Raw genomic sequence first — 112,793 nt, forward strand, 5'->3', positions numbered from 1 at the left:
GCCCACGTCCCGCCGGAGAAGGCCGGGCCCCTCCAGCGCTACGCGGCGACGATCCAGAGCCAGCGCGGGGACTACAACGGCAAGGTGCTGTCGATCCGCCAGGACGACCTGCGCACGCTGGCCGTGATCTACGACCAGTCGCCGTCCGTGCTCACGGAACAGCTGATCAGCTGGGGCGTCCTGGACGCGGACGCGCGCCGCGCTGTCGCTCACGACGAGGCCTGACCGCCCCCGCAGAAACGTACCGCCGGGTCGGCGGGGCCCTTCCCGGGCGCCCCGCCGGACCCGGCGTTTCCGTTTTCCGGGCCGTCCTCACGGGCCTGCCCCGGACATGCCGAAGGGCCCACGGTCTGGCGACCGTGGGCCCTTCGGCGGCAGAACGCCGCCGGGGCTACTGCTCCCGGCGAAGGTTCGGCTTGAGGTCCTTGAAACGGGCCAGCAGGCCGTTCACGAAGGACGGCGAGTCATCGGTGGAGAACTCCTTGGCGATCTGCACCGCCTCGTCGATCACCACCGCGTCGGGTGTCGCGTCCACCCAGATCAGCTCGTACGCACCGAGCCGCAGGATGTTCCGGTCGACGACCGGCATGCGGTCGATCTCCCAGTCCACGGCGTAGGTGACGATGAGGTCGTCGATGCGGTCCGCGTACTGCGCGTACCCCTCGACGAGCTCCATCGTGTACTCGGTGACCGGCGGCTGACGGGTGTCGGACCGCGAGTGCCGGACCCAGTCCGCGAGGACCGTCTGCACGGACTCACCGCGCTGGTCGGCCTCGAAGAGGATCTGGAAGGCTCGCTTGCGGGCCGTATTCCGGGCAGCCACGGTTAGCTGTTCACCCGGCCGAGGTAATCGCCCGAGCGGGTGTCGACCTTGATCTTCTCACCGGTGGTGATGAAGAGGGGGACGCCGATCTCGTAGCCGGTCTCCAGCGTGGCGGGCTTGGTGCCACCGGTGGACCGGTCGCCCTGGACGCCCGGGTCCGTGTGCTGGACGGTCAGCTCGACGGCGGCCGGCAGCTCGACGTAGAGCACCTCGCCCTCGTGCTGGGCGACGGAGGCGGTGAAGCCCTCGATCAGGAAGTTGGCGGCGTCGCCGACGGCCTTGCGGTCGACCATCAGCTGGTCGTAGGTGTCCATGTCCATGAAGACGAAGTACTCGCCGTCCATGTACGAGAACTGCATGTCGCGCCGGTCAATGGTGGCCGTTTCGACCTTCACGCCGGCGTTGAACGTCTTGTCGACGACCTTGCCGGAGAGCACGTTCTTGAGCTTGGTGCGCACGAAAGCCGGGCCCTTGCCGGGCTTGACGTGCTGGAACTCGACGACGGACCAGAGCTGGCCTCCGTCGAGCTTGAGCACCAGGCCGTTCTTGAGGTCGTTCGTGGAAGCCACGGTTGCGGAATCTCCTGGACTGAAGCTGGTGGAACGGCCAAGGATGCGCGCTAGAGCGCGAGCAGCTCCTTGGTCGTAATGGTGAGTAGCTCGGGTCCGCCGTCCGCCTCGGGGCGCACGACGAGCGTGTCATCGATCCGGACTCCGCCCCGGCCCGGGAGGTGGACCCCCGGTTCGACGGTGACCGGCACACAAGCGTCCAGTTTACCCATGGCTTCAGGTGTCAGCTGCGGGTCCTCGTCGATTTCGAGCCCCACCCCGTGCCCGGTCCAGGGTGCGAGGCCCTCACTGTGGCCCGCGGAGTCCAGGACCTGGCGGGCCGCACGGTCCACGTCGCGATAGGCGGCGCCGGGCACGAGGGCCTCCCGTCCGGCCCGCTGAGCGGCGAAAACCAGGTCGTAGAGCTCGATCTGCCAGTCGGCCGGCGCCGTTCCGATGACGAAGGTGCGGCCGATCTCGCACCGGTAGCCACGATAGGTGGCGCCGAGGCAGACGGAGAGAAAATCTCCTTCTTCGACCCGTCGGTCCGAGGGGCGGTGGCGGCCCCTGCCGGAGTTGGGTCCGGTGGCGACGGAGGTGGCGAACGCGGGGCCGTCGGCGCCGTGGTCGACCAGCCGGCGTTCCAGTTCGAGCGCCAGATGCCGCTCGGTGCGGCCGACCAGGATCGATTCGAGGAGCTCGCCCAGTGCCTGGTCGGTGATCTCCGCGGCGATCCGCAGACAGCCGATCTCCTCCTCGTCCTTGACGAGGCGCAGCTGCTCGACGTTGGTGGCGAGATCGGCCAGCCGGAGCTTCGGGGCGACCGAGGCCATGGCCCGGTGCCGGGCGACGGTCAGGTCGTGTTCCTCCACGGCCAGGGACTCCGCCCCGCCGGCGGCGGCCAGATCCGCGGCGGCGACCACGGGATCACCGCCGCTCACCGGCAGCAGGTCGACCCGCAGCTGTTCGTCGGTGCGCCCGTCGGCCGGATCACCGGTCGGGGCGCGGGGGCAGAGCAGGACGTCCTCGTCGGGGCCGAGCAGCAGCACGGCGCCCAGGGGCGCTCCGCCCGCCAGGTAGCGGACGTTGGCGGGGCGGGAGACCAGGGCGGCCGCGGATCCGACGGCGGCGCACCGGTCGCGGAGCAGCCCGCGGCGGACGGCGTACACCTCTGACATGCATCGAGCGTACGAGCGAGGCGCCGGGCCCGCCCGGCCTGCGCACCCGACCGGGGTACGCCCCCGGCCGGCCGTGGCTCGGCGGCCGCGAGGCCCGCTCAGCCCGCAGGAGGCCCGCTCAGCCGGCGAGAGGGGCCGTCGGAAGCCGGCTCACCAGGCCGGAGGGCTGGCGAGGGAGCGGGCGAGTATGTCGTCCAGGACGCGGGCGGTGGTCTCCACGTCATAGGTGGAGTTGTCGATGATCGGGAGGCCGGAGCCGTACCAGCCGGCCATCCTGCCGTGGATGCGGGCGACCTCCTCGTCGGAGAGGCGGCGGTTGCCGCTGCGGGCCGCGTTGCGCTCCAGGACGATCTCCAGGCCGGGCAGCAGGACCACGGGGAGCAGCCCGGGGCCGACGTGGCGTTTCCAGCCGCCGAGGCCGACGACGGGGCGGTCCGGGAAGACGGCGTCGTCGAGGATGCAGGAGATGCCGTTGGCGAGGAAGTTGCGGGCCGCGAAGCCGCAGGTGCGGCGGGCCAGGCGGTACTGGGCCTCGGACTGGTCGTTCCACCCCGCCTGCGGGTCGGCGAAGCCGGAGCAGACCCACTCGCGGACGTCGTCGAGGCTGACGTGGGCGGTCGGGACGCGGCGGCGGGCGGCCCAGAGCTTGGCCACCGTGGTCTTCCCGGCGCCTGCCGGGCCGATCAGGAGCACGGCGAGGGTCGCGGTGCCGGTGCCGGGCCCCGCGGGCGGAGCGGGCAGCGGCACGGGCCCGCCGGGCGGCAGTTGGATGTGCCCGGTGGTCTCCCTGGAGACCGGGGCGGAGGCCTGGCGAGGCGCCGGTCCGGTCCAGCCCTGGCCGTGCTGCCCCTGCGGGGCGGGCGGGGCCGCGGGCGGCGGGCCCGGGTGACCGGTCGGCGGCTGGGCGGGCGGACCGGCCGGCGAAGGGGCCGGCGGGCCCTGATGCCCGGGGTGCTGGGCCTGGTGCGGCCAGCCGACGGGTCCGTTTCCGGGTCCCTGGGGCGGCGGCAGCGGGGCCCCCACTGCGTGCTGCATCCGGTGGCACTCCGTCTCGTACAGGCAACTGGCGCTGGTGGAACGGCAACCGTACCTTCCCCGGCCGCCACGGAGGGAACGGCCGGGGAGGGTCCACAGTGCCCCGTCGGCCAGCCGGCCTCCGGGTGCGGCGGTGCGTCAGTCCGTCAGTTCGTCCGCGAGCGCGCGCAGGGCGAGCCGGTAGGAACCGATGCCGAATCCGGCCACGGTCCCGGTGGCGACCGGTGCGACCACGGAGTGGTGGCGGAATTCCTCCCGTGCGTACGGGTTCGAGATGTGGACCTCGATCAGCGGAGCGGTGCGCTGGGCGGCCGCGTCCCGCATCCCGTACGAGTAGTGCGTGAAGGCGCCCGGGTTGAGAACGACCGGAATTGAACCGTCCGCGGCCTCGTGGAGCCAGCGGATCAGCTCCCCCTCGTCGTTGGTCTCGCGGACGTCGACGTCGAAGCCGAGCTCCTTGCCGAGGGTGCGGCAGGTGTCGACGAGCCCGGCGTACGAGGTGGCTCCGTAGACGTCGGGTTCCCGGGAGCCGAGCCGGCCGAGGTTGGGTCCGTTGAGGACGAACACCCGGCGGGTCACGCCGAGACCTCCCCGTAGGCGGCCAGCAGCACGGCCGGGTCGGGGCCCTCCAGGACGGTGGGCTTGCCGAGGCCGTCCAGGACGATGAAGCGCAGCAGGTTGCCGCGGGACTTCTTGTCGACCTTCATGTTCTCCAGGAGCTTGGGCCACTGGTCGGCGCGGTAGGTCAGCGGCAGTCCGACGGACTCCAGGACGGTGCGGTGCCGGTCGGCGGTGGCATCGTCCAGGCGGCCGGCGAGGCGTCCCAGTTCGGCGGCGAAGACCATGCCGATGGAGACGGCGGCACCGTGGCGCCACTTGTAGCGCTCGTTCTTCTCGATGGCGTGGGCCAGGGTGTGCCCGTAGTTCAGGATCTCGCGCAGCCCGGATTCCTTGAGGTCGCTGGAGACGACCTCGGCCTTGACCCGGATGGCCCGCTCGATGAGCTCGGCGGTGTGCGGTCCGGCGGGGGTACGCGCGCCCTGCGGGTCCGCCTCGACGAGGTCGAGGATCACCGGGTCGGCGATGAAGCCGGCCTTGATGATCTCCGCCATCCCGGAGACGTAGTCGTTGACCGGCAGCGAGTCCAGTGCGGCCAGGTCGCAGAGCACCCCGGCCGGCGGGTGGAAGGCGCCGACCAGGTTCTTGCCCTCGGCGGTGTTGATGCCGGTCTTGCCGCCGACGGCCGCGTCGACCATGCCGAGCACGGTGGTGGGCACGGCGATCCAGCGCACCCCGCGCAGCCAGGAGGCGGCGACGAAGCCGGCGACGTCCGTGGTGGCGCCCCCGCCGATGCCGACGATGACGTCGGTACGGGTGAAGCCGGTCTGGCCGAGCGCCTTCCAGCAGTAGGCGGCGACTTCGACGGTCTTGGCCTCCTCGGCGTTGGGCAGCTGGATCGCGATGGCCTCGTAGCCCTGGTCCGCGAGGTCCTGGCGGACGGCCTCGCCGGTCTCGGCGAGCGCCTCCGGGTGGAGGACGGCGACGCGCTGGGCACGGTCGCCGATGAGCGTGGGCAGCTCGCCGAGGAGCTGCCGGCCGATCAGCACCTCGTACGGGTCACTGCCCGCGCTGCCGGCGATCTGGATGCGGGTGGCGGCCTGGTCGGTCATCGTCGGGTTCTCCCGGCCGGACGGCGCGTCCGGCAGATCCAGTGCGTCGAGGACCGCCTGGGCGACCTCCTCCGGTGTGCGCTCGTCGGTCGCGACGACGGCGCGGGCCACCTCCGTGTAGAGGTGGCGGCGGGCCTCCATGAGCTCGCGCCACTGCCGGCGCGGGTTCACGGCGAGCAGCGGGCGCGCGGTGTTGAGTCCGACGCGCTTGACCGCCTCGTCGACGTCCATCGAGAGGTAGACGACGGGGTGCTCGGAGAGCAGGGCCCGGGTCGCCTCGTCGAGGATCGCCCCGCCGCCGAGCGAGAGGACTCCCCCGTGCTCGGCGACCGCGGCGCGGACGGCCTGCCGCTCGAGCTCGCGGAAGTGTTGCTCGCCCTCGTCGTAGAAGATCTCCGAGATGGGCTTGCCCGCCGCCCGGACGACATCGGCGTCGGTGTCCCGGTAGCCGGTGCCCAGCCGGGCGGCGAGCAGTTCGCCGACCGTGGACTTCCCGACGCCCATCGGCCCGACCAGGACGATCAGCGGACCGCTCATCGGATCTGGAGGTGGTCGAGGTACGACTGGACGTTGCGGTGGGTCTCGGCGACGCTGTCGCCGCCGAACTTCTCCGCGACCGCGTCGGCCAGGACCAGCGCGACCATCGCCTCGGCGACGATGCCGGCCGCCGGAACAGCGCAGACATCGGAGCGCTGGTGGTGCGCCTTGGCCGGCTCACCGGTCACCACGTCGACCGTGGCCAGCGCGCGCGGCACGGTCGCGATCGGCTTCATGGCGGCACGGACGCGCAGCAGCTCACCGGTGGTCAGACCGCCCTCGGTGCCGCCGGCACGGCCGGAGGCGCGCTTGATGCCGTCCTCGGTCACCAGGATCTCGTCGTGCGCCTGCGAACCGGGCACCCGGGCGAGGTCGAAGCCGTCGCCGACCTCGACGCCCTTGATGGCCTGGATGCCCATGAGCGCGGCGGCGAGACGGGCGTCGAGCCGGCGGTCCCAGTGCACGTGCGAACCGAGGCCGACCGGCACTCCGTACGCCAGCACCTCGACGACACCGCCGAGCGTGTCGCCGTCCTTGTGGGCCTGGTCGATCTCGGCGACCATCTGCTTGCTCGCGGTGGCGTCGAGGCAGCGCACCGGGTCGGCGTCGAGCTTCTCGACGTCCGCGGGCACCGGGTAGACCCCGTACGGGGCCTTGGCCGCGGCCAGCTCGACGACATGGCTGACGATCTCGATGCCGGCCGTCTCCTTGAGGTACGACCGGGCGACGGCGCCGAGCGCGACACGCGCGGCGGTCTCGCGGGCGCTGGCGCGCTCCAGGACCGGCCGGGCCTCGTCGAAGCCGTACTTCTGCATGCCGGCGAGGTCGGCGTGGCCGGGCCGGGGGCGGGTCAGCGGGGCGTTGCGGGCCTGGGCGGCCAGCACGTCGGGGTCGACCGGGTCGGCCGACATGACCTGCTCCCACTTGGGCCACTCGGTGTTGCCCACCATCACGGCGACGGGCGAGCCCATGGTCAGGCCGTGCCGGACCCCGCCGAGGAAGGTGACCTCGTCCTTCTCGAACTTCATCCGGGCGCCGCGCCCGTAACCGAGCCGTCGCCTGGCGAGCGCGTCCGCCACCATCTCCGTGGTGACGGGGATACCGGCGGGAAGACCCTCCAGCGTCGCCACCAGTGCGGGGCCGTGCGACTCTCCGGCGGTCAGCCAGCGCAACCTGCTCAACGGTGCTCCTCATGCTCGCGCCTGTAACTGCAACGGCGCGACCGGGTGCGCGGCCCTGGCCCGCCGCCCTCGATCCTCCCACGACCGGGCCGTCCGGCCCGCCGCCGGTCCAGCAGACGGACGGACCGGGCGCGCCGGGTGTGCGGTCAGCGGGCGGCCAGGACCTCTTCGCCGGCCTGGCGCATGGCGGCCAGCGGCGCGGGCGCACGGCCCGTCATCTGCTCGACCTGGAGGACGGCCTGGTGCACCAGGAGGTCGAGACCTCCGACGACTGCGCCGCCGCGGGCCGCCCAGGCGGATGCGAGTGGGGTGGGCCAGGGCTCGTACAGGACGTCGAAGAGCGCGCCGGGACGGTCCGGTACGGCGTCCGTCAGACCGTCCGTGGCTCCGGCGGGGGTGGTCGCGATGATCAGCGGGGCGTGCAGCGCCTGTTCGGCCTCCGCCCAGTCCGCGATCCGCACGTCGACACCGAGCCGGGCGCCCCAGCCACGCATCTCGTCCCCGCGCTCGCGGCTGCGGACGTAGGCGGTGACGGGTCCGGCGCAGATCCGTGAAAGCGCGGCGAGTGCGGAAGAGGCGGTGGCTCCGGCGCCCAGGACGGCCGCGGATTCGGTCTTCTCGATGCCGCGCTCGCGCAGGGCGGCGATCATGCCGGGGATATCCGTGTTGTCACCGACCAGCCGGCCGTCCTCGGTGAACACGACGGTGTTCACGGCCTCGACCGAGGCGGCGGTCTCGCTCACGGAGTCCAGCAGCGGGAGGATCGCGCGCTTCAGCGGCATGGTGAGCGAGAGCCCGGTCCACGTTTCGTCCAGGCCCTCGACGAAACCGGGCAGCGCCTGCTCGTCGATCTCGAACCGGTCGTACGTCCAGTCGTCGAGGCCGAGCGCGGAGTAAGCGGCCCGGTGCAGGACCGGGGAGAGCGAGTGGGCGATGGGCGAGCCGAGGACGGCTGCCCGGTGGCGCCTGTCAGTCGAGGCCATGCAGTTCCTTGAACTTCTCGTTGAGCTTCTCGTGCTCGGCGGCCGTCTTGGTGAACTGAGTCTTCTTGCCGTCGAGCGAGATGAAGAACATCCACCCACTGGCAGTGGGGCTGAGCGTCGCACGCAGGGCTTCGTCCCCGGGGTTCCCGATGGGGCCGGGCGGAAGGCCCTTGTGGTAATAGGTGTTATAGGGATCCGGGTTGGTCCGGATTTCGTTCGACCTGATTTTGATTTCGCTCTGCTTCTTGAGGTAATTGAACGCGGAGTCGAATTCGAGCAAACGGTTCGTGGCCGTGTTGTCCGGCTTCAGGCGGTTGTACACGACCTCGGCCATCTTGCGGAAGTCGTCATGTGTCAGGCCTTCCGCCTGGACCAGACTGGCCACGGTGAGCACCTGCCACGGGCCGTCCAGCTGGTATTTTTTGGCGGTTCCTGCGAGGTCGAGGTCTTTGTATTCCTCATTGGAACGCGAGACCATCTTCTCGAGGATCGCCTCCGGCTTGGTTTCCTTCGTGACCGGATAAGCGGCCGGGTAGAGGAATCCCTCCAGCGGGTCCTTGATGTCCTTGTTCTTGCTAGCCCAGCCGGGCAGGCCCAGATCGTACTTCTTCGACTTGGCGATGCCCTGGGTCGTGCCCTTTTTGAGGCCCAGCTTCTTGTCGACCATCGCGTAGACGGCGGCGTTGCGGGTTCCCTCGGGAATGATCAGCAGGTTCTGGCTCTTCGGGTCGACCATCATCTTGACGGCCTCGGCCGCCGACATCTCCCCGTGGAGGAGATAGACCCCTGCCTGGATCGACTTCCCCTTGGGGTTCTCGTTCTGGGCGGAGACGAACGCGTCGACGCTCTTGACGACACCGGCCTTCTTCAGGATGTTGCCGATGTCGTACCCGTAGGCGCCCTTCGGGATCTCCACCTCGACCGACCCGGAGCCGCTGCCCGAGTAGTCGGGGGCCGAGCCGAACTTGTCCTTGTAGAACGAGTAGCCGAGGTAGCCCACTCCACCGAGTCCGCCGGCCAGGACGAGGGAGACGACCAGGCAGGCGCAGCCGCTGCGGCCCTTCTTCTTCTTGCCCTTGCCGCGCCGCTCTCCCCCGTCGCCGCGACGGGACTCGCGGGGGTCGTCGTCGTACTCGTCGTCCTTGGCCTTGCCGTCGTCCGCGCCCGTGAAGAAGGGGTGCGTCTCCTCCGGCTGGACCTCGGGGTCCCAGTCCGGGTTCTGCTCGGGAGCCTGCGCGGGTGCCGCCTCCCGGCGGCCCGGAGGCTGCGGGGGCGGATACGCGTCAGGGGTGCCGTAGTAGTCGTTCGTCTCGCCGTAGTGGTACGGGGCGGCGGGCTGGCCCTCGTACGGCACCGCGGCGTGCGGCTGACCGGTGTCCCAGCCGCCGTCGTAGGCCGGCTGCTGGGCGTACGGGTCCTGCCGCTGGTCGTACGAGGACTGCCGCTGATCGTACGAAGGCTGCTGCTGGTACTGCGGCTGCTGCGCGTACGGGTCCTGTTGCTGCTGGTACTGCGGCTGCTGCGCGTAGGGATCCTGCTGCTGGGCATAGGGGTCGTGCTGCTGCTGCGCGTACGGGTCCTGCGACTGCTGCTGCTGGGCGTACGGGTCCTGCTGCCGGCCGCCGTACTGGCTCTGGCCGTGGGCAGGCTGCTGGCCTCCCCATCCCTGGTCCCCGAACAAGGGGTCCTCGGGATGCCACGGTTCGGAGCCGGGGCCCCGGCCATACTCAGTCATCGATCCCCTTGAGCCGCGAGACGAGGTTCCGTCTCTTTGCTGTGCGGTGTTTGTTCGAACACCGCCGCATCGCGCGGAACGTTACCGTATCGCGATCAGACAACCACTTCGACGCCCTCACCGGGTGGATTGCCCGAAGCCCGTTCGGACTCCAGAGCGTTCTGAAGGATCACCACAGCGGCAGCCTGATCAATGACCGACCGGCCCTTTTTGGACTTCACGCCCGAAGCGCGCAGTCCTTGAGTGGCCGTCACTGTGGTCATCCTCTCGTCCACCAACCGCACCGGAATGGGTGCAACCGCACGGGCGAGCACGTCGGTGAAGGCGCGGACCTTGACCGCGGCCGGTCCCTCGCCACCGCCCAGGGACCGGGGCAGCCCGACAATGATCTCGATCGGCTCGTACTCGGCGACGATCTGGCCGAGCCGCCGGTGGGCGGCCGGGACGTCGCGTCCCGGCACGGTCTCCACCGGCGTGGCGAGGATCCCGTCGGGGTCGCACGAGGCGACCCCGATCCGGGCGTCCCCGACGTCGATCGCCAGGCGGCGACCGCGACGCATCGTCATGTCCGGCGTCACGCCGTCTCGGTGACGAGGCGTTCGACAGCGGCGACGGCGTCGCCGATGGCGTCCGGGTTCTGGCCGCCGCCCTGGGCGACGTCCGGCTTGCCGCCGCCACCGCCGCCGAGCGTCTTGGCGGCGGTGCGGACGAGGTCACCGGCCTTGAGGCCGCGCTCACGGGCGGCCTCGTTGGTGGCGATCACGGTCAGCGGACGCCCGTTGGCCGTGGTGAACAGGGCCACGACGGCCGGCCGGCCGCCCCGGATGCGCCCGCGGACGTCGAGGACCAGCCTGCGCAGGTCGTCGGCCGACGTGCCGTCCGGCACCTGGCCGGTGACCAGGGCGACGCCCCGTACGTCCTTGGCGGAGTCGACCAGGCCGGCGGCGGCCGCCAGGACCTTCTCCGCCCGGAACTTCTCGATCTCCTTCTCGGCGTCCTTCAGCTTGCCGAGCATGGAGGCGATCTTCTCCGGGAGCTCCTCGGAGCGGCCCTTGACCAGCTCCTGGAGCTGGGCGACGACCGTGTGCTCCTTGGCGAGGAAGTTGTACGCGTCGACGCCGACGAGGGCCTCGATGCGGCGCACGCCGGAGCCGATGGACGATTCGCCGAGCAGCTTCACGAGGCCGAGCTGGGCGGTGTTGTGGACGTGGGTGCCGCCGCACAGCTCCTTGGAGAAGTCGCCGATGGTGACGACCCGGACCCGCTCGCCGTACTTCTCGCCGAACTCGGCGATGGCGCCCTGCTTCTTGGCCTCGTCGATCGACATGACCTCGGCCTGCACGTCGAGCTCCCGCGCGAGGACCTCGTTGATCTTCTGCTCGACGTCGACGAGGACCGTGCCGGGGACGGCGGCGGGCGAACCGAAGTCGAAGCGGAAGCGGCCCGGGGAGTTCTCCGAACCGGCCTGGGCGGCCGTCGGGCCGAGCGCGTCGCGCAGGGCCTGGTGCGTGAGATGGGTGGCGCTGTGGGCGCGGGCGATGGCGCGCCGCCGGGTGGTGTCGATGGCGGCGAGGGCGGAGGCGCCGACCGTCACCTCGCCGACCTGGACCGAGCCCTTGTGCACGGAGACGCCGGGCACGGGCTGCTGGACGTCGCGCACGTGGATCACGGCGCCGTTGTGGAGCCGGATCCGGCCCTGGTCGGCGAGCTGGCCGCCGCCCTCGGCATAGAACGGGGTGCGGTCCAGGACGACCTCGACCTCGTCGCCCTCGGAGGCGGCCGGTGAGGAGACCCCGTCGACGAGGAGGCCGACGATCGTCGACTCGCCCTCGGTGGACAGGTATCCGGTGAACTCGGTGACGCCGGAGTGGTCGGCGACCTCGCGGTAGGCGGACAGGTCGGCGTGACCGGTCTTCTTGGCCTTGGCATCGGCCTTGGCCTTGGCCCGCTGCTCCTGCATGAGGCGGCGGAACCCCTCCTCGTCCACGGAGAGGCCCTGTTCGGCGGCCATCTCCAGGGTGAGGTCGATCGGGAAGCCCCAGGTGTCGTGGAGCAGGAACGCCTTGTCGCCCGCGATGACCCGGCCGCCGGCGGCCTTGGTCTCGGTGACGGCGGTCTCCAGGATGTTGGTGCCGCCCTTGAGCGCCTTCAGGAACGCGGCTTCCTCGGCGAGGGCGACCGTCTCGATGCGCTTGCGGTCGGTGATCAGCTCGGGGTACTGCTGCCCCATCGTGTTGATCACGACGTCCACCAGCTCGTTCACGACCGAGCCGTTGGCGCCCATCAGACGCATGTTGCGGATGGCGCGGCGCATGATGCGGCGCAGCACGTAGCCGCGGCCCTCGTTGCCGGGGGTGACGCCGTCGCCGATGAGCATGACGGAGGTGCGGATGTGGTCGGCGACCACGCGGAGGGAGACGTCCGTGCCCTGGGCGGCGCCGTAGCGCACCCCGGTGAGCTCGGTGGCCCTGTCCATGACGACGCGCAGGGTGTCGGTCTCGTACATGTTCTGCACGCCCTGCAGGATCATCGCGAGGCGTTCGAGGCCGAGGCCGGTGTCGATGTTCTTGGAGGGCAGGTCGCCGAGGATCGGGAAGTCGTCCTTGCCGTCGCCCGCGCCGCGCTCGTACTGCATGAAGACCAGGTTCCAGATCTCCACGTACCGCTCGTCGTTGACGGCCGGGCCGCCTTCGACGCCGAACTCGGGGCCGCGGTCGTAGTTGATCTCGGAACAGGGTCCGCAGGGGCCGGGGACGCCCATCGACCAGAAGTTGTCCTTCTTGCCGAGGCGCTGGATGCGCTCGGCGGGGACGCCGATCTTGTCGCGCCAGATCTGCTCGGCCTCGTCGTCGTCGAGGTAGACCGTGATCCACAGACGCTCGGGGTCGAGGCCGAAGCCGCCGTCCGCCACGGAGCTGGTGAGCAGCTCCCAGGCGTACTCGATGGCGCCTTCCTTGAAGTAGTCGCCGAAGGAGAAGTTCCCGCACATCTGGAAGAACGTGCCGTGCCGGGTGGTCTTGCCGACCTCTTCGATGTCCGGCGTGCGGACGCACTTCTGCACGCTGGTGACGCGCGGGGCGGGGGGCTTGACCTCGCCGAGGAAGTACGGCTTGAAGGGCACCATGCCGGCCGGGACCAGCAGCAGAGTCGGGTCGTCCGCGATGAGCGACGCCGAAGGGACGACGGTGTGACCGCGCTCCTCGTAGAAGCTCAGCCAGCGGCGGCGGATTTCTGCCGACTCCATCAGTGGTCCTCATTCCGGTTGTACGAGTTGTAGGTGCGTGACGTGCGGGGGAGTCCGCGGGGCGCCTCGGGCTCGGCCGCCTCGACGGCGAAGTGGCGCCGCACGGGGAGAGCCGGGTCGACGGGCGCCTCGAGTCCGAGCGCCTCGCCCAGTTCGGCCTCGCGTCTGGCCATGCCCTCGCGGACGTCCAGGGCGAAGTCCTTGAGCTTGTGACCGGCCACGATCGCCTTGTCGGCGGCCTGCGCCGCAAGGCTTTCGGGGGTCAGCTGCTTGATCTTCCGGTTGACCTTGGCGGTGGCCCACACGCCGGCGGCTGCGCCGGCGGTGAACCAGAACGTACGGCGGAACATCGCTGCGTCAGTCCTTCGGTCCGCGGGAGTTTCTGCCGTCGCGCTTCCTGCCACGCGCGGACGGCACGGTCCGGCCGACGATCACCGCGCGCCGGGAACGCGCTTCGGGTTCGGGAGCCGTCTTGCGGCCGATGGCCTGCCGGACGCCGTATCCGAACGCCGCGACCTTGACCAGTGGGCCGCCGAAGGTGGAGGCGACGGTGGTGGAGAGCGCCGAGGCGTTGGAGGTGACTTCCTGGACGTCCGTCGCGATCGCGTCGACCTTGTCGAGCTGGGTCTGCGCGGAGCGCACGGTCGCGGAGGCGTCGGCGAGCAGCGGGACGGCCTGTTCGGTCACGTCCGCCACGAGTTTCGTGGTCGCCCTGAGCGTCTGGGCGAGCCTCACCAGCACGACGGCGAGGAACGAAACCAGGATCGCCCAGAAGACGGCCACCAGGATCCCGGCCACCTCACCACCGGACACAGTGCACCGCTCTCTGGTCTGTCGTCTGTCTGTCTTGTTTCCTGCTCTTCGGCGGGGCCGTCGCGGCGGCCGGTCACCGTCCCCCGAGCCTATCGCGCCGGGGCTCGCGCCTTGTACCGCATTGCGGTCCGGTCCGGCGGGAGTTCGCCCGACGCGATTGTACGGAGCGCTTTCGGGCCAGTACTCTGCGTGTTTCATGCGACGCCCTCAGCGCCCCGTTCCCTCCCCCGACGACTCGAGCCCCCCGGCCACCGCCCCCGGCACTCCCCCGCCCGGCCGTCCGGGCAATCTCCCGGCGGAACTGAACGAGTTCGTGGGGCGCGAGCGCGAACTGGCCGATGTCGTAGGGATGCTGGAGGAGTCGCGGCTCGTCACCGTGGTCGGAGTGGGCGGGGTCGGCAAATCGCGGCTGGTCACCAAGGCGGCGGCTCTTCTGGAGAAACGGTACTGCGACGGCGTCTGGCTGGTGGAGCTGTCCGCGGTCCACGATCCCGCGCTGCTGGAGCACGCCCTGGTCGACGCCCTGGGTCTCACGGACCATACGAGCAGGCCCCCGCGCACGACACTCCTCGAACACTGTGCCGAGCGCCGCCTCCTTCTGGTGATCGACGGTTTCGAGCAGCTGGTGGACGCCTGCGCCGCCTTGGTACGGGATCTGCTGCGCCGCGCCCCCGGCCTGCGGGTCCTGGCCGCCGGCCGGCGGCCGCTGGATCTCGACGGCGAGAGCGGCTACCCGCTCGCGACGATGAGCGACGAGGACGCCCTGCTGCTCTTCGCCGAGAGGGCCGCCTCGGTGCAGCCCGCGTTCCGGCTGACCGACCGCACCCGGGGCACTGCCCTGGAACTGTGCCGGCGGCTCGACGGCATCCCGCTCGCGCTGGAGCTGGCGGCCGGCCGGTTGCGCGCCCTGTCGGCGGAGCAGGTGCTGCAGCGGCTGGACGACCGCTTCCGGCTGCTGACCGGCGGCAGCCGCGGCGCGCTCGCGCGCCACCAGACGCTCCGTACGGCGATCGGCTGGAGCCACGAGCTCTGCGCCCCGGAGCAGCGGCTGCTGTGGGCGCGGCTGTCGGTCTTCGCGGGTCAGTTCGACCTGGAGGCGGCCGAGTACATCTGCAGCGGTCCCGATCTGCCGGCCGACTCGGTGCTGGACGTGTTGTCCGGGCTGCTGGCGCAGTCGGTCGTCCTGCGCGAGGACTCGGCCGTCGGTGCGCGTTACCGGCTGCTGAACACCGTGCGGGAGTACGGCGCGGAGTGGCTCGCGGCCACGGGTGACACGGACCGGCTGCGCCGCCGTCACCGGGACTGGTTCCTGGGGCTCGCGACCTGGTGCGAGCTCGACTGGTTCAGTCCGCGGCAGGCGGAGGTGGCCGCCCGGGTGGAGAGCGAGCTGCCGAATCTGCGGCGGGCCATGGAGTGTTCGCTGGAGAGTCCCGAGGAGGCGCACCTCGCGCAGTACCTGGCGGGGGCGCTCTGGTTCCTGTGGGTGGGCTGCGGCCGCCTTTCGGAGGGGCGGCACTGGCTGGAACACGTACGGGAGGAGGAGACCCCGTACGACGCCTCCCGTCTCAAGGCGCTGTGGGTGCTCGGGTACGTCGCGGTCCTCCAGGGCGATCCGGTGGGCGCGATCTCGGCGCTGACGGAGTGCCGGGAGGAGGCGGATCTGGCGAGGGACGCGGTGGCGTCGGCGTATGCGGTGCACCGCACGGGCTGCCTGGCCCTGGTCACGGACGATGTGGCACGCGCACAGGAACTCCTGCAGGAGGCGCTCGGCCGCTACCGGGAGCTCGGCGAGCTGAACAGCAACGTGCTGATGGCCCAGGTCGAGCTGGCCATGACGGTCGCCTTCCAGGGCGATCTGGACGGGGCGGTGGTGATCTGCGAAGAGGTCCGGGACATCTGCGAGGACCACGGGGAGCGGTGGGCGCTCAGCTACGCGCTCTACGTCCTTGGCTTCGCCGCGCTGCAGCGGGGCCGGCCCGCCCGGGCCCGGGAGCTGCTCGGGGAGGCGTTGGCCATCAGCCACACCTTCCACGACCTCCTGGGGACCGTCCTCACCCTGGAGCTGCTCGCGCTCGTCACGGTGATCGAGGGCGACGCGGCGGAAGCGGCGCTGCTGCAGGGTGCCGCCGACGGGATCTGGCCCTCGGTGGGGCTGCCGCTGTTCGGGTCGGCGCACTACGGCGGGCCCCGGGCCCGCTGCGAGGAGCTGGCCCGTCACGAGCTGGGCGACGCGCTGTACGCGTCGGAGCGGGGCGCCGGCGGCAAGCTGAACACGGACGCGGTGGTGGCCAGGGCCCTGGCGGGCCGGCCCGGGGGGCGGCGTCCGGGTACGGGCTCCGACGGGCCGGAGGCGCCGGAGGCCCAGCCCCCGGCCGGGACCACGCGAAAGCCCGCCGCCTCCCCGGTCGGGGAGGGGCGGGCCTGAGCGCCGGTGTTGAGCGGCTACGCCTGAATCAGCGGGCGTAGTACTCGACGACGAGCTGCTCGTCGCAGATCACGGGGATTTCCTTGCGGTTCGGGTCCCGGTCAAGGCGGAAGGCCAGGGCCTTCAGGTTCACCTGCAGGTAGCGCGGGGTCTCACCGTCGGTGTCGTAACCACCCTCGCGGGCCACCTGGAAGGGGTACTTCTCGCGGCTGCGCTCGCGGACCATCACGATGTCGTCGGGACGGACGCGGAACGACGGCTTGTCGACCTTGCCACCGTTGACCTCGATGTGGCCGTGGACGACCATCTGACGCGCCTGGTAGATCGTCTTGGCGATACCGGAACGCAGGACCAGCGCGTCGAGGCGGCGCTCGAGCTCGACGACCAGCGCCTCGCCCGTCTTGCCTTCGGCCTTCTTGGCGCGGTCGTAGGCGCGCGCCATCTGGCGCTCGCTGATGTCGTACTGGGCGCGCAGACGCTGCTTCTCGAGCAGACGGACCTTGTAGTCCGAGTTCTGCTTGCGGCCGCGGCCGTGCTCGCCCGGCGGGTAGGGGCGGGCCTCGAAGTACTTGACCGCCTTCGGCGTCAGCGCAATGCCGAGCGCGCGGCTCTTCTTGACCTTGGGACGCGACTGATTAGGCACGTTCTCCAGACCTCCGTTGTAGGTTAGGTTAGGCTCACCTTACTCAAGGAGATCGCATGTCTCGCCCTGGGAACACCACACACGTCACGGACAGCACAGACAGCGGCAGCACACACGAAGGTGCTGCTACGACGGAAGGCCGATCTGATCGTGGTCAGCCGCGTCCCAGCGGGCTTGAAAACACACGGATGCCGTCAGCAGCCGAGCGCACACGAACTCTCGTACAGAGTACCTGCTCCGCGGTGCTGCTCATCCCCGGGCTGGAGTCGGCGGGCTCGGACACGCTGATGCCGCTGTCCCGGACCGTGGGCCCGGAGGGTGATCTCTTCCTGGAACTCCCGGCTGATTCCCCGGCCGTACGAGCCGCGTCCACGGCCCAGGACGACGAGCTGGAGGCCGTGCTGGAGATCACGGACGTCGCCCCGGTCTCCGTACCGCACCGGGTGCGCGGCCGGGCCCGCGTCAGCGGCCGGCTCACCTCCGTACCCGGGATGGCGGCCCCCGGGCGGATGCTGCTGCGGCTGGAGACGGACGAGGCCCATCTCGAGGACCTCTGGGGCGCCGGGGCGGTCCGGCCGCAGGAGCTGCGGGACGCGGCCGCCGATCCGCTCGCCGGGCACGAGGCGGAACTGCTGCAGCACCTGCACGCGGCCCACGGCGAACGGCTGGGGGCCCTGTGCGAGCTGCTCGGCGAACGGGGGGCACGGGCCGGCGCGGGCAGCCGGCCGTCGGTCGTGCCGGTCGCGCTGGACCGGCACGGGCTGCGCGTCCGCTTCTTCGAGCGGAGCGGGCCCTGCTTCGACGCCCGCTTCGAGTTCCCCGAGCCGGTGCGCGACATGACGGAGCTGCGCCATGCCATGCGCACGCTCTTCGACGCCGCCACGCGCTGAGAGCCACGCGGGCACGGGGAGTGCGCACCAGGCGTCGCAGCCGGGCCGCACCGCGCGGACACGGCCTACGGGCCGTCCGGCGCGCTCGCACCGCCGTCGGTGTCCGGACGGCCCAGACGCTCGCGGACCCGGTCGGCCACGTCCGCGTAGCGCGCCTCGGCGCCGTAACGGGTGGGCCGGTAGTAGCGCTTGTCGCGCACGGCGTCCGGGGCGTACTGCTGGGCGGCGATCCCGCCGGGGACGTCGTGCGGGTAGACGTAACCCTGCGCGTGGCCGAGCTTGGCGGCGCCCTTGTAGTGACCGTCACGCAGATGGGCCGGGACCGGTCCGGCCAGCCCCTTCCGTACGTCGTCCTGGGCGGCGGAGATCGCCAGCGTCGCCGCGTTCGACTTCGGGGCGAGGGCCAGCGCGATGGTGGCGTGGCTGAGGGTGAGCGCCGCTTCGGGGAAGCCGATCATCGCCACCGCCTGGGCCGCAGCGACCGCGGTGGGCAGCGCCGTGGGGTCGGCGAGGCCGATGTCCTCGCTGGCGGAGATCATCAGCCGGCGGGCGATGAACCGGGGGTCCTCCCCCGCCTCGATCATCCGGGCCAGGTAGTGCAGCGCCGCGTCGACGTCGGAGCCGCGGATCGACTTGATCAGCGCGCTCGCCACGTCGTAGTGCTGGTCGCCGTCCCGGTCGTACTTCACGGCCGCCCGGTCGACGGTCTCCTCCAGGGTGAGGAGGGTGATCTCCTCCTCCTGCTTGGACAGCGCGGCGCCGGCCGCCGCCTCCAGGGCCGTCAGCGCCCGGCGCGCGTCGCCCCCGGCGATGCGCAGCAGATGCTCCTCCGCGTCCTCGGGCAGCGTCACCGCGTCGCGGAGTCCGCGCTCGTCGGTCAGGGCCCGGCGCAGCAGACCGCGCAGATCGTCGTCGGTCAGCGACTCCAGCGTCAGCAGCAGCGAGCGCGACAGGAGCGGGGAGATGATCGAGAAGTAGGGATTCTCGGTGGTCGCGGCGATCAGCGTGACCCAGCGGTTCTCCACGGCGGGGAGCAGGGAGTCCTGCTGTGCCTTGGAGAAGCGGTGGATCTCGTCGAGGAAGAGGACGGTCTCCTTGCCGTAGCCGCCGGTGGCGCGACGGGCGCTCTCGATGACGGCCCGCACTTCCTTGACGCCCGCGGTGATCGCGGAGAGCTCGACGAATCGTTTGTTCGTCGCCTTGCTGACCACGTACGCCAGGGTCGTCTTCCCGATGCCGGGCGGGCCCCAGAGGATCACCGACGAAGGGCCGGCCGGGCCCCCGCTCCCGTCACCGACGAGGCGGCGCAGGGGCGAGCCCGGCTTGAGCAGATGCTGCTGGCCCACGACCTCGTCGAGGGTACGCGGACGCATCCGGACAGCGAGGGGGCTGCTGGACGGGTCCTTCTCCTGGCGGTCTTCGGCAGCTGCGGTAAAGAGGTCGGGCTCCACGTTTCGAAGCCTATGCCACCGCACTGACATCCCTGCCGGGCCCGTCCGGCCCGGCAGCGGGGAGGAGGCCGGTCAGCTGGTCCAGAAGTCCCACCAGCGGGTCAGGATCAGCATGCCGATGATCCCGATCCACAGGACCGGGGGCACCCAGTGGAACTCGGTGAGCCCGTTGCGCAGCCAGCTCGGCGCGGGAATGATCCGGTGCTTGATGTTGTGCGTGGTGACGTAGCAGAACATGAGGATCGTGGCGACCCAGGCCAGGCAGCACCACAGGCACAGCGAGTTGATGTTGTACAGCGACTGGTACTGGAGCCAGGTGCAGAAACCGACGCCGAACAGCGTGCCGGCGTTCATCCCCAGCCAGTACCAGCTGCGGAAGCGCGCCCCGGCGAGCAGCGCCAGACCGATCCCGATGATCACGGGGTAGGCCGCCAGACCGAGCATGGGGTTCGGGAAGCCGAAGGCCGCGGCCTGCTCGCTCTTCATGATGTTGCCGCAGGCCACCACCGGGTTGAGACTGCAGCCCGGAACGAAGCTGGGGTCCTCCAGCAGCTTGAACTTGTCGATGGTGATGACCCAGGCGGCGAGGAGTCCGGCAGCGCCCGTGACGACGAGCAGCAGTGCCAGCGCGCGACTGCCGCCGATGGTCCTCTTCCCGCCGGCCTCGTCCTGATCGGAGGAGGGATGGTCAACTGCTGCAGTCGTCATATCGCCGTTCCGTCAGTGAGTGGCCTGCTGGGGCACGGACATTGTGCCGTACGGGCGCACCGGCCTTCCGTTCGATGCACATAAAAACGTGCGCGCGAGTGGGGCCCGTCCTGGCCCGGAACGAGGCGGTGCCGGGCCGTCGTCACCGTGTCGAGGGGGTCTGCCCGCTTCCTAAATCGGAGGCCGGGTCACTCGTGGGCGTCCATCCCGCCCCGGCCGAAACCACCCGGCGGGATGAAGGGGCGCTCGCCGGGTTGACGGCCGCGGGGACGGGACGTCGCGGGCGGGCGCTGCGGCCCGCCCGCGACGGCTGTTTCACGCGAGGCGCGTGCGGACCGCCTCGGTCAGCTCGGCCAGGGGCACGGCCGTCTGCTCGCCGGACTCCATGTCCTTGAGCTGGACGACGCCCTCCGCCAGGTCGCGCTCACCGGCCACGAGGGTGAGGCGTGCGCCCGAGCGGTTGGCGCTCTTCATCGCGCCCTTGAGACCGCGGCCCCCGAACGCGAAGTCCGCGGCCACGCCCTCGCGGCGCAGCTGTGTGACGACGCCGAACAGCACGCGCCGCGCCTCCTCGCCGAGCGGGACGGCGAAGACGCTGGTGGTGGAGGGGAGTTCGAGCTCGATGCCCTCCGCCTCCAGTGCGAGCACGGTGCGGTCGACGCCGAGCGCCCAGCCGACGGACGGCAGCGCGGGGCCGCCGATCATCTCGGAGAGGCCGTCGTAACGGCCGCCGCCGCCCACCGCCGACTGCGAGCCCAGGCCGTCGTGGACGAACTCGAAGGTGGTGCGGGTGTAGTAGTCGAGGCCGCGGACGAGCTTCTCGTCGTCCTCGTACACGACGCCTGCCGCGTTGAGCAGGTCCCGGACCTCCTCGTGGTACGCCTTGCAGGCGTCGCACAGGTAGTCGCGGAGCACGGGGGCGCCGGCCAGCTGCTTCTGGACCTCGGGGCGCTTGTCGTCGAGGACCCGCAGCGGGTTGATCTCGATGCGCCGGCGGGTCTCCTCGTCGAGTTCCAGCTCGCGCAGGAAGCCCTGGAGCGCGTCGCGGTAGACGGGCCGGCACTCCTTGTCGCCCAGCGAGTTCAGCAGAATGCGGAACTCGCGCAGCCCGAGGGCCCGGTACGCCTGGTCGGCCAGGATGATCAGTTCGGCGTCCAGGACGGGGTCCTCGGCGCCGATCGCCTCGGCGCCGACCTGCGAGAAGTGCCTGTAGCGGCCCTTCTGCGGGCGCTCGTAGCGGTAGTACGAGCCCGAGTACCAGAGCTTGACCGGGAGATTGCCGAGCTTGTGGAGGTTGGCCTCCAGGGCGGCCCGCAGCACGGACGCGGTGCCCTCGGGGCGCAGGGCGAGCTCGGAGCCGCCCTTGGTGGTGAGGGTGTACATCTCCTTGCTCACGATGTCGGTGGACTCGCCGACGCCGCGGGAGAAGAGGGCCACGTCCTCGAAGCCGGGCGTCTCGATGTAGCCGTAGCCGGAGTTCTTCAGCGGAGCGGAGATCGCCTCGCGCACCGCGAGGAACTTCGCGGAGTCGGGCGGGGTCAGGTCGTACGTGCCCTTGGGGGCCTTGAAGGTGCTCACGATTTCGCTCTCGTCACATTCCTCGTCGGGGCGCGTCCGCGTCCATACCGCTCAGATACGGATTGGTGGCGCGCTCGCGGCCGATGGTCGTCTGGGGGCCGTGGCCGGACAGCACCACGGTCGAGTCGTCGAGCGGCAGGCACACGCGGGCCAGCGACTCGAGGAGCTCGGCGTGGTCGCCGCCCGGCAGGTCGGTGCGTCCGACGGAGCCGGCGAAGAGCAGGTCGCCCGAGAAGAGGACCTGCGGAACATCCGCTGCCTCGGGCATCCTGAACGTCACCGACCCCTTCGTATGGCCGGGCGCATGCGAGACGCCGAACTCCATCCCGGCGAGCAGCAGCCGCGCGCCGTCCTTCAGTTCCTTGACGTCGTCCGGCTCCCCCACCGTCAGCTCGCCCATGAGCGGCATCCCGATGGAGCGGCCGAGGGCCTTCTCCGGGTCGCTCATCATGTAGCGGTCCTCGGGGTGGATCCACGCGGGGACGTCGTGCGCGCCGCACACCGGGACGACCGAGGCGACGTGGTCGATGTGGCCGTGGGTGAGGACGACGGCGACGGGCTTCAGCCGATGCTTCTTCAGCGCTTCCTCGACCCCGGAGGCGGCCTGATGGCCCGGGTCGATGATCACGCACTCCTCACCCGCGGCGGGGGCGACCAGGTAACAGTTGGTCCCCCAGGCCCCGGCGGGGAACCCGGCAATGAGCACGATCGTCCTTAATGGTCGTCCGACGAGAGAGGCCGGCTGCGAGGTCGCAGCAGTTCAGAGCCTACCGGCGCTCCTCATTCCACAGCTAACCCATATACGGTACGGGGCAACCCAGGCCCGATCACACGACGTACAAGGAGATCACCCGGTGGTCAGCAGCGATCAGCGGCGGCGCCAGCTCGCCAGGGAGAAGTTCGAGCGGCAGCAGCAGCGCCGGGAGGACGCCCGTCGAAGGACGAGGCGGCTGACCGTCGTCATCGCCTCCGCGGTGGCCGTGGTGGCGGTCATCGGCGGTGGCACGTACTTCGCCACCCAGGGCGACGACGGCAAGAAGGACAAGGCCGACGCGGCCGCGAGCCAGAGCCCGTCGGCGTCGCCGTCGCCCTCGGCGAGCGAGGAGAGCGCGCCCGAGCCCGCGATGAAGATCGACAAGAAGGCGACGTACACGATGTCGCTGAAGACGAGCCAGGGCGACATAGCGTTCGCGATGGACGCGTCGAAGACCCCGCACACGACGAACTCCTTCAAGTCGCTGGCCGACAAGAAGTTCTTCGACGGCACCAAGTGCCACCGGCTCACCACCGACGGCATCTTCGTCCTGCAGTGCGGTGACCCCAAGGGCGACGGCACCGGTGGTCCCGGGTACACGATCCCCGACGAGAACCTGACGGCCCTGGGCAAGGCGGGCGCCGACGGCACGGTGACCTACCCGGCCGGCACGGTGGCGATGGCCAACACCGGCCAGGCGCACACCGGTGGCAGCCAGTTCTTCCTCGTCTACAAGGACAGCAAACTGCCGCCCAGCTACACGCCGTTCGGCACCATGGACAAGGACTCCCTGAAGGCCGTCGAGGCCATCGGCAAGGCGGGCGTGAGCGGCGGCGGCGCCGACGGCGCCCCGAAGAAGGCCGTGAACATCACGAAGGCGGCCGTCGACAAGACGTAGCACGACGGGCCGGCGGTCACTCGGTGCGGCCGGACAGGACCGGCCGTCACATGAGGAGTGGGAGAAGGAAGGGGGCGGGGTGCGTGCAGCTGCAAGGCGGAGGATCGAGGCAACGCGGAGCGTGGTTGATTGACGACAACGCGGCAGATGCGCGTGCCCGGCCCCGCGACGCCGCCCCCCATGTGACGGCCGGTCCAATTTCAGCCGTGCTGAGTGCGGACAGCCGGGCGGCCCGTCGCCTAGATTGGCGTTGTGCAGGGCGGGCGCTGCCCGCCCCAGGAAACTGTGGACGATGCCAGGGGGGCGAACCCCCTCACGCGCATCAGGTGGAGGAGGCGCTGTGAGCAGCGACCCGTGGGGCCGTGTCGACGAGACAGGCACCGTGTACGTGCGTACAGCCGACGGCGAGAAGGTCGTCGGATCGTGGCAGGCCGGTTCTCCGGAGGAGGCCCTGGCCTATTTCGAGCGCAAGTACGAGGGCATTGTGGTCGAGATCGGCCTCCTCGAACGGCGGGTGAAGACCACCGACCTGTCGGCGAAGGACGCGACGACCGCCATCGAGCACCTGCGCGGACAGGTCGAGGAGCATCACGCCGTCGGCGACCTGGACGCGCTGCGCAAGCGGCTGGACGCGCTGGTCGCGACGGTCGAGGCGCGGCGCGAGGAGCGCAAGGTCCAGAAGGCGAAGCAGACCGACGAGGCGAAGCACGCCAAGGAGGCGCTGGTCGTCGAGGCCGAGGAGCTGGCGCAGAGCGAGCAGTGGCGCTCCGCCGGTGAGCGGCTGCGCGCACTCGTCGACACGTGGAAGGGCCTGCCCCGGCTCGACCGCAAGTCGGACGACGAGCTGTGGCACCGCTTCTCGCACGCGCGCTCGGCGTTCTCCAAGCGCCGCAAGGCCCACTTCGCCTCGCTGGACGCCCAGCGCGAGGAGGCCCGCAAGGTCAAGGAGAAGCTGGTCGCCGAGGCCGAGGCGCTCTCCGGGTCCACGGACTGGGGCACCACCGCCGCCCGCTACCGCGACCTGATGACCGACTGGAAGGCGGCCGGCCGCGCCCAGCGCGAGGCCGAGGACGATCTGTGGAACCGTTTCCGCGGCGCCCAGGACGTCTTCTTCGCCGCGCGCAGCGGGGTCTTCGCGGAGCGTGACGCGGAGCAGGGCGAGAACCTCAAGGTCAAGGAGGAGCTCGCCGCCGAGGCCGAGAAGCTTGTGCCGGTGAAGGACCTGAAGGCGGCCAGGGCCGCGTTCCGGGCCCTCAACGAGCGCTGGGAGGCCGTCGGGCATGTGCCGCGCGACGCCCGCCCGAAGGTCGAGGGGCGGATGCAGGCGGTGGAGCGGGCGCTCCAGGAGGCCGAGGAGTCGGAGTGGCGCCGGACCAACCCGGAGGCGCGCGCCCGTGCCGAGGGTCTGACCGGGCAGCTCCAGGCGGCCGTCGACAAGCTGCGTACGCAGATCGACACCGCTCGCGCCTCGGGCAACAACGCGCGTGCCGACAAGCTGGCCCGTGAGCTGGAGGGCCGGCAGGCGCTCCTGGACCAGGCGCTCAAGGGCCTGGAGGAGTTCGGCGGCTGAACCGGGCTCGGCAGGACAGGTGCCTTACGGCCTGCGGGCCGAGGTCACCCGGTAGACGTCGTAGACGCCCTCCACGCCGCGTACGGCCTTCAGGACGTGTCCCAGGTGCTTGGGATCGCCCATCTCGAAGGTGAAGCGCGAGGTGGCCACCCGGTCGCGGGACGTCTGCACGGCCGCGGACAGGATGTTGACGTGCTGGTCGGACAGGATCCGGGTGACGTCCGAGAGGAGCCGGGACCGGTCCAGCGCCTCGACCTGGATGGCGACCAGGAACACCGAGGACTGGGTGGGCGCCCACTCGACGTCGAGGATCCGTTCCGGCTGCTGCGAGAGCGAGTCCACGTTGACGCAGTCGGCCCGGTGCACCGAGACGCCGCTGCCGCGGGTGACGAAGCCGATGATCGGGTCGCCGGGCACGGGTGTGCAGCAGCGGGCCAGCTTGACCCAGACGTCCTCGACGCCCTTGACGACCACGCCCGGGTCGGCCTTGGCGCGGCGCTTGTTGCGGCCGTGCGAGGGCGGGGAGCTCTCCGCCAGGTCCTCGTTGGCCGCGTCCTCGCCGCCGAGCGCCTGCACCAGTTTCTGGACCACGCCGGCCGCCGCCACGTGTCCCTCGCCGATCGCGGCGTAGAGGGACGAGATGTCGGGGTAGCGCATCTCGTGCGCGAGCGTGACGAGCGAGTCGCCCGTCAGGATGCGCTGGATCGGCAGGTTCTGCTTGCGCATGGCCCGCGCGATGGCGTCCTTGCCCTGCTCGATCGCCTCGTCGCGGCGCTCCTTGGAGAACCAGGCACGGATCTTGTTGCGGGCGCGCGGCGACTTGACGAAACCGAGCCAGTCGCGGGAGGGCCCGGCTCCGGCCGCCTTGGAGGTGAAGACCTCCACCAGGTCGCCGTTGTCGAGTGTCGACTCGAGCGGGACGAGCCGCCCGTTGACCCGTGCCCCTATGGTCCGGTGGCCGACCTCCGTGTGGACGGCGTACGCGAAGTCGACGGGTGTCGCCCCGGCGGGCAGCGCTATGACGTCGCCCTTGGGCGTGAAGACGAAGACCTCGTTGCGGGAGAGGTCGAAGCGCAGGGACTCCAGGAACTCGCTGGGGTCCTCGGTCTCCTTCTGCCAGTCCAGGAGCTGGCGCAGCCACGCCATGTCGTTGACGGTGTCCTGGCCGCGTCCGGTGTTCTTGGGGACGTCGGTGCGCACCTTGGAGGCGCCGGCGACGGCCTCCTGCTTGTACTTCCAGTGCGCGGCGATGCCGTACTCGGCCCGACGGTGCATGTCGAAGGTGCGGATCTGCAGCTCGACGGGCTTGCCGCTGGGGCCGATCACCGTGGTGTGGAGCGACTGGTACATGTTGAACTTGGGCATCGCGATGTAGTCCTTGAACCGGCCCGGAACCGGATTCCATCGCGCGTGGACCGTGCCCAGCGCCGCGTAGCAGTCGCGGACCGTGTCGACGAGCACCCTGATGCCCACCAGGTCGTAGATCTCGGCGAAGTCCCGGCCCCGCACGATCATCTTCTGGTAGACGCTGTAGTAGTGCTTCGGCCGTCCGGTGACGGTGGCCTTGATCCGGGCGGCGCGCAGGTCGGACTGGACCTCGTCGGTCACTATGGCGAGGTATTCGTCGCGCTTGGGGGCCCGCTCGGCGACGAGGCGGACGATCTCGTCGTACATCTTCGGGTAGAGGATCGCGAAGGCGAGGTCCTCCAGCTCCCATTTGATGGTGTTCATGCCCAGGCGGTGGGCCAGCGGTGCGTAGATCTCCAGCGTCTCGCGGGCCTTCTTCTCCTGCTTCTCCCGCTTGAGGTAGCGCATGGTGCGCATGTTGTGCAGCCGGTCGGCCAGCTTGATGACGAGGACCCGGGGGTCCTTGGCCATGGCGACGACCATCTTGCGTACGGTCTCGGCCTGCGCGGCCTCGCCGAACTTGACCTTGTCCAGCTTGGTGACGCCGTCGACCAGCAGGGCGACCTGGTCGCCGAAGTCGCGGCGCAGGGTGTCCAGGCCGTACTCGGTGTCCTCGACGGTGTCGTGCAGCAGCCCCGCCATCAGCGTGGCCGGATCCATGCCCAGCTCGGCGAGGATCGTCGTCACGGCGAGCGGGTGGGTGATGTACGGGTCGCCGCTCTTGCGCTTCTGGCCCCGGTGCCAGCGCTCGGCGACCTGGTAGGCCTTCTCGATCTGGCGCAGCGTGGACGACTCGATCTTGGGGTCGTTGCTGCGGACGGTACGCAGCAGCGGTTCCAGTACCGGGTTGTACGGGCTGGAGCGCTGGACGCCGAGGCGGGCCAGCCTGGCCCGGACGCGGTTGGAGGAGCCTCCGCTGCGGGCCACCGGGCCCGCGGGTGCGGCCGGCGCCGTCGCGGGTTTGGCGGGCGGCTTCGGCGCGGTGGGGGGCGGGGAGGCGGGGACGGCCGGCTGCGCGGGGGCAGCGGTCGCGGGACCGTTCGCCTCGGCGGGGGCCGGGCCCGCCCCGGGCTCGGGCGCCGGGGGCTTCGGCTTCTTCTCCGCGGGCTGCTGCTTCGCGGGCGTGGCTGGGGCCGCCTCGGGCTTGTCGGGCTGCGGGGCGGCGACTGGCTGGGCCTCGTCTGGCAAGAGCACTCCTCGTGCGGATCCGGACACCCGGAAGGGCCATCGTATCGACCCTTCGGCCGGAGCTCCCCCGGGGACGGTGAGAGCCCTCACAACGCGAAACGGGCACCCGGTTGTTCCCGGGTGCCCGCCGCGGTGTGCGGGTGGCTGCGACGACCGCCGTGCGGCGGACGTTCAGACCGTGATCAGGGCCTCCAGCGGAGCGCCCCGGAGGTGCGGCGCCAGGCGCTCACGGCCGGACAGGAAGCCCAGCTCCATGAGGACGCAGACGCCCGCGACCGTGGCTCCGGCCCGCCGGATCAGCTCCAGCGAGGCGCCGGCGGTGCCGCCGGTGGCCAGCACGTCGTCGATGACCATGACGCGGTCGTCGGCCGACAGGTCCTCCGCGTGGACCTCGATCTCCGCGGTGCCGTACTCCAGCTCGTACGCCTGGCCGAGCGTGGCTCCCGGCAGCTTCCCGGCCTTGCGGACGGGAATGAAGCCGAGGCCGGCCTTGACCGCGACCGGTGCGGCCAGGATGAAGCCGCGGGCCTCCAGGCCGACGATCTTCGTGGCGCCGTGCCGTACGCACAGTTCCGCGAGGGCGTCCGTGAGGGCCGTGAACGCGACCGGGTCCGCCAGCAGCGGTGTGATGTCCTTGAACATCACGCCCGGCTTCGGGTAGTCCGCCACGTCACGGATCCGGCTGAGCAGCAGTTCCCTGGTGCTCTCGGTGGTGCTGGTCATCGACGCTTCCCCGGGGTCCTGCCGTGGCCCCTGGGGGGCTCCTGGCGCTGACCGACGACGGCACCGGCGGGCGCCGTGTCCTCGGAGAACCGCTCGTCCTCCTGCTCGGCCTCGTTCGGCTCGCCCTTGGCGGCGGCCGCGGCGCGCTTGGCGAGGATCCGCTTCTTCAGCGCCTTCATCTGCGGTTCGCGTTCCTTGAGGTCGGCGACCAGCGGAGTGGCGATGAAGATCGAGGAGTACGCGCCGGCGGCGAGGCCGACGAAGAGGGCCAGCGAGATGTCGTTCAGCATGCCGGCGCCGAGGACACCGCCGCCGATGAACAGCAGACCGGCGACCGGCAGCAGGGCGACGACCGTGGTGTTGATCGAACGGACCAGCGTGCCGTTGATGGAGCGGTTGGCGATCTCGCTGTACGTCCACCGGGTCTGCTTGGTGATCCCCTTCGTGCCCTCCTTGAGGCTGTCGAAGACGACGACCGTGTCATAGAGGGAGTAACCGAGGATCGTCAGCAGACCGATGACCGTGCCCGGCGTGACCTCGAAGCCGACGAGCGCGTAGACACCGACCGTGATGGTGATGTCGTGGATCAGCGCGACGAGGGCCGCGATGGCCATTCGCCATTCGAAGGCGATCGCCAGGTAGATCACCACGAGGACCATGAAGACGCCGAGGCCGGTCCAGGCCTTGTTGGCGATCTGCTCACCCCAGCTGGGGCCGACGAGGTCGGCGGCGATCTTCTCGGCCGGGACGTCGAGGCCCTTGGAGAGCTCGCTCTTGATCTGGTCGGACTTCGCGGTGTCGACCTCGGTGATCTGGATGCGCAGACCGCCGTTGCCCAGCTTCTGGACGATGGCCTGGTGCCCCGAGGACTCGGACGCCAGATCCTCCGCCTGGTTGACGGAGACGCTCGTCTTCGGGGTGGTGAAGACGGCGCCGCCCTTGAACTCGATACCCATGTTCAGGCCGCTGACCGCCAGGCCGACGATGGCCGTGATGGTGATCAGGATCGAGACGCCGTACCAGATCTTGCGCTTGCCGATGAAGTCGTAGCCGACCTCGCCGCGGTAGAGACGGGCGCCGAGATTGCCGAGTCGCGACATCTCACGCCTCCTTCGGGTCGGTGGGGGCGTTGACACGGCGCGAACGGCGCAGCGGCGGCTTGGCGCCGAGCCGCTTCGGGTCCAGTCCGGACCACGGATGACCGCTGGCGAAGAACTTCGTACGGGCCATGAGCGTCATGACGGGCTTGGTGAAGAGGAAGACCACGACGACGTCGAGCAGGGTGGTGAGACCCAGCGTGAACGCGAAGCCCTGGACCTTGCCGACGGTGACCACGAACAGGACCGCCGCCGCCAGGAACGACACGAAGTCGGAGACGAGGATGGTGCGCCGGGCGCGCGGCCAGGCCCGCTCGACGGCCGGGCGCAGGGTGCGGCCCTCACGGATCTCGTCCCGGATGCGTTCGAAGTACACGATGAACGAGTCCGCGGTGATACCGATCGCGACGATGGCGCCGCAGACGGCCGGCAGGTTCAGCGCGAAGCCGATGGCCGGGCCGAGCAGCGACATGATCGTGTAGGTCAGGATGCCGGAGACCAGGAGGCTGAGGAGCGCGATGAGCGCCAGCCCGCGGTAGTAGGCGACCAGGTAGACGACGACCAGGGCCAGGCCGATGGCGCCGGCGATGAGGCCGGCGCGGAGCTGTTCGCCGCCGAGCGCGGCGGTCACGGTGGTGACGCTCTGCTCCTGGAAGGAGAGCGGCAGAGCACCGTAGGAGAGCACGTTGGCCAGGTCCTCGGCGGACTGCTGGGTGAAGCTGCCGGAGATCTCGGCGTTGGCGCTCAGGGCCTGGCTCACGGAAGGCGCGGAGACGACTTCGCCGTCGAGCGCGATGGCGAACTGGTTCTGCGGCGACTGCTGCTGGGCGAGCTTGCCCGTGGTCTTGTTGAACTTCTTGGCGCCGCCGCCGGTGAACTCCATCTGGACGATCCACTGACCGGACTGCTGGTTGATCGCCGCCTTGGCACTGTCGACGTCCGTGCCGTCGACCTCGGCCGGGCCGAGGACGTACTTGGCGCTGCCGTCCTGCTCGCACGCGACGACCGTGTCCGTGGCCTTGGTGCCCTGGCTCGCCTTGGAGCGGGAAGCCTTGCTGGAGCAGTCCAGCGCCTCGAACTTCTTCTGCAGATCGGCGGCCGCCGCCTGCTCCTTCGCCGAAGCGGTCGGAGTGGAGCTCGCCTTCGGTGTGGCACTGGCCTTCGGCGTGGGCGTGGAGTCGGCCTTCAGGGCGCCGGTGACGGCGCGGCCCTGGGTGGTGGCGCTGGGCTTCGCGGACGGGCTGCCCGCCTTGTCCGAGGCGGAGGCGCTCGGCTTGGCGGACGGGCTGGCCTTGCCGGTGGACGAGGCGCTCGGCGCGGGCGTCGGCGTCCCCTGGGCGACGGTCAGCACCGGCCGGAAGTAGAGCTTGGCGGTCGTGCCGACCTGCGCACGGGCCTGGGCGGAATTCGTGCCCTTGGGGATGTTGACGATGATGTTGCGATCGCCCTGGGTCTGGACCTCGGCCTCGGAGACACCGAGACCGTTGACGCGGCGTTCCATGATCTGGACCGCCGTGTCCATGTTGGTCTTGTTGACCGCCGACTCCTGGCCGGGCTCGGCCTTTGCCTCCAGCGTGATGGACGTGCCGCCGGCCAGGTCGATGCCGAGTCGCGGCGTCGGCTGGTCGGCCAGGAACATCCCGCCGGTGAGAGCGACCATGGCGATCAGGATCAGAGCCAGGGAACGCCCCGGCCTGCCCTGACCGCCGGCCGGTCCTCGGCCCTTCTTCGGTGCTGCCACCTTCTCGTTTCTCCCTGTCCAACCGCCCCGCGCCGGGTATGCGCCCGAGCGGCCACGAAGTTTAGTGGGGACCCGTCCCCGCAGAAGACCGCACGGACCGGGGATGGGCGGAGGCCTGTGGGCTCACGGCATCCCCGGGTCGTGTACTACTTCGCGTCGGCGTCGCCGTCGGTCTTGCCCTCGGACTTCTTGCCGGCCGTGTCGTCGGCCTGCTCCGCGTCGTCCGACTCGGTCTTCTTGACCAGGTCGGTCTTGGCGTCGTCCGAGGTGACCTCGTCGGCGGCTTCGGCCTCGGTCAGCGAGGAGGCGTCGTCCGGCACGATCGCGCCGTCGACGTCGAGCTCCTCCACGTCACCGTGGACGATGCGGTTGTACTCCGCGTCGTCGAGGACGGCGCCGATGGCGTTCTTCGCGTAGATGGCGTGCACGCCGGGGGCGACCTCGAGGAGGACCGTGTCGTCGTGAAGCTCCTTGACGGTGGCGTACATGCCCCCGATCGTCCGGACGCCGGTGCCGGGCTGCATTTCATTGCGCATGTTCGCAGCCGCCGCCTGCTTCTTCTTGGCGGACCGCGTCATCAGGAACATGGCCCCGATGAGCACGATGAAGGGGAGGAGAGTCACGGGATTCACGGGACGATTTTCCTTCGCACGACCGCGCTGGAAGGCGGCCTGGTCTACGGGGGTGGGTACACCGACCTTTAAGGGCGGCATCGGCGGAGTCTAAGCGAGTCCGCATCGATGGAACAACGCCCAGCATGGCACCGTGGTTCCTCTGTGGGTCAACCTGTGATGCATCACGCCCCGAACAGGCCCTGTTGTCCCTTTCCACCGTGCTGGGGAGGCGCCAGGCCGAGATGGGCCCAGGCCGCCGGGGTGGCGACGCGCCCCCGCGGCGTCCTGGCCAGCAGTCCTTCCCGTACGAGGAAGGGCTCCGCGACCTCCTCGACCGTCTCGCGTTCCTCACCCACGGCGACCGCGAGCGTGGACAGGCCCACCGGGCCGCCGCCGAAGAGTTTCAGCAGGGCGCCGAGCACCGCCCGGTCCAGCCGGTCGAGGCCCCGGGCGTCGACCTCGTACACCCGCAGGGCCGCGGCGGCGATCTCGCGGTCGATCCTGCCCTCGGCCTTGACCTGGGCGTAGTCCCGGACCCGGCGCAGCAGCCGGTTGGCGATGCGGGGCGTGCCGCGGGAGCGTCCGGCGATCTCGGCGGCGCCCTCGACGTCTATCGCGACGTCCAGGAGGCCGGCCGAGCGATGAATCACCCGTTCCAGTTCGGTCGGGGCGTAGAACTCCATGTGGCCGGTGAAGCCGAAGCGGTCGCGCAGCGGGGGCGGCAGCAGTCCGGCCCGGGTGGTCGCGCCGACCAGGGTGAAGGGCGGCAGCTCCAGGGGGATGGCGGTGGCTCCCGGGCCCTTGCCGACGATCACGTCGACCCGGAAGTCCTCCATGGCCATGTAGAGCATCTCCTCGGCGGGCCGGGACATGCGGTGGATCTCGTCGAGGAAGAGGACCTCGCCCTCCTGGAGCGAGGACAGGATCGCCGCCAGATCGCCCGCGTGCTGGATGGCGGGGCCCGAGGTGATCCGGATCGGCGCGTTCATCTCCGCCGCGATGATCATCGACAGGGTGGTCTTGCCCAGGCCGGGGGCGCCGGAGAGCAGCACGTGGTCGGCGGTGGCGCCGCGGGCCCGGGCCGCCTTGAGGACGAGGTCGAGCTGTTCGCGCACCTTCTCCTGGCCGACGAACTCGTCGAGGTCCTTGGGGCGCAGGGCCGCCTCGACCGCCGTGTCCTCACCGTCCGCGCCGGCGTCGACGAGCCGCTCGTCGAGGAGCTCGTCGGTGTCGGGTCCGGTCTCGTCCCAGTTCATCTCGTCAGTCCCGCCTCGGGTGTTTCGGTGCCGGGCCGTGGGGTGCGGGCCGGGCGTCAGGGGTGGTGCCCGGGTCCGCTCAGCGTGTGCGGTTGAGGGTCTGCAGGGCGGCGCGCAGCAGTTGCGGCACGGGCGGCTGGGCGCCCTGGGCGAGCGCCGCCTCCGCCTGCGGCGCGACGGCGGTCACCGCTTCGTCGGCCTCGCGGGTGGCATAGCCGAGGCCGATCAGGGCGGCCTGGAGCTGGTCGCGCCAGGCGGCGGAGACCGGGGCGCCGATGCCCTGCTGGCCGATGTGGGCGCCGACGGGCTCGCCGAGCCTGTCCTTCAGTTCGAGCAGGAGCTTCTGGGCGCCCTTCTTGCCGATGCCGGACACGGCGGTGAGCGCCTTCTCGTCGCCGGTGGCCACGGCGATGCGCAGGGCGTCCGGGCTGTGCGTGGCGAGCATGGCCTGGGCGAGCCGGGGCCCGACGCCGCTGGCGGTCTGGAGGAGCTCGAAGACCTGCCGTTCGTCGTCGTCGGCGAAGCCGTAGAGCGTCAGCGAGTCCTCCCGTACGACGAGGGAGGTGGCGAGCTTGGCCTCCTGGCCGACGCGGAGGCCGGCGAGGGTGTTCGGTGCGCACTGGACGGCCATGCCGATGCCGCCGACCTCGATCACGGCCGTGGTCGGGGCGAGCGCGGCGACGGGGCCGGTGACGAAGGCGATCATCGGGGGACCTTCCGGACGGGAACGGCTGCGGTGCGCGGGACGCGCGGGGTGCGGGACGCCGCCGCGGCGGCCGCGTGCGCCTGCTGGAGACGGTTGAGCGCGGGGGCGCGCCAGATGTGGCAGATGGCGAGGGCGAGGGCGTCCGCCGCGTCCGCCGGCTTCGGCGGGGCGTCCAGACGCAGGAGCCGGGTGACCATGGCGCCGACCTGGGCCTTGTCCGCGCGTCCACTGCCGGTGACGGCGGCCTTGACCTCGCTGGGCGTGTGCAGGGCGACCGGGATGCCGCGACGGGACGCGCAGAGCATGGCGACCGCGCTGGCCTGGGCGGTGCCCATCACCGTACGCACGTTGTGCTGGGCGAACACCCGCTCCACGGCGACGAACTCCGGGCGGTGCTCGTCGAGCCACTGCTCGATGCCGCGCTCGATGGCCACCAGCCGGTGGCCGAGCTCCGTGTCGGCCGCCGTGCGCACGACGCCCACCCCGATCATCGTCAGGGGCCGGCCCGCGACGCCTTCGACGACTCCGACGCCGCACCGCGTGAGCCCGGGGTCCACGCCGAGTACCCGCACGGTTCGCCCCCCTCCCTGCCGATCGGTCAACTGTTCCCGCAGGCTATCGGCTCGCACTGACAATGCGACGGGCCGACGGGGTGTGTCCCCGTCGGCCCGTCCACAGAGAGCGGCGCCGGTCGCCCGGCGGTCCCTCAGGCGTCGACCTTCTCCATGACCTCGTCGGAGACGTCGAAGTTGGCGAAGACGTTCTGCACGTCGTCGCTGTCCTCCAGCGCGTCGATCAGCTTGAAGATCTTGCGCGCGCCCTCTTCCTCCAGCTCGACCTGCATGGTCGGGACGAAGTTGGCCTCGGCCGAGTCGTAGTCGATGCCCGCCTCCTGGAGCGCGGTGCGGACCGCGACCATGTCGGTGGCCTCGCTGAGGACCTCGAACGTGTCACCGAGGTCGTTGACCTCCTCGGCGCCGGCGTCGAGCACCGCGCCGAGGACGTCGTCCTCGGTGAGTTCACCCTTGGGGACGATCACGACGCCCTTGCGGTTGAACAGGTACGAGACCGAGCCCGGGTCGGCCATCGAGCCGCCGTTGCGGGTCATGGCGACGCGGACGTCGGACGCGGCGCGGTTGCGGTTGTCGGTGAGGCACTCGATGAGCACGGCGACACCGTTCGGGCCGTAGCCCTCGTACATGATCGTCTCGTAGTCGGCGCCGCCGGCCTCGAGACCGGCGCCGCGCTTGACCGCCGAATCGATGTTCTTGTTCGGGACCGAGCTCTTCTTCGCCTTCTGGATGGCGTCGAAGAGGGTCGGGTTGCCGGACACATCGGCACCGCCGGTGCGGGCCGCGACCTCGATGTTCTTGATCATCTTCGCGAAGAGCTTGCCGCGCTTGGCGTCAATCACGGCCTTCTTGTGCTTCGTCGTAGCCCATTTAGAGTGGCCGGACATCTGCCTTCTCCTTCGCGTCACCAAAATCCGTACGAACCCGAGAGATCCTACCGGGGTCGAGTCAGGTGACAGCGCGCACCATGTCGACGAAGTAGGCGTGGACCCGGTGGTCGCCGGTCAGTTCCGGGTGGAATGACGTGGCGAGGGCGTTTCCCTGCCGTACCGCCACGATGTGCCCGCCGTGCTCGGCCACCACTTCGGCCCGGGCGCCCACGGATTCGACCCAGGGGGCCCGGATGAAGACGCCCTCGACGGGGCCGTCGTCGATTCCGGCGACCTCCACGGCCGCCTCGAACGACTCGTTCTGCCGCCCGAAAGCGTTACGCCGCACGATCATGTCGATGCCGCCGACGGTCTCCTGGCCCGAGCGCGGATCGAGGATCTTGTCGGCGAGCAGGATCATCCCGGCGCAGGTGCCGTAGACGGGCATCCCGGCCCGCACCCGCTCGCGCAGGGGCTCCAGCATGCCGAACAGGACCGCCAGCTTGGACATCGTGGTGGACTCGCCGCCCGGGATGACCAGGCCGTCGACCTCGGCGAGTTCCTCGGGACGCCGGACCGGCCTGGCCAGGGCGTCCGCCGAGGCCAGGGCGATCAGGTGTTCCCGTACGTCGCCCTGGAGTGCCAGGACGCCGATGACAGGGGTGTCGCTCATCAGTGACTACCAGCCGCGGTTGGCGTAGCGCTCAGTCTCGGGCAGCGTGTCGCAGTTGATGCCGACCATGGCCTCGCCCAGGTTGCGGGAGGCGTCCGCGATGATCTTCGGGTCGTCGTAGAAGGTGGTGGCCTTCACGATGGCGGCGGCGCGCTTGGCCGGGTCGCCGGACTTGAAGATGCCCGAGCCGACGAAGACGCCCTCGGCGCCGAGCTGACGCATCAGCGCGGCGTCGGCCGGGGTGGCGACGCCACCCGCGGAGAAGAGGACGACGGGCAGCTTGCCGAGCTCGGCGACCTCCTTGACCAGCTCGTAAGGGGCGCGGAGGTCCTTGGCGGCGGCGTACAGCTCGTTGTTGTCGTAGCCGCGCAGGCGGGCGATCTCGTTCTTGATCTGGCGCAGGTGGCGGACGGCCTCGACGACGTTGCCGGTGCCGGCCTCGCCCTTCGAGCGGATCATGGCCGCGCCTTCGGCGATACGGCGCAGGGCCTCGCCCAGGTTGGTGGCGCCGCAGACGAACGGGGTCGTGAACGCGAACTTGTCGCTGTGGTTGACCTCGTCGGCCGGGGTGAGGACCTCGGACTCGTCGATGTAGTCGACGCCGAGGGACTGCAGGACCTGGGCCTCGACGAAGTGTCCGATGCGGGACTTCGCCATCACCGGGATGGAGACGGACTCGATGATCTCCTCGATCATGTTCGGGTCCGACATCCGGGCCACGCCGCCGTCCTTGCGGATGTCGGCCGGCACCCGCTCCAGGGCCATGACGGCCACGGCGCCCGCGTCCTCGGCGATCTTCGCCTGCTCGGCGTTGACGACGTCCATGATCACGCCGCCCTTGAGCTGCTCGGCCATGCCGCGCTTGACGCGGGCGGTGCCGGTGGCGGGGGCGTCTGCGGACTGGGGGGTGGCGGGGTTCGTGGACACGGATCGACCTCACTCGGAGAAAAAGGGGCTGAGGGTGCAGGACTGATGCACTGCTGAGCAAACGCTGCGGCACCAGTCCACAACAAGGGCCAATGAGAGGCCGGTGGATCGTTTTGGTCCGCGGCGGCGGCCCCCTGGGGCGTGTCCCGTGCATGCGCCGGCGTCATCAGCCCCGTGTCCCCGGCGTACGCCGGTGTCAGCAGCCCCGGCGGTCCGTGCGTGCGCCGGCGTCAGCAGCCCCGCCGTCCCGTGCATGCTGCGGGGCCCGCTCGCCCCGGGGGCGTGCCCCGCCGTCCCGAGCGTGCGCCGGGGCCCGTTCGCCCGGGCGTGCCCCCTCGTCAGGTGCCCGGGCGGTCCGCGAGGGCGACCGGCGGCTCGTCGTCCATCTCGAAGGCCAGCGGGAACGGGGCGTGCCCGGCCAGCCGGAACCAGCGCACCGTGCGGTGGCGGCGCAGCGCACGCGCCGCACGCACCGCGTCGTTGTGGAACCGGCGGGCCATCGGGACCCGGCGTACGGCCGCGGCCAGCTCCGACGCGGCCTCCTCGCCACCCGGGATCTCCTTCACCGCCTCGACCTGGACCCGCTCGCCGAACACCGCGCGCAGGGCGGTGCTCAGCTCGCTCTCGGCGACCTCGCGGTGCTCCTCCTCCGCCTGACGGGCGGCGTGGGCGGCCTCGTACAGCACGATGGAGGCCGCCGGGTCGAGGACGCCGGACGTGGCGAGCTCCTGGGTGACCGAGGCGCGGCGCAGCAGTTGGGCGTCGAGGGCGGCGCGGGCCGCGTCGATGCGGGTGTGCAGCCGGTCGAGACGACCCGCGGTCCAGCTGAGGTACAGACCGATCGCGATGAGCACGACGGCGGTCCAGATGAGGGTTTGGGTCACGGGCGGCAAGGCTACCGGTGAGCGGGCGTGCCCCGGCCCTCCCGGGCGGCGGGATCGCCCGCCCGGGGCGAGAGGCCGCCGGTCAGTCCCGGGCCAGCCCGAACCGGGCCCGCAGCCCCGTGCGTTCGTCCGTCGCCACCGAGGCGGCCCCGTCCGCCACCGTCTCGTACACCGCGAGGATGTCCGCCCCGACCGTGGACCAGTCGAAGCGCCGCACATGCGCGGTTCCGCGCGCGCTCAGCTCCGCGCGTCGTTCCGGGTCGCCCAGCAGGCGGATCGCCGCCCCGGCCAGGGCGTCGGCGTCCTCGTTCGCGAACAGTTCCCCGGCCGCCCCGAGGTCGAGGACCTGCGCGAAGGCGTCCAGATCGCTGGCCAGGACCGGCGCGCCCGCCGACATCGCCTCGACGAGGACGATGCCGAAGCTCTCGCCGCCCGTGTTGGGCGCGACGTACACGTCGACGCTGCGCAGCAGCCGCGCCTTGTCCTCGTCGCTCACCATGCCGAGGAACTCGACGCGTGCGCGCATCTCCTTCGGCAGGGAGGCGACGGCCTCCTCCTCGTCGCCCCGGCCCGCCACGAGCAGCCGGGTGTCCGGGCGTGCCGCGAGGATCGCGGGCAGGGCCCGCATCAGGACGGGCAGGCCCTTGCGGGGTTCGTCGATGCGTCCGATGAAGCCGATGGTGCCCCCCTGCCACTCGGGTCTGGGCTCGGCGGCGTCGAAGAAGCCGACGTCCACCCCGTTGGGGATGACCACCGCGTCGCCGCCCAGGTGCTCGACCAGGGTCCGCCGCGCGTACTCGCTGACCGCGATGCGCGCGCTGATCTTCTCCAGTGCCGGCTGGAGGATCGGATAGGCGGCGATCATCGCCCGCGAGCGCGGATTGGACGTGTGGAACGTGGCGACGATCGGACCCTGCGCGGCCCAGCAGGCCAGGAGACCCAGCGACGGCGAGGTCGGCTCATGGATGTGGATCACGTCGAACGTGCCGTCGTGCAGCCACCGCCGTACCCGGGCCGCGGACAGGAAGCCGAAGTTCAGCCGGGCGACGGAGCCGTTGTACGGGACGGGCACGGCCCGGCCCGCGGACACGACGTACGGCGGAAGCGGCGTCTCGTCGTCGGCCGGGGCCAGTACGGAGACCTGGTGGCCGAGCCGGATCAGGTGCTCGGCCAGGTCGCGGATGTGGAACTGCACGCCGCCCGGTACGTCCCAGGAGTACGGGCAGACGATGCCGATCTTCACTGCCGGGGCCTTTCGGTCGGGTCGGGCCGGATCAGGGAGCGGGGAGCGGTGCGGGCGGTGGGGAGGCGGAGGCGGGAGTCGCCGCGGAGCCGCGGCGGCCGGGCGGGCCGGCCCGCGAGCCCGGCATGACCCGGACCGGAACGGAAGACCCTAGTCCCGGCGGGGTTCGAGGTCGGCGAGCCAGAGCCGTTGCAGCATGTGCCAGTCCTCCGGGTGCTCGGCGATGCCCACGGCGAACGCGTCGGCCAGGGCCTGCGTCATCACGGCCGTCTTCTCGGCCCGGTCGCCTGAGCCCGGTACCTCGACGGGCGGATGGATCCGCGCCTTCATCACCGGCGTGTCGTCGTAGGAGAGGGTGACGGGCAGCAGCAGCGCACCGGTCTGCTGGGCCAGCAGGGCCGGTCCCGCCGGCATCCGGGCCGTGTCGCCGAAGAACGTCACCTCGACACCGGAGGCCGACAGGTCGCGGTCGGCGACGAGGCAGACGAGGCCGCCGTCGCGCAGCCGGCGCGCCAGCGTCCCGAACGCGGTCCCGCCGTTGTGCGCGAGCACCTCCATGCCCAGGCCCTCGCGGTAGGCCACGAACCGGTCGTAGAGGGATTCCGGCTTGAGCCGCTCGGCGACCGTCGTGAAGGGGACCTTCAGATCCGTGGTGACCCACGCCCCCGCCAGGTCCCAGTTCCCCAGGTGCGGCAGGGCGAGAATGACACCGCGCCCGGCGTCCAGGCCCTCCGTCAGCCGGTGGGCGTCCGTCACGTCTATGGACGCCTTGATCCGCTCCGGCGTCCAGGTGGGCAGCCGGAACGACTCCATCCAGTAGCGCATGTACGAGCGCATCCCGGCCTTGGACAGGGCGGCGAGCCGGGCCGGGCTCGCGTCCGGCACGACCCGCGCCAGATTGGACTCCAGCCGCAGCACGCTCTTGCCGCGCCGCCTCCACACCTGGTCGGCCAGGGTGCGGAAGAGCGCCCGCGCGGCGGGCTCGGGGAGCGTCTTGACCGCGGCCCAGCCCAGCCCGTACAACGCGTCGCTCAGCCGTTCACCGGCACCGGGCTTCGTGTCCCCGGTCTCACCGCTCACTGCGCGGCCTCGCTCCCCCGGTCGGCGCCCGGCGCCGCAGCGGCCGCGTCGGCCTCGGCGGACTCACGGCGCACGGTCACGACCCGCTGCACCAGCGTCACCAGGCTGCCCGCGGCGACGATCCACAGGGCGATCGGCAGAAGGACCTGGATGCCCGGCACCCCGAACCCGTGGAGACCCGCCAGACCGGCGGCCACCAACGAGATCACCAGGCGCTCGGCACGCTCCACGAGCCCGTTCACCGCGACCGGCAGCCCGATCGACTCGCCGCGCGCCTTGGTGTACGAGACCACCTGGCCGCTCGCCAGGCAGAAGATCGAGACCGCGCACAGGACGTTGTCGTCGCCGCCGCCCGCGTACCAGAGCGCGAAACCGGCGAAGATCGCCCCGTCGGCGACCCGGTCGAGCGTCGAGTCGAGGAACGCGCCCCAGCGGCTGGAGATGCCCGCCTGACGCGCCATGTTGCCGTCGACGAGGTCGGAGAAGACGAAGACCGTGATGACGATCGTGCCCCAGAAGAACTCCCCCATCGGGAAGAAGACCAGCGCACCTGCCATCACCCCGGCCGTGCCGATCAGAGTGACCGCGTCGGGGCTCACGCCCAGACGGAGCAGCAGTGCGGCGAACGGCGTGAGGACACGCGTAAAGAATGCACGCGCGTACTTGTTCAGCATGGCCTTCCCGAGGGTCGGTGGGCCGCATGACCCCATCGGCCACCGGCTGGAGGGTGCTGAAGTCCGGCCGGACATGAGGTGCGGTGTCCGGTGCGTGCGGCTGCGATGCGCCGGAGCCTCCCCATGGCAGAGCCATGAGGAACGCTTCGGCAACGCCGCAGATGTGCGTGCCGGACACCGCGGGCCCGGCCGGGGCCTTCAGCACCCTCCTGGCCCATCGTAGTCACGCGCGGGGCGCTCCACCGTCCGGGCACCCTGGGCGACGGCGTCCGCCTGCCGCCGCCCAGGCGCCGGCCCCGCCGCGGCGGCGTACGGCGTATGGACGCGGTCCGGCCGGAGTGGAAAGCTCGGAAGTACCGCGGGCGTCGTCGTAGCCGCCGCGGCGGCTCCCCCAGTGCCCGTGCGACCGCTCCCCATCCCGCGCCGGCGGGCCCTCCGCCAGGCGCCATCCCCCCGGGAGGACGCGTCATGGGCGACAAGGCACACACGCACACCGGAGCCGCCGGAGGAGCGACGGCGGCCGGCCACCCGTCCGCCATCAGGAACGTGATATTGGTCGGCCACAGCGGCTCCGGCAAGACCACCCTCGTCGAGGCCCTCGCACAGACCGCGGGCGCGGTCAACCGGGCGGGCCGGGTCGAGGACGGCACGACGGTCTCCGACCACGACGGGATCGAACAGCTCCGACAGCGCTCCGTATCGCTCTCCCTCGTCCCCGTCGCATGGGAGGGAATCAAGATCAACCTGCTGGACAGCCCCGGCTACGCCGACTTCGTCGGGGAACTCAGGGCCGGTCTGCGCGCGGCGGACGCGGCCCTCTTCGTCGTCTCGGCCGCCCAGGAGGCCGACGCCGTCGCCGGAACCACCCGCGCCGTCTGGGAGGAGTGCGCCGCGGTCGGCATGCCGCGCGCCATCGTCGTCACCCACCTGGACACCGCCCGCACTTCCTTCGAGGCGATGGTCCGCGTCTGCGGCGAGATCTTCGGCGGCGACGACCCCGACGCGGTACTCCCCCTCTACCTGCCGGTGTACGGCCCCGAGGCCGCCGACGGACACGCCCCGCTGACGGGGCTGACCGGACTGCTCTCGCAGCGGATCTTCGACTACTCCGGCGGGGAACGGCGCGAGCGCCCGCCCGCCGGGTCCCAGCAGGCGCCCCTGGCCGAGGCCCGCGGCCGGCTCATCGAAGGGATCATCGCCGAGAGCGAGGACGAGACGCTGATGGACCGCTACCTCGGCGGCGCGGAGATCGATATCAGGACACTCGTCGACGACCTCGAACGCGCCGTCGCGCGCGGCACCTTCCACCCCGTCCTCACCGCCGCCCCCGCCACCGACGGGGCCCGCCAGGGCATCGGCACCGTCGAACTCCTCGACCTGATCACCGGCGGCTTCCCCACCCCGCTCGAACGCCCCCTGCCCGCCGTGACCACCCTGCACGGCGCCCCGCTCCCCGGCCTGGACTGCGACCCGCAGGGCCCGCTCGCCGCCGAAGTCGTCAAGACGGCCTCCGATCCCTACGTGGGCCGCCTCTCGCTCGTACGCGTCTTCTCCGGCACCCTGCGCCCCGACGACACGGTGCATGTTTCCGGCCACGGACTCGTCGACCCCGGCCACGAGCCCCGCCCCTTCCACGAGGCGGAGATCCGCGTCGGGGCTCTCTCCTCGCCGTTCGGCAGACAGCAGCGGCCCGCCACCCGCTGCATCGCCGGCGATCTCGCCTGCGTCGCCCGGCTGGACACGGCGGAGACGGGCGACACGCTGTCCGCGCCGGACCACCCCCTGCTGATGGAACCGTGGACGAGGCCCGACCCCCTGCTGCCGCTCGCCATCCAGGCGCACGGCAAAGCCGACGAGGACAAGCTCTCCCAGGGCCTCGCGCGCCTGGTCGCGGAGGACCCGACCATGCGCCTGGAACAGAACTCCGACACCCGCCAGGTGGTCCTGTGGGGTCTCGGGGAAGCCCATCTGGACGTGGCGCTGGAGCGGCTGCGCACCCGTTACGGAGTCCAGGTCGACGCCGTCCCCCACCGCGTGGCCCTGCGCGAGACGTTCGCCGGACCGTCCACCGGCCGGGGCCGCCACGTCAAACAGTCCGGCGGCCACGGCCAGTTCGCCATCTGCGAGATCGACGTCGAGCCGCTGCCGGCGGGCTCGGGCATCGAGTTCGTCGACCAGGTGGTCGGCGGATCGGTGCCCCGCCAGTTCATCCCCTCCGTCGAGAAGGGCATTCGCGCCCAGGCCGCCCGCGGGCTCGGCGGCGGGCATCCGCTGGTCGACGTGCGTGTCACGCTGCGGGACGGCAAATCCCACTCCGTGGACTCCTCCGACGCCGCCTTCCAGACCGCCGGCGCCCTGGCCCTGCGCGAGGCCGCCGGCGACGCACGCATCCGGCTCCTGGAACCCGTCGCCGAAGTCCGCGTCCTGGTCCCCGACGACTACGTCGGCCCTGTGATGAGCGACCTCTCCGGCCGCCGCGGCCGGGTGACCGGCACCGAACAGTCGGGCGCCGGACGCACACTCGTACGCGCCGAGGTGCCGGAGCTGGAGATCGGACGCTACGCGGTCGACCTGCGCTCCCTGTCCCACGGCACCGGCCGCTTCGACCGCTCCTACGCCCGCCACGAGGCCATGCCCCCACAGCTCGCCGACCGCCTCCACGCGCAGCAGGGGAACGGCGCGAAGGGAACTTAGGGCCACCGGCCGGCCGGCGTTGTCCACAGGGCCGGACGGGGTACCGATCCGGACGATACGCTGTGCTGCCAGGTCAGAAAGTGTGCCGGACCCGGCAGTTGGGAAACAGCCGCAGGAGCGGTTCCTCGGTGGCGAGTGGGGGCGACAGTGGCCAGCAACGGATTCGATTTCTCTCCTGGAGCGCAGATTCCGCTCCAGGGCTCGGCGGGAGCGGCGGTGGCGACCAACGCCCTCGCCTCTGCCGCGTACCGTGACAGCCCGGTGGAGGACATCCTCAAAGCCAACAGCGAGTGGCACAAGTCCGAGGTGAAAGCCGGACGTTCCAAGCTCTTCAAGTCCGACTACTTTAAGCCCAACCTCGGCGAGGCCTTCTCCCGAGCCGTCCAGGAACGCATGCTGGGCGGCGCGCGCAAGGCCCTCATCCAGTCCTTCGGCAGCGACCCGCAGACCGTCGTCGAGCACTGCCTCTCCGCGACCCGCCTCCGCAAGGCGCGCGACACCAAACTCACCGCCGTCACCGCGTTGTTCGGCTTCGCCTTCCTGCCCGGAATGCTGCTGTGGGTCCTCGCCTTCCGGCTGCGCGACGGCCTCGGCAGCACGAAGGACAGGGTCCTCGCCACCCTCGGCAACGCCCTGCTCCCCGTCATCGGCATCGCCGCCCTGTTCTTCCTCGTCAAGATGCCCCTCACCGGGCTCCTCGGCCTGTACCTGCGCGCGATGATCGTGGCGCCCGTCATCGGCTGGCTGATCGCCAAACGGATCGCCGAGGCCTCCGCCCAGGACATGCGCGCCCGCTGGGAGGGCCTGCTCTCCGGCGGGGGCGTCATCGCCAAGATCCCCGAAGCCGTGCCGAAGAACCCCAACGAGACCGCCCGCGAGGCGCTCCGCCAGGGCCTGGAGAAGCTCGCCGCCGAGCAGCAGTCCAACTCCGTCTTCTACGCCGGCCCCAAGGGCATCCTCGGCATGGGAACCCGCTGGGGGAGTTGGCAGCTCGCCGAGGACCTCGTCCCCAAGGAACCCGGCAAGGAGTTCCACCAGTTCCGCAGCTGGGACCTGATACGCGTCATCCACGACCAGCTCAAGATGCTGGAGCGCGGCCCGCTGAACACCGGTGGATTCCCCAAGCCCTCGGTCACGCACTGGATCGTGTCCCCCGTCGGCGAGAACGCCGACGAGGTGTCCCGCCCGGCGGGCGAGGACGTCGCCACGTTCCAGGTCAAGCCCCACGAGATACAGCGGATCTGCAATCACCAGCAGTTCGGCGGCGGCGACCGCCACTACCTCGGCGTGCAGTTCACCCTGTGGGACGGCCAGCTGGTCATCACCATGATGATCACCGTCACGGTCCTCTTCGAGACCCTGCGCATCGAGGTCACCGGACACGCGCTGGGACCGGTCCACTCCCTGTTCACCAGCAAGCCCGCCGCCAAGAAGAGGACCGTCAACAAGACCGTCAGGTTCTGGGAGACCCGCGACATCACCCTCGCGCTGGTCGAGTCGAAGGAGGTCGTCCGCCTCGCCCTGCGCGCCCCCTTCACCTGGTACCCGCCGCTCCTCGACTACCTCGGCGGCAAGATCGCCCTCCCCGAACCCTTCGGGCTCCGGCACGCCTGGGCCGAGAAGCCGTGGCGCCACCGCTTCATGGCCGACGACGCGATGCGCGCCGCCACACCGGTCCTGCGCGTCGTGCACAGCGCGGCCCTCAAGGTGCTCAAGGAGAACGGTGTCGACACGGAGCGCTTCGACAACCGCTCGACGATACTGAGCGGACTCATCCAGGACCCCTCCCCGCGCAAGGCCGACCTCTACGAGGCGTAACCCGTCACACACACGTGCGGGGCGCTCCGGGAAGACCCGGGGCGCCCCGCACGGTGAGCGTGAGGATCAGGCGGCGGGCCAGACGTCGGCCAGCATCTTCCGGGTGTCGGCCAACAGCTGAGGCAGCACCTTGGTGTGGCCCACCACCGGCATGAAGTTGGTGTCACCACCCCATCGGGGCACCAGGTGCTGGTGCAGATGCGCGGCGATGCCCGCGCCGGCCACCGCCCCCTGGTTCATCCCGATGTTGAACCCGTGCGCCCCCGACGCCGCACGCAGCGCCGTCATCGCTCGCTTGGTGAAGTCGGCGAGCTCCAGCGTCTCCGGGCCGTCCAGCTCGGTGTAGTCGGCGACATGCCGGTACGGCACCACCATCAGATGACCGCCGTTGTACGGGTACAGATTGAGCACGGCGTAGACCTGCTCGCCCCGCGCGACGACGAGCCCGTCCTCGTCCGACTTCGAGGGGATCTCACAGAACGGACAGCCGTCGCCGGCCTCCGGGCCGGTCGGCTTGTTCTCGCCCTGGATGTACGCCATCCGGTGGGGCGTCCACAGGCGCTGGAACGCATCGGGCGTTCCCACTCCGATCTGCTGCTCCGGCTCACTCGTCATGCGGATCAGCATATGGCGTCCCCCCTGCGAAGCGTGTCGCCGGGGCCGATCCCGTCCCCCGGCGCGATGCTGGGCCGATGAGCGACCGCACCCCGGCCCGCCCCTCGCCCGCTTTCACCCTCTGGGAGCAGCGCACCGAGGTACCGATGTTCGCCGCCTCGCTGCTGTTCCTGCTCGGTTACGCGGTCCGCGTCCTCGCCCCGCCCGACGCGGACCCGTGGCACGACATCTCCCTCGCGCTGGTGGCCTCCACCTGGCTCCTCTTCGTCGTCGACTACGCCGTACGCGTCCGGCTCAGCGGCCTGGGCCACCGCTTCCTGCGGGTCCACTGGCTCGACACGGTCGTGCTCCTGCTGCCGCTGCTGCGCCCGCTGCGGCTGGTCAAGGTGTACACGGCCATCCAGAAGCGACACGACGAACCGCGGCTGAGCCTGTACGCCCGCGTCATGTCGTACGCCGGCCTGACGGCCCTGCTGCTCGGCTTCTCGGCGGCCCTCGCGGTCTACCACCAGGAGCACGACGCGCCGGGCGCCTCGATCCGTACCTTCGGCGACTCGGTCTGGTGGGCGTGCGCGACGCTCACGACGGTGGGGTACGGGGACGCCGTGCCGGTGACGCTGTGGGGGCGGGTCGTCGCGGCGTTCCTGATGGCCTGCGGGCTGGCGCTGCTGGGGGCGGTGACGGGTTCGTTCTCGTCGTGGCTGATCCAGGTGTTCCGCCGGGAGGACGAGAAAGGGCCCCCGGCGAGCGGGTAGCTCGCCGGGGGCCCCGTCCGTCACGGGTCAGACCTGGACGCGGTCCTCGACGGCCTGGGCGATCTTGGCGATCGCGTCCTCGACCGGAATGCCGTTCTCCTGCGAACCGTCGCGGTAGCGGAAGGAGACGGCGCCGTTGGCCATGTCCTCGTCGCCCGCGATGATCATGAACGGCACCTTGGCCTTCTGGTGGTTCCTGATCTTCTTCTGCATCCGGTCCGACGAAGCGTCCACGTCGATGCGCAGGCCCTTCTTCCGTGCCTTCGCCGCGAACTCCTGGAGGTACGGGATGTGCGCGTCGCCGATCGGGATGCCGACCGCCTGGACGGGCGCCAGCCACACCGGGAACGCCCCCGCGTAGTGCTCGAGGAGCACGGCGAAGAAGCGCTCGATGGAGCCGAACAGGGCGCGGTGGATCATGACCGGGCGCTGCTTGGTGCCGTCGGGGCCGGTGTACTCCAGGTCGAAGCGCTCCGGCAGGTTGAAGTCGAGCTGCACGGTCGACATCTGCCAGGTACGGCCGATGGCGTCCTTGCACTGCACCGAGATCTTCGGGCCGTAGAACGCGGCCCCGCCCGGGTCCGGGACCAGGGGCAGGCCCTGCTTCTCCGCGACCTGCTGCAGCGTCGCCGTGGCCTCTTCCCACGCCTCGTCCGACCCGACGAACTTCTCCGGGTCCTTGGTGGAGAGCTCCAGGTAGAAGTCCGTCAGGCCGTAGTCGCGGAGCAGGTTCAGGACGAAGGTGAGCGTCCGGTCCAGCTCCTCCGCCATCTGCTCCCTGGTGCAGTAGATGTGCGCGTCGTCCTGCGTGAAGCCGCGCGAGCGGGTCAGGCCGTGCACGACGCCCGACTTCTCGTACCGGTACACCGTCCCGAACTCGAAGAGGCGCAGGGGCAGTTCACGGTACGAGCGGCCGCGCGCGTCGAAGATCAGGTTGTGCATCGGGCAGTTCATCGGCTTGAGGTAGTAGTCCACCCCGTCGTCGAGCTGCATGGGCGGGTACATGCCGTCGGCGTACCAGTCCAGGTGGCCGGACTTCTCGAAGAGCTTGCCCTTGGTGGCGTGCGGCGAGTAGACGAACTCGTAGCCCTCCTCCTCGTGGCGGCGCCGCGAGTAGTCCTCCATGGCCCGGCGGATGACGCCGCCCTTGGGGTGGAAGACGGCGAGGCCGGGACCGATCTCGTCGGGGAAGGAGAAGAGGTCCAGCTCGTTGCCGAGCTTGCGGTGGTCGCGCTTGGCGGCCTCCTCCAGGAACTCCAGGTGCGCCTTCAGCTCGTCCTTGGTCGGCCAGGCGGTCCCGTAGATGCGCTGGAGCATCGGGTTCTTCTCGCTGCCCCGCCAGTACGCCGCCGCGTTCCGCATCAGCTTGAACGCCGGGATGAACCGGGTGGTCGGCAGGTGGGGACCGCGGCAGAGGTCCTTCCAGCACAGCTCGCCGGTCTTCGGGTCGAGGTTGTCGTAGATGGTCAGCTCGCCGCCGCCCACCTCGACGTCCGCGCCGTCGTCCGAGGAGGCGGAGCCCTTGATGCCGATGAGCTCCAGCTTGTACGGCTCGTCGGCGAGCTCCTCGCGGGCCGCCTCGTCCGTCACGACCCGGCGGGAGAACCTCTGGCCCCGCTTCTGGATCTCCTGCATCTTCTTCTCGATGGCCTTGAGGTCCTCGGGCGTGAACGGCTTCTCGACATCGAAGTCGTAGTAGAAGCCGTCCTTGACCGGCGGGCCGATGCCGAGCTTGGCCTCCGGGTGCAGCTCCTGCACCGCCTGCGCCATCACGTGCGCGGTGGAGTGCCGCAGGATGTCGAGGCCGTCCTCGGACGAGATCAGGACGGGCTCGACGGTCTCGCCGTCGGAGACGACGTACGCGAGGTCCTTCAGTTCACCGGCGATGCGGGCGGCGACGACGGTGCGCTCGCCGGGGAAGAGCTCGGCTGCCGTAGTGCCCGTCGTCACCACGCGCTCTTCCCGCTCGGAATCGCGTTGGATGGTCACACGGACGTCTGACACCGGTCTCTCCTGACTCAGGGGGTGCGCCGCATTCCCGTGGCGGACGCAAGGGGAATCGTACCGAGCTGACGGCCCCCTTAGCGAAATGGGCCGCATCCGCCCCGCTACTCCCCCGCGCACGCCTCCTCGAAATAGTCGACGTTCTCCTGGAGCGACTTCATCAGCCGGTCCCGTTCCTCCTCGTCGACCTGCACGGGAACCACCTGCGAGGCCCGCGTCAGCCGCCGGAAGCCGCCCCGGCTCTCCAGCCTGCCCTCCACGCGCACGGGCAGCCCCACGAGGTGGGCCTGCCCGGCGATCCGGTAGGCCTCCTCGTCGAGCTCCAGCCGTACGTGCGGCACCTCGGCGCCCGCCAGCACCCGCAGCCGTACGATTCCGGCCCCGCGCGGTCCCGAGCGGCGCAGGCGGACGACCGCGCCCGTGATCCGTACCGTCATCGCGGGTTCGTCCCGGAGGTAGCGGGCCCCGGCCCGGCGCAGGGCCGGCAGGTCGCCCGGGGAGAACTCGACGGGTTCGGGGCGCACCGGGCAGCCGTCGGGGACGCCCGCGGCGGGCGCCCAGTCCAGTGCGACCCCGGCGCCCTCGGAGCCCCGGACGAGTGCGATGACCGCTTCGGTCAGTTCGCGGCTGACGCCCGCCTCGACGGCGGTGTCGAACGCCTCCATGCCGCCGGTGGCCCGTTCGTAGTCGACAGCCTCCCGGCAGGCGTGCAGGGCCTGGTAGAGCCGGACGGCGACGGGGCGGCCGGCTTCGACGGGGACGAACGCCGTGAGCGCGCGGCCGCCCGGCGCGGGTCCGACGAGGACGGAGCCGAGCGTGGCGAGGGCGCGGCGGCGGTGGCGGGCGCCGTGGTAGCCGGCCCGGCCGCGGACGGCGAGCGCTCCGGCCAGCAGGATCTGCCGGGCGGCGCCGTGCAGCTGCTCCGCTCCGGTCCAGCTGGCCGCCCCGGCGACTCCGGCGGCCGGTTCGGGCACGTCGCGCCACCAGCGGATCTCGTCGCTGGGGACGGCGAGGGAGACCAGGACCTCGCGGGCGGAGGGCGCCGCGCTGCGGGCCAGGGCGGTCAGGGCCTCGCCCAGCAGCTCCTCGCTGTCGGGGAACGCGGTGGTGTCCGGCACGAGCAGGCTGGTGGTGGTGCCGGAGGGGCCGGGCGGGGTCCAGCGGCTGTAGCGGCCGGCCGCTCCCCCGCGCCGCTGCCAGCCGTGCCGGGCCAGCAGGGCGCCGAGGACCGCGGGGTCGACGCGGGCGGGGTCGGGGAGTGCGCCGGCCGGTGAGCCGGTGGGCCAGGGGCCGGGAAGCTCGGCGGGGTGGGGTCGTACGGCTGACGGGAACGCTTCGTGGACGGACTCGTCCATCGGCCGGTGCATCAGGGTCTCCCTCCCGCCCCGACACGGGTCATGATCTCGCAGAGCGCTCGGTCGTCGAAGATGCGCGAGGTCGGGATCCGCACGGTGGTCCGGTGCCGGCCGGTCACGGCGTGACCGGCCAGGTTGGTCCAGTAACAGCAGTGCCGCAGGTCGAGGCGGTCGTGTCCGGCCCGCAGCCAGTCGTCCTGGCTGCGGGGCACGAGCATCACGACGAGGATCTTGTGCACGGACACGGGGGTCCGGGCGAGCTTCACGAGGTGGGCGTTGTCGAGGGTGAAGGCGAAGGTCGGGCCGGGCGGGCCGGGCGGTATCTGGTAGGTGCACTTCAGCTGGATCTTGATGGTCACCTCGTCGTCGACGACGTGGCCGGGGGCTCCGTGGCTGACGTGCCAGTCGATGCCGTTGTCGGGAAAGGGCTGCGACAGGGAGCACCCCGCGGCGGCCGCGACCGCGTGCAGATAACCCACCTGGAGGGTCTCCATGCAGGCGGTGGTGGCGAGTGCGCCGCGCAGCGGTGCGGTCCGCTGGGGCAGCAGCCCACTCGGTTCGGGCTGCGCGAGCGCCATGGCTCCGTATGCCTTCCGGGCTGTGCCGATGAGTCGGGCGGATCCGGCGTCGTGTCAACTTCCGGCCCCGTCACCTGTGTTGTCACCGCACAGGACGGTCCCCAAACGGCGTATCAGGCAAAGGGTGCGGGTATTACCGAACCGGGCAGAGGAATCGCACCATCTGCCGCCGGGGCGCGAGGAGTTCGGGGATGACGCATTGGTACGAGGGGCCGCTGGCCGCTTTTGACACCGAGACGACGGGAGTGGACGTCGAGCAGGACCGGATCGTTTCGGCCGCGCTCGTCGTCCAGGACAGTGCCGGCGGGCGGCCGCGTGTCACCCGCTGGCTGGTGAATCCGGGAATTCCGGTGCCCCTGGGGGCGACGGAGATCCACGGCCTGACCGACGACCACCTCCAGCGCAACGGGCGCTGGCCCGCACCGGTGGTCGAGGAGATAGCGAGGGCGCTGGCCGAGCAGAGCGCGGCGGGCCGGCCGCTGGTGGTGATGAACGCGCCGTTCGATCTGACGCTGCTGGACCGGGAGTTGAAGCGTCACCGGGCGTCGTCGCTCGCCGGGTATCTGCAGAACGCCCCGCTGTGCGTGCTGGATCCGCGGGTGCTCGACAAGCACCTGGACCGCTACCGCAAGGGGCGCCGCACGCTCACGGACCTCTGCGAGCTGTACGGGGTGGTGCTGGACGGGGCCCATGACGCGGCGGCCGATGCGGCGGCGTCGCTGGAGCTGGTCCGGGCGGTGGGGCGGCGGTTCGCGGCCCGGCTGGAGCGGCTGACCCCGGCGGAGCTGCACACGCTCCAGGCGGTGTGGCACGCGGCACAGGCGCGCGGCCTGCAGGCCTGGTTCGCCAAGAGCGGGACGCCGGAGACGGTGGACCCGGCCTGGCCGCTGCGTCCGGAGCTTCGCGCGGCGGCATGAGCGGGACGGGGCGGCACGCGACCGCGTGGGGGAGAACGCCGGGATGCGCGCCCGGACACGCGAAGGCCGGTCCGTCGGTGAAGCTGACGGACCGGCCTTTCCCGGGGTGGGCGATACTGGTTTCGAACCAGTGACCTCTTCGGTGTGAACGAAGCGCTCTCCCACTGAGCTAATCGCCCGGGAACGGGTTGAACCATACAGGGCTCGGCGGGTGTGGTTCAAACCGCTTCCAGCCGAGCCGCGAGACCGCGCCGGCCGGCCCGCATCATCAGGGCGTGATTGGCCCGGAACACGGGCCGTCCCGGCACCGCGAGGACCCGCATCAGGCCGCGCCGCACCACGACCTCCTGCTCGTACGTGGCACGGCTCCCCGCACCGTCCGGCTCGACGGTCCAGCGCGCCCAGCCGTCGAGGTCTCCGGTGAGGGACACCTCGAGGACGCCGCCGGGCGCGTCGCGACGGCGTGCGCGCAGGGTCACGACAAGGGTGTACGGGAGGAGGGAGCGGATCCGGGCCGTTTCGGAGGACTCGTCGGCGGACGTGACCTCGCGGACCTGGGGCCACCATCGCGGGTAGTGCTCCACGCGTTCGAGGTGGGCGTAGACGACCGCGGGCGGGGCGGGCAGGTCCCAGGTGCTGACGAATCGGTAGTGGCTCCAGTCCATGGCTCCAGGATGCGTACTCAGCCGGGGATCTGAGTACCCGCGCGCATGCCCCTTCGCGTGGCCCGCACCACACTCGCCCGTATGGAACATCTGCCGCCACCCGCCGAGGAACTGGTCCTCATCGACCGCGAGCTCGCCCGGCTCGATATGCGCCGGTCCCAGCTGCTGACCCGCCGCGCCTGGCTGCTGAGCGTCCTGCGGGCGCCCGGGCCCGCGCCGTCCGCGCCGCCCGGTGCCTGGGGCGCGCCGTCCGCTCCCCCGGCCCCGCCCCGTCCCTCCGCTCCTGCGGTCCGTACCCGGAGTGCGCAGAACGTGCTGCTCACTCTGGGCGGTCTGCTGCTGACGATCGCCGCGGTCGCGTTCACCCTGGTGAGCTGGGGACAGATGGGGATCGGCGGGCGCGCGGCGGTCCTGACCGCCGTCACGGTCGCGGCGCTGAGCGCGCCCGCGGTGCTCCTGCGGCGGGGTCTGTCCTCGACGGCGGAGGCGCTCGCCGGGCTGGCGTCGGTGCTGATGGTGCTGGACGCCCTGGCCCTTTACCTGGTCGTCGTTCCGGACGCCGGCGCCGGGTACGCGGCCGCCGCCTCGGCGGTGCTGGCGGCGCTCTGGGCCGGTTACGGCCTGGTGCTGGACCCCTTGCGGCTGCCGCTGCCCCTGGCCGTGGCCGGCGCGCAACTCCCGCTGGTGCTGTGGGCCTGGGCCGGCGAGGCGGACGCTCTGGTGTTCGCCCTCGCGTTGCTGGCCACGGCGGCGCTGGACTGTGCGATCGCCGTGCGGTCGAAGGGGGCCGGGGTCCGGGTCACCGCCTGCGCCGGTCTCTTCCTCACGGGCGGTGCGGGTCTGCTGGTGGCTCTGGCGCAGTCGCTGTCGGCCGGCGGCCCGGCGGGTGCGGTGGCGCCGGGAGCGCTCCTCCTGGCCGGTGCCGTCATCGCTCTGGCGGGGGTCCGTCGCGCTCCGGTGGCGCTCGCGGTGGCCGGTGGTGCGGTGGCGGGACTGGCCGCGGTCGCGGCGGTGGGCGGCGTCCTGGCGGCGGGGGTGCCCGACGGCTGGGCGGTGCAGGTGTACCTCGTGTGCGGAGGGCTGGTTCTGCTGGGGGTCCGGGCTCCGCTGGGACGTCCGGCCGGGCGGGGTCTGGTGGGGGCGGCTGGTTCGGTGACGGCCGCGTCGGTGCTCTTCGCGGCCGCCCCGGTGGCGGTCGTGCTGGTGGGCCCGGTGGCTCAGCTGGGCCGGCTGTGGTCGGGGGCCCCGGACGACGGCGTCCGGGGAGCGCTGGGCGCAACGGGGCTGCCGTGGCAGGACATGGCCGCGGCTCCGGTGGTGCTGCTGTCGGTGGCCGTGGTGCTCGGGGCCGCGTTCCGGTTCTGGGAGGGCGTGGAGCGGTATGCCGGACCGGTGCTGTCACCCGGACCCGGCCTGCGGACGGCCTTCGGCGCGTCGGCGGTGGTGGCCGGCTGGGCGGGGCTCACGCTGCTGCCGCCCGCGCTGGACGTCTCGTACGCGGCGGCTGTCGCGTCGCAGTCGGTGCTGGTGGCGGGGGTTCTGGCCGGTGCGGTGGCCGCACTGCGCCGCGGGCCTGCGGGAGTCGCGCTGACCGCGTGGGTGTGCGGGTCGGCCGGTGCGGCGGGTGTGGCGCTGCTGGCGCTGGGTTCGGAGCCGGCCACCTACGCGGTGTTCGGGGTGCTTTTGCTGCTGTTCGCCGGCGCCGCGACGGCGTTGGAGGCGCCCGGGGACCCGTCGCGGTCGCCGGTGGTGATGACCGTGCAGGCGGTGGTGGCGTGCGCGGCGGTGGTCTGCGCGGCGGTGCTCGCCGTCGCCTCCGGTGCGTCGCTCGGTCTGAGGTCGTACGAGGCGGCGCCGGTCCTGCTCGTCGTCCCCGCGGTGACGGCCGGGCTGGGGGCGCGGCTGAAGGGGCGTCCGGTGGCGCTGCCGCTCGAACTGAGCGGCGCGGCGGTGGGGGTCGCCGCGGTCGTGGCCGCGCTGGGCGATCCGCCGTTCCTGGCTCTGGTGCTGGCCCTGTGCGGCGTCCTGGCGGCGGGTACGGCGCTGCGTCCCGAGCGGCGGCAGGCGGCCGGATATCTGGCGACGGCGCTGTTCGTCCTGGCGTCGTGGGTCCGGCTGTCGGCGTCCGGGGTGTCGTCGCCGGAGCCGTACACGCTTCCGGTGACCGTGCCGGCGCTGGTGGTCGGTGTGCTGCGCCGTCGTCGCGATCCCTCGGCGTCGTCGTGGACGGCGTACGGGGCGGGTCTGGCGGTGACTCTGGTGCCGGCGCTCGTCGCCGCCTGGGCCGGCCCGTACTGGCTCCGGCCGTTGCTGCTGGGGGCCGCGGCGCTGGTGATCACGTTGCTGGGGGCGCGGCTGCGGCTCCAGGCCCTGCTGGTGCTGGGCGGAGCGGTGCTGGCGCTGGACGCGCTGCACGAGCTGGCGCCGTACGTGGTGCAGGTGGTGGGTGCGATGCCGCGCTGGGTGGCGCCGGCGCTGGCCGGGGTGCTGCTGCTCGCGGTGGGGGCGACGTACGAGAAGCGGCTGCGGGAGGCCCGGCGGCTGCGGGACGCCCTGGGCCGGATGCGGTGACCCGCAGGCCGGCCCGGGGCGCCCTCACGGGCCTCAGGCTGGCATCTGGTCGCCGACCAGGGCGAGGTTCTCGATGGCGGCGAGTCCGTACAGCGCGGTGTCGTTGGTGTAGACCCAGTTGGCCTCGCTGCCCGGGACGGTGGTGACCGGGCCGCTCACCTTCTCGGTCTTCCAGGGGGCGGATTCCTTGTAGCCGTCGCTGTTGTAGAACTTCTCCCAGGCACGGGCGGCGAGCTTCGCGTCGCCGGTCTGCACGGCGGCGTAGGCGTCCATCCGGGAGTGGCCCTGGAAGAGGAGCAGGCTGCCGAAGTTCGAGCCGTAGCGGGCGGCCTGCTCCGTCTTGCTCGCGTTGAAGTAGCGGCAGTAGTCGAGGTACGCCTCCTTGAACTCCGGCATGTCGACCAGGCCGATGAGTTCGGCGCACAGTTCGTTGAGTCCGAAGACTCCGGACAGGTGGGAGACGCTGACGACGGGTTCGGCGGCGACGGCGAACCTTCCGGTGTCCAGGTCGTAGAGGCCGCTGCCCTGCACGAATCCGTTGGGCTGCGCGGCGATGGTCTCCATGGTGCCGAGCACCCGCGCCTTCGCCTTCTCGGCCTGGGGACCGCCGCGCTCCCATTCGGTGAGCCAGGCGGAGACCAGTCCGCTCCAGTCGGTGCCGAAGCCGACGGACAGGGCGTGCCGGTCCGGGGTGTAGGGCTCGGTGCGGATCTTGCGGAGCGGGTCGAGGCCGAGGAAGGTCTCGTCGGAGTCGACGTTGGCGCGCATGAGGTCGCCGACGCGTTCGTCCGCGGTGAGGAAGTAGTAGAAGCGCCGGTAGGTGGTGTTGGCGATGCGCTGCTGCTTGGCGCTGTCGGCGTAGTGCTGGACGCCGTGGCGGGTGCCGAGGCCCGCCCATTCCCCGAGGTGGTAGACGTCCACCTCGCCGGTGTGGCGGGTCATGGCCTCGGCGAAGCGGAAGATGTCGGCGCGTCCCGAGCGCAGGTAGGCGTACCAGAGCCAGAGGTCGGGCGAGAGTTCGGAGTTGTCCCAGGCGTAGCCGCCGACGTCGTAGCGCCACTGGTGCCGGGCGGGGTCGTAGGAGTGCATGATGTCGCCGTAGTCCCAGAAGCCGTACCAGCGGCGCATCTCCACCTGGTCCTTGTAGTACGTGAACAGGAAGTCCAGGTGGTCCTCGATCTTCGCCTTGGCCGGGGTGGAGCGGTCGACCGGGGAGAAGAGTCCGCCGAAGACGCCCGCCGCGATGAGCTGGGACGGCGGGGCGACGAGCTGGGGGAGGGTGCGCACGGTGCGGGTCTGCTGGGCGAGTGCCTCGGCGCTGGGGGTGGAGTCGTTGGCCCAGAAGACGAGTTCGCTGGTGCGGGCGATGCCGTACGGGGTGCCGAAGCCGGGCTCGTAGTCCTCGTACGTGATGTTGAGGCCTTCGAGCTGTTCCGCGTAGGTGTCCTGGCCCAGGCCGTCGTGGTAGAAGCGCAGGTCCATCGGCTCGGCTTCCGGCGACCAGAGCCAGAGCGTGACTTCGGCGGCGTCGGTGTCGGCGCCGCGGATGTCGAGCTGGGCGGGGAACTTCTCCCAGAAGTCGCGCAGCCCGAAGGAGAGTCCGCCGCTCGCACCGCCCACGTAACCGAATCCTGAGGCGCGTCGGCCGCCGCCCGCGGCGATCCAGCCGTGGCCCTTCTTGGTGCGCTTGCGCAGCGAGAAGCCGTCGGCGGAGAGCTGGCTGAGGGTGTAGTCGCCCCAGGTGGGGATGAGCGGGAGGCGGGTGGTGACGCGCTGGTCCCAGGTGGCCGGGTCGGGCAGTTTCGTGCCTTCGAACTGGGCGGCCTGGACGGCGGCTCCGGGATCGCGGCGCAGTCCGGTGATGCCCTTGACGGCTTCGCGGAGCATGCCGCTCTCGTCGCCGCCTATGCGGATGTGGCGGTCGTACGTCTCGTCGCGCAGGGGGACGGTGAAGCGGACGCCGAGGCCGCGGATGAAGTCGCCGCTGGCCTTGCCGGGTTCCTGGGTGCCGTCGAAGGTGATGGTGTGCATCATGCGGAACGATTCGGCGCCCGCGTAGAAGTAGAGGCGGACGGAGAACGGGAGCCAGGACCGGTTGCCGTGGCGGTGCTTGCCGTCGATGCGGACGACGGCCCGGACGGGGCCGCTCTGTTCGACCTCGGTCCTGCTGATGGCGCTCTCGAAGCGTTCGTACTTCTCCTGCCCCTGGTCGCCGTCCTCGAGCTCGCCCTGGCGGATGAGGACGAGGCGTCCGTCCCTGGCGATCTCGGTGGAGCCCCGGGTGAGGGAGGTGACGAGCGAGGAGCCCGTCCTGCCGATCTTCGCCGTGATGACCCCGGTGGAGACGGTGATCGAGCCGCCGCTGTTCTTGACGGTGACCTTGTGGGCGGCGGTGGCGGGCTCGCCGGTGGTGAGGGTGAACTTCCTGGCGGCGCCGGCCTCGGGGCCGACCGCGTGCGCCGTCCACTTCAGGGAGCCGTCGGGCCAGGTGGCGGTGGCCCAGGTCTGGACGGGGACGTCCTTGCCGTCGGCGGTGGCGAGGGCGAACTTCTGGTCGGCGGGGTAGCGCCCCTTCGCCCAGGGGACGCCGAAGGTCGATCCGGGGGCTGCGCCGAGGCCGCCCTCCTCGAGCCAGCCGATCTCGACGGGCCCTTCTCCGGCCTTCGCGGTGGCGGCGGCCGCCTGTTGGGCGGTGTCGTTCAGCACCCAGGAGAAGGAGGTGGCCGCGCCGGCGACGGCGGCTGCCTTGAGGACGGTTCGACGGGGGATCGGGGACATCACGGCTCCAGTTCGTGGCGGGAATGGGCATGACTGATCGCACGCTGACGCGTGGTGGGACGTAGTGCGGTACGGGGGTCCGGGCCGCCGGGTCAGCGGCGGTCGGCGGCGACGGCCGCTGCGGCGAGACAGCCGAGGGCGGGCGCGGCCAGCGGCGGGATCTGCCAGGCGGCGAGTGCCAGGGCGACGAATCCGCCGACGAGCAGCAGCGATCCGGCCGGGTCGGTGAAGGTCCGGCGGCCGGCGGTCCGTGCGGTCTGCGCCCAGGGGGTGCCGGGCCGCCAGGCGGCGGCCGTGCGCAGTCCCCAGACGGCGACGGCCGGCAGGCCGAGCAGGCTGACGGCGATGAGCGGGCGGCCGCCCGGCAGCAGGCCGGACCGGGCGACCTGCCAGTCGAAGGCGAGCAGCCCGAGCGCCGCCCACCACAGCAGGGAAACGCGCCACCCGCTGCGGAACGCCTCCCGTACATCGGCGGCGAACTCCCGCACCCCGCCCGCCTCACCGGCCAGGTACCGGCGCAGGTGCCGGCTCCCCGCGGCGAACGCCGCGGGGAACGTGACCAGGGGCAGCGCGGCGACGGTGATCCACACGCCGGTGAGCAGGCATTCGGAGAAGACGCTGAAGCGCTCCCGGACGAAGGAGGTCCTGGGTGGGGTGCGTACGGTGCCGGATTTCGTCGCCACGGGGTGCTCAGCCCTTCAGGCCGGAGGTGGCCATGCCGTCGATGAGGTAGCGCTGGAAGGCCAGGAAGAAGGCGAGCACCGGCAGCAGGGCCACCAGCGACATCGCGATCATGCCGCCGTAGTCGGCGACGGCGTCCTGGTCGATGAACATCCGCAGCCCCATGGAGACGGTGTACTTGTCCGGCTCGTTGAGGTAGAGCAGCGGGCCCATGAAGTCGTTCCAGGACTGGATGAAGGTGAAGATGGCGCTGGTGATGAGCGCGGGCCGGCACAGCGGCATCACGATCGACCAGTAGATCCGCAGGTGCCCGCAGCCGTCCAGCCGCGCGGCCTCGTCCAGTTCCTTGGGCAGTCCCCGCATGAACTGCACCATCAGGAAGACGAAGAAGGCGTCGGTCGCCAGGTACTTGCCGATCAGCAGCGGGGTGAAGGTGTTGATCAGCTCCAGCTTCTGGAACATCACGTACTGGGGGATGATCAGGACGTGGTACGGGAGCAGCAGCGTCCCGATCATGATGGCGAACATGACGTTGCGCCCGGCGAAGCGGACCTTGGTGAAGGCGTAGGCCGTGAGCGAGCAGGAGAGCACGACGCCGATGACCGAACCGACCGATACGTAGGCCGAGTTCAGGAAGAACTTCCAGATCGGGATGTCGGCGATGCCGTCGGCGAGGCGCCGGTAGTTGTCCGTGATCGGGTCGGTCGGGAAGAGGTTCAGCGCGCCGACGATGTCCCCGCTCGGCTTGAACGAGGCGCCGATCGTCCACGCCACCGGGTAGAGGACCACCACGAGGAGGACGAGTGCGCCGATGTGCCAGGCGAGGGAGCCGGGCAGCCTGCGCCGTATGGGGGTGGTGGTCGTGTCCATCGGGGTCATCGGCCCCCCTCCTCGTAGTGCACCCAGCGCTTCTGGGACCAGAACAGCACGGCGGTGACCAGGCCCACGGCGACGAGCAGCAGCCATGCCATGGCGGAGGCGAAGCCCATGCGGCTGTTCGCGAAGCCCTGGTCGTACAGGTAACAGGTGTAGACGAGCGTGGCGTCGGCCGGTCCGCAGCTGCCGTTGCTGACGATGTAGGCCGATCCGAAGATCTGGAAGGAGTGGATGGTCTCCAGCAGGACGTTGAAGAACAGCACCGGCGAGATCATCGGCAGGGTGACGCTCCAGAACCGGCGCCAGGGGCCGGCTCCGTCCATCGCCGCCGCCTCGTACAGCTCCTTGGGGACCTGCTTGAGGCCGGCCAGGAAGATCACCATCGGGGCGCCGAACTGCCAGACCGTGAGGGCCACCAGCGCGTAGATGATCATGTGCGGGTCGCCGATCCAGCCGCCGGCGTCGATCCCGAACAGCTGCTGTCCGCGGTCGACGACGGCGTCGTCGGAGAACAGGGCGCGCCAGACGATGGCGGCCGACACGCTCGCGCCGATCAGTGACGGCGCGTAGAACGCGGCCCGGTAGAAGGACTGGCCCCAGCGCTTCTGCGCCAGCAGCATGGCCACGGCGAGCGCGGCCGCCAGCTTGACCGGGGTGCCGATCACCACGTACCAGGAGGTCACCTTGACCGACTGGCGCCAGCGGGGGTCGGCGAACATGTCGGTGAAGTTCTGCAGGCCGACCCACTTCGGGGCGTCGAACAGGTTGTAGTCGGTGAACGCGAGGTACAGCGAGAAGACCATGGGGCCGGCGATCAGGAACAGGAAGCCCGCGATCCAGGGCGACATGAAGAGATAGCCGGTCAGATTCTCGCGGTGGCCCCGCGGTCGCGGCGCGGGGCGGGGCTTGCGTCCCGGGCCGCTCCGCTCCACGGCGGCGAGGTCCTCGAGGACCGGGCCGCTCGTGGAGGTCTGGATGTGAGTCACCGCGTCATTCCTCTCAGTTCGAGGCGAGGGCGGTCTTCGCCTCGGAGAAGAACTGCTTCACGGAGTCCTCCGGCGAGGCCTTGCCCAGGGACATGTCGGCCGCGATGCGCAGGAACGCCGCCTCGACGACGTCGGCGCCGGCCGGGTGCGGGGTGATGGGCTCCAGCACGCCCGCCTTGGCGATCTCGGTCTCGTACGCGCCGATCGCCTTGCTCGGGGCGTCGGTGGGCTGGTACGCCTCGAACTGCGCGGTGGTGGCGGGGACGCCGCGGTCGTAGCCCATGACGCGGGCCACGGCGGGGTCGTGGGTCATGAAGCTGATGAAGGTGGCGACCTCGGCGGGGTGCTTGGTGCGGGCCGTGCCGCTGAGCATCAGCGAGCCGAGGTACTGCCCGGTCTTCTTGCCGTCGGTGCTCGGGATGGGGGCGAGGCTGTAGGTGCTCTTGCCCTCCGCGCTGTAGCGGACGGAGAAGTTGTCCCAGGTGAACTCGCCGGCCGAGAGGCCCTTGGCGAGCGCGGAGGCCGGCTTGATCTGCTCGACCTTCTTCGGGTCGGCGTAGATGCCGGACTTGACCCGGGCGAGCGCCTCGGTCCAGTACGGCAGCAGTTCGCTCTCGCCGAAGCCCATGCCGTCCTCGGTGAAGAACGCCTTGCCGTTCTGGCGCAGCACCAGGTCGTAGAGGTACATGACTCCGTGCGGGCCGGAGTCGCCGGCTATGCCCTGACCTGACTTGATCTTCCGCAGGCCCGCGTACCAGTCGTCCCAGGTCCAGCCGAGCCGGTGGTCGACGCCGGCCTTCTCGAAGACCTTCTGGTCGATGACCAGGGCCATCGAGTTGCTGCCGACCGGCACGCCGAGCAGCTTGCCGTCGATCTCGGCGAACTTCTCCAGCCCGGCGCGGAAGCCGTCCATCTGGAGGTTGCCCTTCTTCGCCTGCGGGCCGAGGTCGAGCAGCACGTGCTTCGCCTCGTACTTGCGCAGGAAGGTCACCGCGTTCTGGATGACGTCCGGCGGGTTGCCGCCGGCCGCCTGGGTGTTGAACTTCTTCCAGAAGTCCGGGTACTGCTGGAAGTCCGTCTTCACCTTGATCTTCGGGTGCTTCTTCTCGAAGAGCCTGACGCACTCCTGGACCTTCTTGGCCCGGTCGTCGGCGCCCCACCAGGCATGCCGGATGGTGACCGGCCCGTTCGAGCCGCCGCCCGAGCCGCAGCCGGCCGCGGTCAGCCCGAGACCGGCTGCCGAGAAGCCCGCGAGCTTCAGCATCTGCCGCCGGTCCATGCCTTGGTTCCGAGACATAGTTCGCCCCTACGCTTGATTGAATCGTTTTAGAAAGCGCTTGCCGGGTCAAAGTAAGGAGCGGCACCGGCGACGTCAATGGCTGGGACGAAAATCGACGGAAGCGCTTCGCCGGGACATCCGGAAACGCCGACGGCCCGGAAGCTTGAGGAAGCTTCCGGGCCGTCGGTCCGGGGTGGGCGATACTGGGTTCGAACCAGTGACCTCTTCGGTGTGAACGAAGCGCTCTCCCACTGAGCTAATCGCCCGGGCGCACGCCACACATTACCCCATGTCAGCGGCGCACTCCGACCATCCCCGGGTCACTCGTGGATCTTCCACGGCATGACGATTCCGAACTTCCACACGTAGATCCCCACCAGCACCGCGATGATCACGAGACCGATCACCGTGAGGATGATGTTGCGCCGGCGCACCTTGGGATCGAGCGCGCGCTGGGCGGCCTCGGTGACCTTCCGGCGCGTCCAGCGCAGCACCAGCTGCGCCCAGACGAACTCCGTCGCCCAGATCGCCATGCCGCCGAAGATCACCAGCCAGCCGGGGCCCGGCAGCGGCAGCATGACGATGCCCGCCGCCACCACGGCCAGGCCGACGACGAACACGCCGACCTGCCAGCTCAGGTGCAGGGTCCTGGACGCCTTGATGAAGCCGGGCGCCCTGGAACCCAGCTCGCGCTCCTCCTTCGCCGCACCCTCCGTGACGTCCCCCGTCACGCTGTCGCGCACATCCCCCGCCCCGGGGGCCGTATGCGCCGGTGCGACGACCCCGCTCCGCTCGTCACTCTCCGCATTCATAGGGGCCAACCTACCGGAACGGTCCCCGTCACCGGAATGGCCGCATGACGCAAAGTTACACACCGCTGTACGAGCTACCCGAAGAATCACAAAACGGTCAGAGGGGTTTACAACGCCACCGTAGGTGGCATGTCGATTTCGCCGACGTGCGAATCCCCGAGCGCACACTGAGCGAAAGGCCCTGGCGCTTATGAACACCACGGTCAGCTGCGAGCTGCACCTGCGCCTCGTTGTGTCGAGCGAGTCCTCACTGCCTGTACCCGCGGGCCTGCGGTATGACACGGCCGATCCGTATGCCGTGCACGCCACCTTCCACACCGGAGCGGAGGAGACGGTCGAGTGGGTTTTCGCCCGTGACCTCCTTGCCGAGGGGCTGCACCGGCCCACCGGCACCGGAGACGTCCGCGTCTGGCCATCCCGTAGTCACGGCCAGGGCGTCGTCTGTATCGCACTGAGCTCCCCAGAGGGCGAAGCCCTGCTGGAGGCCCCCGCGCGGGCCCTGGAGTCGTTCCTGAAGAGGACCGACGCCGCGGTTCCGCCGGGGACCGAGCACCGTCACTTCGATCTCGATACGGAGCTCTCACACATCCTGGCCGAGAGCTGAGCCAGGCCGAGAGCCTCTCGGCGCCGTCCGACTCGGGGAGACGGCGCCGCACCGACAACCGCATACGGCTGACACCGGCGCCGTCCTCACGGAATCCACCGTGGGGACGGCGCCGGTCCGCGTGCGCGCCGCGCGAGGCCCCCAGGCTCCGCGCGGGGGCCTGCCCGGACACCCAGCCCGGCCGGAGCCGCCCTCGGGCTCCGGGGGGCGTGCGGGCGCCTGCCAGACATCCAGGCCTGCCCAGGGCGCCCCAGCGGCCCCGAGGGGCCCTCGGGGCCCGGTGCGCCGGGGCCGAGCCAGTAGAGTCAGCCGCCATCGGCGGGCGCCCCGTCCCGCCGGAGGCCAGGGAGCGGAAGCGTGCTGATCCCCCACGACACCCGGATCGCCCTCGACGTGGTGGTCGATCTGGTGAACACCGCGCCGGACGGCGGGCAGCCCGAGGGCGGCCCGCCCGTCGACGGGCTCGCCGACATCGAGGCGCTGTACGCGTTCGCCGCACGTCACCGGGTGAGCGGGGTGCGCGAGCTCGACGGGAAGGACCTGCGAGCCGTCCACGACGTACGGGCGCGGTTCGCCGAGGTCTTCGCCGCCGCCGACGCCAGGGTCGCCGCCTCGCTCGTCAACGCGCTCGTGGCCGCCGCGGGCACCACCCCGCAGCTCAGCAACCACGACGGCTACGACTGGCACGTGCACTACTTCGCACCGGACGCCTCGCTCGCCGACCACCTGGCGGCCGACTGCGGCATGGCCCTCGCCTTCATCATCGTGGCGGGCGAGACGGAACGGCTGCGGCGCTGCGAGGCGCCGGACTGCCGGCGCGCGTTCGTCGACCTCTCGCGCAACCGCTCCCGCCGCTACTGCTCCAGCCGCACCTGCGGTAATCGCCTGCACGTCGCCGCGTACCGGGCACGCCGCAGGGAAGCGGCCGGCTGACGGCTCACAGCACGAAGAGATCGTGCAACGCGGCCATCAGCAGCAGGCCGCCGATCACCGTGAGGAAGATCATCAGAGGGGGCTGCGAAAGCGCGAAGAGGCAGCCACGCGGCTCTTCGGCTGGGGGTGCGGGGGCATCGCCCCGGGAGGTGTCCACCATCTCGGGACGATCATGACGCAGAGCGGCCCCTGCGTGCGGCCAACACTCCTTTTCGCGCGGGGAGTTCACCCCCTGCAGGGGGACCGAATCGCTCCGGCGTCCGATCGTCCGCCAGGCTTTCGGAAACGCGCTTTGCCGTCGGACTCCGGAACGCGCTCCGCTCCCCCGCTCCCCCGGCCCCCGTGCCCGGTCAGCCCAGGTCGCGCAGCATACGCAGCTGCGCGGCGCGGTGGGCGGATGCGCCGCCCTCGTGGCCGTTCCAGGGGTAGACCTCGATCTGCTTGGGACCCGCCCAGTTGTTGTAGGCGGCGAAGACCGTGGACGGCGGGCAGATGGGGTCCATCAGGGCCACCGAGTACAGCGCCGGCACATCCGCCCGGGCGGCGAAGCTGATGCCGTCGAAGTACGACAGCGTCCGGAACACCTGGTCCGCGTGGCCGTGCTGGGTGGCCAGGAAGCGCACGATCTCCTGGTACGGGTCCTTGTCGGTGATCTCGACGGCCCGCCGGTAGTGCGTCAGGAACGGTACGTCGACGAGCGCGGCCTTGACGTGGGGGCTGAGCCCCGCCACCGCCTGGGCGATGCCGCCGCCCTGGCTGCCGCCGTGCACGACGATCCGGTCCGCGTCCACGGAGGGGTGGGCGCGGGCCACCTCGACGGCGCGCACCGCGTCGGTGAACACCCGCCGGTAGTAGTACTCGTCGGGGTCGAGGATGCCGCGGGTCATGAAGCCCGGGGACTGCGGGTTGGCGCCGCCGTGCGGGTCGGCGGTGGAGCCCGCGGAGTGGCTGTTGACGGCGCCCTGGCCGCGGGTGTCCACGACCAGCGTCGCCCAGCCGGCGGCGGGCCACACCAGGTGGTCGTGCGGCAGTCCGCGTCCCCCGCCGTAGCCCAGGTAGTGGACGACCGTCGGCAGCGGGCCCTCGGCGCCGGCGGGCACGTTCAGCCAGGCGCGTATGCGGTGGCCGCCCCAACCCGCGAACGACACGTCGCGGACGTCGATGGTGCTCAACGCGGCGTCGTAGGGGGTGAATTCGGCGTCCAGCGGGTGCGCGGCGGCCTCGTCGAGGGTGCGGCGCCAGAAGGCGTCGAAGTCGTCGGGCTCCCCGGACTCCGGCCGGTAGGTGCGAAGTTGGTCCAGGGGCAGGTCGAAGAGGGACACGGCATCTCCATTTCGGACGTGCGGAGGGGAACGGACGGTGGAAGGCGAGGGGGAGGGGCGGCCGGCGGCGCTCAGCGCGGCGTGGAACTCGATGCGCGCACGACGAGTTCCGGCTGGAGCACGACGCTGCGGTGCTCATGGGTTCCGGCCTCGTCCGCCTCCTCCAGCAGGAGTTCGGCGGCCATCCGGCCCATCACGACCGCGGGCTGGCGGACCGAGGTGAGCGGAACGGCGGCGGCGGCCGCGAACTCGATGTCGTCGTAACCGACGATGGCGATGTCCTGCGGCACCCGCACACCTGCCGCGTACAGGGCCTGGAGCACGCCCAGGGCGAGCAGGTCGTTGGCGCAGAACACGGCCGTGGGGCGGGGCACGAGCCCGAGCAGCCTGGCTCCGGCGTCACGGCCCGCCGCCACGTCGAGGCGGTCGGAGGGGATCTCGACGAGCGCCTCGGACGGCAGCCCGGCGTCGGCGAGGGCGGACAGCGCGCCCACCCGGCGGTCCCTGATCTGGTGCAGGTCGCCGGGTCCGCTGACGTACGCCACCGAGCGGTGCCCGGCCGAGATCAGATGGCCGGCGGCCAGGGCCCCGCCCCGCACGTCGTCCACGGAGACGGCGCAGCTGCCGGTGCCGGACGCCACCCGGTCCACCAGGACGTGGGGAATCCCGTGGCGGGCGAAGGACTCGAGGTTGCGGCCGGTCGCGTCGGCGGGCGTGATCAGGACGCCGCAGACGCGCTGTTCCGCGAAGAGGCCGAGGTACTCGGCCTCCTCCGCGGGACTCTGGCCGCTGTTGCAGACCATGACGCCGAGGCCGGCCTGGCGGGCGGCCCGTTCGGCGCCGCGGGCCACGTCGACGAAGAAGGGGTTGCCCATGTCGAGGACGAGGAGCGCCATGATGCGGCTGCGGCCGGCCCTGAGCTGGCGTGCCGACTCGCTGCGGACGTATCCGAGCTCCTCGATGGCGGCTAGCACCCGGGCCCGGGTCTCGGGCAGCACCGCTTCGGGGCGGTTGATCACATTGGAGACCGTGCCCACCGAGACCCCCGCCTGCCGGGCCACGTCCTTGATCCCTGCCACACGCGCCACTCGTCCTGCCCCACTGCCCTTGGCCGCGCTCGTCAAGCGGCGTCACGCCCGCGTACGGACGGGCGTGAATGAATTGTTTCAATCGGTCGGGACGCTAGCCTTCTCCCCGAACGCCGTCAAGGATCACGCTTGAATCGATTCATAAGGGAAGCGTTCCTGAAGCCGTCCGGACGGGCGGGGGCTGGGCCCGGGCCCTCAGATGCCGTGCTTCTTCAGGATGGCCTCGATGTCGCTGAAGTCGTCGCCGGACCCGGGGGCGGAGGACTGCTTCTTCGGCTTCTGCCGCGGCTCGGCCGCGGGGATACCGGCCCCCAGCGAGGGGGCCGGGGCCGCCGGCGCCACCGCCTCGGTCCGCGCGGCCCGGGCCGCCGCCCTGCGCTCCTTGCGGGTGCCTCCCCCGCGGCGTTCGATCGCGCGGGTGGTGAGGAACAGCAGCCAGGCCACCGCCAGCACCCCGAAGCCGAGCCAGACGCTCGGCTTGAAGGCGATGTCCGACACCCACTCGACGACGCCGGTCAGCACGAGGCCGATCGGGACCAGGGAGTAGGCGGCGATCCTGGTGGCCGTGAGGAACCGCTTCCGGTACGCGGTGACGGCGGCGATGCCCAGGCCCGCCGCGGACACCGCGGAGCAGATGGTCTCGGCAAGCATCAGTGCCTCCAGGCGCAGGGGAAACGTCCCTTCCATCCTGCACCGGCGACCGGGCGGGCGGCCACGCTCCGAGCCCACCTCAGGGACATTTCAGGGCCGGGATCCTCCCCAGGTGCCGTACGGCCCGCAACCGGTGACCGTGCCCGGACCGCTCCTCCCCGGGCCGGTCGTGACGCACCCGCACACCCTGGGAGACTGGGGCCATGAGCGATTCCACCCCCGCAGCGCCCGTCGTCCTCGACGTCTGGTGCGAGCTCCAGTGCCCCGACTGCCACCGTGCCCTCACCGACGTGGGGGCCCTGCGCGCCCGGTACGGCGACCGGCTCGACATCCGGTTCCGGCACTTCCCGCTGGAGAAGCACAAGCACGCCTACGCCGCCGCGCAGGCAGCCGAGGAGGCCGCGGCGCAGGGCAAGGACTGGCCGTACATCGAGGCGGTCCTCGCCCGTACCGACGATCTCGGCCGGAAGGGCGAGCCGCTGCTGGTCGAGGTGGCGCAGGGACTGGGTCTGGACGCCGAGGAGTTCGACACCGCTCTGATCGACGGCCGGCACATGCTGATCGTCGACGCCGACCAGGCCGAGGGCAAGGCGATCGGGGTCACCGGCACGCCCACGTACGTGATCGGTGGCGAGCGGCTGGACGGCGGCAGCAGCCAGGAAGGTCTGCGCGAGCGCATCGAAGCGATCGCCGACCGGCTGCTCGCCGAGCAGGGCTGAGGACGGGGACCGGGCGCGGGCCGCGGCCGGAGTGCCGGCGGCCCCGCGTCAGAGCGGCTTGGCCAGGTTGTACTGGGTCGGCTCGTAGCCGAGCGACTCGTAGAGCCGCAGTGCGGGCGTGTTGGCCGTGACGACGTGCAGGCCCAGGCGCGTGTCGCCGGCCGCGAGGGCGAGGCGTTCGGCCTGGAGCATCAGCGCCCGGCCGTACCCCCGGCCCCGGAAGCGTTCGTCCACCTCGACGTCGAAGACGTAGCCGACCACCTGACCGGGGTGCATCTCGAAGCGCGCGACCCACAGGAAACCGGCCTTCTCGCCCTCGTGGAGGAGGTGGTGCAGCTGCGCGCCCTCCGTGGCCAGGCCCCGCGGCAGATGCCGGGCGTGGGAGGCGCGGGCCGCCCGCAGGGCCGACTCCCGCGAGGTGCCGCGTGTCACCAGGCTCTCCGCGTACCCGGCGATCGCGCCGTCCTCCCAGGCCGTGAACTCCTCCGGCGTCATGGGCCGGGCCGTCAGCCCTCCGGGCAGGTCCGGGGGGTCGGAGGGCAGCTGCTTGACCATGTTGCGGCTGCGTTCGGTGTAGCCGAGCGCGGCGGTCAGCCGGCCGCCGGCGACGTTGCCGGCGGCGACATCCGTCCGCACCTGCGTGCAGCCCCAGCCCCTCAGTACCTCCTCGGCCGCCAGCGCGGCGATCGTGCCGCGGCCGCGCCGCCGGACCGGCTCGTCGATCCTCAGGGACCGCAGCACCCCCGTGCCCCCGTCCGACCCGGGCTCGATGCCGATCTCGACGGCGCCGACGGGGCGGCCGTTGTCGCACACGTCGTAGCGGCGGCTCTGTGCGCCGTCGGCGCCTGACTGGATCGGCCCGGACGGCCGGAGTGTCGTGGTCATCAGAGGATTTCTATCCCCCCGCCGCGCACGCGTCATCCGCTTTTGCCGCGACGGACCCGCCGGCCGTCACCCCGGTCACGGGTCCAGGTCGTCGGCGGCCCGCTCGTCGAAGACGCGCATGGCCTTGGCGGTGACCGGTCCCGGGCCGCCGGGCAGCTCCCTGCCGTCGACCCGGTGGACGGCCTGGACGTCGCGGAGGGTGGAGGTCAGGAAGATCTCCTCGGCCCGGTGCAGGACGTCGAACGGCAGGTCGGTCTCCTGCGCCCCGGTCCACTCCACCGCCAGGGCGCGGGTGATCCCGGCCAGGCAGCCGGAGGCGACCGGCGGCGTGTGCAGCCGGCCGTCGAGGACGACGAAGACGTTGGATCCGGTGCCCTCGCAGAGCCTGCCGACGGTGTTCGCGAACAGCGCCTCGGAGGCGCCGTGCTCGTGGGCGCGGGCCAGCGCGACGACGTTCTCCGCGTACGACGTGGTCTTGAGCCCGGTGAGCGCGCCACGTTCGTTACGGGTCCAGGGAACGGTGATGACGGCCGTGGTGTCCGGGCGGCGCTTCACCTCGCCGAGGGCGACGACCAGTCCGGGCCCCGCGGTGCCGCGGTCGGAGCCGAGCGGCGAGATCCCGCCGGTGTAGGTGATGCGGAGCCTGCCGAGCGGGACGGGATTGGCGTCGATCACGGCGGCGCAGGCCCGGCGCACCTCGTCCAGGTCGGGCGCGGGCAGACCGAGGCCGAGGGCGGAGCGGGTCAGCCGGTCGAGATGGCGGGTGAGCGCGAAGGGCCTGCCGTCGGCGGTCCTCACCGTCTCGAAGATGCCGTCGCCGACGGTCAGTCCGTGGTCGAGTACGGACGCCCGGGCGTCATCGGCGGCCCGCAGTCCCCCGTTGACCCAGATCTTCATGGTGCGGTCCTTCCGGTTGCTTCGTATGCGCCCGACGCTACCGCGAGCAGCCTGGACGCCTTGAGTTCGGTCTCGTCCCATTCGCGTTCCGGATCCGAGCCCCAGGTGATGCCGGCCCCGGTGCCGAACCGCAGCACCGGCGCATCGCCCGTACGGTCGGTCCAGAAGGTGCGGATGCCCACGGCGAGCGAGGCGGTGGCCCGGTCGGCGTCCACCCAGCCGATGCCGCCGCAGTACGGGCCGCGAGGGGCGGTCTCCAGCTCCTCGATGATCCGCAGCGCGCTGGACTTGGGCGCCCCGGTCACCGACCCGGGCGGAAAGGCCGCGGCGAGCAGTTCGGGCCAGCCGGCGCCGTCGGCGAGCCGGCCGCGCACGGTGGAGACGAGGTGGACGAGGCCCGGATGCTTCTCGACGGCGCAGAGGTCGGGGACGGTGACCGATCCGGTGGCGCAGACCCGTCCGAGGTCGTTGCGGACCAGGTCGACGATCATCACGTTCTCGGCGTAGTCCTTCTCCAGCAGATCGGCCTCGGTGCGCCCGGTGCCCTTGATCGGTCCGGACTCGACCGTCCGGCCGTCCCTGCGCAGGAACAGCTCCGGGGAGGCGGTCGCGATCTCCACGCCGTGGCCGGGGAGCCGAATCGTTCCTGCGTACGGGGCGGGGTTGCCGCGCGCCAGGAGTGCGGTGAGGGCGTCCACGTCGGCCGCGTCCGGATCGGGCAGCGGTGCGGTCATCACGCGGCAGAGGTTGGCCTGGTAGACCTCGCCCGTCGCGATGCGGGCGCGGATGCGCCGTACGCCCGCCGTGTACGCGGCGCGGTCGAGGGAAGAGGTCCAGTCGCCGGCGGCGGGGCCGCGCCAGGCGCCCCGCACCGGAGCGGGCGCGGCCTCGGTGCGCACGGTGGCGAAGCGGGCGCAGACGAGACGGCCCTCGAAATCGGCTGATACCGCCCAGAAGCCCGAGGAGTCGAGGGCTGCGGGATCGCTGGTCACATCCCGCAGACCGGAGGCGACGAGGCCGCCGAAGCGGGCCATGGGGGGAAGGTCGTGCACGTCGCTGAGTTTAGGGCCTGCCCGGAGTCGTCTCGCGGATGAAGGAGCGGGGCCGGGGGCGGGTGACCGGTGGAAGAAGGAGCGGGGCCGGGGGCGGGTGACCGGCGGAAGAAGGAGCGGGGCCGGGGGCGGGTGACCGGCGGAAGAAGGAGCGGGGCCGGGGGCGGGTGACCGGCGGAAGAAGGAGCGGGGCCGGGGCGGGGGCGCCGCCCATGCCCCCGGGGCTCAGGGGGAAGGGGCTGCCAGGGGGTTCCGGCGACGCCGCGAGCGCGGGTGCCCCGCCCCGCGACGCGGCAGGACAACCGCGCCCGGACCCGGGGCGGCCGTCGGTGACCTGCGCCGGGGCGGACGTACCTGCGCACGCTGCGTAAACGCGTTTTTGTACTGGCCCCGGAATCCGCTAGAGTTCAACACGTCGCCGGGACACGCAAGTGAACCGGAACCGACAAGCGGACGTAGCTCAGTTGGTAGAGCGCAACCTTGCCAAGGTTGAGGTCGCCAGTTCGAACCTGGTCGTCCGCTCGCAGAAGGTGGGGGATCTTCCCGAACCCCCACCCCTGGTGGAGTGGCCGAGAGGCGAGGCAACGGCCTGCAAAGCCGTCTACACGGGTTCAAATCCCGTCTCCACCTCCAAGGACGATTAGCTCAGCGGGAGAGCACTTCCCTGACACGGAAGGGGTCACTGGTTCAATCCCAGTATCGTCCACCGGTCCGCGAGGACCCCCGCGCGATTAGCTCAGCGGGAGAGCGCTTCCCTGACACGGAAGAGGTCACTGGTTCAATCCCAGTATCGCGCACGCAGTACACGCAGGGTCACCCTGCGCGATTAGCTCAGCGGGAGAGCGCTTCCCTGACACGGAAGAGGTCACTGGTTCAATCCCAGTATCGCGCACAGTCCGAAGCCCCGGTCGTCTCGACGACCGGGGCTTCGTCGTTGACCCCATGCCGGCGCTGCGGCCCGGGCGGGTTCCGTCCGGGCCGCAACTGCCGGGCCGGGTCAGGACGAGAAGAGCATCCGGCCGAAGCTCTTCTGCCGGTAGTGGCCCTGGTGGTGGCCGCCGTGCTGCTGCGGCGCGCCCCAGGCGGGCGCGGGAGCTGCCGGGTATGCCTGCGGGGCGGGCGGCGGCGGAGCCTGCTGCGTCCACTGCGCCTCGATGCGGGTCAGGGATTCCAGCTCACCGTAGTCCAGGAATATCCCCCGGCAGCCGCTGCACTGCTCGATCTGGATGCCGTTGCGGTTGTACGTCTGCATCTGTGCGTGGCACTTGGGACACTGCATCTGCGGGCTCACTCCTCGGCGTCGGTTAGCCGTCGCCGGAATGCATGCCCGGCGGCGGTCGGTTCACCCTACGACGAGTGCCGGGCGCTCAACTCGGGCGGGAGAGCGGCAATCCGGGCACAAGCATCGATCATGACCTGTTCCACCTCATCCGGAACCCTGTGCTCCTCGGCGGACTTGGCGAGAGCCAGTGCCGCCGTCTGCACGGTCAGGGCGCGGGCGGCGACGTCCAGCGCGGGCCACGGGTCGCCGTCGGCGCCCGTCGCGGGTCCCCCCGCGGCCCGGTAGGCGTCCAGGAAGCGGAACCAGACCTCGGGGGGCAGCAGCCCGGCCGCGTACCAGGCTGCGGGTCGCGCCAGGTCCCAGGCGGGATCGCCGGTTCCCGCGTCGTCGACGTCGATCAGCAGCCACGGGCCGTGCGGTGCGGGGTGCCGGACGAGCTGGCCCAGGTGCAGGTCTCCGTGGCAGAGGACACCCGCATGGTGCGCGGGGGCGGGGGCCTCGTCCCGGGCCCAGGGCGGCAGCCCGCGCCAGGCCGCCAGAACGGGGGCCGTGGCCGGGTCGCCCGACCGGGCCGCCCGCATCCGGGCCACGGCGAGGGCGGCCTTGGCCGGGCCGCGCATGGCCGGCGGCGCGGGCCGGTCCCCCCGGCTCCCGGTGCGGTGCAGGCGGGCCAGCAGAACCGCCGCCTCCTCCCACGGCGCCGCGTCCGGGTCGCCCGGGTCCACGGGCTCCCCGTACGGCCACAGGGTGACGGGGCGTCCGTGCAGCACGGCGAGACGGGGCGCGGCGGCATCCGCCCCGGCCGGGTCCGCGGCCGCCGGCAGGGGAAGGGGGGCGAGCAGGATGCCGGCCAGCCCGGGGCCGGCGGCCAGGGCGAGGCGGACGGACAGGCCGGCGGTGTCGGTGCCGGCGGCGTGGGCCTTGGCGACGACGGGGCCGCAGCGGACCACGGTGCCGTCCGCCCGGTCCGCGAGGACGACCGGCGGGGGGCAGGCGCAGCCGGGCTCCGGGCGGGCATGGGCCGCTTCGTGGGCGAGGGCGCCCAGCGCGCGTACGAGTGCGGTGGTCACGGACTCCCCCGGTGCACAGGATCGGCGGACGCGGATTGCGCCGCGCCCGCCGGAGAGCGTACGCGGATCGCCCCGGCCGAGCGGTGCACGGGGTGGACGCCTCGCGGCGCGGGTCCGTGCTCGGCGGCTCAGCGCGGACGACGGACGTGATCTCGGGGCCTCGCCGCACGCGCCCGTGCGGGAGAAGACCGCGTGGCCGGGCTTCCTTGCTCTGGGAAGAGGGGCCGCCGCACGGCCCCGGACAGCGCGATGTCCGGTCAGCTCCCCAGCTGACCGGACAAACGCTGCCGTCCGCCGCACCCCCGTCCCCACGGGGTTGTTGGCCGGATGTCCCGGTCCGGACCGCTCTTCCGGACCCGGGGCGCCGCTCAGCGCCCCAGCATCACGCCCACGGACGACGCCTGTGTGACCACCGCTTCCCAGCCGCCGAAGACGACTGCGAGCAGGGCCGCCAGAGGAAGAACCATGGCCGTCGCCACCAGGGGGTGGCGCGTGCCGGAGGACGGGCGGCCGCCGAACGAGGCGTAGGCCCTGCGTCCCTGCGTGCGGATCATCGCCCGCGCTGCCGTGTCCGCCATGGTTCCTCTCCTGACCTGTGTAGGGGCGGCGGGCGTGTGGCCTCGGGGGACGAGTGCGACGCCCGCCGCTTGACTTCAACATTAGGGATCCGGGAGGCGGGCGGCGTCATGCCCGCGTACCGAATGCCGGGCCTCCCGGAGGATGAGCCGTGGGTAGTCGGCGTACTCCCCTGGGTGGAGACGGCTCTACCGGATGTGGGGGTCGTCCCGGAGGGGAAGCGCGGAGGCGGCCTCCCTGGGACCGGTTGTCCGACCGGGGCGAGCGCCCTGGTCGCCATCAAGCGTGCGGTGCGGACCACGGAAGCCGATGGGGGCACCCCCCATGCCTTGCGGGCTATGGGGGAGGGTGACTTCACTCACTTCGACCGCTCCCCGGCGGATCGCGGTCTCCACCCTGCGCCCTGCCCTGGAGGCCGCCATTCCGTAGGTGCGGGTCGTGTCCCCGGCGTGCACGACTGTCTCGACTGGATCGCTCTTCAATGATCCAATCCCCCTTCTGCGACGGACCATTGAGATCCCGCACGGGCCGGGGAGCCTGGATCCGCGGCTCCCTGACCACTCCTCACGTTTCCCACCCGGCACTGACAATCGATTCTCCGGCGAGGGCGCGGCCTCTGAGCGCCCCGGGCGGCGGGTACGTAAGCTGTGCCTCGTCAGGCGGACGAGGCAGCGGGGATGGGCAGACATGGCGATGATGCGGCTCCGGCGCGAGGACCCGCGTGTCGTCGGCTCGTTCAGGCTGCACCGGCGGCTCGGGGCGGGCGGCATGGGTGTCGTCTACCTGGGCTCGGACCGGCGGGGCCAGCGGGTGGCGCTGAAGGTGATCCGCCCCGACCTGGCGGAGGATCAGGAGTTCCGCTCGCGGTTCGCGCGCGAGGTGTCCGCCGCCCGGCGGATCCGTGGCGGCTGTACGGCACGGCTGGTCGCGGCCGACCTGGAGGCGGACCGCCCGTGGTTCGCGACGCAGTACGTTCCGGGGCCCTCGCTGCACGACAAGGTGGCCGAGGAGGGCCCGCTGTCGGCGGCGGAGGTGGCCTCGATCGGGGCCGCGCTCTCCGAGGGGCTGGTGGCGGTGCACGAGGCGGGTGTCGTCCACCGTGACCTGAAGCCGTCGAACATCCTCCTCTCCCCCAAGGGCCCGCGCATCATCGACTTCGGGATCGCCTGGGCGACCGGCGCCTCGACGCTCACGCACGTCGGTACGGCGGTGGGCTCCCCCGGCTTCCTCGCACCCGAGCAGGTGCGCGGCGCGGCGGTGACACCCGCGACGGACGTCTTCTCCCTCGGGGCCACGCTGGCGTACGCGGCCATGGCCGATTCGCCGTTCGGCCACGGCAGTTCCGAGGTGATGCTGTACCGCGTGGTGCACGAGGAGCCCTCGCTGCACGACGTGCACGACGCGCTCGCCCCGCTGGTGAGCGCCTGCCTGGCGAAGGACCCGGAGGAGCGGCCCAGCACGCTCCAACTCTCCATGCGGCTCAAGGAGATCGCGGCGCGGGAGGCGCAGGGGCTGCATGAGAGCCGGCCGCCCGCCCAGCGTTCGGCTCAGGAGGCGGACCGGCCGACCGGGCGACTGGAGGGCCCGTACACCGAGCAGCAGACGCGCCGTGCGCCCGGCCCGGGTCCGGTGTCGCGGCCGCAGAACCGGCAGACGGGGTCACCGCGTCCGGCGTCGCCCCGCACCGGGGGTTCGCGTCCCCCGCAGCAGCAGCCGCGCAGTACGACAGGTGCGGGCAAGAGGCCGCGGGGCGCCGTCGGGACGAACGGCCGGCCGGGTACCCGGCCCGGTGCGCGCACGACCTCCACCGGCCGGCGTCCCGCGAATCCCCGGCTGCTGCGCCAGCGGCTGGTGGTCTTCGTCGTCGTGACGCTGCTGGTGGCGTTGGGCATCGCGGCGGCCCAGGGCTGCCAGGGGCCTCCACGTGGTCTCGGCGCGGGTCCGGATCAGGTGCGGAACGAGCAGCGGTCGTAGCGACCGGAGGCGGCTGCCCGCTGCCCCGGCGTTCCGATGTCCCCCACCCGGCGCGGCTACCGGCTGCCTTGCGTTCCAGCGCCGCTCCGGGGCTGTTACCGGCTGTCCGGGCGGCCCGTGGCGACCGCGTAGAACGCGACCGCGGCGGCCGCGCCGACGTTCAGCGAGTCGACGCCGTGGGCCATCGGGATGCGGACCCATTCGTCGGCGGCGACGAGGGCCTGCGTGGAGAGTCCGTCGCCCTCCGCTCCGAGCATCAGGGCCACCTGGTCCATCCGGTGCGGGGCGGCCTCCTCGATGCTGCTGGCCTTCTCGTCGGGTGTCAGCGCGAGGAGCTTGAACCCGGCTTCCCGTACGGTCTCCAGGGCCTTGGGCCAGGCGTCGAGGCGGGCGTAGGGGACGGAGAAGACCGCGCCCATCGAGACCTTGACGGAGCGCCGGTACAGCGGGTCCGCGCAGTCCGGGGAGAGCAGTACGGCGTCCATGCCGAGGGCGGCGGCGCTGCGGAAGATCGCGCCGATGTTCGTGTGGTCGTTGACGGCCTCCATGACGACCACGCGGCGGGTCGTACGGAGCAGCTCGTCGGCCGTCGGCAGGGGCTTGCGCTGCATCGAGGCGAGGGCGCCACGGTGCACGTGGTAGCCGGTGACGCGTTCGGCGAGCTCCGGGCTGACCGCGTACACGGGAGCCGGTACCTCGTCGATGACGTCGCGCATCAGGTCGACCCACTTCGCCGAGAGCAGCATGGAGCGCATCTCGTACCCGGCGTGCCTGGCGCGTCTGATCACCTTCTCCCCCTCGGCGATGAAGAGGCCCTCGGCGGGCTCTCGCCTGCGCCGGAGCTCGACGTCGGTCAGACCGGTGTAGTCGCTCAGGCGGGGGTCGTCGGGGTCGTCGACGGTGATGAGATCAGCCACAGGTTGATACTGCCTTGTCCGGTGTGGGGTGCCAACGGTCTGGGGGAAGATCCGTTACCGATGGTTACTCCGCGGCGCCGTTCGGGCCGACCGCGACGACGTCGCCGATGACGATGACGGCGGGCGGGCGGACGTCCTCGGCCACGGCTCGCTCGGCGACCGTCGCGAGCGTCGCGTCGACGCGGCGCTGGGCGGCCGTGGTCCCTTCCTGGACCAGCGCGACCGGGGTCTCGGGAGACCTGCCGTGGGCGATGAGCGTACGGGCGATGGCGCCGATCTTGTCGACGGCCATCAGGAGCACGAGGGTGCCGCGCAGCCGGGCGAGGGCCTCCCAGTCGACCAGCGAACGCGCGTCGTCGGGGGCGACATGGCCGCTGACCACGGTGAACTCGTGGGCGACCCCGCGGTGGGTGACGGGGATGCCGGCCGCGCCGGGGACGGAGATCGAGCTGGAGATGCCGGGGACGACGGTGCACGGGATGCCCTCGGCGGCCAGCGCCTGGGCCTCCTCCATGCCGCGTCCGAAGACGAAGGGGTCGCCGCCCTTGAGCCGGACGACGGCCTTGCCGGCCTTGGCGTGCTCGATCAGCGCGTTGTTGATCGCCTCCTGCGCCATGTAGCGGCCGTACGGGATCTTGGCGGCGTCGATCACCTCGACGTGCGGCGGGAGTTCGTCGAGCAGGTCGCGCGGGCCGAGCCGGTCCGCGATGACGACGTCCGCCTCGGCGAGGAGGCGGCGGCCCCGGACCGTGATCAGGTCGGGGTCGCCGGGGCCGCCGCCGACCAGGGCGACGCCGGGGTGGCGGGTGCGGTGGTGGGGGGCGGCGAGGGTGCCGTCCCGCAGGCCCTCGACGATGGCGTCGCGGACGGCGGCGGAGTGGCGCGGGTCGCGGCCGTGCGCGTCGGTGGTGAGGACGGCGACCGTCACGCCCTCGCTGCGGCCGGTGGCGGGGGTCCAGGCGGTGGCGGCGTCCGCGTTGTCGCTGCGGACGCACCAGGTGCGGGTGCGCTCGGCCTCGGCGGAGGCGGCGTCGTTGGCGGCCGTGTCGTCGGACGCGACGAGGGCGTACCAGGTGTCGGCCAGGTCCCCGTCGGCGTACGGGCGGCGCTCCCAGCGGATCTCGCCGGCGTCCGCCATCGCCTCGACGGACGGGGTGGCGGCGGGTGAGACGAGGACGATGTCGGCGCCGGCCGCGATGAGGGCGGGGAGCCGGCGCTGCGCGACCTGGCCGCCGCCGACGACGACTACGCGGCGCCCGCTCAGGCGCAGTCCGACGGGGTACGCGGGGTGATCGGCGTGCTCGGCCATGGCGGTGCGGGCTCCTCGTGCGATGCGGGGGCTGCGGGCCGCTGCGGCGGTGGAGCGGCTGTGACGTGCGGGGTTCACGATACGGGGTGGGGGCGGGGCCCTGCGGGGCTCCGCCCCCGGGCCCCGCAGCCTCGACCCCCGGCGGGCTGGTTCTCTGCTACTTCTCCGTGACGCCGGCCGAGTCGAACGTGGCCACCTCGTGCATCGCGCGGGCCGCGCTCTGCACGATCGGGAGCGCCAGCAGCGCGCCCGTGCCCTCGCCGAGGCGGAGGTCGAGGTCGACGAGCGGACGCAGACCCAGCTTGTTGAGCGCGGCGACGTGGCCGGGCTCCGCGCTGCGGTGGCCCGCGATGCAGGCGGCCAGTGCCTCGGGCGCGATGGCGCGCGCGACGAGGGCCGCGGCGCCCGCGCTCACGCCGTCGAGGATGACCGGCGTGCGGAGCGACGCCCCGCCGAGCAGGAACCCGGCCATCGCCGCGTGCTCCAGGCCGCCGACGGCCGCGAGTACGCCGATGGGGTCGGCCGGGTCGGGCTGGTGCAGGTCGAGGGCGCGGCGCACCACGTCGATCTTGCGGGCGTGCATCTCGTCGTTGATGCCGGTACCGCGACCGGTGACCTCGGACGGGTCCATCCCCGTGTACACGCAGATCAGGGCGGCCGACGCCGTGGTGTTGGCGATGCCCATCTCCCCGGTCAGCAGGCCCTTGTTGCCTGCCGCGACCAGATCGCGGGCGGTCTCGATGCCGACCTCGATCGCGGCCAGTACCTCCTCGCGGGTGAGCGCGGGGCCCGTCGTGAAGTCCGCCGTCCCGGCGCGCACCTTGCGGGGCAGCAGGCCGGACTGCGCGGGCAGGTCCGTGGCCACGCCGACGTCGACGACGCACACCTCGGCGCCCACCTGGGCCGCGAAGGCGTTGCAGACGGCGCCGCCGCCGAGGAAGTTGGCGACCATCTGGCCGGTGACCTCCTGCGGCCACGCGGTGACGCCCTGGGCGTGCACACCGTGGTCGCCCGCGAAGATCGCGACCGCGGCGGGCTCGGGGATCGGCGGCGGGCACATCCGGGAGAGTCCGGAGAGCTGCGCCGAGATGATCTCCAGCATGCCGAGCGCACCGGCCGGCTTCGTCATCCGCTTCTGGCGCTCCCACGCCTCGCCGAGCGCCTTGGCGTCCAGGGGCCGGATGCCGGCGATCGTCTCCTGGAGCAGGTCGTGCGGTTCCTCGCCGGGCAGGGCCCGGCGTCCGTACGTCTCCTCGTGGACGACCCAGGACAGCGGGCGGCGCTTGGACCAGCCCGCCTGCATCAGCTCGGGCTCCTCCGGGAACTCGTCGACGTACCCGACACAGAGGTACGCGACGACTTCGAGGTGCTCGGGCAGACCCAGGGCACGGACCATCTCGCGCTCGTCGAAGAAGCTGACCCAGCCGACGCCGAGGCCCTCGGCGCGCGCGGCGAGCCACAGGTTCTCGACGGCGAGGGCCGAGGAGTACGGGGCCATCTGCGGCTGGGTGTGCCGGCCGAGGGTGTGGCGGCCGCCGCGGGTGGGGTCGGCGGTGACGACGATGTTGACGGGGGTGTCGAGGATCGCCTCGATCTTCAGTTCCTTGAACTGCTTCGCCCGCGCCTTGGGGAGCGACTGCGCGTAGGCCTCGCGCTGGCGCTGCGCCAGTTCGTGCATGGAGCGGCGGGTCTCCGCGGAACGGATGACGACGAAGTCCCACGGCTGCGAGTGGCCCACACTGGGCGCCGTGTGGGCGGCCTCCAGGACTCGCAGGAGCACCTCGTGCGGGACGGGGTCGCTGCGGAAGCCGTTGCGGATGTCGCGGCGCTCGCGCATGACGCGCAGTACGGCCTCGCGCTCGGCGTCGTCGTAGCCCGGCGCGGGGGGCGAGACGGCGGGCGCCTGTCCGGCCTCCGCGGCCGGGGCCTCGCCGGAGTCCTGCGGGGCTGCGGGTGCGTCGGCCGTCGCGGGCTCGGTCGCGGCCTCGGGTCGCGTGGGCTCGGGCTGGTTGACCGTCAGGTCCGGGGTCTCGATGACCTCGGGGCCCGGCTCCGGCGCGGACTCGGTGAGCTCGGGGCCCGGTGCGGACCCGGTGACGGGGTGCGGCGCGGGCTCGGTGAACTCGGGAGCCGGGGCGGACTCGGTGAGCGCCGGCTCGGTGGGCTCCGGAGCCGGGGCGGGCTCGGTGGCGGGGTGCGGCGCGGGGGTCTCGACGACCGGCTCCCTCGCCGCTCCGGCCGGTCCGGACTCCGCGACGACGGCTGCCGCCTCCGGAGCCGGGTGCGCCGGCTGCTCGGCCGCGGGCGTCGGGGCCAGGTGCGGCGTGGTCGGAAGGGAGCCCGCCACGGGGACGAACCGGCCCAGCGACGCTCCGTCGGGAACCGGCTCCACCGGCGGCCGCACAGGGGCCGCGGCCTCGAACGGGGCTTCTTCGGCCTGCGCCTCGTGGGCGGGTGCGGCCTCGAAGGGCAGGGCCTCGGCGACCGGCTCCTCAGCCGGTGCGACCTCGACCGGGGCCACGGGCTCTGCGGGCGCGGGCTCGAAGACCGGCTCCTCCCCACGCGCGACCTCGACGGGTGCGGCCTCGACGGGTGCGGCCTCGACGGGTGCTGCCTCGACGGGTGCTGCCTCGGCCATCACTGCCTCAGACGGCGCGGCCTCGGCGGGGGCCTCGGGCTCGGCGACCGCGACGGTGTCAGCGGGCGCCGCTTCGACGGGGGCCGGGGCGGCCTGCGCGGGCACGGCTTCCTCCGGCGCCTCCGCCCGAGCGGTCTCCTCCAGGGCCTCGGCCGGAATCCCGGCCGCTACGGGCCCGGCCGCCGGCCCGTCCGCCACCACGGGCGCGGGCTCGACGGGCGCGGTCTCCACGGGCGCGGTCTCCACGGGCGCGGTCTCCACGGGCGCGGTCTCCACGGCCACCGGCTCGGCCGGCGCCACGTCGACGCGCACCTCCTCGACGGACTGCGCGACCGGCGCGGGCCCCTCTGCCTGCGTCCCGGCCACGGGCTCCTCGGCCGTCGGCTCCGCGCCGGCCGCCTCCGGGACGACCGTTTCTGCTGCCGACGGCTCCGGAACCGACGGCTCCGCCTCCGCGGCGGGAGGAGCGGCAACGGGTGCGGCGGGCTGCTGCGGGGCGTGGGCCGCCCACTGGCCCGCCCCCTGCGGCGGGATCTGGCCGAGCTGGGGGCCCGGGAGGGCTGCCGCCTCGTCGGCCGGCAGCTCGAAGTACTCGGGTTCGGCGGTGGCCGGGCCGGCGTGCCGTGCGGGCGACTGCACGGCCGCCTGCGGCTGGGCCTGCGGCCGCGACGTACCGGCCGGCCCCCGGTCGGCCAGGGAACGGACCACGCCGCCACCCGACGTACCACCGTAGGAAGGGCCGGATTCGGCGGAGGGGCCGCGGTGCAGCGGGCGGCGCGCGGGCGCCTGGGCCTGCGCCGCGGGGACCTGGGCCTGCGCCGGTGCCGGGACGGGCGACGGAATGCGCACGCCGCCGAGGTCGACATGGCCGGAGTTCCGGCCACCGGACTCATGGGTCCCCTGGGCGGGCTCCTCGAACGACGCTCCGGCCTGCTGCATGGCGTAGACCGGGGCCTGGGCCTGCTCCGGGAACGGGACTCCCCCGTCGCCCTGAGACTGCTGCGCGGGAGCGTGCTGGTACGCCGGGCCCTGCTCGGCCGGCGGGGCCTGCACCGCCTGGGGTTCGCTCCAGGCGCCCTGGGGGCTCGGCATCAGCAGAAGGTCGTCGTCCTCGGACACGTGCTCGGAGGGGTCGAGGAAGGTGTAGTCGCCAGGGGCGGGGATGCCCTGCTGCTCCACCATGCCTGCGTTCTCCGGCAGTCCCTCGCCCGGGATCTGGCCGGTGTCACTCATGCGTACCCCTCGCCCATCGTCAGTGCTCCTTCGGCCCTTCGCCCGGGACGCCCCGACACCGCACGCCGGTGCTCGTCCCAAGGGACGGGCGGGCGCGCCGCGCGGCACGAGTCGGTCGCGGACATACTGCATTCTCGCGGCCGTTCGCCGCCGCGGCAGGTCATTTCGCCACGGCTCGCTGTGGACTGCGCCACGTTGCGCGTCCCCCGGATCTGCCGTACCACAACGGGGGTCAAAACAGTCCCCTTTTCCGGACATTGACGAACGAAGCGACGAACGTCCGGGCGCGGTGCAACGATCGGCCAGCCTACCTCGCACCGTATGCCGACGGGTCAGGGGGCAAGGTCCGAACGCAGTGCGGACAGCAGAAAGACGACCGTGCGTTCGCGCTCCGCCCATGCAGCCGTGTCGAGTTCGACGGACTGGAGGAGGGAGCAGGCGACCGTGTATCCGTTCTCGGTGAGGGCCGCCCCCAGTGCCTCGGCCTCGTCCCGGGTCGACGCGTGCGTCACGATCCGCTCGGGCCTGCGGGCGGCGACCGCGGTGACGACCGGGGCGCCGCCGCCTCCGATCCGTACGACATCCGGCTCGGGCAGCCGTTCCAGTACGTGGGGCGCGCGGCCCTCGACGACCTGGAGTTGCACTCCGAAGGCCCGGGCCGCCGCGGTCGTGCGGGCGCAGGCGTCCCGATCACTGTCGACGGCGAGGACGGCCGCGCCGAAGCGGGCCGCCTCCACGGCCAGGGCCCCGCTGCCGGAGCCGATGTCCCAGAGCAGGTCGCCGGTCCGGGGCCCGAGGTGGGCGAGTTGGGCGGCCCGGAGTCCGGGCGCCTCGCCCTCGCCGCTGCCGCCGCCGGCGTCCGTTCCGGCGCCCCGGTAGGCGTCGGCCGGCAGCGCCCAGCCGCGTACGCCCTGGGGGTAGGCGGGGTGGCGGCCCGCGATCCAGGCTCCCTCCGCCCGCTGTTCGGGGCCTCCCCCGATGACGATGACGACGTTGGGGTCGCGCCAGACGTGATCGGCCGCGGCATCGGAGGTGACGACGGTGACCTGTTCGCGGTCGGTGCCGAGTTCCTCGCAGATGACGAAGGTGCGGTGGACGCCTTCGAGCAGCAGGGCGAGTTCGGCGGGGCCCGCGCCGGGCGAGGTGAGGACGGCGACCTTGTGGTGGGCGCGGCAGACGTTCACGGCGCGGCGCAGGGTGCGGGGGTGGGCGACGACCGTCTGGGCGTCCTCCCACGGCATGCCGGCGCGGGCGAAGGCGGTGGCGACGGAGGAGACGGCGGGCACGACTTCCACTTCGAGGCCGTGCTCGGGGGCGCGCAGGGTGCGGACGACGCCGAAGAACCCGGGGTCGCCGTCGGCGAGGACCACGGCGCTGCCGCGGTGGCCGGCGATGCGGCGGGCCGCGAGGTCGACGGAACCGAGCCGGATCCGCTCCGCGCCGTGCGGGATTTCGGGCAGGGCGAGGTGGTGGGCGGCGCCGGCGACGAGGGTGGCGGCCGAGAGCGCGGCGGTGGCCGCTCTGGTCAGTGGCGAGCCGTCCCAGCCGATCACTGTGACCCGGTCGGCCATCTGTCGTCAGTCTCCTGGTGTTGTCGCAGGTGGGGCAGGGCGCCCGGGGCCGGGCAGGGTGAGGCTACCTGGTCCGGACCAGTGCGGCGTCGGTGCCCCGGGAAAGTCGGATGCTCTCAGTTCCAGTCGTTGTAGGTGCCGTAGCCGCCGGCGTCGGCGAGCTCTTCCGCCACCCCTTCGAGGTCCTCGGGAAGCAGGCCCCAGACGATCAGGTCGGTCCTGATGTCGGTCCACCCTCCGTCCTCGGTCTGTGAGCGGGCTATGCGGGCGTTGCGCAGGACGCCCTCGCTGATGCAGCCGAGCTTCTGCGCGACCTGCTGGGAGGCGGTGTTGTCGGCGGCGGTGCGCAGTTCGATGCGCTCGAAGGCCTGGTCGCGGAAGAGCCACTGGGCCACGGCCAGCACCGACTCGGTGGCGTAGCCCTCGCCGCGCGCCCACGGGGCGGTGATGTAGGCGGCCTCGGTGGCGCGGGTGCGCCAGTCGGTGTTGCGCAGCCGCACCGAGCCGACGAGCCGCTGGGTGAGGAACTCGGTGACGGCGAGCACGATGCCGTCGCCCTTGGTGCGCTGTGCGGGAGCGATCCTGCGGACCCAGCGTTCGGCGTCGACCTGGGTGTAGGGGTGGGGCGCCTCGGTCCAGGCGATGACGAGTTCGTCGTTCATCATCTCGATGTACGCGGGGATGTCCGCCATGTCGAACGGGCGCAGCACCAACCGGTCCGTGCTGATGGAGATGTCCGGAAAGGTGGAAGTCATGCGCAGCTCCATGCCGAAGACCGTGTAAAGGCACAGCATGCAGCATCGGGCGTGCCTCGCGCATGGCCGGGTCCGCACGGCGGAGCCCCGCACACCCGGGCGGGGTGTGCGGGGCTCCGCGGGCAAGTGCCGCGCCGGGGTCAGGACTTGGCTGCGGTACCGAAGGCCGGGACGACCGAGCCCTGGTAGGTGTCCTCGATGAACTTCTTGACCTCGTCGGAGTGGAGGAGCTTCACGAGCTTCTCGACGCGGGCGTCCCTCTCATTGCCCTTCTTGACGGCGATGATGTTGGCGTACGGGTTGCCCTCGGCCTTCTCCAGCACCAGGGCGTCCTTGGCGGGCTTGAGGCCGGCCTCGATGGCGTAGTTGCCGTTGATGACGGCGGCGTCCACGTCGTTCAGGGCGCGGGGGACGGTCGCGGCCTCCAGCTCCTTGAACTCCAGGCCCTTCTTGTCGGTGATGTCGCTCAGCTTGGCGCTGGTGCCGACACCGTCCTTGAGGGTGATCAGGCCGTTCTCGGCGAGCAGCTGGAGCGCGCGGCCCTCGTTGGTGGTGTCGTTCGGTACGGCGATGGTCTGGCCGGACTTGACGTCGCCCAGGCCCTTGACCTTCTTGGAGTAGAGGCCGAGGGGCTCCAGGTGCACGGTGCCGACGGACACCAGGTGGGTGTCGTTCTTCTTGTTGAAGTCGTCCAGGTAGGGCTGGTGCTGGAAGAAGTTGGCGTCGACCTGGCCGGTCTCGGTGGCGGTGTTCGGCAGGACGTAGTCCGTGAACTCCTTGACCTCCAGCTTGAGGCCGGCCTTGGCCGCCAGGTTCTTCTTGACGAAGCCCAGGATGTCGGCGTGCGGCGTCGGCGACGCGGCGACGACGAGGGCCTTGGAGGTGTCGGCCTCGGCGCCGGTCCCGGCCTTGGACGCCGGGTCGGAGTCCGTCCCGCAGGCGGTGAGGCCGAAGGCGAGGGCGGCGGTGGCGGCGGCAGCCGCGGTGATCTTGATGTTCTTACGCACGAAGAGTGCCTCTTTCAGGTGGTGATGGTGGTACGCCCGGACAAGGAGTGCGGGCTCGGAGGAGAGAAGTTCAGGAGGTGCGGCCGCGGCGGGCCAGCAGGCGTACGGCTCCGTCGCCGATCAGCTGGATCACGGTCACGATGACGATCAGCAGCGCGACGGTGATGAGCATGAACTGGTTGTCGAAGCGCTGGAATCCATAGGTGACGGCCTTGGATCCGAGCCCTTCGCCGCCGACCGCCCCGGCCATCGCGGAGTAGCCGATGAGCACGATGAGGGTGGTGGTGACGCCGGAGACGAGCGAGGGCAGCGCCTGCGGCAGCAGGACCTTGCGGACGATCGTCGGGATCGAGCCGCCCATGGACTGGACGGCTTCGACGAGCCCGTGGTCGACCTCGCGCACCGCGGTCTCGACGAGACGGGCGAAGAAGGGGATGGCGCCGACGGCGAGCGGCACGATCATCGCGGTCGGGCCGATGAAGGTGCCGACGACCCAGGTGGTGAAGGGGATCAGGGCGATCAGCAGGATGATGAAGGGAAGCGACCGGCCGATGTTCACGATCACGCCGATGACCTTGTTCACCGGCGTGTTCTGCAGCAGTCCGCCCTTGTCGGTGAGGACGAGCAGCACGCCGAGCGGCAGTCCGGCCAGGATGGTGACGGCCGCGGACCACAGCACCATGTAGAGGGTGTCGATAGTGCCCTGCGTGAGCAGCGGCTGCATTTCCGACCAGGTCACTTCGCCACCTCCTTGGTGAGCGGTGCGGGGACGGTGACGGATGCGGTTTCGACGACCTCGGCCTGCAGGCCCTGCTCGCGCAGGAAGCCGATCGGGACGACGTTCTCCTCGAACCGGCCGGGCAGCTCGATGCGCATCCGGCCGATCTGCTTGCCGCCGACGGTGTCCATCGCGGCGCCCAGGATCGAGATGTCGATGTTGTACGTACGGGAGAGCTGCGAGATCACCGGCCGGCCGGCGGCGTCCCCGTGGAAGGTGACGTCGACGACCGTGCGGTCGGGGCCGGAGGCGGTGCCGCCGACCGGGAACAGTTCGTGGGCGAGTTCGGAGCCCGGGGTGGCGAGGAGGTCGCCGACGGTTCCGGACTCGACGATGCGCCCCTTCTGCATCAGCGCGGCGGAGTCGCAGATCGTCTTGACGACGTCCATCTCGTGCGTGATGAGCAGGACGGTGAGGCCGAGCTGCTGGTTGAGGTCGCGCAGCAGCTGGAGGATGGAGCGGGTGGTCTCGGGGTCCAGGGCCGAGGTCGCCTCGTCCGAGAGCAGCACCTTGGGGTCGCCGGCGAGGGCGCGGGCGATGCCGACACGCTGCTTCTGGCCGCCGGAGAGCTGGCCCGGGTAGGCCTTGGCCTTGTCGGCGAGGCCGACGAGGTCGAGGAGTTCGAGCGCCTTGCGGGTCCGTTCGCGGCCGGTGACGCCGAGGATCTCCAGCGGGAGTTCCACGTTGTCCCGGACGGTGCGGGAGGCCAGCAGGTTGAAGTGCTGGAAGACCATGCCGATGCGGCTGCGCGCCTCACGCAGTTCCTTGCCGGCCCGGCGGCCGCGGCCCGCGAGTGCGGTGAGGTCCTGGCCCGCGACGGTCACGGTTCCGGAGGTCGGACGCTCCAGCAGGTTGACGCAGCGGATGAGGGAGGACTTACCGGCGCCGCTCTGCCCGATGACGCCGAACACCTCGCCCTCGCGGACGTGCAGGTCGACTCCGTCCAGAGCGGTGACCTCACGGCCGCGCGACTGGTAGACCTTCGTGAGGCCCGTAGTGGTGATCACAGGGTTTCCGTCACTGTCGAGTGCGCGGCGCGGTGTCCGCCGGGCACGGGGCATTCGTCCGGTGAGACTGTCCGGACGTTTCGATCGGACGTTCCGAGCGGGGTTCCGGCACGGCCGGACACGGCGGTGGCCGCGCGGCGGCGTGCCGGGAGACGCGTTCCGCTGGGTGCGGACGGCTCGGGCTCGGTCTCGCTTCGGGGCGCGAGGCTCAGGCGTGGGCCCTCAGAAGGCGCGCATTCGACACATACAACGAGCACCGGGCGTCGTGATCGCCTCGGTCGCAAGGGTGCGGCTGCTCGTCGTGGTCATGCGCCCAGTAAAACAGACGTGAGCTTCCCGCCGGACCGGCTGTCCGGATAGCGGACAGCCGTGGATGGTGCCACGCCGCCAACCGAACGACTGGGACGCACTCCCTTCTCAACGCTGTGACCTGCGAGGACGTGAGACACGACCCCGGGATGGCACCGGTCTCCACCGACCTCGGGCACCGGGAGTGTGGTCAAGACCACGACCTGCGTCCCGGCCGTCCGCCCGCAGCGGCCCGCCCGGCCGCGCGGCCCGGCACGCGCCTCCGCTTCGTCCGGCGGCGGCGGTGCGGGCACGGGGGCGCACGCAGCGGGCCCCGCGGCCCGTAATACCCTCGGCTCATGCTTGACGCCCTGACGATCGCGGTCGGCGTGGCCGCCCTCGCCCTCGCCGCCTGGTGCGGATTCGCCGCCTACCGGGACCAGCCGACCAAGGACTGGCACTTCATCGGGATGGCCGTGGTCTCGCTGCTGGCCTTGTCCCAGCTGGTGGTGGGGATCGTGCAGCTGGCCCGCGGCGAGCGGCCGGAACAGGGCATGACCATCTTCCTCGCGTATCTGATCGGGGCCTTCCTCGCCGTGCCGGCGGCGGGCTTCCTGTCGCTGAGCGAGCGGACCCGCTGGGGTTCGGTGACGGTGGCGGCGGGCGCGGTCGTGCTGGCCGTTCTCGAAGTACGGCTCTACGACATCTGGGGAAACTGACCGTGACCGACACCGACCGCACCACCGCAGCGGCCCCCGGCGGGAAGCAGCCCTTCGATCTGGGCACCGGTCCCGGGCGCGTACTGGTCTGGTTCTACGGCGTGTTCACCGTGGCGGCCGCCTCCCGCGCGATCGTCCAGATGATCCTGGACTTCGGGAAGGCGCCGCTGTCCTACGTGCTGTCGGCGGCGGCCGCCGCCGTCTACGGCTTCATCACGTACTCGCTGGTGCGCGGGGGCGAGAAGGCGCGGCGCACTGCCCTGGTGTGCTGTGCCGCCGAGCTCGCCGGGGTGCTGATCGTGGGCACGTGGACGCTGGTCGAGCCGTCGGCGTTCTCGGACGCGACGGTCTGGTCGTACTGCGGGCGGGACTACCTGTTCATCCCGGTGATCCTTCCGGTCACCGGGATGATGTGGCTGCGCCGCGCCAGGCCGGCCGGCTAGGGCGTGTTTCGAAAGTAGCGCCGTCCGCCCTGAGGGCGGGCTCGGCGGCGCCTGGTGCGTGCGATCGCAAGGCGGAGGGTCGCCCCGATACTGGCTGTATCGGGGCGACCCCGACAACGCGGCGAGTGTGCGTGCCAGGCGTCGCCGAGCAGGCGGGACTTTCGAAACACGCCCTAAGGGCTGTCCCGCAATTCCTGGCGGGCGCACGACGACAGCCACGGCACCTCGCCGCGTTGTCGAAACGCCCGAATACATCCAGTATGCGGGCGCCTCTCCGCCTTGCGATGCACCGCATCTGACGCCGCGCGCTGATCCACCAGGAATTGCGGGACAGCCCTTAGGCGCTCGTCACGTACGCGGGCGCCGAGGCCTCCTTCTCCAGCAGGATCATCCGGACGCCGTCCTGCCCGGTGGCGTTGCCGACGGGGGCGTAGCCCGCGCGCCGGTAGAGCCGCAGATTGCCTTCGCTCCGGTGTCCGGTGTGCAGCCGGAAGCGGGTGGCCGACCGCTCGTCGGCGAGTCCGGCCTCCGCAGCGCCCAGCAGGCGGGCGCCGAGGCCGTGCCCCCGGAGCCGGGGGTGGACGCAGAGTTTCCCGATCTGCCCGGTCCCGTCCTGGTCCGCCGACCCGCGTACCGAGCCGACGACCTCCTCGCCGAGCCGCGCCACGAACACCAGGTTCGTGGCTATTTCGGCGCGTACCGAGTCGAGGGTCTGGACGAGCGGGTCGATCCGGTAGTTCCCGTACAGCTCCGCCTCGCTCTGAAAACAGAGGTACTGGAGTTTCAAGATCTGTTCGGCGTCCTGTGCCTTCGCCGCCGAGATGATCACGCTCATGCCCATCTGCGCATACCTCTCGCTCACCTGATCCGCCGGTTGTCTACCGCTCCTTTCCCCGCAGTTCAGGAGCTACAACCTCCGCCGCCAGCATTCTGCGCAGACATCCAAGGCATCGGGAACGGATCGGTCCCAAACTCCCCTGTGACATACCCAACTCCCCTGCGATTTCGCGGTAGGTGAGGTCGGCCGGGGAGAAGAGCGCGCGCAGTAAGCGCGGGCAGGGAGCGGGGAGACGGTCCACCGCGGCGTGCAGCACGCGGCGTTGGTCGGCACCGAGGACGGCCCGCTCGGGGCAGCCGGAGGGGTCGGCGGCGCTCTCGTCGCGGTAGGGGCTCTCGCGCCGGGCGGTGCGGCGGGCCCGGCGGGCCTCCGACCTGACGGTGTCCCGGACCCAGCGGGCGGGGTCCGCCGGCAGCCCCCTGCCCGCCGCCCGTTCCAGCAGCCGCAGCCAGACGGCCTGTTCGAGGTCGGCGGGGTCGACGGCGGCGCCGGTGGCGGATGCCGCGGCCTCCGCGCTCGCCTCGGCCCTGACCAGCGGATGCAGGAGGCGGACGAGGGCGGCGGCGCCCGGTGCGGGCAGGGTCTGAGGAAGATCGAGAAGCGTCACGCCCCCACCCGACCCGGTATACCGGCCCCCGGTCGCCGAACCCGCCGGGACCACCCGACCGGGGCACGCCCCGGCCGGGTGCTGACGTCCGGGGCCCCGGCCCCGCTACTTCGCGGCGAAGTCCGCCGCCGCGAGGAGCGCCGTGTCCGGGTTGTCGGAGAAGATCCCGTCGATGCCGGTGGCGAAGTACGCGGCGAAGGCGCCGAAGGCGTCCCCGTAGGCGCTGGGGTCCGTGCCCCGGCGGAAGTCGGCGGGCAGGAAGGTGTTCTCGTTGCGCATCGTGTACGGGTGGAGGATCAGGCCCTGCGCGTGTGCGTCCCGGACCAGGGTGGTGGGAGTGGTGAGCCGGCCCGATCCGTCCTTGGGGACGATCAGGTCGAGGGTGGGGCCGATGCCCTGGGCGAAGGAGGCCATCCACGCCAGGCCGGCGGGCTTCACCAGGTCGTCCGTGGTGCGCGGGTCGCCGGAGGTCACGAAGTCCCAGGGCTTGGAACCGGCGCCCGAGAGCAGCACGACGCGCGGGGTGGCGACGAGCTTCGCCAGCCGCTGGACGCTGCCGGGCTCGAAGGACTGGAGGATGAGCGGCGACTGCGCGCGGTGCCGGCCGTAGCGGCGCAGCAGTCTGGCGAGCGGCTCCTCAAGACCGAGGCCCAGACCGCGGAAGTAGGTGGGGTGCTTGGTCTCGACGTACAGCCAGACGGGCTTCCCGCGCCTGCGGCCCTCGCGGTCGGCCCAGCGCAGCACCTCCTCGAAGGTGGGGATCTCCCAGCGGCCGTCGTACAGCGTGTTCTTCTGGCGGTTGCCGGGGATGCGCTCCTTGGCCCGCAGCGTCTTCAGTTCGGCGAGGGTGAAGTCTTCGGTGAACCAGCCGGTCAGGGCGGCGCCGTCGACCGTCTTCGTCGTCCGGCGGCCGGCGAACTCGGGGTGGGCGGACACATCGGTGGTGGCGGTGATGTCGTTCTCGTGACGGCACACGAGATGGCCGTCGCGGGTCGGCACCAGGTCCTGTTCGATGATGTGCGCGCCCATGTCGAGGGCCAGCTGGTAGGAGCCGAGCGTGTGCTCGGGCCGGTAGCCGCTGGCGCCGCGGTGTCCGATGACGGTCGGCACCGGCAGGCCGAGGCCGTGGCCGCCGTGCCCGCCGGACTTCCCCACCTGCTTCCCGGCCGCCTGCGCCGTCCCGGTCGCTCCGAGCGCGGCGGCGCCCAGCACCGCCGCCCCCGCGCCGATGACGGTCCGTCGTCCCGGGGCGGCCTGCCCACGCTCTGTCATGAATGCTCCTCGCATGTGATGTCCGGCACCTGTCCGGCGAGGACCGAGCGTAGGCAGCGGGGCGGTCCGGACGGCGCCATCTGGACGAACATGGCGCAAATACACGTCAACACTGCGTATCCACTGGGTGAACCCGATGTGCGATCGGCCGGTACCCGCGAGTATCGTCCTCACCTGCATGGACCGTCACCATCCGTCGCCCCCGGCCGGCCCGGCCACTACACCGGAGGAACCGTTGTCCCGACTCGCACTCATCAAGGCAGTGCTCGGACCGATCCTGCGTCTGATGTTCCGTCCGCGGATGGAGGGCATCGAGAACATTCCGGGATCCGGGCCGGTGATCCTGGCGGGCAACCACCTGACGTTCATCGACTCGATGATCATGCCGATCTGCTGCGACCGTCCGGTGTTCTTCATCGGCAAGGACGAGTACGTCACGGGCAAGGGACTCAAGGGCCGGCTGATGGCCTGGTTCTTCACGGGCGTCGGCATGATCCCGGTGGACCGCGACGGCGGCCGCGGTGGTGTCGCGGCGCTGATGACGGGCCGCCGGGTGCTGGAGGAGGGCAAGGCCTTCGCGATCTACCCCGAGGGCACCCGCTCCCCCGACGGCCGCCTCTACCGGGGACGCACGGGCATCGCGCGGCTGACGCTGATGACGGGCGCCCCCGTGGTGCCGTTCGCGATGATCGGCACGGACAAGCTGCAGCCGGGCGGTTCCGGTCTGCCTCGGCCGGGCAAGGTCACCGTCCGCTTCGGCGAGGCGATGGAGTTCTCGCGTTACGAGGGCATGGACCGCGACCGCTATGTGCTGCGGGCGGTGACGGACTCCGTGATGGCCGAGGTGATGCGGCTGTCGGGCCAGGAGTACGTGGACATGTACGCGACGAAGGCCAAGGCCGCCTGAGGCGCGCAGCCCGACGGCACAAGCGCGGGAAGGGCCCGTGCCCCCGGTTTCCGGGGGCACGGGCCCTTCCCCGTGCCCGCGTCAGTCGTGCACGATGCCTTCCTCCAGTTCCTGGTCCCGCAGCAGGAACCAGGCGGCGACCGCCGTCGCCATGAGCACGACCGCGCCGATGGCCGATGCGGCCCCCAGCCCGTCGACGAAGGCGTCCTGTGCGGCGGAGACCAGGGTCGTCGCCTCGGCTTCGGGAAGCGATGCGGACGCCTCGACCGCGCCACCCAGTGACTCGTGGGCCGCCGTCGCGACGTCGGGCGGGGTCCCGGCCGGGGCGTTGAAGCCCTGGTAGACCCCGGTGACGATGGATCCGAGCAGGGCGATACCGAGGGCGGCTCCCAGTTCGTACGCCGTTTCGGAGACCGCGGACGCGGAGCCGGCGTGCTCCTTCGGGACGCTGGAGAGGATCACGTCGGAGGTGACCGTGAAGGCGAATCCCGCACCCACCCCCACGACCAGCAGGAGCGCGCCGATCAGCGGATAGGCGGTGTCCTTGTGGACGGCGGCGACCGCGGCCAGCGCCAGACCGATCCCGGCGAGACCGCCGGCCACCACCGACCGCACGGAGAAGCGGCGGGCCGTGGTGCCGGCCAGCAGACCCGCGGTGACCGCGCCGACGGCCGCGGGCAGTTCGGCGAGTCCCGCTTCCAGGGGCCCGCGGCCCTGGACCAGCTGAAGGAACTGGGAGAGGAAGAAGACCAGGCCGGAGAGGCCGAGGATGGTCAGCAGGTCGGCGAGCACCGCGCCGGAGAAGCCTCGGTGGTGGAAGAGCCGCATGTCGAGCAGCGGGGCGGGGAGCCGGAACTGCCGGCGTACGAACCAGACGAGCGCCGCCAGGCCGCCGAAGCCCGAGACCGCGACCTGCCAGCTCCCGCCGTGCGCGGCGAGCTCCTTGACGGCGTAGACGACCCCGACCATGCCGACCAGGGAGAGCACCACGCTCATCGGGTCCCACGGTCCCGGCGCCGGGTTCTTCGACTCGGGGATCATCTTGATCCCGACCACCACGAGCACCGCCATGACCGGCAGGTTGATGAGGAAGACCGAGCCCCACCAGAAGTGTTCCAGGAGGAACCCGCCGACGACGGGTCCGACGGCAGCGCCCGCCGACGCCATCGCGCCCCAGATGCCGATGGCGAGGCTCCGCTCCCGCGCGTCGTGGAAGAGGTTGCGGATCAGGGCGAGGGTGGACGGCATCAGGGTGGCGCCGGCGACACCGAGCAGGGCCCTCGCGAGGATCATCATCTCGGGCGTCTGGGCGTACGCGTTGAGCACGGAGACCGCGCCGAAGGCGGTGGCTCCGCAGAGCAGCAGCTTCTTACGGCCGATGCGGTCACCGAGGCTGCCCATCGAGACCAGGAGTCCGGCGATGACGAAGGAGTAGACGTCGCCGATCCAGAGCAGCTGGGTGGCGGTCGGTTCGAGGTCCTCGCTGAGGAACGGGGTCGCGAGGCCCAGCACGGTGGCGTCGACCGCCACCAGCAGCACGGCGAGGACGAGTACGGCCAGCGCGATCCACCGCCCGGGGCGGTACAGCTCGGGCGAGGGCTCCGGTTGCCGTTCCATGCTGCTCATTGCTCCACGCTCCGGCGTGCGCCGCCGAGCAGCAACTCGACGATCATGTACGCGAAGTCCTGCGCGGCCACCCGGCCCGCCTGAACGGCCCACGCGGCGCTGCTGATGAGCCCGTAGAGCGCTTCGGTCAGCCAGGCCGGAGCCAGGTCGATGCGGATCTCGCCGCGCTCCTGGCCGCGCCGGAAGAAGGCGGCGACCCGGGCGTCGAGACGGTCCCAGCCGTCGTTCTGCTCGTCGCCCTCGAAGAGCTGGTTCTCGGTCACGAGGAAGGAGAGGAGCCCGGCGCTCGGCTCGATGGCGGCGACGAACCGGCGCAGCGCCTCCTCCGAGGTGCCCTCGTCCAGCAGCGCGGCGTCGAGGGCCGCCTCGAACTCCTGGATCCCCAGCTCCTCCAACGCTCTGACCAGGGCATCCCGTCCGGCGAAGTGCCGGTGCAGCGTGGCCCGGCCGATGCCGGCGGCCTTGGCGACCTCGTCCATGGTGGCCGTCGATTTGCGGGTCAGCAGGGCGGCGGCGCTGCGCAGCACCTGCTCTCGATCAAGAGACATGAGACGACACTAGCCCATTTGAGACGTCAATGTCTCACTGAAAACGGGCTCGCGCCACCCGTCCGGCCCGGAGGACCATGGCGGCATGAAGCCGCTGCTGCTGATCGACATCGACGGTCCGCTCAATCCGTACGCGGCACTCTCCCGCCGCCGCTCGCCGCAGGGATACACCCGCCACCTCATGCGGCCGACAGGGTGGACCGACGGCCCGGCGCTGCCCGTCCTGCTCAATCCGGAGCACGGCGGTGAGCTGCTCGCGCTGGCCGGCCGCTACGAGCTGATCTGGGCGACGACCTGGAAGGACGAGGCGAACGAGTGGATCGGGCCGCGCCTGGGACTCCCCGCTCTGCCGTACATCGACTGGCCGGACATGCACGGCGCCGCCCCGGCCGGGACGTACTGGAAGACGCGGTACGTCGTCGACTACGCGGCCGGGCGGCCGTTCGCCTGGGTCGACGACGAGATCACCGGGCAGGACCGGGCGTGGGTCGAGGAGCACGGGGCGGGCGAGCGGAGCCTCCTGCTGCGCGTCGATCCCCGGGTCGGCCTGGAGCGGACCGACTTCGACGCCCTGGCGGCCTGGGCGGACGGCCGGGAAGCGGCCGGCTGACCGCTCCCCCGCCCGGTTCCGGGGCGCGGGACGGTTCCCGGGCCCGGCCCCTCAGTCGTTGAGGAGAACCAGGTCGAGCCCGGGCAGCTGTGCCGGATCGTTGATCACGAACAGTTCGGCCACCTTCCCGCGCTCGATCGTGAACCGCATGACCGAGAAGCGCTGCCCCTCCACCTCCGAGACGACCGCCGGGGCGCCGTCGAGAGTCGCGAACCGCACCGACCGGGCGAAGGGGGCGAACATGAGCGCCTGCCGGGCCACATTCGCGGCCCCGCGCACGAGCGGGCCCGCTCCCGCCGCCCCCTCGGACCGGGCCACGACATCCGGGTCGAGGACGGCGACGAGCGCGTCGAAGTCGCCGCCGCGGGCGGCCGCGAGGAAGGCGTCGACGACCTCGCGGCGGCGTCCCGCGTCGGGGTCGGGCACCGGGTCGGCGCCCCGCACCCGGCGGCGGGCCCGGCTGGCGAGCTGCCGGGCGGCTGCCGGGGTGCGGTCCACGATCCGGGCGATCTCGTCGAACGGCACCGCGAACATGTCGTGCAGCACGAACGCCAGCCGCTCGGCCGGGTCCAGTGTTTCCAGCACGACGAGCAGCGCGAGGCCCACCGAGTCGGCCATCAGCGCCTGCTGCTCCGGGTCGGCCCCGGGCCGCGGGCCGAGGGCCGGCCCGGGCACGTCGGCCTCCGCCGCCCCGGTCTCCAGGGGCTCCTCGCGCCGGGAGCGGCGCGAGCGCAGGATGTCCAGGCAGACGCGCCCGACGACGGTGGTCAGCCAGCCGCCCAGGTTGTCGATCGCCGCGCTGTCGGAGCGGCCGAGGCGGATCCACGCCTCCTGGACGGCGTCCTCCGCCTCGCTGTCGGAGCCGAGCATCCGGTACGCCACCGCCCTGAGACGGCTCCGGTTCTCCTCGAAGCGCGCCGCCAGCAACTCGTTTCCGTCCACAGCCGGTCCTCCCGCGTCGTGTGCCGTCACCACCCTGACGTACTGGAGCAGCCCGATGTGACGGAGGTGCGGGGAGTGTTCAGCTCCAGGGGAGCGACGCGCGGTGCCGCCAGTACGCCTCGGGTTCCTCCACCAGCGCGTCCAGCCGCGCCCTGCGTTCCTCGTCGAGGTCGAGGACGGCCGCGTGGAGGTTGCCGGAGAGCTGGTTCACGGTCGCCGCACCGGAGAGCACGACACCGGCCCAGGGCTGGTGGAGGACCAGAGCCAGGGCGACCGCGTCGCTGCCGAGACCCTCCTCGTCGGCGATCTCCCGCATCACGGCGGGGGCCTCCGTACCCGCGAGCCGACCGTTGGCCATGGCTTCCTTCACGATCACGGTGAGCCCCGCGGCATGGGCCTCGGCGAGCGCCGGTCCGGCCGAGGTCTCCAGGGCGTTGTAGGTGGCCTGGACCGTACGGAAGAGGGGTTCGCCGTCCACCGTGACGGCGAGGGCGGCGCGGATCGCGTCGGCCTGGTCCGGTCCGCTGGTGGAGAGTCCGACGCTGACCCCTTCGGCGGCGAGCGCGGCGAGGCGGGCGTGCAGTTCCTTGTCGGTGAGCGCCGGGCTGTCGGGGGTCACCGAGTGGATCTGGTAGAGGTCGAGCCGGTCGCCGAGCAGGGCGGCGGTCTCCGCGCGCTGGCGGTCGAAGGTGGCGAGGGTGTGGTCCTTGACCTCGTGCGCCTGGGCGTCGACGCTCCATCCGGCGGTGTAGGTGTAGCCCCACTTGCTCCCGATGACGACGTCGCGGACCTCCGGCCGGGCGGTCAGCCAGTCGCCGAGGAACTCCTCCGAGCGGCCGTAGGAGCGGGCGGCGTCGAAGTACCGGACGCCCTGCGCGTACGCGGCGTCGAGCAGTTCGTGCGTACGGCCGCGCAGCGCGTCCACGGTGCGGTCGCCGGGCAGATCGCGGTCGCGGTGCAGGTTGATGTAGCCGGGCCTGCCGACCGCTGCCAGGCCGAGCCCGATGTGAGCGGTCGGGGTGGTCGCTGTGGTCAGTCGGGCGAACGGCATCGCGGGCTCCTCGTCGTGGGCAGGAATCTCGGCTACCCCCAACGTAGCCCGCGATGCCTGTCCGGCTACTTGCGGGCGGCCGCCCAGGCGTGCTGTGTCGCCAGGTCCGCCTTGACCTCGGCGAGCTGCACGGCGACCGCCGAGGGTGCGGTGCCGCCGCGGCCGTCGCGGGAGGCGAGTGCGCCGGCCACGTTGAGGACCGTGCGGACCTCGGGGGTGAGGTGCTCGGAGATCTTCGCGAACTGCTCGTCGCTCAGCTCGTCGAGCTCGATGCCGCGGCTCTCGCACTCCTTGACGCACTCACCGGCGACCTCGTGGGCCACACGGAACGGCACGCCCTTCTTGACCAGCCACTCGGCGATGTCGGTGGCGAGCGAGAAGCCGGCCGGGGCCAGCTCCTCCATGCGCGCGCGGTTGACGGTGAGGGTGGCCATCATTCCGGTGAAGGCGGGGAGCAGGACTTCGAGCTGGTCGCAGGAGTCGAAGACCGGCTCCTTGTCCTCCTGGAGATCGCGGTTGTACGCGAGCGGCAGGGCCTTGAGCGTGGCCATGAGGCCGGTCAGGTTTCCGATGAGCCGTCCCGACTTGCCGCGCGCCAGTTCGGCGATGTCCGGGTTCTTCTTCTGCGGCATGATCGAGGAGCCGGTGGAGAAGGCGTCGTGCAGGGTGACGAAGGAGAACTCCTTCGTGTTCCAGATGATGATCTCCTCGGCGATCCGGGAGAGGTTGACGCCGATCATCGCGGTGACGAACGCGAACTCGGCGACGAAGTCCCGCGAGGCCGTGCCGTCGATGGAGTTGCCCACCGAACCGCCCTCGAAGCCGAGGTCCGCGGCGACCGCCTCCGGGTCGAGCCCGAGCGAGGAGCCGGCGAGGGCTCCGGAGCCGTACGGGGAGACGGCGGTCCGCTCGTCCCACTGGCGCAGCCGCTCCGCGTCCCGGGACAGGGACTGCACATGGGCCAGGACGTGGTGGGCGAAGAGCACCGGCTGGGCGTGCTGGAGGTGCGTACGGCCGGGCATGGCCACGTCCGGGTGCGCCTCGGCCAGGCCGACGAGGGCGTCCTGGAGTTCGGCGATCAGCCCGCCGATGATGCGGGCGTGGTCGCGCAGGTACATCCGGAAGAGCGTGGCGATCTGGTCGTTGCGGGAGCGTCCCGCGCGCAGCTTGCCGCCGAGGTCGGGACCGAGGCGCTCCAGCAGTCCGCGCTCGAGCGCGGTGTGGACGTCCTCGTCGGCGATCGTGCCGGTGAAGGAGCCGTCGGCGACATCGGCTTCCAGCTGGTCGAGCCCGGCGGTCATCCGCTTCAGCTCGTCCTCGGTGAGCAGGCCCGCCTTGTTCAGGGCGCGCGCGTGGGCGCGGGAGCCGGCGATGTCGTACGGGGCGAGCCGCCAGTCGAAGTGGACGGACGCGGACAGCCTGGCCAGCGCCTCGGCCGGACCGTCCGCGAAGCGGGCGCCCCACAGACGTACGTCGCCGTTGCCGTTGCCGTTGCTCACTGCGTGCTCCTCGGGAGAACCAGGGGGTTGGATGTGCGAGCGCTTTCCCGTGCGAGAGTGCGGCCTCGGACACGGATGCCTGCTCACAGCGCGATCCACGGTGCAGCCACTGCCGCAATCACTGATAGGCATAACTATGCGGTCCTCTGTATGTTTTGTCAAAGCTGACCTCGCCGGAAAATCACGGGGCGCCGCGGCGCCGCCCGCGCTACGGTCGGCTCTTCGGCACACCGGGGGGACCATGAACCACGCGCGAACGGCCGCGCTGCGCCTGGCCGGCGGCTCGTCCCTGCGCGAGGCACTCGGCCGGACCTCCGCGGAGTCCTGGCCGGCCCTCGACCAGGCGGTACGCGACCTGCCGTCCTGGGAGCTCCCCGCCTATGCCGCACCGGACACCCGGTGGTTGCGGTGGGACTGGAACGCGCCGCTGCCCTCCCTGCGACGGAGCCGCAGCCGCCGGGCCGAATCGGAGTCGGAGAACGTCATCGCCCTGTGCCACCCCGACGGCAGGATCCGCGAGGCGGCCCTCGACCGGGTGCCCGGCTCCCCCGCCCTGCTGCCGCTCCTGATCGTGCGGTGCGCGGACTGGGCGGCTCCGGTGCGCGAACGGGCCCGGCTGCTGCTGTCGGAGGTACCCCCGGCCGACCTCGCCCCGCATGCGGACCTGGTCCTGCTGCTGGCCCGGCGCGAGCAGGGCGGGTTCGCGGAGGATCTGCTCGACCGGGGAGTCCGCGGGGGTTCCGCCGCGCAGGTGGAGTCCCTGCTCGCGAGCGGGGACCGCGCCACCCGCCGGTTCGCCCACCGCGTCGCCGTCGACCGGGGCCTCCTCGCACCGGGCCGGCTGGCCCGCCTGGCGGCCGACTCCGGTGACGCGACCCTGCAGGACCTCTGCGCGGACGCGGCCCTCGCGTCGATGCGGGACGAGGACCACGACGACGTGCTCGGAGTGCTGCTGGCGGCCCGGGCCCCGCGCGTACGCGCGGCGGGCGTCACCGCGCTGCGGCGCACCGGGCGTCACCACGAGGCGCGGTCCCGGCTCGCGGACCGGTCCGGAGTCGTCCGGGCCTGTGCCCGGTACGTGGTGCGGCAGGGCGGCGCCGACCCGCTGCCGCTGTACCGGGCGATGTGCGGGGGCGAGATCGCCGAACCGGGCGCCGCCGCGGGGCTCGGCGAATGCGGCGACCCCTCGGACGCGGAGACCCTGTGGGCCCTGCTGGACCACCCGTCCCCCGCCGTCCGCGTCCACGCCGTCCACGGGCTGCGGGCGCTCGACGCCGTGACCCGGGACCGGCTGAGCGTGCTGATCGACGACCCGTCACCCGCCGTGGTCAGGGCGGCCACGCGCGCCCTGCTGCCCGACGCTGCCGGGCTCTCCCGTGCGTGGCTGACCGAGCGGGACGGGCCGGACCGGCCGCGGGCGGTGCGGGTGGCAGCCCAGCGGCTCCTCCGGGCGGCCGGGCACCTTCGTCCCACCGGCTGAAACGCCCCCGCCGACCGGCCAGTTGGGGCGGATAATCGGCCGCATGGGAAAGACGTATGAACGCATGGACGGACGGCTGCGCGCCTTCATCGAAGCGCAGCCCGTCTTCTTCACCGCCACCTCACCGCTGGACGCCGACGGCACGGTGAACCTCTCGCCCAAGGGCGTCAGCGGTTCGTTCGCCGTCCTCGACGAACGGACCGTCGCCTACCTCGACTTCGCCGGGAGCAACGCCGAGACGGTCGCCCATCTGCGCGAGAACGGGCGGATCACCCTGATGTGGTGCGCCTTCCAGGGGCCGCCGAACATCGTGCGGGTGCACGGCCGGGGCGAGCCCGTCTTCCGTGACGACCCCCGCTTCCCGGAACTCCTCGCGCGTTTCGACGGCGTCGACCCCTCCCGGCACGGGCTGAGGGCCATCATCGTGGTGACGGCCGAACTCATCCGGGACACCTGCGGGTACGGCGTGCCGTTCATGAGTTACGACGAGGACCGGCCGCTGCACGGACAGCGCTTCGCGCGGGAGGACGACGCCTCGCTCGGCGCCTACTTCGAGAAGAAGGAGCACATCGCCACCAGCATCGACGGGCTGCCGGGGCTGCCGCTCCCGCTGCCGGTCATGCCCCCCTCGCCCTGAGCCGGGCGGCTGGGCCGGACGGAGCAGGCCCGCGGGTGGCGGAGCGGCGGCCGGTCTACGGTCCGGGCATGCGGAGAATCATGGTGACGGCCTCGGTTCTGCTGGCTCTCGCCGGCCTGCTCGGGGCCCGTCCCCCGGCGGCGGTGGCCCTGCCCCTGCGGCTGGCCGACACCGGCGGCGGCAGCCAGCTCATCACGGCGGTGGCGCCCTCGGCCTCCTCCACCACGGGCACGGTCAGGTGGTGGAGTCTGCGGGCCGGCCGCTGGGTGGCGGCCGGGTCGGCGCCCGCCCGCTTCGGTGCGAGCGGGCTGGCCGAGGGAGCCTCGCGCAAGCAGGGCACGTACACGACGCCCACCGGACTGTACGACCTGCCGTTCGCCTTCGGGATCAAGGCGGCCCCGCCCGGCACGCGCTATCCGTACCGCCGGGTCGGAGACCGGTCGTGGTGGTGCCAGGACAACGCGGCGCGCGCCTACAACCGGTGGGTGGAGCCGCGGCCCGCCGACTGCCGCGCGGCCGAGGCCGAGCACCTGATCACCTATCCGGCGCAGTACGCCCGGGCCCTCGTCGTGGGGTTCAACTACGACCGGCCGGTACGGGGCCGGGGCGCCGGGATCTTCCTCCACGTCAACGGGCGCGGGGCGACCGCCGGCTGCGTCTCCGTGCCGGCGGCCGCGATGGACCGGATCCTGGCCTGGGCCGATCCGGTCCGTCGCCCGCATCTCGCGATCGGGACCCGCTCGGGTCCGACGGCGGTCACCCACTACTGACGTCAGCGCTCGTTCTGGGCGAGCCGCAGAAGGTGGTCGGCGAGCGCCTGCCCGCCGGCCGGGTCGCGGCTGATCAGCATGAGCGTGTCGTCGCCGGCGATGGTGCCGAGGATGTCGTGCAGCTCGGCCTGGTCGATCGCCGAAGCGAGGAACTGGGCCGCGCCCGGGGGCGTACGCAGCACGACGAGATTGGCCGAGGCCTCCGCCGAGATCAGCAGCTCCGCTGAGAGGCGGCGCATCCGCTCCTCCTTGGCGGAGCCGCCCAGCGGTGCGTGCGGGGTGCGGAATCCGCCCTCGCTCGGCACCGCGTAGATCAGCTCGCCACCTGTGTTGCGGATCTTCACCGCCCCCAGCTCGTCCAGGTCCCGGGAGAGCGTCGCCTGGGTGACGCTCAGCCCGTCGTCCGCGAGCAGCTTGGCCAGCTGGCTCTGCGAGCGCACCGGCTGCCGGTTCAGGATGTCCACGATCCGGCGGTGGCGTGCGGTGCGGGTCTGCGGCACGGACGGCCCGCCGTGCTCGGAATCCTGCGCCTCGGTCATCGTCGTCGCCTCATTCTCCGGTGTGTCCCTCTCCGGATCGTCCGTCCCCGTATGCCGCGTCGAGGGCGCCCGGCAGCGCCTGGAGGAACGCGTCCACCTCCGCCTCACCGATGATCAGCGGCGGCATGAGCCGTACGACATCGGGGGCGGGTGCGTTCACCAGGAGCCCGGCACCCTGAGCCGCCTGCTGCACCTGAGGTGCGAGGGGCTCGGTGAGCACGATACCCAGCAGCAGGCCGGCGCCGCGGACGTGGGAGACCAGGGGGTGCCCCAGGCCCTCCACGCCTTCGCGGATCCGCTCGCCGAGCCGCTTCACGTCGTCGAGGACCCCGTCGGCGGCCAGGGTGTCCAGCACGGCGAGTCCGGCGGCGCAGGCGATCGGGTTGCCGCCGAACGTCGTGCCGTGCTGGCCGGGCGCGAGCAGGCCGGCGGCCTCGCCGAACGCCACGGTGGCGCCGATCGGAAGTCCGCCGCCGAGCCCCTTGGCGAGGGTGACGAGATCGGGTTCCACGCCCTGGTGGGCCTGGTGTTCGAACCAGGTGCCGCACCGCCCGATGCCGGTCTGCACCTCGTCGAGGACGAGGAGCGTGCCGGTGGCCCGGGTGATCTCCCGGGCCGCCTCCAGGTAGCCCTTCGGCGGCACGGCCACACCGATCTCGCCCTGGATCGGTTCGATGATGAGCAGCGCGGTGTCGGTGGTCACCGCCGCCCGCAGGGCCTCGACGTCGCCGTACGGGACGTGCGTGACGTCGCCGGGCAGCGGGACGAAGGGCTCGCGCTTCTTGGGCTGGCCGGTGAGCGCGAGGGCCCCCATGGTCCGGCCGTGGAAGCCGCCGTCGGTGGCGACCATGTGGGTGCGCCCGGTCAGCCGGCCGATCTTGAACGCGGCCTCGTTGGCCTCGGCGCCCGAGTTGGAGAAGTAGACCCTGCCGGCACGGCCGAAGAGCTGGAGCAGCCGTTCGGCGAGAGCGACGGGCGGCTCGGCGATGAAGAGGTTCGACACGTGGCCGAGGGAGGCGATCTGGGTGGAGACCGCCTCGACGATCGCGGGGTGGGCGTGGCCCAGCGCGTTCACCGCGATGCCGCCGACGAAGTCGAGGTACTCGGTGCCGTCGGCGTCCCACACACGGGCGCCTTCGCCGCGGACGAGGGACAGCTTCGGGGTGCCGTAGTTGTCCATCAGCGCGGATTCCCACCGCTGCGAGAGCTCGGCGTTGGTCATGCTTCCCCCTGTGCGTCGGGCACGACCATCGTGCCGATTCCCTCGTCGGTGAAGATCTCCAGCAGGATCGAGTGCTGGACCCGGCCGTCGATGACGCGGGCCGTCTCCACGCCGTTGCGCACGGCGTGCAGGCAGCCCTGCATCTTGGGCACCATGCCGCTGGAGAGTTCCGGCAGGAGCTTCTCCAGTTCGGTGGCGGTGAGGCGGCTGATCACGTCGTCGCTGTGGGGCCAGTCCTCGTAGAGGCCCTCGACGTCGGTGAGGACCATCAGCGTCTCGGCGTTCAGCGCGGCGGCGAGCGCGGCGGCGGCGGTGTCGGCGTTGACGTTGTAGACGTGGTTGTCCTCCGCCGAGCGGGCGATGGAGGAGATGACGGGGATGCGGCCGTCGTCCAGCAGCGCCTGGATGGCGCCGGTGTCGATCGCGGTGATCTCGCCGACCCGGCCGATGTCGACGGCCTCGCCGTCTATCACGGGGCGGTGCTGGGTGGCCGTGATGGTGTGGGCGTCCTCGCCCGTCATGCCGACGGCGAGCGGCCCGTGCTGGTTGAGCAGGCCGACGAGCTCGCGCTGGACCTGCCCGGCGAGCACCATCCGTACGACGTCCATCGCTTCGGGCGTGGTGACGCGCAGCCCGGCCTTGAACTCGCTGACCAGGCCGTGTTTGTCGAGCTGGGCGCTGATCTGCGGGCCGCCGCCGTGCACCACGACGGGCTTGAGGCCGGCGTGCCGCAGGAACACGACGTCCTGGGCGAAGGCCGCCTTCAGCTCCTCGTCGATCATGGCGTTGCCGCCGAACTTGATGACGACCGTCTTGCCGTTGTGCCGGGTCAGCCAGGGCAGCGCCTCGATGAGGATCTGCGCCTTCGGGAGTGCGGTGTGCTTCCGCGCCGCGGTCATGAGCTGTACGCGCTGTTCTCGTGGACGTAGTCCGCGGTGAGGTCGTTGGCCCAGATGACGGCGGACTCGTTGCCCGCGGCGAGGTCGGCGGTGATCTTGACCTCCCGGTAGCGCATGTCGACGAGATCGCGGTCCTCGCCGACTCCTCCGTTCTTGCAGACCCAGACGCCGTTGATGGCGACGTTCAGCTCGTCCGGCTCGAAGGCCGCCTTCGTGGTGCCGATGGCGGACAGGACGCGGCCCCAGTTGGGGTCCTCGCCGTGGATGGCGCACTTGAGGAGGTTGTTACGGGCGATGGAGCGGCCCACCTCCACGGCGTCGTCCTCGGTCGCGGCGTTCACGACCTCGATCCGGATGTCCTTGGACGCGCCTTCCGCGTCGCCGATCAGCTGCCGGGCGAGGTCGTCGCAGACCGTCCGCACGGCCTCGGCGAACTCCCCCTGCTCCGGGGTGACGCCGCTGGCCCCCGAGGCCAGCAGCAGCACGGTGTCGTTGGTGGACATGCAGCCGTCGGAGTCGACCCGGTCGAAGGTCGTCCGGGTGGCGTCGCGCAGCGCGGCGTCGAGCGCGGGGGCTGCCACGTCGGCGTCGGTGGTGAGGACCACCAGCATCGTGGCCAGGCCGGGGGCGAGCATGCCCGCGCCCTTGGCCATGCCGCCGACGGTCCAGCCCTCGCCGCCGGCCACCGCCGTCTTGTGGACGGTGTCGGTGGTCTTGATGGCGATGGCGGCCTTCTCGCCGCCGTGCTCGCTCAGGGCCGCCGCGGCCTTCTCGATGCCGGGGAGCAGCTTGTCCATGGGGAGCAGCAGACCGATGAGTCCGGTCGAGGCGACGGCGATCTCGCCGGCGCTGTGGCCGTCGAGGACCTCGGCCGCCTTCTCGGCGGTGGCGTGGGTGTCCTGGAAACCCTGCGGGCCCGTACAGGCGTTGGCTCCGCCGGAGTTGAGGACGACGGCGGTGACCTCGCCGCCCTTGAGCACCTGCTCCGACCAGAGGACGGGAGCGGCCTTGACACGGTTGGAGGTGAAGACGCCCGCGGCGGCGCGACGCGGACCGTTGTTGACCACGAGGGCCAGGTCCGGGTTGCCGTTCTCCTTGATTCCCGCGGCGATGCCCGCCGCGGAGAACCCCTGTGCTGCCGTGACGCTCACGGTGCCACTCCGATCGTGGAAAGTCCGGTGTCCTCGGGGAGTCCGAGGGCGATGTTCATGCTCTGCAGGGCCCCGCCCGCGGTGCCCTTGGCGAGGTTGTCGATGGCGCTGATCACGATGATCCGTCCGGCCGCCTCGTCGTACGCCACCTGGATCTGCACGGCGTTGGAGCCGTACACCGCGGCGGTCGAGGGCCACTGCCCCTCGGGGAGGAGATCGACGAACGGCTCGCCGGCGAAGGCCTTCTCGTACGCGGCACGCAGGGACTCGGCGCTCACGCCGGGCTTCGCCTTCGCGCTGCACGTGGCGAGGATGCCGCGGGGCATCGGGGCGAGGGTCGGGGTGAAGGACACGGTGACCGGTTCTCCGGCGGCGGCGGAGAGGTTCTGGATCATCTCGGGCGTGTGCCGGTGGACGCCGCCGACGCCGTACGGGGTCATGTTGCCCATGACCTCGGAGCCGAGCAGATGCGGCTTGGCCGCCTTGCCCGCGCCCGAGGTGCCTGAGGCGGCGACGATCACGGCCTCGGGCTCGGCGAGCCGGGCCTCGTACGCCGGGAAGAGCGCGAGCGACACGGCGGTGGGGTAGCAGCCGGGCACCGCGATGCGCTTGCTCCCCGCGAGCGCGGCGCGCCCGCCGGGCAGTTCGGGCAGCCCGTAGGGCCAGGTCCCGGCATGCGGCGAACCGTAGAACCTCTCCCAGTCCGCGGCGTCCGCGAGCCGGAAATCGGCCCCCATGTCGACCACGAGCACCTCGTCCCCGAGCTGCTCGGCGACGGCGGCGGACTGCCCGTGGGGCAGGGCGAGGAAGACGACGTCGTGCCCGGCCAGCACCTCGGGGGCCGTCGGCTGGAGCACCCGCCCGGCCAGCGGCCGCAGGTGCGGCTGCAGCGCGCCGAGCGGCTGTCCCGCGTTGGAGTTAGCCGTGAGGGCCCCGATCTCGACCCCGGGGTGGACCAGCAGAAGGCGGAGCAGTTCCCCGCCGGCGTATCCGCTCGCCCCTGCCACCGCTGCACGTACCACCATCGAAACCCTCCTCGTCGATGGCATGACTATACGCATCGCTGCACTTTTATGCAAAGAGTTGCGATCATCGCGCTCAGCGGGCCGGGTGTGACCGAGCGTTTCAGTTGGCCCTTGAGCACGCCGGTCGGCGCCTGTGCCCGCCGGTCGGCCCCGTGTGTGGGTCGGCAGGACTCCCGCCCGGGGAGATGCCGAAGTCGGCCTCTAGGCTCCGACGCCATGACCAGTGATCCCGGGTTCGTCTGCTCGTGCTGCGGGGCCCACCACCCTGAGCCCCCGACTTCCACGAGCGGCCCCGTATCGCCCATCCCGGTTGCGCCGCCCGGCTTGAGTTCCAGGGCCCGGCGGTTCGTCGAAGTGGAGGGCGTTCACGTCCGGCCGCAGGACATCCTCCGGTATCGCGATGTCTGGATCGGGCACGGGATCCCTGCCGCGGAGGTCGACCGGGCCGCCGCCTTTCAGGAATGCTGGGGCGGCCTCGCCCTGCCTCCGGCCCCGTTCTACGAAGGCGGTCCGCGCATCCTGGACACCGACTGCCCCGAGCAGATACCCGCAGAGGGCTGGTTGCTCCCTGCGGGGGACTGCCGGGTGTCGATGGCCTACGGCTTCATGGTCGGCCCCGACGGGGCGTTCGGGATCGCCGCCGACCGGTGGACACCCCTGCATGCCCACACCGCCGGGTGGGTGGAGTCCCTCGCCCTGGCCGCCCACGCCCGCCGGTGGGCGAAGACCATCACGAAGCTCACCGGCGAGGCCGTGGAAGCGCTGGATCTCGGCGGCTTCGAACCGGTGCCCGAGGTCCAGGGCGTGACCGACGCCTGGTGGCGGGGCGCGGACTCGCTCGTCGCCGTGTACCGAGGCGAGTCCGTGCTCCTTGACGCCCCGCAGTGCCTCGAAGCACACGTCTACAGCGGCCTCGACGAGTGGGGCCTCCAGGGCGGCTGATCCCCGCCGGCCCCGGGGGGCTGACCCCGCCGCCGAATCTGAGCACGTACATGGCAGGAGGGCCACCTATCGCGCTCGGTCACGCGGGCCGGGGAGCCTGCCGTCCCCGGGGCCGGCGGCGGGGCGGAGGCTTCGGGCGTCTTCGAAGGCCGGTCTCCTGCCCACGGCGCCGCGCGTGCTCGCGGACACCGGTGAATTCACCGATGCCGCCCGGGCCGCGCGCCCCGACCCTGAGCTGAGCAGGCAGCCGCATCCCCGCATCCCCACACCCCTGTCAGGAGTGCCCCATGCGTCGTCGTTCACCCCGCCGGCTTCTCGGCGTCCTCGCCGCCGTCACGGCCGCGTTCACCCTGTTCGGCTCGACGTCCGCGGCCGGCGCCGCCGACCGTGCGCCGGCGGCGAGGACCGCCAGCGTCGCGGCCGTGACTCCGCTGTCGACCAGCACCCCGGTCGTCTTCGTCCACGGGTACACCGGCAACGCCTCCAACTGGGTCACCGCCATGAGCGTCTTCCAGCTCAACGGCTGGTCCAGCTCCAAGCTGTTCGCCTACGAGTACAACTCGTACGGGAACAACGTCACCAACGCCCAGGGCCTGGCCGCCTTCGTCAACAACGTGAAGGCCCGGACCGGCGCGAGCAAGGTCGCGATCGTCAACCACTCCATGGGCGGCCTCGTCAGCCAGTACTACCTGAAGGTCCTGGGCGGCAACACCAGCGTCAGCCACCTCGCCTCCATCGCGGGGGCGAACCACGGCACCACCTTCGCCAGTGCCTGCCTGATCTACACGACCTGTCAGCAGATGTACCCGGGCTCGTCGTTCATCTCCCAGATCTCCTCGGGTGACGAGACGCCGGGCGACACCAAGTACGCCACCTGGTACTCGGCGTGCGACGGCATCATCCTCCCGTACACGAGCACCAGGCTGAGCGGCGCGACGAACAACAACGTGCTCTGCCAGACCCACATTGGGTACCTGGCCGACACCCTCGTGCTCGGCCAGATCGCGCGGTTCGTCGCCTCCTGACGCACTGCGCGCACCCGGCGGCGTCCCGTCCCCACCCGCCCGCTCGGCGGCGGAGGCGGGACGCCGTCCGCGCCCGGCCGGCCGCCCCGGCGGGGCTCAGCCGAGGGGGGCGCCGAACCACCGGAGCAGCCGGTCGCGCAGTTCGTGCGGGTCCTCCCCGGCCCATGCCACGTGGCCGTCCGGACGCAGCAGGACCGCGGGCAGGTCCCGGTACCCGCCGACGCCTCCCTCGCCGGTGTCGGCGACGTGGTCGACCCGGTCCGCCCAGCCGGCCGCCGAGAGCCGGCCCGTCCGGTCGAGGAGCAGCCCGCGCCCCTCGTGCGTCAGCGAGTAGAGACGCCGCCCGTCCCCCAGCTCCACGTCCGGCATCCGGCGGCCGAGCAGTGCGTGGCCCTCGCCGAAGTCGTAGCGGACGTCGAGCGCGGTGATCATCCCGGTCATGTACCGGTTCACCTCGTCGAAGCCCATCAGCTTCGTGAACAGCTCACGCAGGGCGGTCGCACCGGGATCGGTCCCCAGCAGCGTGATCTGCGCGCGGGTGTTGGCCAGTACGGCGGCGCCGACCGGGTGCCGTTCGGTGTGGTAGCTGTCCAGCAGGCCGTCCGGCGCCCAGCCGCGGACCGCCGCGGCCAGCTTCCAGCCGAGGTTGAAGGCGTCCTGGACGCCGAGGTTGAGGCCCTGGCCGCCGGTCGGCGGATGGATGTGCGCCGCGTCCCCGACCAGCAGCGCCCGGCCGACGCGATAGCGCTCGGCCTGGCGCGTGGCGTCGCCGAACCGGGACATCCAGCGCGGCGAGTGCACTCCGAAGTCGGTGCCCGCGACCGCCCGCAGCCGCTGCTTGAAGTCCTCCAGGACCGGCGGGGCCGTACGGTCCTCGGACACCCCGTCGGCAGGCACCACGACGCGGCACACCCCGTTCACGGCGGGGCTGACGCCGAACCGCAACTGGGTCCTGCGGACTTCCCCGACGACGGCGGCGATCTTCTCCGGATCCTCGGTCACCTCCATCTCCCCCAGCAGGGTCTCGACCGTGGCGGGCTCGCCGGGGAAACCGACACCGAGCAGCTTGCGGACCGTGCTGCGGCCGCCGTCGCACCCGACGAGATAGCGCGAGCGCAGCCGCGTGCCGTCCGCCAGCCCGACGGTGACACCGGCCCCGCCCTCGTCCTCGTCGTCGGACTGGCTCAGCGCGACCACTTCGCAGCCGCGCCGGATCTCGGCGCCGAGTTCGACGGCCCGCTCCTCGAGGATCCGCTCGGTGACCGGCTGCGGGGTGGCGACACCGAAGGGGTGAGCCGTGTCCAGCCCGTCCGGCCACGCCGTGGCGATACCGCCGAAGAGGCCGCCCACCTGGAACTTCTCGCTCACCGCCAGGAAACGGTCCAGCAGGCCCCGCTGGTCCATCACCTCGACGCTGCGGGCGTGGAGGCCCTGCCCGCGGGACTCCCCGGTGGGGGCGGCCAGCTTCTCCAGTACGACCACCCGCACGTCGTGCAGCCGCAGCTCGGCGGCCAGCAGCAGCCCGGTCGGACCACCGCCGACCACGATCACGTCAATCATCGCAACACCCGTTCAAGATCAGCAGACTTCGGCCGTGGCCGGTCATTCTGCGGCGGACAGGGGGCCTTGCCGCAAGGCCCCCCGTCCGCTATACCTGGAGAGCGGCAGGGAGCCGGTTCGCTCCTTGCCTTTCGTTTTTCCGTCCCGTTCCGGTGACGGCGCCCTCCCTCAGCTCCATCCGGGTTCCGCTGAACCGTGCCCGCATCCGGCGGTCGTGCGTGACCAGCACCAGCGCACCGGCGTATCCGGTCAGCGCGGTCTCCAGCTCCTCCACCAGCGCGGGTGAGAGGTGGTTGGTCGGCTCGTCCAGCAGGAGCAGGTCCACCGGTTCGCTGACCAGCCGGGCGAGTTCGATGCGGCGCCGCTGGCCGTACGAGAGATCTCCGACGCGCAGCCGCAGGGCGTCCGGTTCGAACAGGCCGAGCGACAGCAGCCGGTCGGCGTGCTCGTCCCGGTCGCCGGAGCGGCCCCGGGCGAACGCCCCCAGAAGGGTCAGGCCCGGCGGCCACGGCGTCTCCTCCTGCCGCAGGTGTCCCACCCGGCCGGCGAGCCTCACCGCGCCCGCGTCCGGCCGGTGTTCCCCGGCCAGGACCCGCAACAGGGTGCTCTTCCCGGCGCCGTTGGGGCCGGTGACCAGGAGCCGTTCGGCCGGTCCGATGCGCAGCCGCGGCACGTTCAGCCGGCCCTCGACGACCACGTCGTCCAGGGCAGCGGCCGGGGCCTCGCCGGGGGAGGCCGCCGTGGTGAGGCGGGCCGTGAAGGAGAGCGGGTCGGGCGGCGGGGTCACCGGGTTCGCGGTGAGCCGTTCGGCCCGCTCCTTCGCGTTGCGGATACGGCTCATCGCACCGTGGGCGCGACCGCGGGCCCGGAACGCCCCGGAACCGAAGGCGGCCTTCGCCGTCCTGCGCGGGATGGCGTCCAGGCGGACGGCGTTGGACTCGGCCAGCCGGCGGCTGCGGTCGAGTTCGGCCCGCCACTCGTCGTACCGCTCCTGCCGCCGCCGGCGTTCGGCTGCCTTGGCCGTGAGGTATCCCGCGTAGCCGTTGCCGTGACGGGAGAGGCGGCCGCCGTCGATCTCCAGGACCGTGCCGGTGATCCGCTCCAGGAACACCCGGTCGTGGGTGACCGCGAGGACCGTTCCGCGGTGGGCCCGCAGATGGTCCTCGAGCCAGCCGACCGCCCGGTCGTCGAGATCGTTGGTCGGCTCGTCCAGGAGCAGCAGTTCCGGGCGGGACGCCAGCGTCGCGGCCAGCGCCAGCCGCGACCGCTCGCCGCCGGAGAGCGTCCCCAGCGGCCGGTCGCGGGAGAGCCGCCGCAGACCGAGCCCGTGCAACGCGGTGTCCACCCGGGCGTCGGCGCCGTAGCCGTCGCGCGCCTCGTACTGCTCGGTGAGGCGTGCGTACGCGGTGAGGGCCGCTTCCAGTTCCCGGCCCGGACGCGCTCCGGCCAGCGCGAGCTCGGCGCGGCGCAGCTGCGATTCGAGGGCGCGGAGCTCCCCCAGGGCGATGTCGACGGCGTCCTGGACGGTGGCCCGCGGAGACAGCCCGGTGGTCTGGGCGAGGTACCCCGTTCCGCCGGGCGCGATGACGGTGACCTCGCCGGCGTCGGGCCGTTCCCCGCCCGCGAGGAGGCGCAGCAGCGTGGACTTGCCCGCCCCGTTGTCGCCGACGACGCCGGCCTTCTCGCCGGGCGCGAGGCTGAACGAGATCTGCCGGAGCACGGTGCGGTCGCCGTAACGCTTGGTGACGCCGTGCAGGGAGAGTTGTGCTGGGTGTGCTGGGTGCATGGAAAGGCCCCTGTTCCCGGCCAGGCCGGCAGAACGGATTCGAGGACGGATCGGCACCACGGCGGCGGAGCTGAGCTCTACGCGGTCGTGGGCGGGGCGATCACAGTGTTCCCATGCGGACCAGGCTAGGCGTGGCCCGGCCGGCTGTCACCGGGTTTTCCGGGGCCGCCGGCGCCTGCCGCGGGGCGAGGGCGCCGTCGGGCGAACGACGTGTGGGGGTCTTTGTTTCCCGCGAGGATCCTCGCGGGAAACAAAGACCCCCACACGGTGGTGGATCCCGGGGCGGACTAGGAAGCGTCCTTGCGCTCCGCGTTTCGCTCCTTGATGCGTACGGTTTCCTTGCGGACCTCCGCCTGCGTGGCCCGCTCCTTCTGCAGCCACTCGGGGTTGTCCTGCTTCAGCGCCTCGATCTGCTCCGTGGTGAGGGCCTCCGTGACTCCGCCGCGGGCGAGGCCGGAGATGGAGACGCCCAGCTTGGACGCGACGACCGGCCGCGGGTGCGGGCCGTTGCGCCGCAGGTCCTGCAGCCACTGGGGCGGATCGGTCTGGAGGGCCGCCAGCTCGGCGCGCGAGACGACACCCTCCTGGAACTCGGTGGGGGTGGCCTCGAGGTACACACCCAGTTTCTTCGCCGCGGTCGCGGGCTTCATGGTCTGGGTGGTCTGGTGGGACGTCATGGTGTCAAGAGTATCGAGCGTGTGCGCCACCTCTGACCACGACCGGTAACCTGGCGGGGTGACAGGCTCGGAAGCATCCCCTTCATTCCGGCTCGCGTACGTCCCCGGAGTGACGCCCACCAAGTGGGTGCGGATCTGGAACGAGCGCCTGCCCGGCATCCCCCTGGCCCTCGTCGCGGTGCCGTCCGCCGAAGCGACGGCGTTGCTGCGCGCCGGGGGCGCCGACGCCGGGTTCGTCCGGCTTCCCGTCGACGGGACGGACCTCAGCGCGATCCCGCTCTACACCGAGCAGACCGTCGTCGTGATCCCCAAGGACCATGTGGCCGCGGCGGTCGACGAGGTCTCCCTCGCGGAGCTGGCCGACGACATCGTGCTCCATCCGCTCGACGACACCCTCGGCTGGGAGCAGCTCCCCGGCCGGCCGGCGATCGAACGTCCGGCCACGACGGCGGACGCCGTCGAGCTGGTGGCCGCGGGGATCGGGGTCCTCGTCGTCCCGCAGTCCCTCGCCCGCCTGCACCACCGCAAGGACCTCACCTACCGTCCGCTGTCGGACGCCCCCGAATCGCGTATCGCCCTGTCCTGGCCCGAGGACAGGACCACCGACCTGGTGGAGGACTTCATCGGGATCGTCCGCGGGCGCACCGTGAACAGTTCCCGGGGCCGCGGCGCGGCGCCGGCGGAGCAGCCGAAAGCGAAGACGAAGCGCGCCGGGAGCAGCGGTACGCGCGGCAAGCCGGCGGGGGGCGCCTCGGCCGGGAAGAACCCGCGCGGCGGCTCCGGCGGTGCGAAGGGCGGGGCGCGCGGCGGGAAGGGCGCCTCGGGCGCCAAGGGCGCTTCCGGCGCCAAGCGCGGCACACCCCGCCGTCGGCCTTAGCGGCCGTCCGATGAGTCGTGTGCGCTGATCAGGGCCGTGGCCCGGGCGCAGAGGGGCTCTTTCGAAGGCGCCGTCCCCGCGCTCACCGGCACGTAGGGCCCGTCTGCCTTGCGCCCGTCTTTGCGCCTCCCGGGGCCTCGTCGGGCTGGGACGCCGCGTTCTCGCGCCGCCCCTGCCCGGCCCGGCCCGCGGAGGGGCCGACTGCCTCACGGTGATCGTGGCGGGGGGACTGTCGGACCCCCGTGGCAGCATCGTGATCATGACGCGAGCCGAACGCCCCATGCCGCCCCTGATGGCCGACGAGCGCACCGGTCTGGCCGCCTGGCTGGACTTCTACCGGGCCACCGTCGCCGAGAAGTGCGACGGCCTCACCGACGAACAGGTGCGCCACACCTCCGTACCGCCGTCCTCGCTGACCTTGATGGGACTCGTCCGGCACCTCACGGAGGTCGAGCGGAACTGGTTCCGCCGGGTGCTGACCGGTGAGGACGTTCCGCCCGTGTACGACGAACCGGCCGCACCCGGGGGCCACGACGGAGGGTTCGAGCTCTCCGGCGAGGAGACCTTCGCCGGCGCCCGCGCGCGCTGGCAGGAGGAGATCGCCGTGTCCCGGGCCAACTGCGCCGCGCGGTCGCTGGAGCACACCGCGCCCTTCATGGGCGGCGAGGTGAACCTGCGGTGGATCTACACCCACTTGATCGGTGAGTACGCGCGCCACAGCGGCCACGCCGACCTGCTGCGGGAGCGGATCGACGGCAGCACCGGGGTGTGACGGCGCCGGGCGGGCCGGGCCCGGCGTTGCGCGGGTGTGTCCACCACATGCCCCTGGCGGGTCACCCATGAGCGGTGTTTGGACGCGCCCCCCCGTCGGCGCCGGGCGGGC

General features: G+C 71.9%; 102 protein-coding genes, 7 tRNA genes and 2 pseudogenes (1 of these 111 cut by a window edge). 30 read left to right on the forward strand and 81 right to left on the reverse strand.

Annotated elements, in window-relative coordinates; genetic code table 11:
* Nucleotides 1-225 carry the 3' end of a transcriptional regulator BldD gene (bldD, locus tag E6R60_RS17100; RefSeq protein WP_136327431.1) on the forward strand. Its footprint begins 276 nt before the window's first position, so 225 of the gene's 501 nt are visible here — the last part of the coding sequence; its start codon lies beyond the left edge, outside the window; its stop codon occupies nt 223-225.
* A 166-nt stretch (nt 226-391) separates the two neighbouring features.
* Here the strand turns inward: bldD and nusB are convergent, their stop codons facing one another.
* The 13 genes from nusB to E6R60_RS17165 all read right to left on the reverse strand — a co-directional run bounded on the left by nusB (nt 392) and on the right by E6R60_RS17165 (nt 13,732).
* Nucleotides 392-823: a transcription antitermination factor NusB gene (gene nusB / locus E6R60_RS17105; protein WP_024490948.1), complete on the reverse strand. Its 432-nt coding sequence runs from the start codon at nt 821-823 to the stop codon at nt 392-394.
* 2 nt (nt 824-825) lie between these two features.
* The gene (gene efp / locus E6R60_RS17110) at nt 826-1,392 is read right to left on the reverse strand and encodes an elongation factor P (RefSeq protein ID WP_136327432.1); all 567 of its coding nucleotides are present in this window, start codon (nt 1,390-1,392) and stop codon (nt 826-828) included.
* Nucleotides 1,393-1,442: 50 nt separating this feature from the next.
* Nucleotides 1,443-2,549: an aminopeptidase P family protein gene (locus tag E6R60_RS17115; protein ID WP_136327433.1), complete on the reverse strand. Its 1,107-nt coding sequence runs from the start codon at nt 2,547-2,549 to the stop codon at nt 1,443-1,445.
* A gap of 150 nt (nt 2,550-2,699) precedes the next feature.
* Entirely contained in the window at nt 2,700-3,584 is an 885-nt protein-coding gene (locus E6R60_RS17120) for a Pro-rich N-terminal domain-containing protein (protein ID WP_136327434.1), read from the reverse strand.
* A 138-nt stretch (nt 3,585-3,722) separates the two neighbouring features.
* Nucleotides 3,723-4,163, reverse strand: a complete 441-nt coding sequence (aroQ, locus tag E6R60_RS17125; protein ID WP_136327435.1) for a type II 3-dehydroquinate dehydratase — start codon at nt 4,161-4,163, stop codon at nt 3,723-3,725.
* Entirely contained in the window at nt 4,160-5,791 is a 1,632-nt protein-coding gene (gene aroB / locus E6R60_RS17130) for a 3-dehydroquinate synthase (RefSeq protein WP_136327436.1), read from the reverse strand. Before aroB ends, aroQ begins: the two co-directional genes overlap by 4 nt.
* Nucleotides 5,788-6,972 carry a chorismate synthase gene (aroC, locus tag E6R60_RS17135; RefSeq protein WP_136327437.1) on the reverse strand — a complete coding sequence of 395 codons (1,185 nt, stop codon included), beginning with the start codon at nt 6,970-6,972 and terminating at the stop codon, nt 5,788-5,790. Before aroC ends, aroB begins: the two co-directional genes overlap by 4 nt.
* A gap of 146 nt (nt 6,973-7,118) precedes the next feature.
* A complete protein-coding gene (locus E6R60_RS17140; RefSeq protein ID WP_136327438.1) occupies nt 7,119-7,955 on the reverse strand; it encodes a shikimate dehydrogenase in 837 nt (278 codons plus the stop codon).
* On the reverse strand, nt 7,942-9,690 hold the full coding sequence (mltG, locus tag E6R60_RS17145) for an endolytic transglycosylase MltG (protein ID WP_136327439.1): 1,749 nt from the start codon (nt 9,688-9,690) through the stop codon (nt 7,942-7,944). Before mltG ends, E6R60_RS17140 begins: the two co-directional genes overlap by 14 nt.
* 95 nt (nt 9,691-9,785) lie before the next feature.
* Nucleotides 9,786-10,250, reverse strand: coding sequence for a Holliday junction resolvase RuvX (gene ruvX, locus E6R60_RS17150; RefSeq protein ID WP_206309445.1), 465 nt, complete (start codon nt 10,248-10,250; stop codon nt 9,786-9,788).
* A gap of 14 nt (nt 10,251-10,264) precedes the next feature.
* A complete protein-coding gene (alaS, locus tag E6R60_RS17155) occupies nt 10,265-12,934 on the reverse strand; it encodes an alanine--tRNA ligase (protein ID WP_136327441.1) in 2,670 nt (889 codons plus the stop codon).
* Nucleotides 12,934-13,284, reverse strand: a complete 351-nt coding sequence (locus E6R60_RS17160) for a DUF6167 family protein (protein WP_136327442.1) — start codon at nt 13,282-13,284, stop codon at nt 12,934-12,936. Before E6R60_RS17160 ends, alaS begins: the two co-directional genes overlap by 1 nt.
* Nucleotides 13,285-13,291: 7 nt before the next feature.
* A complete protein-coding gene (locus E6R60_RS17165; protein WP_136327550.1) occupies nt 13,292-13,732 on the reverse strand; it encodes a DUF948 domain-containing protein in 441 nt (146 codons plus the stop codon).
* Nucleotides 13,733-13,943: 211 nt separating this feature from the next.
* On the opposite strand from E6R60_RS17165, the pseudogene E6R60_RS17170 reads away from it, so the two are divergent.
* A pseudogene (locus tag E6R60_RS17170) lies at nt 13,944-16,185 on the forward strand (tetratricopeptide repeat protein).
* Between the two features lie 15 nt (nt 16,186-16,200).
* Here the strand turns inward: E6R60_RS17170 and rpsD are convergent.
* Entirely contained in the window at nt 16,201-16,815 is a 615-nt protein-coding gene (gene rpsD, locus E6R60_RS17175) for a 30S ribosomal protein S4 (RefSeq protein ID WP_136327444.1), read from the reverse strand.
* A gap of 188 nt (nt 16,816-17,003) precedes the next feature.
* Here rpsD and E6R60_RS17180 point away from each other — a divergent pair, with 188 nt between their 5' ends.
* The gene (locus E6R60_RS17180; protein ID WP_136327445.1) at nt 17,004-17,705 is read left to right on the forward strand and encodes a DUF2470 domain-containing protein; all 702 of its coding nucleotides are present in this window, start codon (nt 17,004-17,006) and stop codon (nt 17,703-17,705) included.
* A gap of 65 nt (nt 17,706-17,770) precedes the next feature.
* On the opposite strand, the gene E6R60_RS17185 is transcribed toward E6R60_RS17180, so the two are convergent.
* The 4 genes from E6R60_RS17185 to E6R60_RS17200 form a co-directional block, all read right to left on the reverse strand.
* Nucleotides 17,771-19,156, reverse strand: coding sequence for a replication-associated recombination protein A (locus tag E6R60_RS17185; protein WP_136327446.1), 1,386 nt, complete (start codon nt 19,154-19,156; stop codon nt 17,771-17,773).
* A 72-nt stretch (nt 19,157-19,228) separates the two neighbouring features.
* Nucleotides 19,229-19,864: a vitamin K epoxide reductase family protein gene (locus E6R60_RS17190; RefSeq protein WP_136327447.1), complete on the reverse strand. Its 636-nt coding sequence runs from the start codon at nt 19,862-19,864 to the stop codon at nt 19,229-19,231.
* Nucleotides 19,865-20,179: 315 nt separating this feature from the next.
* A complete protein-coding gene (gene hisS / locus E6R60_RS17195; protein ID WP_136327448.1) occupies nt 20,180-21,442 on the reverse strand; it encodes a histidine--tRNA ligase in 1,263 nt (420 codons plus the stop codon).
* Nucleotides 21,443-21,455: 13 nt separating this feature from the next.
* Nucleotides 21,456-22,148 carry an MBL fold metallo-hydrolase gene (locus E6R60_RS17200; RefSeq protein ID WP_136327449.1) on the reverse strand — a complete coding sequence of 231 codons (693 nt, stop codon included), beginning with the start codon at nt 22,146-22,148 and terminating at the stop codon, nt 21,456-21,458.
* Nucleotides 22,149-22,296: 148 nt separating this feature from the next.
* Between E6R60_RS17200 and E6R60_RS17205 the strand changes: the two genes are divergently transcribed.
* Both E6R60_RS17205 and E6R60_RS17215 read left to right on the forward strand, forming a co-directional pair.
* The gene (locus tag E6R60_RS17205) at nt 22,297-23,094 is read left to right on the forward strand and encodes a peptidylprolyl isomerase (protein WP_136327450.1); all 798 of its coding nucleotides are present in this window, start codon (nt 22,297-22,299) and stop codon (nt 23,092-23,094) included.
* A 340-nt stretch (nt 23,095-23,434) separates the two neighbouring features.
* A complete protein-coding gene (locus E6R60_RS17215) occupies nt 23,435-24,664 on the forward strand; it encodes a DUF349 domain-containing protein (RefSeq protein ID WP_136327451.1) in 1,230 nt (409 codons plus the stop codon).
* Nucleotides 24,665-24,688: 24 nt separating this feature from the next.
* Here the strand turns inward: E6R60_RS17215 and E6R60_RS17220 are convergent, their stop codons facing one another.
* The 15 genes from E6R60_RS17220 to pgsA all read right to left on the reverse strand — a co-directional run bounded on the left by E6R60_RS17220 (nt 24,689) and on the right by pgsA (nt 40,318).
* Complete coding sequence (locus tag E6R60_RS17220; protein WP_136327452.1) at nt 24,689-27,259, reverse strand: bifunctional (p)ppGpp synthetase/guanosine-3',5'-bis(diphosphate) 3'-pyrophosphohydrolase; 2,571 nt, start codon at nt 27,257-27,259, stop codon at nt 24,689-24,691.
* Nucleotides 27,260-27,430: 171 nt separating this feature from the next.
* A complete protein-coding gene (locus E6R60_RS17225) occupies nt 27,431-27,982 on the reverse strand; it encodes an adenine phosphoribosyltransferase (RefSeq protein ID WP_136327453.1) in 552 nt (183 codons plus the stop codon).
* Nucleotides 27,979-29,082 carry a protein translocase subunit SecF gene (gene secF / locus E6R60_RS17230; protein WP_136327454.1) on the reverse strand — a complete coding sequence of 368 codons (1,104 nt, stop codon included), beginning with the start codon at nt 29,080-29,082 and terminating at the stop codon, nt 27,979-27,981. The genes E6R60_RS17225 and secF overlap by 4 nt, the downstream gene beginning before the upstream one ends.
* Nucleotide 29,083: 1 nt before the next feature.
* The gene (secD, locus tag E6R60_RS17235; RefSeq protein WP_136327455.1) at nt 29,084-30,820 is read right to left on the reverse strand and encodes a protein translocase subunit SecD; all 1,737 of its coding nucleotides are present in this window, start codon (nt 30,818-30,820) and stop codon (nt 29,084-29,086) included.
* Between the two features lie 146 nt (nt 30,821-30,966).
* Nucleotides 30,967-31,452: a preprotein translocase subunit YajC gene (gene yajC / locus E6R60_RS17240; protein WP_136327456.1), complete on the reverse strand. Its 486-nt coding sequence runs from the start codon at nt 31,450-31,452 to the stop codon at nt 30,967-30,969.
* Nucleotides 31,453-31,616: 164 nt separating this feature from the next.
* Nucleotides 31,617-32,690, reverse strand: coding sequence for a Holliday junction branch migration DNA helicase RuvB (ruvB, locus tag E6R60_RS17245; RefSeq protein WP_136327457.1), 1,074 nt, complete (start codon nt 32,688-32,690; stop codon nt 31,617-31,619).
* Between the two features lie 79 nt (nt 32,691-32,769).
* On the reverse strand, nt 32,770-33,396 hold the full coding sequence (gene ruvA / locus E6R60_RS17250) for a Holliday junction branch migration protein RuvA (RefSeq protein ID WP_136327458.1): 627 nt from the start codon (nt 33,394-33,396) through the stop codon (nt 32,770-32,772).
* Nucleotides 33,393-33,968 (reverse strand): crossover junction endodeoxyribonuclease RuvC, encoded by a 576-nt coding sequence (gene ruvC / locus E6R60_RS17255; RefSeq protein WP_136327459.1) that lies wholly within the window; start codon nt 33,966-33,968, stop codon nt 33,393-33,395. Before ruvC ends, ruvA begins: the two co-directional genes overlap by 4 nt.
* A 134-nt stretch (nt 33,969-34,102) precedes the next feature.
* Nucleotides 34,103-34,855 (reverse strand): YebC/PmpR family DNA-binding transcriptional regulator, encoded by a 753-nt coding sequence (locus E6R60_RS17260; protein ID WP_136327460.1) that lies wholly within the window; start codon nt 34,853-34,855, stop codon nt 34,103-34,105.
* A 61-nt stretch (nt 34,856-34,916) separates the two neighbouring features.
* A complete protein-coding gene (gene pdxT / locus E6R60_RS17265) occupies nt 34,917-35,510 on the reverse strand; it encodes a pyridoxal 5'-phosphate synthase glutaminase subunit PdxT (protein WP_136327461.1) in 594 nt (197 codons plus the stop codon).
* A gap of 6 nt (nt 35,511-35,516) precedes the next feature.
* Nucleotides 35,517-36,437 carry a pyridoxal 5'-phosphate synthase lyase subunit PdxS gene (gene pdxS / locus E6R60_RS17270; RefSeq protein ID WP_136327462.1) on the reverse strand — a complete coding sequence of 307 codons (921 nt, stop codon included), beginning with the start codon at nt 36,435-36,437 and terminating at the stop codon, nt 35,517-35,519.
* A gap of 338 nt (nt 36,438-36,775) precedes the next feature.
* A complete protein-coding gene (locus E6R60_RS17275; RefSeq protein WP_136327463.1) occupies nt 36,776-37,321 on the reverse strand; it encodes a hypothetical protein in 546 nt (181 codons plus the stop codon).
* An 82-nt stretch (nt 37,322-37,403) separates the two neighbouring features.
* Nucleotides 37,404-38,564 carry a glycosyltransferase family 4 protein gene (locus E6R60_RS17280; protein WP_136327464.1) on the reverse strand — a complete coding sequence of 387 codons (1,161 nt, stop codon included), beginning with the start codon at nt 38,562-38,564 and terminating at the stop codon, nt 37,404-37,406.
* Between the two features lie 150 nt (nt 38,565-38,714).
* Nucleotides 38,715-39,644, reverse strand: coding sequence for a phosphatidylinositol mannoside acyltransferase (locus tag E6R60_RS17285; RefSeq protein WP_136327465.1), 930 nt, complete (start codon nt 39,642-39,644; stop codon nt 38,715-38,717).
* Nucleotides 39,641-40,318 carry a phosphatidylinositol phosphate synthase gene (gene pgsA / locus E6R60_RS17290; protein ID WP_136327466.1) on the reverse strand — a complete coding sequence of 226 codons (678 nt, stop codon included), beginning with the start codon at nt 40,316-40,318 and terminating at the stop codon, nt 39,641-39,643. Before pgsA ends, E6R60_RS17285 begins: the two co-directional genes overlap by 4 nt.
* 468 nt (nt 40,319-40,786) lie before the next feature.
* Between pgsA and E6R60_RS17295 the strand changes: the two genes are divergently transcribed.
* Together E6R60_RS17295 and E6R60_RS17300 are read left to right on the forward strand one after the other, a co-directional pair.
* Nucleotides 40,787-43,012 carry an elongation factor G-like protein EF-G2 gene (locus tag E6R60_RS17295; RefSeq protein WP_136327467.1) on the forward strand — a complete coding sequence of 742 codons (2,226 nt, stop codon included), beginning with the start codon at nt 40,787-40,789 and terminating at the stop codon, nt 43,010-43,012.
* A gap of 147 nt (nt 43,013-43,159) precedes the next feature.
* Nucleotides 43,160-44,830, forward strand: coding sequence for a hypothetical protein (locus tag E6R60_RS17300; RefSeq protein WP_136327468.1), 1,671 nt, complete (start codon nt 43,160-43,162; stop codon nt 44,828-44,830).
* A 66-nt stretch (nt 44,831-44,896) separates the two neighbouring features.
* Here the strand turns inward: E6R60_RS17300 and E6R60_RS17305 are convergent, their stop codons facing one another.
* On the reverse strand, nt 44,897-45,457 hold the full coding sequence (locus E6R60_RS17305; RefSeq protein ID WP_136327469.1) for an HIT domain-containing protein: 561 nt from the start codon (nt 45,455-45,457) through the stop codon (nt 44,897-44,899).
* A gap of 65 nt (nt 45,458-45,522) precedes the next feature.
* Here E6R60_RS17305 and E6R60_RS17310 point away from each other — a divergent pair, with 65 nt between their 5' ends.
* A complete protein-coding gene (locus E6R60_RS17310) occupies nt 45,523-46,200 on the forward strand; it encodes a potassium channel family protein (RefSeq protein ID WP_136327470.1) in 678 nt (225 codons plus the stop codon).
* A gap of 27 nt (nt 46,201-46,227) precedes the next feature.
* On the opposite strand, the gene thrS is transcribed toward E6R60_RS17310, so the two are convergent.
* The 3 genes from thrS to E6R60_RS17325 all read right to left on the reverse strand — a co-directional run bounded on the left by thrS (nt 46,228) and on the right by E6R60_RS17325 (nt 50,137).
* Nucleotides 46,228-48,204, reverse strand: a complete 1,977-nt coding sequence (thrS, locus tag E6R60_RS17315; RefSeq protein WP_136327471.1) for a threonine--tRNA ligase — start codon at nt 48,202-48,204, stop codon at nt 46,228-46,230.
* Between the two features lie 104 nt (nt 48,205-48,308).
* The gene (locus tag E6R60_RS17320) at nt 48,309-49,571 is read right to left on the reverse strand and encodes a hypothetical protein (protein WP_136327472.1); all 1,263 of its coding nucleotides are present in this window, start codon (nt 49,569-49,571) and stop codon (nt 48,309-48,311) included.
* On the reverse strand, nt 49,571-50,137 hold the full coding sequence (locus E6R60_RS17325) for a DUF4365 domain-containing protein (RefSeq protein ID WP_136327473.1): 567 nt from the start codon (nt 50,135-50,137) through the stop codon (nt 49,571-49,573). The genes E6R60_RS17320 and E6R60_RS17325 overlap by 1 nt, the downstream gene beginning before the upstream one ends.
* A 191-nt stretch (nt 50,138-50,328) precedes the next feature.
* Between E6R60_RS17325 and E6R60_RS17330 the strand changes: the two genes are divergently transcribed.
* On the forward strand, nt 50,329-51,054 hold the full coding sequence (locus E6R60_RS17330; protein WP_136327474.1) for a 3'-5' exonuclease: 726 nt from the start codon (nt 50,329-50,331) through the stop codon (nt 51,052-51,054).
* Between the two features lie 107 nt (nt 51,055-51,161).
* Here E6R60_RS17330 and E6R60_RS17335 read toward each other — a convergent pair.
* Both E6R60_RS17335 and E6R60_RS17340 read right to left on the reverse strand, forming a co-directional pair.
* Nucleotides 51,162-51,233 (reverse strand) — tRNA-Val (locus E6R60_RS17335).
* 39 nt (nt 51,234-51,272) lie between these two features.
* On the reverse strand, nt 51,273-51,719 hold the full coding sequence (locus E6R60_RS17340) for an SRPBCC family protein (protein ID WP_136327475.1): 447 nt from the start codon (nt 51,717-51,719) through the stop codon (nt 51,273-51,275).
* 81 nt (nt 51,720-51,800) lie between these two features.
* On the opposite strand from E6R60_RS17340, the gene E6R60_RS17345 reads away from it, so the two are divergent.
* The gene (locus E6R60_RS17345) at nt 51,801-54,290 is read left to right on the forward strand and encodes a hypothetical protein (RefSeq protein WP_206309441.1); all 2,490 of its coding nucleotides are present in this window, start codon (nt 51,801-51,803) and stop codon (nt 54,288-54,290) included.
* Between the two features lie 33 nt (nt 54,291-54,323).
* On the opposite strand, the gene E6R60_RS17350 is transcribed toward E6R60_RS17345, so the two are convergent.
* From E6R60_RS17350 to E6R60_RS17380, 7 genes are all read right to left on the reverse strand, one after another.
* Complete coding sequence (locus E6R60_RS17350) at nt 54,324-57,068, reverse strand: Tat pathway signal sequence domain protein (RefSeq protein WP_136327477.1); 2,745 nt, start codon at nt 57,066-57,068, stop codon at nt 54,324-54,326.
* A 92-nt stretch (nt 57,069-57,160) separates the two neighbouring features.
* Nucleotides 57,161-57,751 (reverse strand): hypothetical protein, encoded by a 591-nt coding sequence (locus E6R60_RS17355; protein WP_136327478.1) that lies wholly within the window; start codon nt 57,749-57,751, stop codon nt 57,161-57,163.
* 7 nt (nt 57,752-57,758) lie between these two features.
* Nucleotides 57,759-58,628, reverse strand: coding sequence for a carbohydrate ABC transporter permease (locus E6R60_RS17360; protein WP_136327479.1), 870 nt, complete (start codon nt 58,626-58,628; stop codon nt 57,759-57,761).
* Nucleotides 58,625-59,557 (reverse strand): sugar ABC transporter permease, encoded by a 933-nt coding sequence (locus tag E6R60_RS17365; RefSeq protein ID WP_240802609.1) that lies wholly within the window; start codon nt 59,555-59,557, stop codon nt 58,625-58,627. Before E6R60_RS17365 ends, E6R60_RS17360 begins: the two co-directional genes overlap by 4 nt.
* A gap of 67 nt (nt 59,558-59,624) precedes the next feature.
* The gene (locus E6R60_RS17370; protein ID WP_136327480.1) at nt 59,625-60,908 is read right to left on the reverse strand and encodes an extracellular solute-binding protein; all 1,284 of its coding nucleotides are present in this window, start codon (nt 60,906-60,908) and stop codon (nt 59,625-59,627) included.
* Between the two features lie 176 nt (nt 60,909-61,084).
* Nucleotides 61,085-61,156: transfer RNA gene (locus tag E6R60_RS17375), tRNA-Val, on the reverse strand.
* Between the two features lie 54 nt (nt 61,157-61,210).
* Nucleotides 61,211-61,702: a TIGR02611 family protein gene (locus E6R60_RS17380; RefSeq protein WP_136327481.1), complete on the reverse strand. Its 492-nt coding sequence runs from the start codon at nt 61,700-61,702 to the stop codon at nt 61,211-61,213.
* Between the two features lie 190 nt (nt 61,703-61,892).
* Between E6R60_RS17380 and E6R60_RS17385 the strand changes: the two genes are divergently transcribed.
* Together E6R60_RS17385 and E6R60_RS17390 are read left to right on the forward strand one after the other, a co-directional pair.
* Nucleotides 61,893-62,306 carry an SsgA family sporulation/cell division regulator gene (locus tag E6R60_RS17385; RefSeq protein WP_003959770.1) on the forward strand — a complete coding sequence of 138 codons (414 nt, stop codon included), beginning with the start codon at nt 61,893-61,895 and terminating at the stop codon, nt 62,304-62,306.
* Between the two features lie 357 nt (nt 62,307-62,663).
* On the forward strand, nt 62,664-63,239 hold the full coding sequence (locus E6R60_RS17390; RefSeq protein ID WP_136327482.1) for a CGNR zinc finger domain-containing protein: 576 nt from the start codon (nt 62,664-62,666) through the stop codon (nt 63,237-63,239).
* A 4-nt stretch (nt 63,240-63,243) separates the two neighbouring features.
* On the opposite strand, the gene E6R60_RS36760 is transcribed toward E6R60_RS17390, so the two are convergent.
* The 4 genes from E6R60_RS36760 to E6R60_RS17405 all read right to left on the reverse strand — a co-directional run bounded on the left by E6R60_RS36760 (nt 63,244) and on the right by E6R60_RS17405 (nt 66,300).
* Nucleotides 63,244-63,399, reverse strand: a complete 156-nt coding sequence (locus E6R60_RS36760; protein WP_164494018.1) for a hypothetical protein — start codon at nt 63,397-63,399, stop codon at nt 63,244-63,246.
* A 190-nt stretch (nt 63,400-63,589) separates the two neighbouring features.
* Nucleotides 63,590-64,561, reverse strand: a complete 972-nt coding sequence (locus tag E6R60_RS17395; RefSeq protein WP_136327483.1) for an acetylxylan esterase — start codon at nt 64,559-64,561, stop codon at nt 63,590-63,592.
* A gap of 71 nt (nt 64,562-64,632) precedes the next feature.
* On the reverse strand, nt 64,633-65,649 hold the full coding sequence (locus E6R60_RS17400; RefSeq protein WP_136327484.1) for a LacI family DNA-binding transcriptional regulator: 1,017 nt from the start codon (nt 65,647-65,649) through the stop codon (nt 64,633-64,635).
* 195 nt (nt 65,650-65,844) lie between these two features.
* On the reverse strand, nt 65,845-66,300 hold the full coding sequence (locus tag E6R60_RS17405; protein ID WP_168713630.1) for a hypothetical protein: 456 nt from the start codon (nt 66,298-66,300) through the stop codon (nt 65,845-65,847).
* Between the two features lie 203 nt (nt 66,301-66,503).
* On the opposite strand from E6R60_RS17405, the gene E6R60_RS17410 reads away from it, so the two are divergent.
* On the forward strand, nt 66,504-67,019 hold the full coding sequence (locus E6R60_RS17410) for a DsbA family protein (RefSeq protein WP_136327485.1): 516 nt from the start codon (nt 66,504-66,506) through the stop codon (nt 67,017-67,019).
* 48 nt (nt 67,020-67,067) lie between these two features.
* Here the strand turns inward: E6R60_RS17410 and E6R60_RS17415 are convergent, their stop codons facing one another.
* The 3 genes from E6R60_RS17415 to E6R60_RS17425 form a co-directional block, all read right to left on the reverse strand.
* A complete protein-coding gene (locus tag E6R60_RS17415) occupies nt 67,068-67,904 on the reverse strand; it encodes a GNAT family N-acetyltransferase (RefSeq protein ID WP_136327486.1) in 837 nt (278 codons plus the stop codon).
* 75 nt (nt 67,905-67,979) lie between these two features.
* Nucleotides 67,980-68,801, reverse strand: coding sequence for an aminodeoxychorismate lyase (locus E6R60_RS17420; RefSeq protein WP_136327487.1), 822 nt, complete (start codon nt 68,799-68,801; stop codon nt 67,980-67,982).
* Nucleotides 68,798-69,835, reverse strand: a complete 1,038-nt coding sequence (locus E6R60_RS17425; RefSeq protein ID WP_136327553.1) for a chorismate-binding protein — start codon at nt 69,833-69,835, stop codon at nt 68,798-68,800. The genes E6R60_RS17420 and E6R60_RS17425 overlap by 4 nt, the downstream gene beginning before the upstream one ends.
* Nucleotides 69,836-70,302: 467 nt before the next feature.
* Between E6R60_RS17425 and E6R60_RS17430 the strand changes: the two genes are divergently transcribed.
* The 5 genes from E6R60_RS17430 (at nt 70,303) to E6R60_RS17450 (ending at nt 70,745) form a co-directional block, all read left to right on the forward strand.
* Nucleotides 70,303-70,375 (forward strand) — tRNA-Gly (locus E6R60_RS17430).
* Nucleotides 70,376-70,412: 37 nt separating this feature from the next.
* Nucleotides 70,413-70,486: transfer RNA gene (locus E6R60_RS17435), tRNA-Cys, on the forward strand.
* Between the two features lies 1 nt (nt 70,487).
* Nucleotides 70,488-70,559, forward strand: a tRNA-Val gene (locus E6R60_RS17440).
* A 19-nt stretch (nt 70,560-70,578) separates the two neighbouring features.
* Nucleotides 70,579-70,650 (forward strand) — tRNA-Val (locus E6R60_RS17445).
* A 23-nt stretch (nt 70,651-70,673) separates the two neighbouring features.
* A tRNA-Val gene (locus tag E6R60_RS17450) sits at nt 70,674-70,745 on the forward strand.
* Between the two features lie 105 nt (nt 70,746-70,850).
* Here the strand turns inward: E6R60_RS17450 and E6R60_RS17455 are convergent.
* The 4 genes and pseudogenes from E6R60_RS17455 to E6R60_RS37470 form a co-directional block, all read right to left on the reverse strand.
* The gene (locus E6R60_RS17455) at nt 70,851-71,132 is read right to left on the reverse strand and encodes a zf-TFIIB domain-containing protein (RefSeq protein WP_136327488.1); all 282 of its coding nucleotides are present in this window, start codon (nt 71,130-71,132) and stop codon (nt 70,851-70,853) included.
* A gap of 68 nt (nt 71,133-71,200) precedes the next feature.
* On the reverse strand, nt 71,201-72,205 hold the full coding sequence (locus E6R60_RS17460) for an aminoglycoside phosphotransferase family protein (RefSeq protein WP_136327489.1): 1,005 nt from the start codon (nt 72,203-72,205) through the stop codon (nt 71,201-71,203).
* Between the two features lie 368 nt (nt 72,206-72,573).
* On the reverse strand, nt 72,574-72,783 hold the full coding sequence (locus E6R60_RS17465) for a hypothetical protein (protein WP_136327490.1): 210 nt from the start codon (nt 72,781-72,783) through the stop codon (nt 72,574-72,576).
* 186 nt (nt 72,784-72,969) lie between these two features.
* A pseudogene (locus E6R60_RS37470) lies at nt 72,970-73,263 on the reverse strand (hypothetical protein).
* A gap of 205 nt (nt 73,264-73,468) precedes the next feature.
* On the opposite strand from E6R60_RS37470, the gene E6R60_RS17475 reads away from it, so the two are divergent.
* Entirely contained in the window at nt 73,469-74,755 is a 1,287-nt protein-coding gene (locus E6R60_RS17475; RefSeq protein ID WP_136327491.1) for a serine/threonine-protein kinase, read from the forward strand.
* 95 nt (nt 74,756-74,850) lie between these two features.
* Here E6R60_RS17475 and E6R60_RS17480 read toward each other — a convergent pair whose 3' ends face one another.
* The 8 genes from E6R60_RS17480 to E6R60_RS17515 form a co-directional block, all read right to left on the reverse strand.
* Nucleotides 74,851-75,672: an RNA methyltransferase gene (locus E6R60_RS17480; RefSeq protein ID WP_136327492.1), complete on the reverse strand. Its 822-nt coding sequence runs from the start codon at nt 75,670-75,672 to the stop codon at nt 74,851-74,853.
* 64 nt (nt 75,673-75,736) lie between these two features.
* Nucleotides 75,737-76,981, reverse strand: a complete 1,245-nt coding sequence (cobA, locus tag E6R60_RS17485) for a uroporphyrinogen-III C-methyltransferase (RefSeq protein WP_136327493.1) — start codon at nt 76,979-76,981, stop codon at nt 75,737-75,739.
* A 157-nt stretch (nt 76,982-77,138) separates the two neighbouring features.
* Entirely contained in the window at nt 77,139-80,852 is a 3,714-nt protein-coding gene (cobT, locus tag E6R60_RS17490) for a nicotinate-nucleotide--dimethylbenzimidazole phosphoribosyltransferase (protein WP_136327494.1), read from the reverse strand.
* A gap of 332 nt (nt 80,853-81,184) precedes the next feature.
* Complete coding sequence (gene cbiE / locus E6R60_RS17495) at nt 81,185-82,423, reverse strand: precorrin-6y C5,15-methyltransferase (decarboxylating) subunit CbiE (protein ID WP_136327495.1); 1,239 nt, start codon at nt 82,421-82,423, stop codon at nt 81,185-81,187.
* Nucleotides 82,424-82,539: 116 nt separating this feature from the next.
* A complete protein-coding gene (locus E6R60_RS17500) occupies nt 82,540-83,217 on the reverse strand; it encodes a GNAT family N-acetyltransferase (RefSeq protein ID WP_136327496.1) in 678 nt (225 codons plus the stop codon).
* 101 nt (nt 83,218-83,318) lie between these two features.
* Nucleotides 83,319-84,185, reverse strand: a complete 867-nt coding sequence (locus E6R60_RS17505; RefSeq protein WP_136327497.1) for a MetQ/NlpA family ABC transporter substrate-binding protein — start codon at nt 84,183-84,185, stop codon at nt 83,319-83,321.
* Nucleotides 84,186-84,255: 70 nt separating this feature from the next.
* Entirely contained in the window at nt 84,256-84,924 is a 669-nt protein-coding gene (locus E6R60_RS17510) for a methionine ABC transporter permease (protein WP_136327498.1), read from the reverse strand.
* On the reverse strand, nt 84,921-85,970 hold the full coding sequence (locus tag E6R60_RS17515) for an ATP-binding cassette domain-containing protein (protein WP_136327499.1): 1,050 nt from the start codon (nt 85,968-85,970) through the stop codon (nt 84,921-84,923). Before E6R60_RS17515 ends, E6R60_RS17510 begins: the two co-directional genes overlap by 4 nt.
* A gap of 647 nt (nt 85,971-86,617) precedes the next feature.
* Between E6R60_RS17515 and E6R60_RS17520 the strand changes: the two genes are divergently transcribed.
* Complete coding sequence (locus tag E6R60_RS17520) at nt 86,618-86,977, forward strand: hypothetical protein (protein ID WP_136327500.1); 360 nt, start codon at nt 86,618-86,620, stop codon at nt 86,975-86,977.
* Nucleotides 86,978-86,979: 2 nt separating this feature from the next.
* Nucleotides 86,980-87,420 carry a hypothetical protein gene (locus E6R60_RS17525; RefSeq protein ID WP_136327501.1) on the forward strand — a complete coding sequence of 147 codons (441 nt, stop codon included), beginning with the start codon at nt 86,980-86,982 and terminating at the stop codon, nt 87,418-87,420.
* A gap of 337 nt (nt 87,421-87,757) precedes the next feature.
* On the opposite strand, the gene E6R60_RS17530 is transcribed toward E6R60_RS17525, so the two are convergent.
* From E6R60_RS17530 to E6R60_RS17540, 3 genes are all read right to left on the reverse strand, one after another.
* Nucleotides 87,758-88,261, reverse strand: coding sequence for a GNAT family N-acetyltransferase (locus E6R60_RS17530; RefSeq protein ID WP_136327554.1), 504 nt, complete (start codon nt 88,259-88,261; stop codon nt 87,758-87,760).
* A gap of 37 nt (nt 88,262-88,298) precedes the next feature.
* Nucleotides 88,299-88,865: a sigma-70 family RNA polymerase sigma factor gene (locus E6R60_RS17535; protein WP_136327502.1), complete on the reverse strand. Its 567-nt coding sequence runs from the start codon at nt 88,863-88,865 to the stop codon at nt 88,299-88,301.
* Between the two features lie 105 nt (nt 88,866-88,970).
* Nucleotides 88,971-90,137, reverse strand: coding sequence for a glycerophosphodiester phosphodiesterase (locus E6R60_RS17540; protein ID WP_136327503.1), 1,167 nt, complete (start codon nt 90,135-90,137; stop codon nt 88,971-88,973).
* 235 nt (nt 90,138-90,372) lie between these two features.
* Between E6R60_RS17540 and E6R60_RS17545 the strand changes: the two genes are divergently transcribed.
* Nucleotides 90,373-91,044 carry a lysophospholipid acyltransferase family protein gene (locus tag E6R60_RS17545; protein ID WP_136327504.1) on the forward strand — a complete coding sequence of 224 codons (672 nt, stop codon included), beginning with the start codon at nt 90,373-90,375 and terminating at the stop codon, nt 91,042-91,044.
* Between the two features lie 81 nt (nt 91,045-91,125).
* Here E6R60_RS17545 and E6R60_RS17550 read toward each other — a convergent pair whose 3' ends face one another.
* Together E6R60_RS17550 and E6R60_RS17555 are read right to left on the reverse strand one after the other, a co-directional pair.
* Complete coding sequence (locus E6R60_RS17550; RefSeq protein ID WP_136327505.1) at nt 91,126-92,670, reverse strand: MFS transporter; 1,545 nt, start codon at nt 92,668-92,670, stop codon at nt 91,126-91,128.
* Nucleotides 92,667-93,218: a TetR/AcrR family transcriptional regulator gene (locus E6R60_RS17555; protein WP_136327506.1), complete on the reverse strand. Its 552-nt coding sequence runs from the start codon at nt 93,216-93,218 to the stop codon at nt 92,667-92,669. The genes E6R60_RS17550 and E6R60_RS17555 overlap by 4 nt, the downstream gene beginning before the upstream one ends.
* Before the next feature lie 85 nt (nt 93,219-93,303).
* Here E6R60_RS17555 and E6R60_RS17560 point away from each other — a divergent pair, with 85 nt between their 5' ends.
* Complete coding sequence (locus E6R60_RS17560) at nt 93,304-93,828, forward strand: HAD domain-containing protein (protein ID WP_136327507.1); 525 nt, start codon at nt 93,304-93,306, stop codon at nt 93,826-93,828.
* A gap of 51 nt (nt 93,829-93,879) precedes the next feature.
* On the opposite strand, the gene E6R60_RS17565 is transcribed toward E6R60_RS17560, so the two are convergent.
* The 3 genes from E6R60_RS17565 to argH form a co-directional block, all read right to left on the reverse strand.
* Nucleotides 93,880-94,770, reverse strand: a complete 891-nt coding sequence (locus tag E6R60_RS17565) for a sigma-70 family RNA polymerase sigma factor (protein ID WP_136327508.1) — start codon at nt 94,768-94,770, stop codon at nt 93,880-93,882.
* A 79-nt stretch (nt 94,771-94,849) separates the two neighbouring features.
* Nucleotides 94,850-95,821: an aldo/keto reductase gene (locus tag E6R60_RS17570; protein WP_136327509.1), complete on the reverse strand. Its 972-nt coding sequence runs from the start codon at nt 95,819-95,821 to the stop codon at nt 94,850-94,852.
* A gap of 65 nt (nt 95,822-95,886) precedes the next feature.
* Nucleotides 95,887-97,320 carry an argininosuccinate lyase gene (argH, locus tag E6R60_RS17575; protein WP_136327510.1) on the reverse strand — a complete coding sequence of 478 codons (1,434 nt, stop codon included), beginning with the start codon at nt 97,318-97,320 and terminating at the stop codon, nt 95,887-95,889.
* Between the two features lie 241 nt (nt 97,321-97,561).
* Between argH and E6R60_RS17580 the strand changes: the two genes are divergently transcribed.
* From E6R60_RS17580 to E6R60_RS17590, 3 genes are all read left to right on the forward strand, one after another.
* Nucleotides 97,562-98,800: a HEAT repeat domain-containing protein gene (locus E6R60_RS17580; RefSeq protein WP_136327511.1), complete on the forward strand. Its 1,239-nt coding sequence runs from the start codon at nt 97,562-97,564 to the stop codon at nt 98,798-98,800.
* 43 nt (nt 98,801-98,843) lie between these two features.
* Nucleotides 98,844-99,437: a pyridoxamine 5'-phosphate oxidase family protein gene (locus E6R60_RS17585; protein ID WP_136327512.1), complete on the forward strand. Its 594-nt coding sequence runs from the start codon at nt 98,844-98,846 to the stop codon at nt 99,435-99,437.
* 68 nt (nt 99,438-99,505) lie between these two features.
* Nucleotides 99,506-100,207 carry a L,D-transpeptidase family protein gene (locus tag E6R60_RS17590; RefSeq protein ID WP_136327513.1) on the forward strand — a complete coding sequence of 234 codons (702 nt, stop codon included), beginning with the start codon at nt 99,506-99,508 and terminating at the stop codon, nt 100,205-100,207.
* Nucleotides 100,208-100,209: 2 nt separating this feature from the next.
* Here the strand turns inward: E6R60_RS17590 and E6R60_RS17595 are convergent, their stop codons facing one another.
* Genes E6R60_RS17595 through argC form a run of 5 tightly spaced genes read right to left on the reverse strand, consistent with a single transcriptional unit; the run spans nt 100,210 to nt 105,043 of the window.
* On the reverse strand, nt 100,210-100,746 hold the full coding sequence (locus E6R60_RS17595; protein WP_136327514.1) for an arginine repressor: 537 nt from the start codon (nt 100,744-100,746) through the stop codon (nt 100,210-100,212).
* A gap of 10 nt (nt 100,747-100,756) precedes the next feature.
* Nucleotides 100,757-101,968: an acetylornithine transaminase gene (locus tag E6R60_RS17600; protein ID WP_136327515.1), complete on the reverse strand. Its 1,212-nt coding sequence runs from the start codon at nt 101,966-101,968 to the stop codon at nt 100,757-100,759.
* Nucleotides 101,965-102,867 carry an acetylglutamate kinase gene (gene argB / locus E6R60_RS17605; protein ID WP_136327516.1) on the reverse strand — a complete coding sequence of 301 codons (903 nt, stop codon included), beginning with the start codon at nt 102,865-102,867 and terminating at the stop codon, nt 101,965-101,967. The genes E6R60_RS17600 and argB overlap by 4 nt, the downstream gene beginning before the upstream one ends.
* Nucleotides 102,864-104,018, reverse strand: a complete 1,155-nt coding sequence (gene argJ / locus E6R60_RS17610) for a bifunctional glutamate N-acetyltransferase/amino-acid acetyltransferase ArgJ (RefSeq protein ID WP_136327517.1) — start codon at nt 104,016-104,018, stop codon at nt 102,864-102,866. Before argJ ends, argB begins: the two co-directional genes overlap by 4 nt.
* The gene (gene argC, locus E6R60_RS17615) at nt 104,015-105,043 is read right to left on the reverse strand and encodes an N-acetyl-gamma-glutamyl-phosphate reductase (RefSeq protein WP_136327518.1); all 1,029 of its coding nucleotides are present in this window, start codon (nt 105,041-105,043) and stop codon (nt 104,015-104,017) included. Before argC ends, argJ begins: the two co-directional genes overlap by 4 nt.
* A gap of 324 nt (nt 105,044-105,367) precedes the next feature.
* Here argC and E6R60_RS17620 point away from each other — a divergent pair, with 324 nt between their 5' ends.
* Nucleotides 105,368-105,985: a hypothetical protein gene (locus E6R60_RS17620; protein WP_240802607.1), complete on the forward strand. Its 618-nt coding sequence runs from the start codon at nt 105,368-105,370 to the stop codon at nt 105,983-105,985.
* A 287-nt stretch (nt 105,986-106,272) separates the two neighbouring features.
* The gene (locus tag E6R60_RS17625; RefSeq protein WP_136327519.1) at nt 106,273-107,010 is read left to right on the forward strand and encodes an alpha/beta fold hydrolase; all 738 of its coding nucleotides are present in this window, start codon (nt 106,273-106,275) and stop codon (nt 107,008-107,010) included.
* A gap of 96 nt (nt 107,011-107,106) precedes the next feature.
* On the opposite strand, the gene E6R60_RS17630 is transcribed toward E6R60_RS17625, so the two are convergent.
* From E6R60_RS17630 to E6R60_RS17640, 3 genes are all read right to left on the reverse strand, one after another.
* Entirely contained in the window at nt 107,107-108,570 is a 1,464-nt protein-coding gene (locus tag E6R60_RS17630; RefSeq protein WP_136327520.1) for an FAD-dependent monooxygenase, read from the reverse strand.
* 88 nt (nt 108,571-108,658) lie between these two features.
* A complete protein-coding gene (locus E6R60_RS17635) occupies nt 108,659-110,356 on the reverse strand; it encodes a TlrC/CarA/OleB/SrmB family ABC-F type ribosomal protection protein (protein WP_136327521.1) in 1,698 nt (565 codons plus the stop codon).
* 287 nt (nt 110,357-110,643) lie between these two features.
* Nucleotides 110,644-111,033 (reverse strand): DUF5997 family protein, encoded by a 390-nt coding sequence (locus E6R60_RS17640; protein WP_136327522.1) that lies wholly within the window; start codon nt 111,031-111,033, stop codon nt 110,644-110,646.
* A gap of 58 nt (nt 111,034-111,091) precedes the next feature.
* Here E6R60_RS17640 and E6R60_RS17645 point away from each other — a divergent pair, with 58 nt between their 5' ends.
* Both E6R60_RS17645 and E6R60_RS17650 read left to right on the forward strand, forming a co-directional pair.
* Complete coding sequence (locus tag E6R60_RS17645) at nt 111,092-111,910, forward strand: LysR family substrate-binding domain-containing protein (protein WP_136327523.1); 819 nt, start codon at nt 111,092-111,094, stop codon at nt 111,908-111,910.
* A gap of 259 nt (nt 111,911-112,169) precedes the next feature.
* Nucleotides 112,170-112,682, forward strand: coding sequence for a DinB family protein (locus E6R60_RS17650; protein WP_136327524.1), 513 nt, complete (start codon nt 112,170-112,172; stop codon nt 112,680-112,682).
* Nucleotides 112,683-112,793: the final 111 nt, after the last annotated feature.

The organism is Streptomyces sp. A0642, from assembly GCF_004795105.1.
GTDB lineage: Bacteria > Actinomycetota > Actinomycetes > Streptomycetales > Streptomycetaceae > Streptomyces.

Bases quoted from the DNA above. Each gene is read 5' to 3' on its own strand.
- E6R60_RS17475 (WP_136327491.1), top strand. From the start codon at position 73,469: ATGGCGATGATGCGGCTCCGGCGCGAGGACCCGCGTGTCGTCGGCTCG.
- E6R60_RS17640 (WP_136327522.1), bottom strand. From the start codon at position 111,033: ATGACGTCCCACCAGACCACCCAGACCATGAAGCCCGCGACCGCGGCG.
- E6R60_RS17420 (WP_136327487.1), bottom strand. From the start codon at position 68,801: ATGAAGATCTGGGTCAACGGGGGACTGCGGGCCGCCGATGACGCCCGG.
- E6R60_RS36760 (WP_164494018.1), bottom strand. From the start codon at position 63,399: ATGGTGGACACCTCCCGGGGCGATGCCCCCGCACCCCCAGCCGAAGAG.
- aroB (WP_136327436.1), bottom strand. From the start codon at position 5,791: ATGAGCGGTCCGCTGATCGTCCTGGTCGGGCCGATGGGCGTCGGGAAG.
- E6R60_RS17115 (WP_136327433.1), bottom strand. From the start codon at position 2,549: ATGTCAGAGGTGTACGCCGTCCGCCGCGGGCTGCTCCGCGACCGGTGC.
- E6R60_RS17600 (WP_136327515.1), bottom strand. From the start codon at position 101,968: ATGACCAACGCCGAGCTCTCGCAGCGGTGGGAATCCGCGCTGATGGAC.
- E6R60_RS17330 (WP_136327474.1), top strand. From the start codon at position 50,329: ATGACGCATTGGTACGAGGGGCCGCTGGCCGCTTTTGACACCGAGACG.
- E6R60_RS17225 (WP_136327453.1), bottom strand. From the start codon at position 27,982: ATGACCAGCACCACCGAGAGCACCAGGGAACTGCTGCTCAGCCGGATC.
- E6R60_RS17305 (WP_136327469.1), bottom strand. From the start codon at position 45,457: ATGCTGATCCGCATGACGAGTGAGCCGGAGCAGCAGATCGGAGTGGGA.
- E6R60_RS17630 (WP_136327520.1), bottom strand. From the start codon at position 108,570: ATGATTGACGTGATCGTGGTCGGCGGTGGTCCGACCGGGCTGCTGCTG.
- argC (WP_136327518.1), bottom strand. From the start codon at position 105,043: ATGGTGGTACGTGCAGCGGTGGCAGGGGCGAGCGGATACGCCGGCGGG.
- alaS (WP_136327441.1), bottom strand. From the start codon at position 12,934: ATGGAGTCGGCAGAAATCCGCCGCCGCTGGCTGAGCTTCTACGAGGAG.
- E6R60_RS17380 (WP_136327481.1), bottom strand. From the start codon at position 61,702: ATGAATGCGGAGAGTGACGAGCGGAGCGGGGTCGTCGCACCGGCGCAT.
- E6R60_RS17410 (WP_136327485.1), top strand. From the start codon at position 66,504: ATGAGCGATTCCACCCCCGCAGCGCCCGTCGTCCTCGACGTCTGGTGC.
- E6R60_RS17345 (WP_206309441.1), top strand. From the start codon at position 51,801: ATGGAACATCTGCCGCCACCCGCCGAGGAACTGGTCCTCATCGACCGC.
- E6R60_RS17570 (WP_136327509.1), bottom strand. From the start codon at position 95,821: ATGCCGTTCGCCCGACTGACCACAGCGACCACCCCGACCGCTCACATC.
- E6R60_RS17625 (WP_136327519.1), top strand. From the start codon at position 106,273: ATGCGTCGTCGTTCACCCCGCCGGCTTCTCGGCGTCCTCGCCGCCGTC.
- E6R60_RS17295 (WP_136327467.1), top strand. From the start codon at position 40,787: ATGGGCGACAAGGCACACACGCACACCGGAGCCGCCGGAGGAGCGACG.
- E6R60_RS17405 (WP_168713630.1), bottom strand. From the start codon at position 66,300: ATGCTTGCCGAGACCATCTGCTCCGCGGTGTCCGCGGCGGGCCTGGGC.
- E6R60_RS17500 (WP_136327496.1), bottom strand. From the start codon at position 83,217: ATGCTGTGCCTTTACACGGTCTTCGGCATGGAGCTGCGCATGACTTCC.
- E6R60_RS17320 (WP_136327472.1), bottom strand. From the start codon at position 49,571: ATGCACCGGCCGATGGACGAGTCCGTCCACGAAGCGTTCCCGTCAGCC.
- E6R60_RS17560 (WP_136327507.1), top strand. From the start codon at position 93,304: ATGAAGCCGCTGCTGCTGATCGACATCGACGGTCCGCTCAATCCGTAC.
- E6R60_RS17540 (WP_136327503.1), bottom strand. From the start codon at position 90,137: ATGACAGAGCGTGGGCAGGCCGCCCCGGGACGACGGACCGTCATCGGC.
- E6R60_RS17340 (WP_136327475.1), bottom strand. From the start codon at position 51,719: ATGGACTGGAGCCACTACCGATTCGTCAGCACCTGGGACCTGCCCGCC.
- E6R60_RS17310 (WP_136327470.1), top strand. From the start codon at position 45,523: ATGAGCGACCGCACCCCGGCCCGCCCCTCGCCCGCTTTCACCCTCTGG.
- E6R60_RS17385 (WP_003959770.1), top strand. From the start codon at position 61,893: ATGAACACCACGGTCAGCTGCGAGCTGCACCTGCGCCTCGTTGTGTCG.
- E6R60_RS17590 (WP_136327513.1), top strand. From the start codon at position 99,506: ATGCGGAGAATCATGGTGACGGCCTCGGTTCTGCTGGCTCTCGCCGGC.
- E6R60_RS17160 (WP_136327442.1), bottom strand. From the start codon at position 13,284: ATGTTCCGCCGTACGTTCTGGTTCACCGCCGGCGCAGCCGCCGGCGTG.
- E6R60_RS17425 (WP_136327553.1), bottom strand. From the start codon at position 69,835: ATGGCCCGCTTCGGCGGCCTCGTCGCCTCCGGTCTGCGGGATGTGACC.
- E6R60_RS17120 (WP_136327434.1), bottom strand. From the start codon at position 3,584: ATGCAGCACGCAGTGGGGGCCCCGCTGCCGCCGCCCCAGGGACCCGGA.
- E6R60_RS17370 (WP_136327480.1), bottom strand. From the start codon at position 60,908: ATGTCTCGGAACCAAGGCATGGACCGGCGGCAGATGCTGAAGCTCGCG.
- E6R60_RS17555 (WP_136327506.1), bottom strand. From the start codon at position 93,218: ATGTCTCTTGATCGAGAGCAGGTGCTGCGCAGCGCCGCCGCCCTGCTG.
- E6R60_RS17550 (WP_136327505.1), bottom strand. From the start codon at position 92,670: ATGAGCAGCATGGAACGGCAACCGGAGCCCTCGCCCGAGCTGTACCGC.
- E6R60_RS17650 (WP_136327524.1), top strand. From the start codon at position 112,170: ATGACGCGAGCCGAACGCCCCATGCCGCCCCTGATGGCCGACGAGCGC.
- E6R60_RS17360 (WP_136327479.1), bottom strand. From the start codon at position 58,628: ATGACCCCGATGGACACGACCACCACCCCCATACGGCGCAGGCTGCCC.
- ruvB (WP_136327457.1), bottom strand. From the start codon at position 32,690: ATGAACTGGGACGAGACCGGACCCGACACCGACGAGCTCCTCGACGAG.
- cobT (WP_136327494.1), bottom strand. From the start codon at position 80,852: ATGAGTGACACCGGCCAGATCCCGGGCGAGGGACTGCCGGAGAACGCA.
- E6R60_RS17190 (WP_136327447.1), bottom strand. From the start codon at position 19,864: ATGACGACTGCAGCAGTTGACCATCCCTCCTCCGATCAGGACGAGGCC.
- ruvA (WP_136327458.1), bottom strand. From the start codon at position 33,396: ATGATCGCCTTCGTCACCGGCCCCGTCGCCGCGCTCGCCCCGACCACG.
- E6R60_RS17180 (WP_136327445.1), top strand. From the start codon at position 17,004: ATGCCGTCAGCAGCCGAGCGCACACGAACTCTCGTACAGAGTACCTGC.
- pgsA (WP_136327466.1), bottom strand. From the start codon at position 40,318: ATGCTGAACAAGTACGCGCGTGCATTCTTTACGCGTGTCCTCACGCCG.
- E6R60_RS17465 (WP_136327490.1), bottom strand. From the start codon at position 72,783: ATGGCGGACACGGCAGCGCGGGCGATGATCCGCACGCAGGGACGCAGG.
- pdxT (WP_136327461.1), bottom strand. From the start codon at position 35,510: ATGAGCGACACCCCTGTCATCGGCGTCCTGGCACTCCAGGGCGACGTA.
- E6R60_RS17635 (WP_136327521.1), bottom strand. From the start codon at position 110,356: ATGCACCCAGCACACCCAGCACAACTCTCCCTGCACGGCGTCACCAAG.
- E6R60_RS17585 (WP_136327512.1), top strand. From the start codon at position 98,844: ATGGGAAAGACGTATGAACGCATGGACGGACGGCTGCGCGCCTTCATC.
- ruvX (WP_206309445.1), bottom strand. From the start codon at position 10,250: ATGCGTCGCGGTCGCCGCCTGGCGATCGACGTCGGGGACGCCCGGATC.
- E6R60_RS17415 (WP_136327486.1), bottom strand. From the start codon at position 67,904: ATGACCACGACACTCCGGCCGTCCGGGCCGATCCAGTCAGGCGCCGAC.
- secF (WP_136327454.1), bottom strand. From the start codon at position 29,082: ATGTCGCGACTCGGCAATCTCGGCGCCCGTCTCTACCGCGGCGAGGTC.
- E6R60_RS17140 (WP_136327438.1), bottom strand. From the start codon at position 7,955: ATGGCCTCGACTGACAGGCGCCACCGGGCAGCCGTCCTCGGCTCGCCC.
- cobA (WP_136327493.1), bottom strand. From the start codon at position 76,981: ATGGCCGAGCACGCCGATCACCCCGCGTACCCCGTCGGACTGCGCCTG.
- E6R60_RS17530 (WP_136327554.1), bottom strand. From the start codon at position 88,261: ATGGGCATGAGCGTGATCATCTCGGCGGCGAAGGCACAGGACGCCGAA.
- argB (WP_136327516.1), bottom strand. From the start codon at position 102,867: ATGACCGCGGCGCGGAAGCACACCGCACTCCCGAAGGCGCAGATCCTC.
- E6R60_RS17350 (WP_136327477.1), bottom strand. From the start codon at position 57,068: ATGTCCCCGATCCCCCGTCGAACCGTCCTCAAGGCAGCCGCCGTCGCC.
- E6R60_RS17595 (WP_136327514.1), bottom strand. From the start codon at position 100,746: ATGACCGAGGCGCAGGATTCCGAGCACGGCGGGCCGTCCGTGCCGCAG.
- E6R60_RS17455 (WP_136327488.1), bottom strand. From the start codon at position 71,132: ATGCAGTGTCCCAAGTGCCACGCACAGATGCAGACGTACAACCGCAAC.
- E6R60_RS17580 (WP_136327511.1), top strand. From the start codon at position 97,562: ATGAACCACGCGCGAACGGCCGCGCTGCGCCTGGCCGGCGGCTCGTCC.
- cbiE (WP_136327495.1), bottom strand. From the start codon at position 82,423: ATGGCCGACCGGGTCACAGTGATCGGCTGGGACGGCTCGCCACTGACC.
- E6R60_RS17260 (WP_136327460.1), bottom strand. From the start codon at position 34,855: ATGTCCGGCCACTCTAAATGGGCTACGACGAAGCACAAGAAGGCCGTG.
- E6R60_RS17520 (WP_136327500.1), top strand. From the start codon at position 86,618: ATGCTTGACGCCCTGACGATCGCGGTCGGCGTGGCCGCCCTCGCCCTC.
- mltG (WP_136327439.1), bottom strand. From the start codon at position 9,690: ATGACTGAGTATGGCCGGGGCCCCGGCTCCGAACCGTGGCATCCCGAG.
- E6R60_RS17325 (WP_136327473.1), bottom strand. From the start codon at position 50,137: ATGGCGCTCGCGCAGCCCGAACCGAGTGGGCTGCTGCCCCAGCGGACC.